Source organism: Streptomyces rectiverticillatus, from assembly GCF_013394065.1.
Lineage (GTDB): Bacteria > Actinomycetota > Actinomycetes > Streptomycetales > Streptomycetaceae > Streptomyces > Streptomyces rectiverticillatus.
Genome location: NZ_CP040752.1, coordinates 6620642 through 6733808, shown reverse-complemented (window position 1 = coordinate 6733808; position 113167 = coordinate 6620642). Strand labels below are relative to the sequence as shown.

The 113167-nt window shown below is 71.5% G+C and carries 97 protein-coding genes, 1 tRNA gene and 4 pseudogenes (2 of these 102 cut by a window edge); 52 read left to right on the top strand and 50 right to left on the bottom strand.

The window, feature by feature from the left end:
* From FGW37_RS29240 to FGW37_RS29225, 4 genes are all read right to left on the bottom strand, one after another.
* Positions 1 to 660, bottom strand: the 5' portion of a protein-coding gene (locus FGW37_RS29240) for a universal stress protein (RefSeq protein WP_179083816.1). 240 nt of this gene lie to the left of the window's left edge; 660 of the gene's 900 nt are visible here — the first part of the coding sequence; its start codon is at positions 658 to 660; the stop codon falls past the left edge of the window.
* 183 nt (positions 661 to 843) lie between these two features.
* Entirely contained in the window at positions 844 to 2880 is a 2037-nt protein-coding gene (locus FGW37_RS29235) for a M6 family metalloprotease domain-containing protein (protein WP_218650612.1), read from the bottom strand.
* 195 nt (positions 2881 to 3075) lie between these two features.
* Positions 3076 to 3531, bottom strand: coding sequence for a hypothetical protein (locus FGW37_RS29230; RefSeq protein ID WP_179083815.1), 456 nt, complete (start codon positions 3529 to 3531; stop codon positions 3076 to 3078).
* A gap of 92 nt (positions 3532 to 3623) precedes the next feature.
* Positions 3624 to 4787 (bottom strand): AAA family ATPase, encoded by a 1164-nt coding sequence (locus tag FGW37_RS29225; protein WP_179083814.1) that lies wholly within the window; start codon positions 4785 to 4787, stop codon positions 3624 to 3626.
* Between the two features lie 153 nt (positions 4788 to 4940).
* On the opposite strand from FGW37_RS29225, the gene FGW37_RS29220 reads away from it, so the two are divergent.
* Positions 4941 to 5924, top strand: coding sequence for an NAD(P)/FAD-dependent oxidoreductase (locus FGW37_RS29220; protein WP_218650611.1), 984 nt, complete (start codon positions 4941 to 4943; stop codon positions 5922 to 5924).
* A 122-nt stretch (positions 5925 to 6046) separates the two neighbouring features.
* Here the strand turns inward: FGW37_RS29220 and FGW37_RS29215 are convergent, their stop codons facing one another.
* The 10 genes from FGW37_RS29215 to FGW37_RS29170 form a co-directional block, all read right to left on the bottom strand.
* A complete protein-coding gene (locus tag FGW37_RS29215; RefSeq protein ID WP_179083813.1) occupies positions 6047 to 6958 on the bottom strand; it encodes a DODA-type extradiol aromatic ring-opening family dioxygenase in 912 nt (303 codons plus the stop codon).
* 12 nt (positions 6959 to 6970) lie between these two features.
* The gene (locus FGW37_RS29210; RefSeq protein ID WP_179083812.1) at positions 6971 to 7945 is read right to left on the bottom strand and encodes a quinone oxidoreductase family protein; all 975 of its coding nucleotides are present in this window, start codon (positions 7943 to 7945) and stop codon (positions 6971 to 6973) included.
* Positions 7945 to 9813, bottom strand: a complete 1869-nt coding sequence (asnB, locus tag FGW37_RS29205) for an asparagine synthase (glutamine-hydrolyzing) (RefSeq protein ID WP_179083811.1) — start codon at positions 9811 to 9813, stop codon at positions 7945 to 7947. The genes FGW37_RS29210 and asnB overlap by 1 nt, the downstream gene beginning before the upstream one ends.
* A gap of 15 nt (positions 9814 to 9828) precedes the next feature.
* Positions 9829 to 11340, bottom strand: coding sequence for a 4-hydroxyphenylacetate 3-hydroxylase family protein (locus tag FGW37_RS29200; RefSeq protein WP_179083810.1), 1512 nt, complete (start codon positions 11338 to 11340; stop codon positions 9829 to 9831).
* Positions 11337 to 12233 (bottom strand): TauD/TfdA dioxygenase family protein, encoded by an 897-nt coding sequence (locus FGW37_RS29195; RefSeq protein ID WP_179083809.1) that lies wholly within the window; start codon positions 12231 to 12233, stop codon positions 11337 to 11339. Before FGW37_RS29195 ends, FGW37_RS29200 begins: the two co-directional genes overlap by 4 nt.
* 61 nt (positions 12234 to 12294) lie before the next feature.
* Positions 12295 to 13326, bottom strand: a complete 1032-nt coding sequence (locus FGW37_RS29190; protein ID WP_218650610.1) for an L-tyrosine/L-tryptophan isonitrile synthase family protein — start codon at positions 13324 to 13326, stop codon at positions 12295 to 12297.
* 94 nt (positions 13327 to 13420) lie between these two features.
* Positions 13421 to 16507 carry an AfsR/SARP family transcriptional regulator gene (locus tag FGW37_RS29185; RefSeq protein ID WP_179083808.1) on the bottom strand — a complete coding sequence of 1029 codons (3087 nt, stop codon included), beginning with the start codon at positions 16505 to 16507 and terminating at the stop codon, positions 13421 to 13423.
* Between the two features lie 137 nt (positions 16508 to 16644).
* A complete protein-coding gene (locus FGW37_RS29180; protein WP_179083807.1) occupies positions 16645 to 17100 on the bottom strand; it encodes a VOC family protein in 456 nt (151 codons plus the stop codon).
* A 243-nt stretch (positions 17101 to 17343) separates the two neighbouring features.
* A complete protein-coding gene (locus tag FGW37_RS29175) occupies positions 17344 to 19620 on the bottom strand; it encodes a S9 family peptidase (RefSeq protein ID WP_179083806.1) in 2277 nt (758 codons plus the stop codon).
* 325 nt (positions 19621 to 19945) lie between these two features.
* A complete protein-coding gene (locus FGW37_RS29170) occupies positions 19946 to 21040 on the bottom strand; it encodes a chitinase (RefSeq protein WP_425506669.1) in 1095 nt (364 codons plus the stop codon).
* A gap of 328 nt (positions 21041 to 21368) precedes the next feature.
* Between FGW37_RS29170 and FGW37_RS29165 the strand changes: the two genes are divergently transcribed.
* Positions 21369 to 22709 carry a cytochrome P450 gene (locus FGW37_RS29165; protein WP_179083805.1) on the top strand — a complete coding sequence of 447 codons (1341 nt, stop codon included), beginning with the start codon at positions 21369 to 21371 and terminating at the stop codon, positions 22707 to 22709.
* 17 nt (positions 22710 to 22726) lie between these two features.
* A complete protein-coding gene (locus tag FGW37_RS29160; RefSeq protein WP_179083804.1) occupies positions 22727 to 23593 on the top strand; it encodes an IclR family transcriptional regulator in 867 nt (288 codons plus the stop codon).
* On the opposite strand, the gene FGW37_RS29155 is transcribed toward FGW37_RS29160, so the two are convergent.
* Positions 23525 to 25045 carry a prenyltransferase/squalene oxidase repeat-containing protein gene (locus tag FGW37_RS29155; protein ID WP_179083803.1) on the bottom strand — a complete coding sequence of 507 codons (1521 nt, stop codon included), beginning with the start codon at positions 25043 to 25045 and terminating at the stop codon, positions 23525 to 23527. The two genes, FGW37_RS29160 and FGW37_RS29155, sit on opposite strands and share 69 nt — an antisense overlap.
* 166 nt (positions 25046 to 25211) lie before the next feature.
* Between FGW37_RS29155 and FGW37_RS29150 the strand changes: the two genes are divergently transcribed.
* Together FGW37_RS29150 and FGW37_RS29145 are read left to right on the top strand one after the other, a co-directional pair.
* Positions 25212 to 26246, top strand: a complete 1035-nt coding sequence (locus FGW37_RS29150; protein ID WP_179083802.1) for a Rieske 2Fe-2S domain-containing protein — start codon at positions 25212 to 25214, stop codon at positions 26244 to 26246.
* Positions 26247 to 26397: 151 nt separating this feature from the next.
* Positions 26398 to 27363 (top strand): terpene synthase family protein, encoded by a 966-nt coding sequence (locus FGW37_RS29145; protein ID WP_179083801.1) that lies wholly within the window; start codon positions 26398 to 26400, stop codon positions 27361 to 27363.
* On the opposite strand, the gene FGW37_RS29140 is transcribed toward FGW37_RS29145, so the two are convergent.
* Entirely contained in the window at positions 27336 to 28436 is a 1101-nt protein-coding gene (locus FGW37_RS29140; RefSeq protein WP_179083800.1) for a calcium:cation antiporter, read from the bottom strand. The two genes, FGW37_RS29145 and FGW37_RS29140, sit on opposite strands and share 28 nt — an antisense overlap.
* 281 nt (positions 28437 to 28717) lie before the next feature.
* Positions 28718 to 28790 (bottom strand) — tRNA-Ala (locus FGW37_RS29135).
* Between the two features lie 166 nt (positions 28791 to 28956).
* Between FGW37_RS29135 and FGW37_RS29130 the strand changes: the two genes are divergently transcribed.
* Positions 28957 to 30438: a purine-cytosine permease family protein gene (locus FGW37_RS29130; RefSeq protein WP_179083799.1), complete on the top strand. Its 1482-nt coding sequence runs from the start codon at positions 28957 to 28959 to the stop codon at positions 30436 to 30438.
* 21 nt (positions 30439 to 30459) lie between these two features.
* On the opposite strand, the gene FGW37_RS29125 is transcribed toward FGW37_RS29130, so the two are convergent.
* Entirely contained in the window at positions 30460 to 32145 is a 1686-nt protein-coding gene (locus tag FGW37_RS29125) for an ABC-F family ATP-binding cassette domain-containing protein (RefSeq protein ID WP_179083798.1), read from the bottom strand.
* Positions 32146 to 32720: 575 nt separating this feature from the next.
* Positions 32721 to 33971, bottom strand: a complete 1251-nt coding sequence (locus FGW37_RS29120; protein WP_246430616.1) for an MFS transporter — start codon at positions 33969 to 33971, stop codon at positions 32721 to 32723.
* 258 nt (positions 33972 to 34229) lie between these two features.
* Between FGW37_RS29120 and FGW37_RS29115 the strand changes: the two genes are divergently transcribed.
* The 4 genes from FGW37_RS29115 to FGW37_RS29100 all read left to right on the top strand — a co-directional run bounded on the left by FGW37_RS29115 (position 34230) and on the right by FGW37_RS29100 (position 38267).
* Positions 34230 to 35135: a LysR family transcriptional regulator gene (locus FGW37_RS29115; protein WP_179083797.1), complete on the top strand. Its 906-nt coding sequence runs from the start codon at positions 34230 to 34232 to the stop codon at positions 35133 to 35135.
* 173 nt (positions 35136 to 35308) lie between these two features.
* Positions 35309 to 35734, top strand: coding sequence for a hypothetical protein (locus FGW37_RS29110; RefSeq protein WP_218650608.1), 426 nt, complete (start codon positions 35309 to 35311; stop codon positions 35732 to 35734).
* A complete protein-coding gene (locus FGW37_RS29105; RefSeq protein WP_179083796.1) occupies positions 35731 to 37740 on the top strand; it encodes a caspase family protein in 2010 nt (669 codons plus the stop codon). The genes FGW37_RS29110 and FGW37_RS29105 overlap by 4 nt, the downstream gene beginning before the upstream one ends.
* A gap of 74 nt (positions 37741 to 37814) precedes the next feature.
* A complete protein-coding gene (locus tag FGW37_RS29100) occupies positions 37815 to 38267 on the top strand; it encodes a PPOX class F420-dependent oxidoreductase (protein ID WP_179083795.1) in 453 nt (150 codons plus the stop codon).
* A gap of 41 nt (positions 38268 to 38308) precedes the next feature.
* Here FGW37_RS29100 and FGW37_RS29095 read toward each other — a convergent pair whose 3' ends face one another.
* Positions 38309 to 38791: a MarR family winged helix-turn-helix transcriptional regulator gene (locus tag FGW37_RS29095; protein ID WP_179083794.1), complete on the bottom strand. Its 483-nt coding sequence runs from the start codon at positions 38789 to 38791 to the stop codon at positions 38309 to 38311.
* Positions 38792 to 38909: 118 nt separating this feature from the next.
* Here FGW37_RS29095 and FGW37_RS29090 point away from each other — a divergent pair, with 118 nt between their 5' ends.
* The 3 genes from FGW37_RS29090 to FGW37_RS29080 all read left to right on the top strand — a co-directional run bounded on the left by FGW37_RS29090 (position 38910) and on the right by FGW37_RS29080 (position 41783).
* The gene (locus FGW37_RS29090) at positions 38910 to 39320 is read left to right on the top strand and encodes an organic hydroperoxide resistance protein (RefSeq protein ID WP_179083793.1); all 411 of its coding nucleotides are present in this window, start codon (positions 38910 to 38912) and stop codon (positions 39318 to 39320) included.
* 659 nt (positions 39321 to 39979) lie between these two features.
* Positions 39980 to 40318, top strand: a complete 339-nt coding sequence (locus FGW37_RS34255; protein ID WP_425506612.1) for a cytochrome P450 — start codon at positions 39980 to 39982, stop codon at positions 40316 to 40318.
* A gap of 100 nt (positions 40319 to 40418) precedes the next feature.
* Positions 40419 to 41783, top strand: a complete 1365-nt coding sequence (locus tag FGW37_RS29080) for a phosphatase PAP2 family protein (protein ID WP_425506668.1) — start codon at positions 40419 to 40421, stop codon at positions 41781 to 41783.
* Here the strand turns inward: FGW37_RS29080 and FGW37_RS29075 are convergent.
* Entirely contained in the window at positions 41720 to 42433 is a 714-nt protein-coding gene (locus FGW37_RS29075; protein ID WP_179083790.1) for a response regulator transcription factor, read from the bottom strand. The genes FGW37_RS29080 and FGW37_RS29075 overlap by 64 nt on opposite strands.
* Before the next feature lie 14 nt (positions 42434 to 42447).
* Positions 42448 to 43713, bottom strand: coding sequence for a sensor histidine kinase (locus tag FGW37_RS29070; protein WP_246430615.1), 1266 nt, complete (start codon positions 43711 to 43713; stop codon positions 42448 to 42450).
* Positions 43714 to 43869: 156 nt separating this feature from the next.
* Here FGW37_RS29070 and FGW37_RS29065 point away from each other — a divergent pair, with 156 nt between their 5' ends.
* Positions 43870 to 44760, top strand: coding sequence for a CPBP family intramembrane glutamic endopeptidase (locus tag FGW37_RS29065; RefSeq protein ID WP_179083788.1), 891 nt, complete (start codon positions 43870 to 43872; stop codon positions 44758 to 44760).
* 96 nt (positions 44761 to 44856) lie between these two features.
* Complete coding sequence (locus tag FGW37_RS29060; protein ID WP_179083787.1) at positions 44857 to 45798, top strand: amidohydrolase family protein; 942 nt, start codon at positions 44857 to 44859, stop codon at positions 45796 to 45798.
* Here FGW37_RS29060 and FGW37_RS29055 read toward each other — a convergent pair.
* The gene (locus FGW37_RS29055; protein WP_179083786.1) at positions 45788 to 46828 is read right to left on the bottom strand and encodes a cation diffusion facilitator family transporter; all 1041 of its coding nucleotides are present in this window, start codon (positions 46826 to 46828) and stop codon (positions 45788 to 45790) included. The genes FGW37_RS29060 and FGW37_RS29055 overlap by 11 nt on opposite strands.
* A 113-nt stretch (positions 46829 to 46941) precedes the next feature.
* Positions 46942 to 47289, bottom strand: coding sequence for a hypothetical protein (locus tag FGW37_RS29050; protein WP_179083785.1), 348 nt, complete (start codon positions 47287 to 47289; stop codon positions 46942 to 46944).
* A gap of 13 nt (positions 47290 to 47302) precedes the next feature.
* Here FGW37_RS29050 and FGW37_RS29045 point away from each other — a divergent pair, with 13 nt between their 5' ends.
* The 3 genes from FGW37_RS29045 (at position 47303) to FGW37_RS29035 (ending at position 52990) form a co-directional block, all read left to right on the top strand.
* Positions 47303 to 48766, top strand: coding sequence for a B12-binding domain-containing radical SAM protein (locus FGW37_RS29045; protein ID WP_179083784.1), 1464 nt, complete (start codon positions 47303 to 47305; stop codon positions 48764 to 48766).
* 175 nt (positions 48767 to 48941) lie between these two features.
* Positions 48942 to 52544, top strand: a complete 3603-nt coding sequence (locus FGW37_RS29040) for a CHAT domain-containing protein (RefSeq protein ID WP_179083783.1) — start codon at positions 48942 to 48944, stop codon at positions 52542 to 52544.
* Entirely contained in the window at positions 52541 to 52990 is a 450-nt protein-coding gene (locus tag FGW37_RS29035) for a hypothetical protein (protein ID WP_179083782.1), read from the top strand. Before FGW37_RS29040 ends, FGW37_RS29035 begins: the two co-directional genes overlap by 4 nt.
* A gap of 48 nt (positions 52991 to 53038) precedes the next feature.
* Here the strand turns inward: FGW37_RS29035 and FGW37_RS29030 are convergent, their stop codons facing one another.
* A complete protein-coding gene (locus FGW37_RS29030) occupies positions 53039 to 54844 on the bottom strand; it encodes an RICIN domain-containing protein (RefSeq protein ID WP_179083781.1) in 1806 nt (601 codons plus the stop codon).
* 390 nt (positions 54845 to 55234) lie between these two features.
* On the opposite strand from FGW37_RS29030, the pseudogene FGW37_RS33535 reads away from it, so the two are divergent.
* From FGW37_RS33535 to FGW37_RS29015, 4 genes and pseudogenes are all read left to right on the top strand, one after another.
* A pseudogene (locus tag FGW37_RS33535) lies at positions 55235 to 55807 on the top strand (SDR family oxidoreductase); the annotation flags it as partial.
* A 272-nt stretch (positions 55808 to 56079) separates the two neighbouring features.
* Positions 56080 to 56172: pseudogene (locus tag FGW37_RS33530) on the top strand (VOC family protein); the annotation flags it as partial.
* Positions 56173 to 56230: 58 nt separating this feature from the next.
* Entirely contained in the window at positions 56231 to 56512 is a 282-nt protein-coding gene (locus tag FGW37_RS29020) for a hypothetical protein (RefSeq protein ID WP_179083779.1), read from the top strand.
* Positions 56513 to 56573: 61 nt separating this feature from the next.
* On the top strand, positions 56574 to 57473 hold the full coding sequence (locus tag FGW37_RS29015; protein WP_179083778.1) for an alpha/beta hydrolase: 900 nt from the start codon (positions 56574 to 56576) through the stop codon (positions 57471 to 57473).
* 46 nt (positions 57474 to 57519) lie between these two features.
* Here the strand turns inward: FGW37_RS29015 and FGW37_RS29010 are convergent, their stop codons facing one another.
* A complete protein-coding gene (locus FGW37_RS29010; RefSeq protein ID WP_179083777.1) occupies positions 57520 to 57918 on the bottom strand; it encodes a type II toxin-antitoxin system death-on-curing family toxin in 399 nt (132 codons plus the stop codon).
* A complete protein-coding gene (locus FGW37_RS29005) occupies positions 57915 to 58112 on the bottom strand; it encodes a CopG family transcriptional regulator (RefSeq protein ID WP_179083776.1) in 198 nt (65 codons plus the stop codon). The genes FGW37_RS29010 and FGW37_RS29005 overlap by 4 nt, the downstream gene beginning before the upstream one ends.
* A 208-nt stretch (positions 58113 to 58320) precedes the next feature.
* Here FGW37_RS29005 and FGW37_RS29000 point away from each other — a divergent pair, with 208 nt between their 5' ends.
* Positions 58321 to 59004 (top strand): DUF899 family protein, encoded by a 684-nt coding sequence (locus FGW37_RS29000; protein ID WP_179083775.1) that lies wholly within the window; start codon positions 58321 to 58323, stop codon positions 59002 to 59004.
* Between the two features lie 108 nt (positions 59005 to 59112).
* Positions 59113 to 59187 carry a hypothetical protein gene (locus tag FGW37_RS34320; RefSeq protein WP_467343482.1) on the top strand — a complete coding sequence of 25 codons (75 nt, stop codon included), beginning with the start codon at positions 59113 to 59115 and terminating at the stop codon, positions 59185 to 59187.
* 115 nt (positions 59188 to 59302) lie between these two features.
* Here the strand turns inward: FGW37_RS34320 and FGW37_RS28995 are convergent, their stop codons facing one another.
* On the bottom strand, positions 59303 to 60496 hold the full coding sequence (locus FGW37_RS28995; protein WP_179084962.1) for a saccharopine dehydrogenase family protein: 1194 nt from the start codon (positions 60494 to 60496) through the stop codon (positions 59303 to 59305).
* 460 nt (positions 60497 to 60956) lie between these two features.
* Between FGW37_RS28995 and FGW37_RS28990 the strand changes: the two genes are divergently transcribed.
* Positions 60957 to 61505, top strand: coding sequence for an RICIN domain-containing protein (locus FGW37_RS28990; protein ID WP_179083774.1), 549 nt, complete (start codon positions 60957 to 60959; stop codon positions 61503 to 61505).
* Positions 61506 to 61628: 123 nt separating this feature from the next.
* On the opposite strand, the gene FGW37_RS28985 is transcribed toward FGW37_RS28990, so the two are convergent.
* The 3 genes and pseudogenes from FGW37_RS28985 to FGW37_RS28975 form a co-directional block, all read right to left on the bottom strand.
* A complete protein-coding gene (locus FGW37_RS28985) occupies positions 61629 to 61820 on the bottom strand; it encodes a hypothetical protein (protein ID WP_179083773.1) in 192 nt (63 codons plus the stop codon).
* Between the two features lie 325 nt (positions 61821 to 62145).
* The gene (locus tag FGW37_RS28980; RefSeq protein WP_179083772.1) at positions 62146 to 63300 is read right to left on the bottom strand and encodes a DNA polymerase III subunit beta family protein; all 1155 of its coding nucleotides are present in this window, start codon (positions 63298 to 63300) and stop codon (positions 62146 to 62148) included.
* 77 nt (positions 63301 to 63377) lie between these two features.
* A pseudogene (locus FGW37_RS28975) lies at positions 63378 to 64140 on the bottom strand (helix-turn-helix transcriptional regulator).
* Positions 64141 to 64247: 107 nt separating this feature from the next.
* On the opposite strand from FGW37_RS28975, the gene FGW37_RS28970 reads away from it, so the two are divergent.
* The 5 genes from FGW37_RS28970 (at position 64248) to FGW37_RS28950 (ending at position 68982) form a co-directional block, all read left to right on the top strand.
* Positions 64248 to 64655 (top strand): DUF3224 domain-containing protein, encoded by a 408-nt coding sequence (locus FGW37_RS28970; RefSeq protein WP_179083771.1) that lies wholly within the window; start codon positions 64248 to 64250, stop codon positions 64653 to 64655.
* A 212-nt stretch (positions 64656 to 64867) separates the two neighbouring features.
* Positions 64868 to 65329, top strand: a complete 462-nt coding sequence (locus FGW37_RS28965; RefSeq protein ID WP_179083770.1) for a hypothetical protein — start codon at positions 64868 to 64870, stop codon at positions 65327 to 65329.
* Positions 65330 to 65680: 351 nt separating this feature from the next.
* A complete protein-coding gene (locus tag FGW37_RS28960) occupies positions 65681 to 66868 on the top strand; it encodes a PLP-dependent cysteine synthase family protein (RefSeq protein WP_425506611.1) in 1188 nt (395 codons plus the stop codon).
* Positions 66865 to 68211 (top strand): MDR family MFS transporter, encoded by a 1347-nt coding sequence (locus FGW37_RS28955; protein ID WP_343067203.1) that lies wholly within the window; start codon positions 66865 to 66867, stop codon positions 68209 to 68211. Before FGW37_RS28960 ends, FGW37_RS28955 begins: the two co-directional genes overlap by 4 nt.
* 276 nt (positions 68212 to 68487) lie before the next feature.
* Positions 68488 to 68982: a MerR family transcriptional regulator gene (locus FGW37_RS28950; protein ID WP_425506610.1), complete on the top strand. Its 495-nt coding sequence runs from the start codon at positions 68488 to 68490 to the stop codon at positions 68980 to 68982.
* Positions 68983 to 69004: 22 nt separating this feature from the next.
* On the opposite strand, the gene FGW37_RS28945 is transcribed toward FGW37_RS28950, so the two are convergent.
* Complete coding sequence (locus tag FGW37_RS28945; protein ID WP_179083768.1) at positions 69005 to 69217, bottom strand: DUF4287 domain-containing protein; 213 nt, start codon at positions 69215 to 69217, stop codon at positions 69005 to 69007.
* A 188-nt stretch (positions 69218 to 69405) separates the two neighbouring features.
* On the opposite strand from FGW37_RS28945, the gene FGW37_RS28940 reads away from it, so the two are divergent.
* A complete protein-coding gene (locus FGW37_RS28940; RefSeq protein ID WP_179083767.1) occupies positions 69406 to 70068 on the top strand; it encodes a TetR/AcrR family transcriptional regulator in 663 nt (220 codons plus the stop codon).
* 76 nt (positions 70069 to 70144) lie between these two features.
* On the opposite strand, the gene FGW37_RS28935 is transcribed toward FGW37_RS28940, so the two are convergent.
* Complete coding sequence (locus tag FGW37_RS28935) at positions 70145 to 70735, bottom strand: TetR/AcrR family transcriptional regulator (protein WP_179083766.1); 591 nt, start codon at positions 70733 to 70735, stop codon at positions 70145 to 70147.
* Between the two features lie 71 nt (positions 70736 to 70806).
* Between FGW37_RS28935 and FGW37_RS28930 the strand changes: the two genes are divergently transcribed.
* The 5 genes and pseudogenes from FGW37_RS28930 (at position 70807) to FGW37_RS28910 (ending at position 75943) form a co-directional block, all read left to right on the top strand.
* The gene (locus FGW37_RS28930; RefSeq protein WP_179083765.1) at positions 70807 to 71682 is read left to right on the top strand and encodes a class I SAM-dependent methyltransferase; all 876 of its coding nucleotides are present in this window, start codon (positions 70807 to 70809) and stop codon (positions 71680 to 71682) included.
* Positions 71683 to 71965: 283 nt separating this feature from the next.
* Positions 71966 to 72493 (top strand): annotated as a pseudogene (locus FGW37_RS34250) (asparagine synthase-related protein); the annotation flags it as partial.
* A 763-nt stretch (positions 72494 to 73256) separates the two neighbouring features.
* Complete coding sequence (locus FGW37_RS28920; protein WP_179083764.1) at positions 73257 to 74654, top strand: APC family permease; 1398 nt, start codon at positions 73257 to 73259, stop codon at positions 74652 to 74654.
* Between the two features lie 338 nt (positions 74655 to 74992).
* The gene (locus FGW37_RS28915) at positions 74993 to 75499 is read left to right on the top strand and encodes an MFS transporter (protein WP_179083763.1); all 507 of its coding nucleotides are present in this window, start codon (positions 74993 to 74995) and stop codon (positions 75497 to 75499) included.
* 99 nt (positions 75500 to 75598) lie between these two features.
* Positions 75599 to 75943 carry a peptidase inhibitor family I36 protein gene (locus tag FGW37_RS28910; RefSeq protein WP_179083762.1) on the top strand — a complete coding sequence of 115 codons (345 nt, stop codon included), beginning with the start codon at positions 75599 to 75601 and terminating at the stop codon, positions 75941 to 75943.
* Between the two features lie 346 nt (positions 75944 to 76289).
* On the opposite strand, the gene FGW37_RS28905 is transcribed toward FGW37_RS28910, so the two are convergent.
* On the bottom strand, positions 76290 to 76787 hold the full coding sequence (locus tag FGW37_RS28905; RefSeq protein ID WP_246430613.1) for an ArsI/CadI family heavy metal resistance metalloenzyme: 498 nt from the start codon (positions 76785 to 76787) through the stop codon (positions 76290 to 76292).
* A gap of 80 nt (positions 76788 to 76867) precedes the next feature.
* Between FGW37_RS28905 and FGW37_RS28900 the strand changes: the two genes are divergently transcribed.
* The 3 genes from FGW37_RS28900 to FGW37_RS28890 all read left to right on the top strand — a co-directional run bounded on the left by FGW37_RS28900 (position 76868) and on the right by FGW37_RS28890 (position 78811).
* Complete coding sequence (locus tag FGW37_RS28900; RefSeq protein ID WP_179083761.1) at positions 76868 to 77269, top strand: ArsR/SmtB family transcription factor; 402 nt, start codon at positions 76868 to 76870, stop codon at positions 77267 to 77269.
* 104 nt (positions 77270 to 77373) lie between these two features.
* Positions 77374 to 78399 carry an ACR3 family arsenite efflux transporter gene (gene arsB / locus FGW37_RS28895; protein WP_246430870.1) on the top strand — a complete coding sequence of 342 codons (1026 nt, stop codon included), beginning with the start codon at positions 77374 to 77376 and terminating at the stop codon, positions 78397 to 78399.
* Positions 78392 to 78811, top strand: a complete 420-nt coding sequence (locus tag FGW37_RS28890; protein WP_179083760.1) for an arsenate reductase ArsC — start codon at positions 78392 to 78394, stop codon at positions 78809 to 78811. Before arsB ends, FGW37_RS28890 begins: the two co-directional genes overlap by 8 nt.
* 14 nt (positions 78812 to 78825) lie before the next feature.
* On the opposite strand, the gene FGW37_RS28885 is transcribed toward FGW37_RS28890, so the two are convergent.
* Positions 78826 to 79776, bottom strand: a complete 951-nt coding sequence (locus tag FGW37_RS28885) for an MBL fold metallo-hydrolase (protein ID WP_179083759.1) — start codon at positions 79774 to 79776, stop codon at positions 78826 to 78828.
* Positions 79777 to 79882: 106 nt separating this feature from the next.
* On the opposite strand from FGW37_RS28885, the gene FGW37_RS28880 reads away from it, so the two are divergent.
* The 4 genes from FGW37_RS28880 to FGW37_RS28865 all read left to right on the top strand — a co-directional run bounded on the left by FGW37_RS28880 (position 79883) and on the right by FGW37_RS28865 (position 85299).
* Positions 79883 to 80800 (top strand): AraC family transcriptional regulator, encoded by a 918-nt coding sequence (locus FGW37_RS28880; RefSeq protein ID WP_179083758.1) that lies wholly within the window; start codon positions 79883 to 79885, stop codon positions 80798 to 80800.
* 24 nt (positions 80801 to 80824) lie between these two features.
* Positions 80825 to 82072 (top strand): threonine synthase, encoded by a 1248-nt coding sequence (locus FGW37_RS28875; protein WP_179083757.1) that lies wholly within the window; start codon positions 80825 to 80827, stop codon positions 82070 to 82072.
* A gap of 532 nt (positions 82073 to 82604) precedes the next feature.
* Positions 82605 to 83801, top strand: a complete 1197-nt coding sequence (locus FGW37_RS28870) for a cytochrome P450 (protein WP_179083756.1) — start codon at positions 82605 to 82607, stop codon at positions 83799 to 83801.
* A gap of 109 nt (positions 83802 to 83910) precedes the next feature.
* Positions 83911 to 85299 (top strand): erythromycin esterase family protein, encoded by a 1389-nt coding sequence (locus FGW37_RS28865; RefSeq protein ID WP_179083755.1) that lies wholly within the window; start codon positions 83911 to 83913, stop codon positions 85297 to 85299.
* 119 nt (positions 85300 to 85418) lie between these two features.
* Here FGW37_RS28865 and FGW37_RS28860 read toward each other — a convergent pair whose 3' ends face one another.
* The 4 genes from FGW37_RS28860 to FGW37_RS28845 all read right to left on the bottom strand — a co-directional run bounded on the left by FGW37_RS28860 (position 85419) and on the right by FGW37_RS28845 (position 89782).
* Positions 85419 to 87029, bottom strand: a complete 1611-nt coding sequence (locus FGW37_RS28860; RefSeq protein WP_179083754.1) for an MFS transporter — start codon at positions 87027 to 87029, stop codon at positions 85419 to 85421.
* A gap of 3 nt (positions 87030 to 87032) precedes the next feature.
* Positions 87033 to 87800, bottom strand: coding sequence for an SDR family NAD(P)-dependent oxidoreductase (locus tag FGW37_RS28855; RefSeq protein WP_179083753.1), 768 nt, complete (start codon positions 87798 to 87800; stop codon positions 87033 to 87035).
* 117 nt (positions 87801 to 87917) lie between these two features.
* Entirely contained in the window at positions 87918 to 88787 is an 870-nt protein-coding gene (locus FGW37_RS28850; RefSeq protein WP_179083752.1) for a helix-turn-helix transcriptional regulator, read from the bottom strand.
* A 65-nt stretch (positions 88788 to 88852) separates the two neighbouring features.
* Positions 88853 to 89782, bottom strand: coding sequence for a zinc-binding dehydrogenase (locus FGW37_RS28845; protein WP_179083751.1), 930 nt, complete (start codon positions 89780 to 89782; stop codon positions 88853 to 88855).
* A 117-nt stretch (positions 89783 to 89899) separates the two neighbouring features.
* Here FGW37_RS28845 and FGW37_RS28840 point away from each other — a divergent pair, with 117 nt between their 5' ends.
* The gene (locus FGW37_RS28840; RefSeq protein ID WP_179083750.1) at positions 89900 to 90616 is read left to right on the top strand and encodes a TetR/AcrR family transcriptional regulator; all 717 of its coding nucleotides are present in this window, start codon (positions 89900 to 89902) and stop codon (positions 90614 to 90616) included.
* Positions 90617 to 90707: 91 nt separating this feature from the next.
* On the opposite strand, the gene FGW37_RS28835 is transcribed toward FGW37_RS28840, so the two are convergent.
* Positions 90708 to 92012, bottom strand: coding sequence for an APC family permease (locus FGW37_RS28835; RefSeq protein ID WP_179083749.1), 1305 nt, complete (start codon positions 92010 to 92012; stop codon positions 90708 to 90710).
* Positions 92013 to 92112: 100 nt separating this feature from the next.
* On the opposite strand from FGW37_RS28835, the gene FGW37_RS28830 reads away from it, so the two are divergent.
* Together FGW37_RS28830 and FGW37_RS28825 are read left to right on the top strand one after the other, a co-directional pair.
* On the top strand, positions 92113 to 93054 hold the full coding sequence (locus tag FGW37_RS28830) for a hypothetical protein (protein ID WP_179083748.1): 942 nt from the start codon (positions 92113 to 92115) through the stop codon (positions 93052 to 93054).
* 170 nt (positions 93055 to 93224) lie between these two features.
* Entirely contained in the window at positions 93225 to 95639 is a 2415-nt protein-coding gene (locus FGW37_RS28825) for an Orn/Lys/Arg family decarboxylase (RefSeq protein ID WP_179083747.1), read from the top strand.
* Here FGW37_RS28825 and FGW37_RS28820 read toward each other — a convergent pair.
* The gene (locus FGW37_RS28820; RefSeq protein ID WP_179083746.1) at positions 95626 to 96222 is read right to left on the bottom strand and encodes an HAD family hydrolase; all 597 of its coding nucleotides are present in this window, start codon (positions 96220 to 96222) and stop codon (positions 95626 to 95628) included. The genes FGW37_RS28825 and FGW37_RS28820 overlap by 14 nt on opposite strands.
* Before the next feature lie 394 nt (positions 96223 to 96616).
* On the opposite strand from FGW37_RS28820, the gene FGW37_RS28815 reads away from it, so the two are divergent.
* From FGW37_RS28815 to FGW37_RS28805, 3 genes are all read left to right on the top strand, one after another.
* On the top strand, positions 96617 to 96874 hold the full coding sequence (locus tag FGW37_RS28815) for a hypothetical protein (RefSeq protein WP_179083745.1): 258 nt from the start codon (positions 96617 to 96619) through the stop codon (positions 96872 to 96874).
* A gap of 165 nt (positions 96875 to 97039) precedes the next feature.
* The gene (locus FGW37_RS28810) at positions 97040 to 98872 is read left to right on the top strand and encodes a hypothetical protein (protein ID WP_246430612.1); all 1833 of its coding nucleotides are present in this window, start codon (positions 97040 to 97042) and stop codon (positions 98870 to 98872) included.
* A 501-nt stretch (positions 98873 to 99373) separates the two neighbouring features.
* Positions 99374 to 100183 carry a gamma-glutamyl-gamma-aminobutyrate hydrolase family protein gene (locus tag FGW37_RS28805; RefSeq protein WP_179083744.1) on the top strand — a complete coding sequence of 270 codons (810 nt, stop codon included), beginning with the start codon at positions 99374 to 99376 and terminating at the stop codon, positions 100181 to 100183.
* On the opposite strand, the gene FGW37_RS28800 is transcribed toward FGW37_RS28805, so the two are convergent.
* The gene (locus FGW37_RS28800) at positions 100180 to 100551 is read right to left on the bottom strand and encodes a TetR/AcrR family transcriptional regulator (RefSeq protein WP_179083743.1); all 372 of its coding nucleotides are present in this window, start codon (positions 100549 to 100551) and stop codon (positions 100180 to 100182) included. The genes FGW37_RS28805 and FGW37_RS28800 overlap by 4 nt on opposite strands.
* Positions 100552 to 100571: 20 nt before the next feature.
* On the opposite strand from FGW37_RS28800, the gene FGW37_RS28795 reads away from it, so the two are divergent.
* Both FGW37_RS28795 and FGW37_RS28790 read left to right on the top strand, forming a co-directional pair.
* Positions 100572 to 102080, top strand: coding sequence for a carboxylesterase/lipase family protein (locus FGW37_RS28795; RefSeq protein WP_179083742.1), 1509 nt, complete (start codon positions 100572 to 100574; stop codon positions 102078 to 102080).
* A gap of 75 nt (positions 102081 to 102155) precedes the next feature.
* Positions 102156 to 103745 carry an alpha/beta hydrolase gene (locus FGW37_RS28790; protein ID WP_179083741.1) on the top strand — a complete coding sequence of 530 codons (1590 nt, stop codon included), beginning with the start codon at positions 102156 to 102158 and terminating at the stop codon, positions 103743 to 103745.
* Here the strand turns inward: FGW37_RS28790 and FGW37_RS28785 are convergent.
* The 6 genes from FGW37_RS28785 to FGW37_RS28765 all read right to left on the bottom strand — a co-directional run bounded on the left by FGW37_RS28785 (position 103729) and on the right by FGW37_RS28765 (position 110046).
* Positions 103729 to 105024, bottom strand: coding sequence for an MFS transporter (locus tag FGW37_RS28785; protein ID WP_179083740.1), 1296 nt, complete (start codon positions 105022 to 105024; stop codon positions 103729 to 103731). The two genes, FGW37_RS28790 and FGW37_RS28785, sit on opposite strands and share 17 nt — an antisense overlap.
* Positions 105025 to 105036: 12 nt before the next feature.
* A complete protein-coding gene (locus FGW37_RS28780) occupies positions 105037 to 106899 on the bottom strand; it encodes an outer membrane protein assembly factor BamB family protein (protein ID WP_179083739.1) in 1863 nt (620 codons plus the stop codon).
* A 186-nt stretch (positions 106900 to 107085) separates the two neighbouring features.
* Positions 107086 to 107862, bottom strand: a complete 777-nt coding sequence (locus FGW37_RS28775) for a flavin reductase family protein (RefSeq protein WP_179083738.1) — start codon at positions 107860 to 107862, stop codon at positions 107086 to 107088.
* A gap of 177 nt (positions 107863 to 108039) precedes the next feature.
* The gene (locus FGW37_RS34245) at positions 108040 to 108558 is read right to left on the bottom strand and encodes a hypothetical protein (RefSeq protein WP_425506607.1); all 519 of its coding nucleotides are present in this window, start codon (positions 108556 to 108558) and stop codon (positions 108040 to 108042) included.
* Between the two features lie 78 nt (positions 108559 to 108636).
* Positions 108637 to 109014, bottom strand: coding sequence for an alpha/beta hydrolase-fold protein (locus tag FGW37_RS34240; protein WP_425506606.1), 378 nt, complete (start codon positions 109012 to 109014; stop codon positions 108637 to 108639).
* A 51-nt stretch (positions 109015 to 109065) separates the two neighbouring features.
* Positions 109066 to 110046 carry a winged helix-turn-helix transcriptional regulator gene (locus FGW37_RS28765; RefSeq protein WP_179083737.1) on the bottom strand — a complete coding sequence of 327 codons (981 nt, stop codon included), beginning with the start codon at positions 110044 to 110046 and terminating at the stop codon, positions 109066 to 109068.
* A 150-nt stretch (positions 110047 to 110196) separates the two neighbouring features.
* Between FGW37_RS28765 and FGW37_RS28760 the strand changes: the two genes are divergently transcribed.
* Positions 110197 to 111141, top strand: coding sequence for an SMP-30/gluconolactonase/LRE family protein (locus FGW37_RS28760; protein WP_179083736.1), 945 nt, complete (start codon positions 110197 to 110199; stop codon positions 111139 to 111141).
* 18 nt (positions 111142 to 111159) lie between these two features.
* Here FGW37_RS28760 and FGW37_RS28755 read toward each other — a convergent pair whose 3' ends face one another.
* Both FGW37_RS28755 and FGW37_RS28750 read right to left on the bottom strand, forming a co-directional pair.
* Complete coding sequence (locus FGW37_RS28755) at positions 111160 to 112263, bottom strand: alpha/beta hydrolase (protein WP_246430611.1); 1104 nt, start codon at positions 112261 to 112263, stop codon at positions 111160 to 111162.
* A gap of 117 nt (positions 112264 to 112380) precedes the next feature.
* Positions 112381 to 113167 carry the 3' portion of a TolB family protein gene (locus FGW37_RS28750; RefSeq protein WP_179083735.1) on the bottom strand. It continues 530 nt past the right edge of the window, so the window shows 787 of its 1317 coding nt (coding positions 531-1317); its start codon lies off the right edge, out of view; it ends in the stop codon at positions 112381 to 112383.

Sequence of the window (113167 nt, the reverse complement as noted above, 5' to 3'; positions counted from 1 at the left end):
CTCCAGCGGTTCGAGGCCGCCGGCCTCGTCGGCCAGCCGCATGGACGCCGGGCTCCAGGCGAACACCGGGGGGATCGAGCAGGCGCGTACGGCGCGCAGGCTCGCTCCCCGCGCGGCCGCGGCCGCGAAGGCGAACTCCAGGACGGCTCCGGCCTCCTCCTCCGCCCCGGGCACGCCCACCACGACCTCGTCCGAAGCAGGAACGGGCCCGGCGGCCGGCTCCCCCCGGCCGCCGGCCTGGTCACCGTGGCTGCGCACGAGCACGACCGGCCCCCTGGCCTGCCGCAGCACGTGCAGGGCGATGGAGCCGAGCAGATAGCCGATCAGCGCTCCGTGCCCGCGCGAGCCGAGCACGAGCATGTCGGCTTCGGTCGCCTCCGCGACCAGGGCGGGGACCGGATCGGCGGGCAGGAGCCGGGCCGTCACCGGCACGCCGGGGCACCGGGCGGTCACCCGGGCCCGGGCCTCGCGCAGCAGCGTCTCGGCCCAGCGCTGCTGCACCTCGGTGTCCGCGGTGACGGGCAGGTCCAGCGGCTGCCACACCCAGGCGTGGACGAGGCGCAGCTCCATGTCCCGGCGCTCCGCCTCGGCGGCGGCCCAGTCCGCGGCGGCCTTGCCGTGCTCGCTTCCGTCCACGCCAACGGTGATCACGCCGGACACAGAGCCTCCATGGGGCGGGCGACGGTTTCTCGTTGTGGCCACTGTCCGGCCTGTCCGCCACTGTGGCAGGGACCGCAGGCCGCGGCCACACGGACGAGTGACTCCGTCCGGCGTGGTGCAGTACGGCGTCCCCGGCCCCCGCTTCACGCAGGCAGGTCCCCTGTCAGGGGAGATTTCGCCTGATCAGGTGGACCTGCCCGGCTTCGTCAGCGAGCACGTGGCCCTGGCCGTCTTGTTCGGGTCGCTCTCCGAGCGCGCGGTGAGGGTGACGGCGCCCTTCCGGTCCGCGCCCGGCCTGGCCGTGACGGCGACGTCGACGGGCACCGAGGAGCCGGAGGCCGCAGCGGTCAGGCGGTTGGGAAGCCAGGCGGACCAGCCGCGCCCGGAGGCGGTGGCGGACAGCCGGTAGACGTCGGAGGACCGCACGGGGTCACTCTGCGGGGCGACTTCGCCCGTGTTGGCGAGGTCGAAGGTGCACACGGCCCGTCCCTTGGCAGGGTCGCTCTTCACCGTGCCGCGGCCGAGTGCGAGCCCGCGCGCCTGCGGCCCCGCGCCGTCCAGGGACTTGACGCCGATGTCGTAGGAGAGCACGCCGGTGGCGTCGCGCTGCACGTTCAGGACGTAGAAGTGCAGCCGGTTGGCCTGGTCGACGTACTCGTAGGAGCTGCCGGAGTCGGCGCCCGCGTGGAAGAGCGCGTCACTGAGCTGCCGGTAGTCCCCCATGGTGATCTTCTGCGGGGTGCCGTCGGGGCGGGTGAAGTCCAGCAGGCCGATGTCCTCGGGGTGCGCGTCGATCACCCAGGCGAACGGGGCCCGGTCCGCGTTCTTGGTCTTGCTGAGCAGGACGCCGCTGTCGGGGGTGAAGGAGTCCATGCCCATGCGGTCGACGACCTCGACGGTGTAGTTGTCGTAGCCGCCGCCGTCGCACAGGGGGTCGGTGGTGCGGTCGCAGGCCGGGGACAGGTCGCGGCCCATGGTGATGTTGACGCCGGTGAGGCCCTTCTCGCCGGGCGGGGCCGAGCGTGCGGTGACGCGGGCGACGACAAGCCCGGAGTCCTTGAGGGCGTCGCGGTCGAGGCGCAGGACGTTCTTCTCGTCGACGATGCCGAGCTTCATCTTGTCCCGCAGGACGTGCTGGGCGCCCATGGAGCCGCCGGCGGCGGCGGGTATCTGCCAGCGGGTGTGCGGGCCTCCGGGGCCGTTGAACGAACCGCGGGAGAGCATGCCCCAGATGCCGGTGTAGGAGCGGCTGAGCGGGGTCCCGTAGGGGTTGTTGTAATTGTCGCCGATGCCCAGGATGTGGCTGAGTTCGTGGGCGAACGTGGCCATGCCGGAGCTCTCGGCCTGGGTGGAGGAGCCGTTCGCCGCGTTGGGCCAGATGCGGGCGGCCGCCTGCCAGGAGGTCCAGGGCACGTAGCGGGTCCTGGCGGAGTTGAGGCCGGAGGCGATGGGCGACGGCGGCCCCCAGGCGGCCGGCACGTCCCGTTCGGAGCGGAACTTCATCTGCCCGAACTCCTGCCAGGCGGAGGACTCGTCCACGCCGGCGGTGAGGTAGAAGACGAAGTCGAACTCGCCGGCCTTGTCGGCGCCCACCTCGTCGACCCAGGCCCGTTTGCCGTCGGCGCGGATGTCCTTGCCGCAGGTGTCGCCCACGGGGCACGCGCCGGGGTTCATGCCGGGCTCGATGCCGTACTGGTACGACTTCCACGGCATGCGGTACACGCCGAAGGAGGTCAGTCCGACGCCGACGCGGCCGCCGGAGTCCTCCATCCAGTACTCGTTGATGGTGTGGCCGTGGTTGAGCGCACCGGGCTTGTTGAGGAAGTCCTCGTAGAACTTCGGGACCTGCGCCCGGGGGATGCCGGACGCGCTGGGCAGCGGATTGCCGAACCGCGCGGCGCCGGCCGGCTTGCTGACGGAGAACTCCTCGTCGGGGTAGTCCAGGAGGACCAGGGCCCCCTTGAACTTGCGCTGCGTGGGCTTGCGGTCCGGGTCGGCCCAGTTCGTGCCGGGGACCGACCGGTACTCGGCCCAGGTCATGTCGTCGGGGTTGCGCCAGTGCTGCGGATCGAGCGGCTGGACGAGGGGTTGCGGCTTCCGGGATGCGGCATCGGGCGTCGCCCGGGCGGGGCCCGCGGCGACGGCGGCCACGACGCCGAGGAGGAGGGCGACGACGCTGAGTCGACGCAGTCGACGGACGCGTCTGCGGCGCAGGAACACGGCTCACCTCTTGAATTGGCAAGTTCATGACAAGCGCTCAGCGCTCATGCCGAGCGCTGTTTCGAGTGTGCCTAGCGGGGCCACGGTAGAGCCGGGGGCGGCAGCGACGCCAGAGTGCCTACGAGTTCCCCGTGGCGTCTCTGCGTTGCCCGTGACGGTCCGGGCCGCGCGGGCGGCCCGGATCCGACGGCGGGCTTACGGCACCACGATCCGGTAGGCGCAGAGCCCGAGCACGCCGAGCACACAGGCGATCACCACCCAGGAGCCCAGGCCCGTATGGCGGCGGCTCCCGCCGCCGGACCGCGCCTTCGCGGACCGGCGGCCCTTCGCCGGGCCCGAGCCCGGAGCCGGGGGTGCGGGGGCGGCGGCGGTGTCGGCGAGGAGACGGCGGCAGGCCGCGGCCAGTTCACCCGTGCCCGCCGACAGCGCCACGACCGCCTCCGAGCGCGCCGGGGCGGTGGTGCCGCCGTCGAGGATGCGGCCCGCGCGCACGAGTATCTCGTCGGCGCCGGCCGCCGGGGCGAGGCTGATCCAGCGCTGGACGTGCTCGCCCCGGATCACCACCTCCCCCGACCGGTCGCGGTAGACGATGTACTCCCGCCACAGCAGCCCGGCCAGCTCTTCCGCGGTCTCTCTCAGTCTCGCCCTCATGTGGTTCCCCCCACGGTTCAGGGCTCACGGCACGGCGCGGCCCACCCAATCGAACAAACGCCGCATTCTAGCTGCGGGGACTGACAGCGGCGTCAGCGCTTGGGCCAGTGCCACAGCGGCTCGTCGAGCAGGCTTTCGCGGCCTGCGACGTCCGTCTGTCCGAGGGCGTCCTTGACCAGGGCGATCGAGTTGACGTCCAGCCTGTGGCGCCGGGCGCCGGCGCGGAGGGCGTCGGCCAGCTCCGGGGCGTGGGTGACGACCACGATCTGGGTGTCCCGGGTCGCGGTGAGGATGAGGTCGGCCAGCGGGGGCAGCAGGTCGGGGTGGAGGCTGGACTCCGGCTCGTTGAGGACGAGCAGCGCGGGCGGGCGCGGGGTGAGCAGCGCTGCGGTCCACAGCAGATAGCGCAGCGTGCCGTCGGAGAGCTCGGCCGCGCCGAGCGGGCGCAGCAGGCCGCGCTGGTGCAGCTTGAGCTCGAACCGGCCGCCCTCACTGACGACCTCCACCCTGCTGCCGGGGAACGCCGCATCCACGGCGGCCTCCAGCGCCTCGTGGTCGCCGATCTCACGGATGGTCTGCAGGGCGGCCGCCACGTCCGATCCGTCGTGGCCGAGCACCGGCGTGCGGGTGCCGATCCGGGCGCTGCGGGCCGGGGCGTGCGCATCGGTGCGCACGTGGTCGTAGAACCGCCAGGAGCGCATGTGCTCGCGCAGCCGCAGCAGGTCGGGGGCGAGCTGCGGGTCGGCGAGCTCGCTGAGCATGCTGTCGTAGGGGCGGACGGCGTTCACCGAGTCGTGCCAGCCGCCGTTCGCCGTGCGGGTGCGCACGGCGGGCCCGGAGCGGTCGGAGAGCAGTGCGGCCGGGCGCAGCACGGGGCCGGCCCAGGTGCACTCCCGCTTGATCTCGGGGTCCAGGTTGAACATGGACGGCGCGCCCGTACTGCCGGAGGTCGGTATCGGGTGCCCGAAGTCCACCGCGTAGCCGAATTCGTCCCCGGCGAACCCGAGCCGGAGGCTCGCAGCCGGGGAGCGCCCGCCGCCCTTCCGCTCCCCCGCCCACAGCGTCGAGGCCAGCCCGCCCTCACGCGCCAGCGCCGCGACCGCACCCCCGCGCGCCGAGTCGGCGAGCAGCCGCAGGGCCCGGTAGAGGCTGGACTTCCCGGTGGCGTTCGCCCCGGTGATCACGTTGAGCCGGTCCAGGGGGACGATCAGCCGGCGCAGGGATCGGTAGTTCTCGACGGCGACAGTGGTGAGCATCGGACCTCTCGGCGCATCGCGGTGGATCTTTCGTTCAGTGTGCCAAGGGGGTCTGACACCGGCCCGGCGCCGCTGCCCGCTTTTGCGGAAATAGCAAGGAGGTTTGCCGCTCTCCTTCGCCCGGGTGCACGGTCGGTGCCAGGAGGTATCACCATGCACGAGGCAAAGACCGACCCGGCGGCGGACACGACGAACGCGACGGACACGACGGACATGACGGAAGACGTCCTGGTGATCGGCGGCGGCGCCGGCGGGCTGAACGCCGCGCTCGTCCTGGCCAGGGCCCGCCGCCGGGTCCTGGTGGCCGACGCGGGCAGGCCGCGGAACGCGCCGGCGCGGGAGATGCACGGGTTCGTCTCCCGGGACGGCACCCCGCCGGCGGACCTGCTGGCGGCAGGCCGGGCGGAGGTCGAGCGATACGGCGGACGGTTCGTCGCGGGCGAGGTCTCCGCGGTGCGGCGGGACGGCCGGGGCTTCGCAGCAGAGGTGGACGGCCGCACCGTGCGGGCCCGCCGCGTGATCGTGGCGACCGGCCTGCGCGACGAGCTGCCCGGCGTGCCCGGTCTGCGGGAGCGATGGGCCCGGGACGTGCTGCACTGCCCGTACTGCCACGGCTGGGAGGTCCGTGACCGGCCGCTCGGCGTGCTCGGTGCGCCCGGCCGGCAGGCGCAGGCGGTGCACCAGGCGCTGCTGGTGCGGCAGTGGTCGGACGACGTCACGTTCGTCGTCTCGGCGACGGCCGGGGCGCTGGACGACGCCAGTCGCCGCAGGCTCGCCGCACGCGGCATCCGCATCGTGGAGGGCGACGTCACCGGCCTGCGGGTCGAGGGCGACGAGCTGCGCGGCCTGCGGCTGGCGGACGGGACCGGCGTGCCGCTGTCCGCGCTGTTCGTGTCGCCCCGGCCCGTCCCCCACGACGCGCTGCTCGCCGGCCTGGGCTGCGAGCGCGATGCCGGCGGCCGGGTCCGGGTGGACCCGGCCGGGCTGACGAGCGTGCCCGGCGTGTGGGCCGTCGGCAATGTCGTCGATTTCGGCGCCCATGTGGTGGTCGCGGCCGCGGCCGGGGCGAAGGCCGCGCTCGCGGTGAACACGGACCTGATCGAGGAGGACATCGAGGAGGACATCGAGAGGGCATAGAGGAGGCATAGAGGGGGGATGGAGAAGGACCGGCTCCGGACGGGACTACAGCCCCCTCAGCTCCCCACGTTCACCGTGAACGGCCTGTCCCCGGGCCTGCCGGCGAGGTGCCGGCCGGTCCTTCACCTTCCCCCGCCGCCGGCCGGCAGGTCGAACCAGAGGTGGACCTGGCCGGTCCCGATCCCGTTCTCGTACGCGCCGAACCGGCGCCCGCGCGCCGCGCACGCCTCGCCGCCCAGGGCGCCCGCCAGCATCAGGTAGTGGCCGAACCGCGCCTCGGGTGCGTACCGCAGGTACTCCGGCATGGTCCGGATCACCTGGTCGTGCCGGCCCGCCTCCAGCCACGCGATCCGCTGTTCGTCCGCCGCCCGCGCCTCGGCGGTGACGATGTTGGCGGGGTCTCCGGCCATGCGGTTGCGCAGTTCGGCCAGCGGCCAGAAGCGGTGGGAGAGACCGCCCGAGGCGAGCAGCAGCACCTTGTGGTCGAGGCCGCCGACGGCCTCCCCCACGGTCCGGCCGATCCTGAGGAAGTCCTCGGTGGTCGCCGTCCGGCAGACGGAGACGGACACCCAGGGCTTACCGCCGGCCGTGCCCGCGCCGGCGCCCTGTCCGAGGTACGTCCAGAGGTTGAGGGTCGCGTAGTGGATCGGCAGATACGGGTCGTCGTTGGCGGCGATCCACACCTTCCTCTCCTCCGCCAGGGCGGCGACCGCGTGGGCCAGTTCCGGGTCGCCGGGCAGGTCGTACGGGAGCCGGCTGATCGCGCCCGGCATCTCGTCGGAGGTGAACAGGCCCGTACGGCGCGGGTGGGCGGTGATGACGGCCTCGGTGGTCGTCCCCCAGTGGGAGTCGAAGACCACGACGGTGTCGTACTCCAACGGGTCTTCCGCCGGGTCGATCACCTCGCGCCGGAGTTGCTCCAGGCCGGTCGCGAGCGTGAAGTCGCTGCCGCCGTTGGCCTCGATGCGGGCGGGCTCGGGGAACATGATGACGGGCGCGTGCGAGAGCAGGCCCGCACCGGTGATGTCGCCCATGGGCGGTCTCCTTTACGGGATGAGGAGGAGCTTTCCGGAGGTGCGGCGGGAGGCCAGGTCGGTGTGCGCGCGGTGCGCCTCGGCGAGGGGGTACGTGCCCGCGACGGTGAACGTCAGCGTGCCGTCGGCGATGCCCCGGAACACCTCGCCCGCGCGCCGTTCGAACTCCTCGGCGGTGGCCCGGAAGTGCTCCAGGTAGGGCCGGGTGAGGGTCAGCGAGCCGCCCCACAGCAGCCGCATCACGTCGACCGGCGGCACGGCGCCGCTGGCACCCCCGAAGAGGACCAGCGTGCCGCGGGTGCACAGCGAGGCGAGGCTCGCGTCGAAGGTGGCGGCGCCGACGCCGTCGTAGACCGCGTGGACGCCCTCCCCTCCGGTGAGCGCGCGGACCTCGGCGGCCGGGTCGGCGGTCTCGGTGTAGCGGACGACCTCGTCGGCGCCGTTGGCGCGGGCGGTGCGTTCCTTCTCCTCCGTGGAGACGGTGCCGATGACGCGGACGCCGCGCCGCTTGAGCATCTGGGTGAGCAGCAGGCCGACACCGCCGGCGGCGGCGTGGACGAGGACCGTCTCGCCCTCCCGGGCCGGGTAGGAGTCGTGGGCGAGGAAGTGGGCGGTCATGCCGTGGACGAGCACGCCGCCGGCCGTCCGCAGGTCGATGGCGTCGGGCACGACGATGGCCTTGTCCTCGGGCACGAGGACGCGTTCGGCGTAGCTGCCGAGCACGGTCGTCCAGGCGACGCGGTCACCGGGCGCGAAGCGGGTGACGCCGGGGCCGACGGAGCGGACGATGCCGGAGCCCTCCTCGCCGGGCACGCAGGGGACGGGCAGCGGGTAGCGGCCCTCGCGCCGGTAGAGGTCGATGAAGTTCACTCCGGCCGCGGCGAGTTCGACGAGGATCTGTCCTTCGCCGGGCTGCCCGGGATCGGGTTTCTCGACGTAGAGCTGGACCTCGGGTCCGCCGGTCTCGCGGATCTCGATCGCGTGCATCAGTGCGTTCCCTTCACATCGGTCAGTTCGACGTCGTACGTGCGCAGCCAGTCGTCCATCCGGACGGTGGACTCCACGAGGATCCGTTCGAACTCGGACAGGCTGCCGGTGGCCGTCTTGGCGGTCATCCGCCGCACCGCGTCGCCGTCGAGGAACGGGCTGAGCGGTGCGTCCCGGTCGCCCGCCGCGGTGGCGAGGCCGGTGATGAGGGACCGGTCGTAGGCGGGGTCCTGGATGGACGGGTAAGCGGCCTTCTTGCGGCGCAGCACCGACTGCGGCAGGAGGTCGGAGGCGGCTTCCCGCAGCAGCGCCTTCTCCTGGCCGCTGAAGGTCTTCATCTCCCAGGGGATGTTGAAGACGTACTCGACGAGGCGGTGGTCGCAGAACGGCACCCGGCCCTCCAGGCCACTGGCCATGCCCATGCGGTCCTTCTTGTCGAGGAGAATGGGCAGCCAGCGGGTCAGGGTCAGGTAGCCCAGTTCGCGGGTGCGCCTGTCCCGGGCGCTCTCCCCGTCGAGGACGGGGACCTCGGCGAGCGCCGTGCGGTAGAGGTCGGCCTCGTACTCCGCCAGGTCGATCCCGTCGACGAACCAGGGGTGGAACAGCGACCGGGGGTCGAGGCCGCGGTGGGCGCCCAGCTTGAGCCAGGGGAAGGTGTCGGCCTTCCGCGCCTCGGGGTCGGAGAACCACAGGTAGCCGCCGAAGACCTCGTCCGCGCCCTCTCCGGAGAGCGCCACCGTGGCGTGCTGCCGGACGGCGGCGAAGAGCAGGTACAGCGAGACGTCGAGGTCGGCGAAGTTGAACGGCAGGTCCCAGGCGCCGAGGACGGTGCGGCGGACGGCCGGGTCGAGCAGGCGGGTGCGGTCGAGGACGATCGCGTGGTGGTCGCTGCCGACGTGCCGGGCGACTTCGAGGGCGTACGGCCCGTCGGGGGTGGGGCGGATGGCGTCGGCCCGGAAGTTCTCGGTGTGGCCGGTGAAGTCGACGGAGAAGGTGGACAGGCGGTCGCCGCCGGCGGCGCGCGCCCGGGCCGCGAGGGCGGTGACGGTGCTGGAGTCGAGCCCTCCGGACAGCAGGGAGACCAGGGGCACGTCCGCGGCCATCTGCCGGGGGACGATGTCGTCGAGCAGGTCGCGGACGGTGGCCACGGTGGTGGGCAGGTCGTCGGTGTGCGGTCGGGACTCCAGGGCCCAGTAGCGCTCCTCGGTGATCCCGTGGCGGCCGGCCCGCAGCAGGTGGCCGGGCTTCAGTTCGCGCATGCCGCGGAAGGGCACGCGTCCGGGGGTGCGCAGGAACAGCAGCGCGTCGCACAGCTCCTCAGCGGAGGCGCAGGCGTCGGCCAGGGGGTTGGCGAGGACGGCCTTGGGCTCGGAGCCGAAGAGCAGGCCGTCGGCCGTGGGGTGGTAGAAGAGCGGCTTGACGCCCAGCCGGTCCCGCACCAGGAGCAGCTCCTCGCGGGCGGTGTCCCAGATGGCGATGGAGTACATGCCGTTGAGGCGGCGGGCGAAGTCCGTGCCCCACTGCAGGTAGGCGCGCAGGGCCACTTCCGTGTCACTGCGGGTGGTGAACCGGTGCCCGAGGAGGACGAGTTCCTCGCGCAGCTCGCGGAAGTTGTAGATCTCGCCGCCGTAGGAGATCACGGCGCGGGGCCGGTCCCCGGGGCCGGGCTCCGGGGTGCGCATGGGCTGCGTCCCGTGCTCGAGGTCGATGACGGCGAGCCGCCGGTGTCCCAGGGCGGCGTGGGTGTCCAGCCATACGCCGCGGGCGTCCGGCCCGCGCGGGGCCAGGGTGTCGGTCATGGCGTCCACGGTCCGCTGTTCGGCCGTGAGGTCGCGGGTGAAGGCGACCCAGCCGGTGATGCCGCACATGTGCGTGCTCCGTTCTCAGTCGGTGTGGGCGGGGTCGCGCCAGGGGCCCCGGCGCCAGCCGTCGATGTCGTAGTCGTCGAGGCAGTCCTGGACGAGCGCCTCGTAGCGAGCGAGGCTGCCGCGCCCGGTCGCCCAGCGGAGCGCGTCGAGACGGACCTGCTCCCCGTTGCCCGAGTAGTTGCGCTCGTACAGCTCGTGCCGGCCGCCGAACTCGGTGCCGATCGCGTCCCACACCAGCTTGAGGAGCTTGATCCGGTCGAGGGCGGAGGTGTCCGCGCCGCGGTAGAAGCGGTCGATGAGCGGCCGCAGTTCGGGGTTGGCCAGGTCGCGGGCGCTGGAGGGAACGGCGAGGGGCGCTCCGCCGAGCGTGGTCTCGAACAGCTCGTGGACGCGGTCCCACACCTGGGCGTTGTACATCCGCATCGCGGAGGCGTGCTCCAGCCGGGGCACGACCGTGCCGCCGCTGCCCGGCTCGGGGTCGTGGGCCATGGCCGAGGTCAGCGCCCACACCATGTCCCGCATGGTGACGACCTCGCCCACGGCCGCCTGGACGCCGCGGAACTCGTCGGTGCCGTTGGCCCGGGTGCCGCGGGCGAGCAGCCCGGCCATGAGCTCCAGCTTCACGCTCAGCCGGACGCCGGACTGGAAGTTGTACAGGTTCGGGAAGCCGGAAGTGGCGTAGAAGCCGGTGGCGCGCCGGACGTCCCGGTGGACGAGGACGTCCTCCCAGGGGATCAGCGCCTCGTCGAGCAGGAGCACGCTGTCGTTCTCGTCGAAGCGGCTGCTGAGCGGGGCGTCGAAGGGGCTCCCGGCGTGCTGCGCGTAGGGGGTGCGGCAGATGAGCTTCACGCCGGGGTTGTCCATGCGGACGAAGAAGACCAGGGCGAAGGCCTCCGCCTTGCCGGGCGCGAGGGCCGCCGAACCGACGGGGGCGACGAAGCCCGCATTGGTGATCGCCGACCCCGTCGCCAGCATCTTCGCCCCGCTGACCACGACGCCCGCGTCCGTCTCGCGCACGGCGTGCACGAACACGTCCTCCATGTCGTGGATCGCCCGCTTGCGGTCCACGGGCGGGTTGATGATGACGTGGTTGAGGTAGAGCGCCTTGCGGGCGAACTCGGTGTACCAGGCGGTGGCGTTGGCGGCGTACGGGCCGTAGTAGTCGGCGTTGACGCCGAGGCCGGCCATGAAGGAGGCCTTGTACTCGGGGGTGCGCCCGAGGAAGCCGTAGCTCATCCTCGCCCAGGTGGCGATGGCCTCCCGGGCCTCCACCAGCTCGGCCGCCGAACGGCTGGGCTTGAAGAACTTGTGCGTACGGATGCCCGTAGCCTCGTCGACGCCGGTGAGGACGCCGGAGGTGGCCGGGTCGTGCAGGGCGTCGTAGAGGCGGGCCACCGACAGGGCGGAGTTGCGGAAGGCGGGGTGGCGGGTGACGTCCTTGACGCGGTCCCCGTTCAGATACACCTGGCGGCCGTCGCGCAGGCTCTCCAGGTACTCGTCACCCGTCATGAGGCTGCCGGTGGTCATCGCACCAGCCCCGGGTTGTCCAGCGCCGGGGTGCCGAGCACCTGGACGCGGCGCAGGTGCCGGGGGGCGCCGCTGGTGAAGGCGTTCCGGCCGTGCAGCAGCGTGTAGTTGTCGGCGAACACCATGTCGCCCGTCCGCCAGCTGTGGGCGTAGAAGTGCGCCGGGTCGTACAGCGCGGCCCGCAGGCTGCGGTGCATCTCGGCGATCCCGTCGTCGGGCAGGCCCGTGAACTGCAGGTCGGGGTGGTTGACGAAGCCGGCGTCGTCGGCGGCGGTGGGCTCGTTGTAGCGGACGACCGGGGCGCCGTGGACGGGGTGCGCGGTCACGACCGGCGAGACGGTGACGCTGTTGTAGAACTCCATCGCGCGGTGGTACGTGCCGGTCACCTGCGACCACTGGGCGACGGTCCGCGGGTCGGTGCGCTCCAGCACGGCGGTGGTGTGGGAGAAGGTCGTCTCGCCGCCGTTGCCCGCTCCGGGGGCGTGCACGCACTGGAAGACCTGGAACTCGGGTATCTGCTCGCGGTACATGCCGTCCCAGTGCATGGGCATGTAGCTGGAGTCGAAGATGTGGTCCTCGGGCTCGTCCTGCTCGACGAGTTCGAGCACGGTGCCGAAGGGCCACACGCTGGGCTCGCCCCAGCGCTCGCAGTAGGCGGAGAGCTCGTCCGGACCGTCGAAGGAGTCGAAGTCGCGCAGCAGTACGAGGTGGTGCTCGCGGACGAGGGAGCGCAGCGGTGCGACGGGCAGGTCGCGGACGTGCAGGCCCGGCTCCAGCGCCCGTATCGCCAGGCCGAAGGGTTCGATCGGCGCGACGGCGTAGCGGAGGTCGGTGAGGACGTCGTCCACGGCTGTGGCCGCGTCGTGCTCAGTGGTCGCGTGCTCAGTGGTCATGGGAGCTCTCCTGTGGGGATGAGAGGAGTGAGGGGGGATACGCCGGATGTGCGCCGGGCGGTTACGCGCAGGCCTGGTTCCAGGGGTCGCGGTGCGCGGGCGGCGGACCGGGGACGGCGGCGGACCGGGGTACGGCGGGCAGGGTGGCCGGCTCCAGCACGTAGTGGCTGGGGCTTCCGGCCACGAAGACCAGCTCGGCGCCGGCCTCCTCCGCCTCCGCGCGCTTCATGAGCGTGAAGCGCCCGCCGGAGGCGACCGCGACGCTGTGCCAGGGCGTCAGCCAGGTGTCGGGGGTGTCGGCGAGCAGGATGCCGATCTTTCCCGCGCTGCACGGCTGCGGGTGGATGGACAGGCGGATCGCCGTGGGGAAGAGCTGATCCAGCAGGTTTCCCCACGCCCGGCTGCGCTGGATGACGCGGTACGCGAGGTCGCGGCACTTGCGCTGCAGGGCGGAGCGGGTTCCCGTGTAGCCGGGGCCGGACAGGTCCTCCAGCATGAAGCGGGTGATGCCCCGGTACATGGCGAGCGGGGCGCCCCCGGCCCGCACCTCCTCGCGCAGTTCGTCCGGCGTCGGCGCGTGGCCGGCGGAGAGCATGCTGCGCATGTCCTCGTGCCCGGCGCCGCGGTAGACGTCGTCGAGGCTGAACTGTTCGAGGTGGGTGGCGCCGATCCGCTTGATCATCGTGTCGAGTGCGCGGGCGTAGGCGGTGACGTCCTCGTCGCTCACGCCGAGCAGGTCGTTGAAGACCCGCCCGTCGGAGCAGATGAGGATGGCGGCTCCCGGCGCGTAGACCTCGCCGATGCGCTCGCACAGCGAGTTCAGGAAGCGCAGGGCGAGTTCCTCGGCCAGGTCCGGCAGGGGGCCGAGCACCTTGGCCGGGTTCGGGGACTTCGTGGGGAAGGCCGGGAGAACGAATTCGATCCGCCGGCCGGCCTCCATGGCGCTGCGCACCGCGTTCAGGTGATGCCTGACGCACCGCAGGCAGACCCGCCCGGTGCATCCGCCCTCCCGCATTCTGCGCTGGTGGGACAGGACCTCCCGGATGACTTCTACAGCGGCCAGTTCGATATCGGGTGCGGCCGGTTCGGACACCGCGCCTCCCTTCGTGGACTGCTCACCACGGTGCTGGGCGGGCGCATGAGAAGCGCATGAGAAGTGCACAACGGCCTTCAGGCCGTGGCGCAGGTCACCGTTCGGCGGGCCCCGCGTCCCGTGTGAGGTCGCCGAGTTCCTGCTGCGCGCGTTCGGCCGAGGACGGCATGCGCAGGCTGCGGAAGCCGGTCAGTGCGGTGGTGAGGTGGCTCACGGCCCGCCCGGTGTCCCCCAGTGCGGCGTGGGTGCTGCCCAGCCACAGGGCGGTGAGCGCCTCGCCGCGGCGTTCGCCGAGTTCGGCGAAGACGGCCGCGGCCTCGTCGAGCGGGGCGAGCGCCCACGCGGCCTGGCCGGGGCCGCCGAGCTCGGTGTGCATCCGTCCCAGGGCCAGCAGGGCGTACGCCTCGCCGGGGCGGTGCCGCACCGCCCGGTACTCGGCCAGGGCCCGGTGCAGGTGGCGGGCGGCCCGCTCGGCGCGGCCGTGGCCGATCTCCGCCCAGGCGAGCAGCTGCAGGACGTCGGCGAGGGCGAGCGGGTGCCCGAGCCGCTCGGCGGTCGCGACCGCCGGTTCGAGGGCGTCGACGGCTTCGGCTGCGCGCTCCTGGCAGACGAGCGCGAAAGCCAGGCTGCGCAGGGCCATGACCTGGCCGTGCTTGTCGCCCAGCCGGTTCATCACGGCCGCGGCCGAGGCGGCGTCGTCGTGGGCGAGTCCGGCCATGCCCCGGTCGGCGATCGCGAAGCTGCGGTGGATCCGCAGGCGGGCGGCGTGGTGCTCCTCGCCCAGGGCGTCCAGCTGGTCGATGGCGGTGGCGTAGCGGGTCATCGCGTCGTCGACCCGGCCCCGTACGGCGCAGGCCCGGGCGAGGGAGCCCTGGGCGACGGCGGCGGCTACGGGGTCGCCGTCCGCCGTGGCGCGGTCGAGTGCGACCCGGGCGACCTGCTCCCACTCGTCCCACCAGTTCCGCAGGTGGCACACGTCCTCCAGGGCGGCGGCGAGCCCGGCGGTCTGCGGACCGTATCCGGCGCCCGCGGCGAACCCGACCGCGGTGACGAGGTTCGTCCGCTCGCTCTCCAGCCATCCGACGAGGTCGCCGGCCTCGCCGGGCCGGTGCCCGCCGGTGCCTCTGCGGATGACCTGGTCCCCTGCCGTGCGCACGCGCGCGAGCCAGCCGTCCAGGACGCGGGCTACCGCGGCCCGGCGCCACGACCGCGGCTCGTCGGCACCCGCGCGCTCGGCCGCGTAGGCGTGCAGGAGGTCGTGCATGCGGTAGCGCGGCTGCCCGTCCGCGCTGACCGACTCGATCTGTACGAGGTTGGCGTCGATGAGCGCGTCGGTGGCGCGGTCGGCCGCCACGACGGCGGAGCTACAGGAGCCCCCCGCGGAGCCTTCTGCGGAGCCCTCTGCGAAGCCGCCGCCTGCAGAGCCGGCCGCCGCGGACCCGTCGGCGTCGAGCAGGGCGGACAGCGCCCAGCCGGGGAACTCGGGTGAGGGGAGCAGCCCGACGGCGCGGAAGGCGCGGGCGGCGTCGGGCGCCAGGCCGTGGTAGCTGGCGGCGACGCAGGTGCGGACGGCGAGGTCCCCGACGGTGAGTTCGGCCAGCACGCCGCGCTCGTCGGCGAGGCGGTCGGCGAGCCTGCGGACCTGCCAGTCGGGGCGGCCGGCGAGCCGCGCCGCCACGACGCGCAGCGCCAGGGGCAGCCCGGCGCAGGCGGCGAGGATCCGCCCGGTGGCCTCCGGCTCCGCCGCGAGCCGCTGCGGGCCGACGATGCGCCGCAGCAGGTCCTGCGACTCCTCGTCGTCGAAGGGGTCGACGTCGATCAGGTGCGCGTCCGTCAGCCCGGCCAGCCGTGCCCGGCTGGTGACCAGGGCCGCGCTGCCCGGGGTGCCGGGGAGCAGCAGGCGGATCCGGGCCTCGTCGCTCGCGTCGTCGAGCAGCACGAGCACCTTGCGGTCGGCCAGCAGCGAGCGGTAGAGCGCCGCCCGCTCCTCCGTGGCCTCGGGGATGGAGGACCCGGCGACGCCCAGGCTGAGGAGCAGGTCCGCAAGGACGGCACCGGGCGGGCGCTGAGGGCCGCGGGTGCCGTCGAGGTGCAGGAACAGCCGGCCGTCGGGGAACTCGTTGCGCAGGTGGTGGGCGAGGCGCGTGGCCAGGGCGGTCTTGCCGACGCCGGGGAGGCCGGTGAGGATCACGACGGGCACGGCGCAGGGCGTGGGGCGCCGTCCGGGGCCGGGTCTGAGCAACCCGGCCACGTGCTCGATCAGCCGGCCCCGCCCTACGAAGTCGGAGTCGTCGGAGGGGACTTGGACGGTCGGCTGCCAGAGGTTCGCGGGGCGCGCGGGCCGTGCGGCTGCGGCGGAGGGCGGGGGCGCGCCCAGTTCCGGGTCCCTGGTGAGGACCGCGTGGTGCAGTCTGCGGAGTTCGTCGCCGGGTTCGATGCCGAGTTCGTCGCGCAGGGCGGAGCGGGCCAGGGCGTAGGACTGCAGTGCGTCGCCCGGGTGGTGACAGCGGTACTGCGCGGTCATCAGCTTGGCCCACAGCGACTCGCGCAGCGGGTAGCGGGCGGTCTCCGCCCGCAGGAGGCCCACCACCTCGCGGGGCTCGCCGAGTGCGAGGCGGGCTTCGGCGTAGTCCTCGAAGGCGGCCAGCCGCGACTCCCCGAGCCGGGCGACCTCGCCGAGCAGGGCGTCGTGGTGCGCCACCCCTTCGAACGGCCTGCCGTGCCACAGGTCCAGCGCCTCCTGCAAGGCGTCGGCCGCCGCCCGGTGCTCGCCCGCACCGAGGGCGGCGCGGCCGCGGGCGACGAGGACCTCGAACCGGTGCAGGTCCACCTCGCCGGGGAACACCCGCAGGCAGTAGCCGCCGTTGCCCTGGCTCAGCCGGTCCTCGGCGGGTCCGGGCGCGGGGCCGCCGGGGCCGCGGCCGTCCTGCGGGCCGGAGGCGGGGCTGAGCACCTTGCGCAGGACGGCGGCGTAGCTGCGGAGGTTGGCCTGGGCCGAGGCCGGCGGGGCCTCGCCCCAGACGGCGTCGCACAGGCGGTCCGCGGAGACGGCGGTGTTGGCGTTGACGAGCAGCATGGCGAGCAGGGTCCGCTGCTTCGGCCCTCCGAGCGGGAGAACGCGGCCGTCGGCGACGGCCGCGAGGGGCCCCAGCACCTTGAACTCGACACGCGCGAGCACCACCGTATGACCGCCCTTCAGCTGTGCAAGATTCGAACACCGGCGAATCCGACAACCATAGGCGCTGCGCGGGGTGAGATCTTCCGCTCACGGTTTCACGCCGCGCAGGGGCGGGCGGGCACCGTGCGGGGCCGCCCTCCTCAGACGACCGGCTGGCCGATGCCCAGCATGTTCCCCTCGCTGTCGCGGAACCAGGCCCCGCGCTCGCCCCGCGCACCCTTGCTCGGGTAGTTCCCGTCGATCTCGACGATCTCGACGATCCCGTCCCCCGTCCGCCCTCCGGCCGGCAGCCCGGGCAGCCCCGGCAGGTCGACGTCTTCGAACACCACGCCGCGCCGCTTCAGTTCCGCCACGGCTTCCTCGATGTCGTCGACCTCCCAGGCCATCTGGGTGAACGCACCGGACGAGGCCCCCGTCGACCGGAACACGGCGAAGTCCACGCCTCCGCACCGGTACAGCAGCCCACCGGGCCGCTCGTCGACGGGCTCCAGCCCGAGCTGCTCGGAGTAGAAGCGCCGCGCCCGTTCCAGGTCCTGGGCCGGAAGCCGGGTCGCCACGTGCGCCCGGGCCAGAACGCCCTCACCGCCCGTGCTCATTTCTTCACGCACCCGGCCGCCGGCCGCACGAGCTCGTTCAAGACCATGGTGGGCTCCCGGGTTCCGGAGGACGAACACCGGAATTCTGGCCCGCCCGGCCGGAGACCTCGGGCACGCCACGCACGGTGGCGGCGGCCGATGACCACGAACGACTGAAGCCTTACGGAATCCGGCCCCCCGCGGCGTGCGGCACCACCCTGCCCGGGCTCGCCGTGGCGGGCCTCGCCGGCGGCAGCCCTTCGCTCAGGCGAACAGCTCGCCGAGCAGCTCGGGGCCGATCGCGATGGGGGCGGGGCGGTAGGCGGGCGGCTGCGTGCCCATCAGCTCGCGCACCAGGAAGTCCCAGCAGCGCTTGCGGACGTAGGCCAGGCAGTCGATGAACGTGTGCTCGGCCCCGGGCACGATGAGCAGCTCGAAGTCCTTGTCGGCGGCGATGAGCCGCTCGGCCAGCCGCAGCGTGTGGCCGGGGTGGACTTGGTCGTCCATTTCGCCGTGGACGAGCAGCAGCTTGCCCGCCAGCCGGTCCGCGAGCTCCACGTTGGAGGCACGGGCCCAGGCCTCGGGATCGTCCGCACCGGCGTAGGTCTCCACGAAGCCCGAGTTGAAGCAGCGGGCGTCGTGCGAGCCGGAGAGGGCGACTCCGGCCCGGTACACCTCGGGGAAGTCCAGCATCGCCCGCGCCGTGGCGAACCCGCCTCCGGAGTGGCCGAACGCGCCCACCCGGTCCAGGTCCATCCACGGCCGGGTCCCGGCCAGCTGCCGCAGCGCCGCGACATGGTCGGCCAGGCAGCCCGCGTCGGCCAAGTGACCGTAGGACGCGTCGTGGAAGGACTTGCTCCGCCCCGGGGTGCCTCGCCCGTCCAACGCCACCACCACGAAGCCCAGCGCCGCGAGGGGTTCCGCGTCGAGGCCCGTCCCGCCGGGGTCGAAGCACGGGGCGACCCGGTTGACCTGCGGGCCGGGGTAGAGGTTGTCCACCACCGGGTAGCGCCGGGCGGGGTCGAACCCCCGCGGCCGGTACAGCACCCCGTAGATGTCCGTCACCCCGTCGGCCGCCTTGACGCGGAACCGTTCCGGCGCCGTCCAGCCGGTGGCGCTGAGCTTGCTGATGTCGGCGCGCTCCAGCTCGACCAGCACCCGCCCGGTCCGGTCACGGACCGTCGTCACCGGCGGGGTGTCGACGGTGGACGCGGAGTCGATGAAGTACTCCTGGTTGTCCGGCATGGTGACGACGTGGTCCAGCTCGTCGTCCGTGACCTTGGCGAAGCCGGAGCCGTCCAGACCGGCCCGGCACACCGTGCGCCGGTAAGGATCCTCGTCGACCAGCCCGGAGGCGGTGAAGTACACCACCCGCTCGGCCTCGTCGACGCGCAGGATCTGGCGCACCGTCCACTGTCCGGAGGTGACCTGCCCGAGCAGCGCGCCGGTGCGCAGGTCGTACCGGTACAGGTGGCCCCAGCCGTCCCGTTGCGAGTACCACAGCACCTCGTCGGCCGACACCCGCACGATCGGCGCCTCGTACATCCACTGGTTGGGCTCCACACGGGTGGCCCCGGTCTCGCTGAGCACGGTGGTGACCTCGCCGGTGGCCGGATCCATCCGGTGCAGAGTGAGCGTGCGCCGGTCACGGGCCTGGCTGAGGTAGTACACCGCCGAGCCGTCCGGAGCCCACCACGCCCACTTGGTCGTGATCGGCGACAACTGCGCCATGAGCAGCGGCTCGGCCTGCGCGCGGACCACGGTGCCCGCCTGTACGTCCAGCACGACCAGCTCGGCGTGGGGCACCTGCTCGTCCCCGGGGTAGGCGTACCGCTGGGTGTGCAGGAGGGGCGCGCCGCCGTCGGCGGGCCGGGCCTCCACCAGGTGGGTCTGCCGGACGCCGCGCTCATCGGTCCGATGCGCCAGCACCTTCGTCGAGTCGGGCGACCAGGCCACCGCGGGCGGCAGGTGCGGCAGGCCGAACTTGCGCAGCAGGGTGCCGTTGCTCGTGCAGTCCGGGCCGGAGCCGTACCCGTAGTCGGGCTCGCCGTCGGTGGTCAGCGCCCACTCGCGGCCGTCGGACAGCGAGCGCGCCCACAGGTCGTGCCCCCGCTGGGACACCGCGACCTTCTTGTCGGGTGACGGCACGTCCAGCGGGTTGCCCGGCGGCGTGAACTCGGCCCGCTCGCAGGCGTAGCCGTCCAGGTGGCAGCGCCAGTACTCGCCGAACGCGTGGAACTCCACGGCGTTCCCGGTCAGTTCGACGGCTATGAAGGGCAGGGCCTCAGGGTCGACCTGCTGCCCGGAGGCGCCGGCCAGCGCGGCGGCGAGCCTGGCGTGGTCGAAGGCCGGCTCGCGGGTACCCGCCGCCGGGTCGACCAGCACGAACCGTCTGCCGACACCATTGCTCACCGTGTACTGGAAACGGGCACCCCCGTCGATCCACTGCGGCTTGACCTTGTCACCGACGACGAGCTCGCCGGGGCGGGCGGGCCGGCGGAGGAGCTGCTCGGCGGCCTGGTAGTCCTGAGTGGTGCTCATTCTTCTTGTCCTTAGTCGGTGTCGGTCGGTGTCTGCGCGTCCGGCCGGGCGGTGGTGACTGCGGGTCAGAGGGCGGTGGTCTGCTCGGCCGCCTTCTTCCGCATGATGCCCTCCCGCGACTCGTTGTTTCGAACTATGGAAACGCTACGTTGCTTTCCAAAACTCCGCAACAAGTCCGCTGCGCAAAAACCCCATCAATGCAGGTCAGAGCCCACAAGATCGTTGCAAGGTTCCTGAACTTAACGCAACGATCACTACCCTGATCGTTGCAATGAAGTGAGAGTGAACGCTATGCCGGAGGCAGGCGGACAGGGCAGGTTACGACTCACCGCCCTTGCAACGCCCGCACGTTGTCCCCGAACGTCCACCCCTTCGACCCGTCCCAGTTGACCGACCACGTCATGAGGCCCTTCAGCCCGTTGCCGTAGGTGTTCCACGCCTGCGCCACGAGCCCCGGCGACATATAGCCGCCCCCGGCGCCCGGTTGCGCCGGCAGGCCCGGGACCTGCTTGTCGTAGGGGACCCTGATGGTGGTGCCCTGGACGACGAGCCCCTTGTTCAGGCAGTCCGTCTGCGCGGTGAAGCCCTTGACCGTCCCCGCGGAGTACGAGTCGCCGGAGCATCCGTACATATTTCCGTTGTAGTACTGCATGTTCAGCCACCACAGCCGGCCGTTGTCGGCGTACTTCTTCACGATCGGCAGGTACGCGCCCCAGATCGAGCCGTACGTGACGCTGCCGCCCGTGACGTAGGCCGTCTCGGGGGCCATCGTGAGGCCGAAGTTCGCGGGCATCCGGGCGAGCACGCCGTCGATGATGCGGATGAGGTTGGCTTGTGAGGCGGACAGTGTGTTGATGTTGCCGCTGCCGGTGAGGCCGGTCTCGATGTCGATGTCGATGCCGTCGAAGTTGTACGTCTTGAGGATCGGCACGACGGTCTCGACGAACCGGTCGGCGACCGTGCTGGAACTGAGGTCGATCCCCGCCGCCGCGCCACCGATCGACATCAGGATCGTGGCCCCGGCCGCCTTGGCCCGGCACATCTCGGCCGGCGTCGCGACCTTCACGGTCGCGTCCATCCCGTCCTCCCACAGGACCGTGCCGTCCGAGCGGATGACGGGGAACGCCGCGTTGATCACGTTGTAGCCGTGCTCACCGATGCGCGCGTCGGTGATCGGCACCCAGCCGAAGGGTGGATGCACGCCGTTGGCCGCACCGTCCCAGTTCTCCCAGTAGCCCTGGAGCACCTTGCCCGGGGGCTTCGACTGCACGGGACAGATCTCCGCTCTCGGCCCGCTTGCCACGGCGGCGGCCCCGTGCGCCGCCTGCACCTGCGCCTGCAGGGGCACGGGCAGCACGGCGAGCGCCATCGCCAGGCAGACCCCGGCCGCCCCCACCGGTAGACGCGCCATCCGACCGATCATGCTCGGCTCCCTTCGGGACGTGGCTGCCCGCCACCGGTCTCTGAAGGTGTCGGACGCTAGAACCGCCCCGTTGAACCGTCAATAGGTCTGGACCAGAACGGGGGCCTGAACACTGCCGGTTGTCACCGCCGCCCCGGTTCCTCCTCCGTTTCGCTGCGGCGCCGCGCACATGAAGTGCGCGGCGCACCTCCGCCTTTTCAGTCCGCCGTATGTGCTCCCGTGCACCGCACAACCGGGGATTGACGAGCCGTAGAGAGTGGACAACATGCTGGTGGCGTCCCTACGCGTCCCTGCGTCCCGGCAGCTCGTCCTGGAAGGGGTGGGCATGGATACGGCTGCGTCGATTCCACTGGCACCGAATGCCGTGCCGCTCCTGGGGCACGTGCTGCCCCTCGTCCGCGATCCGCTGGCCTTCCTGTCGTCCTTGCCCGCCCACGGCGAACTGGTGCGGATCCGCATGGGGCCGCGTTCGGTCGTGATGGTGTGCGACCCGGTCCTGACCCGGCAGGTCCTCCTGGACGACCACGTGTTCGACAAGGGAGGGCCGATGTACGAGCGGGTGCGCGAAGTGGTCAGCGACGGCCTCATCTCCTGTCCGCACAGCCGGCACAGGCGCCAGCGGCGGCTGTGCCAGCCGTCCTTCCACCCCGAGAGGTTTCCCCACTACTCCGCGGTGTTCGTGGCCGCGGCCGAGGCCGTGGCGCGCTCCTGGCACGACGGCCAGGTCGTCGACGTGACGACCGAGATGACGAGGCTGGCCACGCGAGTCGCGGTCGAGACGATGTTCACCGCCGCCCTGCCGGCCGAAGCCGCGCAGCAAACGGTCGGCGACATCAACACCGTGGTGAACGGCGCGTTCCGGCGGATGATCAGGCCTGCGCTCCTCAACCGGCTCCCGGGGCCGGGCAACCGGCGATACCTCCGGGCACGCGACCGGCTGCAGCACACGGCCTTCAGCGTCGCCGGCCGCCGCCGCGCCGACTCGACAGACCACCGGGACCTCCTGTCGTCCCTGCAGCGGAGCACCGATCCCGGCAGCGTCGCCGGGGCCCGGGCGCTGACCGATGCCGAACTGGCCGACCAGGTCCTCACCTTCTTCCTCGCCGGGGCGGAGACGACCTCCAACGCGATGGCCTGGGCCCTGTACCTGCTCGCCGGGCACCCGGAGGTGGAAGAACGCCTGCACGCGGAGTCCGCCGGGGTCCTGGGCGGTGCCTCACCCGCCTTCGCCGATCTGCCCGCCCTGCAGGAGGCGGGGCACGTCGTCCGCGAGGCCCTCCGGCTGTATCCGCCCGCGTGGCTGCTCACGCGCACCGTCGTGGAGGACACCGAGCTCGGCGGGGTCCCCCTCCCGGCCGAGACCCTGATCGCCTTCAGCCCCTATCTCATCCACCGCCGGCCCGACCTGTACGAGGACCCCGACCGCTTCGACCCCGACCGGTGGCGCGGGCCGCAGCCCGAGCGCACCGCATACATCCCTTTCGGAGCGGGCGCCCGTCAGTGCATCGGCGCCCGCTTCGCCGTGGCCGAGGCCACCTTGGCCCTGACTGCCATCACCGCCCGCTGGCGCCTCGTCCCGCTCACCGGCCGACCCGTACGGCCCTCCGCAAAGGTCACCCTGGGTCCCCGGGGACTGCGGATGCGCGCCATCGCCCGCCATGCCTGACCAGTAGGGGATCCGGAATGACGCAGGCAGGCGGGGACCCGCACACCCCCGCGGAGGTCAGGACGATCCCGGAAGCGATTCTCGAACGGGGCGCGGTGGGCCGCGCGCTGCGCGTGCTGGAGATGGTCTGCCAGGACGCCACACCGCGCGGGCTCAGCGAGATCGCCCGGGAGACAGGCGTGCCGAAGGCCACGACGTACCGGATCCTGACGGCGCTCTGCGCGCACGGAATGGTCGGCCGCTGGGACGACAAGTACGTGGCGGGCGAGCGGCTGGCCGAGCTGGCGTCGAAACGCGTCACCCGCCGGAACCAGCTCGGCGTCCTGAGAGCCACGGCGATGCCGTTCCTCCTCGACCTGTACAACTGCCTGGGCGGATTCGTGGGCCTGGGAGTCCACGAAGGCCGGCAGGTCCGCTACGTGGAGCGCATCCACGGCCGCCGCCTGCAGCCCCTGCTCTCCCGCACCGGCGAAACGGTGCCGGTGCCCTCGACCGCCATCGGCAAGCTGCTGCTCGCCTTCGAGCATGATGCGCAGGCAACGGCCTGGCCGCCCCACGAGGAACTGGAGGACGAACTCGCGGTCATCCGCCACACCGGAATCGCCGTCGAGCGTCAGGAGTACGCGTCCGGGATGCTGACGGTGGCCGCGCCCATCCTGGGGCCGGACCGCCGCGTTCTGGCCGGTGTGGTCATCGGTGACACCACGGGCCGCACCGCACTGAAGCGGGCCGTCGGTGAACTGCGGCGCACGGCGTTCGCCCTCACCATCGCCCTGCGCCGGCTGAACACCGACTCCCTGCCCTCGCCGGCGGACTCAGTCGCCACGCGCCCACGGCGTGTTGCGCCGGGGCCGCGTGAGATGGGCGGCGGCGACGACAGCTGACTGCACGACCGCGGTCGGCGTGTAGAGGGACTTGCCGAGCCACAGTTCGGCGAAGGCCCCGGGCCCGGCATCGAGGTAGGGCACGAGATAGCGGTGTGCCAGGTGTGATGTACGAGCCGGGAGGGGGAAGCCGCTTCCGGCGAGTGCGTCCAGCGCCAGGATCGCGTAGGCGGTCTCCTCCGGCTGTCCGCCGCCCGCTCCCCAGGAACCGTTGGGATGCTGAGTGCCGAGGAGCCACTGGTGGGTCCGAGCCAAGTGGCCTTCGCGGCCCAGCGCAAAGCAGACGTGGGCGGTCGCGTAGTAGGGCGACACATGCCACTTGTCCAGCCATGAGCCGTCCGCCGTACGGCTTTCGAGGAGGAAGCGGATGAGCTTACGGCGCTGTGGACCGTACGTGCCGGGCGCGTGGTTGAAGGCCTCCAGGAGCCGGGCGTTCACACTCACCGACGCACCGCGCTCGCCCGGATAGTGGAAGAAGTGATCCTCTGCTTCGTAGCGCAGGAGGAGGCTGAGCCGGGATGCGGCATCCACACCGAGGTGAGGCAGCAGGTTGATGGTCATCGCGGTGGTGTCGGCCTCGGGCACGGGAAACTCCCGGCTGAAGCCGACCCATCCGCGGCGGTCCAGCTCGTCCGCGAGCGCACCGAGGTGCTGCGTAGCACCAGGAGGCAACAAGCCTGCACGTCCGAGGTGGTAGAGGGACCAGCCGGTCTCGAAGGCCTCTATCGGGTGCACCTCGGGCGCCCCGCCGTCGCGCGAGCGGTCGGCGAGGTGATCGAGGTAGGCCAGTGCCCGCGCATCACCCGTGTTCTGCCACAGTGCAGCCGTGGCCGCCGGGGAGCAGCCCACCGATCCTCCGGGTGACTGCAGTGTCAGCGCTGCGCCCGCGAAGGCCTCGTCCGGAGCAACCTCCATGCAGTACCGCAGCGAGGGGGAAACCGTGCCTGCCGAAGCGGCTGCCATCCTGGCGAGCTTGTCCCGACGTAGGGCGTGGATGTCCGGCCATGCCTGCGGAGGGAGGTCCACGCCGTGGGCGCGGAGCCGGCCGGTCAGCTCCGGCACGACGAATTCGAATCCGATCGGCTCGTGCGGCCCGGTCCGCCATTCACGGGCCAGTGACTTCAGGTGGTCGGTTCCCTTCTTCAGCGCTCCGGCCACCCAGCCGTACGGCCCGGGCGGTGTGGTCTCCGCGTAGTCCACGAGTGCGCGGACGGCTGCCAAGGTGGACGTGAGCCGGTCGGCGGGCAGGGCTATCCGGCCTCCCCAGGAACCGTCCGGGTGCTGACGCTCCTGCAGCCATTGGAGCGCGCGGGGGTAGCGCGGGGTTCCGTCGGGGTTACGGACCCGGGAGACGAATGCCGTGTTGTAACTGTCCGAACAGGTCCCGGTGTCCCCGAGCCCGGCCATGAGCCGGTCCACCGCTTCCCGGATACGACGCGTGGTCGGCTTCATGGCCCCCTCTTTTACGCGGCGCCCTGCCGTCCGCTCAAGGGAGTGGTCCGCTGGGCGAACCGAAAGGTTGCCGACTCCGGCGCGGAACGTCATCCTGCAGATCTCACCATGGTGCGGTAGATCGACCAACGGCAGTTGACCCCTGTCGACGAGGACGGTATCGCTCATGAAAATGCCCTCCGCCTTCAGTTCTCGCCTCGTGCGCGGCACGGGTGAAGTCTCCTTGGTGACGGGTAACAGGGCAACTCCCCGGCTTCCTTATCCCGACGGCTGGTACGCCGTGGCATTCCGCGACGAATTGCCTGCCGGCCGGGTTCTGACCCGGCGCCTCACCGGCGAGGACGTGGTGCTGTACCGGACCCGGTCCGGCCTGGTGCGAGCAGTGCGCCCGTTCTGCCCGCACCTGGGAGCCCATCTCGGTCACGGCGGACGGGTGGACGGGGAGAACATCGTCTGCCCGTTCCACCATTTCGCCTTCTCTCCCTCCGGTGACTGCGTCCGTACGGGATGCGGCACACCGCCGCCCAGGGCCCGGCTCATGATGCTGGAGGTGCGCGAGGTCGACGGTGCCATCCTGGTCTGGCACCATTCCCGCGGACTGTCACCGGGCTGGAAAGTGCCCTCGTCATTTCCCTTGGGTTTCCAGCCGGCCGGGCACGTCGTCCACACCCTGGTCGATCACCCTCAAGACGTCATGGAAAACACCATCGACAGCGGGCACTGCCCTCCCGTACATCAAATGAACATCGATATAAGTCGCACTCACTTCTCGGGCCCCACCATGGAAGTGGACTTCTCAACGACGCCCCTGCAGGGGCATCGCACCGGCTTCCTGGTCTCCCTTCAGGCTCATTTTCGTCTACAGCTGCACGGGCTCGGCTGGCTGTTCGTGCGCGTGGACATTCCAAGCATCCAGTCGCATATCCACTTCTGGATCCTGCCGACCCCTATTGATCCTCTGCATGTCGAACTGAGGCTCGCCGCGAGCATCGACCATGCCGGCGGGATCGACTTGCCACCTCCGGCATCCCGGCTGATCGGCAAGCTGCTTGTCCCACTGATCAGCCGGGACCTGGCGAAAGACTTTCCCATCTGGCAGCACAAGACGTATGTCGAGCAACCCAAGCTGACCAAAGGAGACGGCCCATTCATGCAGTACCGCCGCTGGGCCGGGCAATTCTACAGCGAGTCGATTCCGTAGGTCATCCTGCTCCTGCGGGTCATCGCGGATTACGTTTGGAGGCATTGAGATGCGACGGCCGAACAGCTTCTTCTGCCCGCTGCCCCTGGAAATCAGTCCTGATGCCGAGAAGGCCCGCGCTCACACAATGGCATGGTGCCGGGAGACCGGAATGGCACCGACCCCGGAGACTGCAGCCGCCTGGGACGCCTACCGGTTGGACCTTTGGTGCTCATGCGTGTGGTGGCACTGCACCGGCGAGCTGCTGAACCTACTGACCGACTGGGGGACATGGGGCGTCATGCTCGACGACATCCTCGAGGTCGACTCCCCCGACCTCATCCGCGACGCCGTCGCCGAGATGAACCGGATTCTCGATGCCAATGACCCCGACGCGCTGGCCGACGACGCCAATCCGTTCACCGTCGGCCTGTCCGACCTATGGCGACGCACCCAGCACCTGGGCATGTCACCGCGCTGGCAACGGCGCACCGCAAGCCGGTTCAGCCGATTCCTCCACTCCTACCTTCGCGACGCGGCCTACCGCCGGGACGGCTTCTGGCCCAGCGTCGAGCACTATCTTGACAACCGAATGTGGTCAACCGCCTCTTTGGCCTATATCTCTCTCAACGATCTTCAACACCGCTGCGAACTCAGCGACAACATCGTCATGCACCCCGTCCTCCACGCCATGCAGCGGGCCACGGGAGACCACATCGCCCTCGTCAACGACATCACGGGCGTCCACCGCGAGGCCGCCTGGAACGACCACATCAACGTCGTCCCCCTCATCCAACGCCAGTACCGTTGCACGCAGGAGGAGGCCATCGGGCATGCCATCGCCATGGCCGACCAGCGCATGCACTCCTTTCTGGCCCTCGAACGCGCACTGCCCGAGCTCTGTGCCGGCTTGGACGTCACCCCTCAGGAACACGAGTGCATCGGACACCTGACCCGCGGGCTGCGCTCCTGGCTGAGCGGCAACATCGAGTACCACCTCGTCTCGCCGCGTTACGAAGAACGCCCGCGGCCCGGCAGCCGGCACACCGCCGCGTGGATAGCCGACGCCGTCCGCTTCCCCGCTCCTGCGGCCGTCCCCTCGTCCGCGACTCAGGGGCTCACCGCCAGCACCACATAAGCCGCCAGCAGGGAGAGATGCACCCCGCCCTGGAGCGGGGTGGCGCGGCCCGGGATCACCGTCAGGGTGCCGACGGCGACGGTGAGGGCGAGCAGCACCATGTGCGTCGCGCCGAGGCCGAGGAGCAGGGGGCCGTCCAGCCAGATCGAGGCCACCGCGACGGCGGGGATGGTGAGGCCGATGCTGGCCATGGCCGAGCCGAGGCCGAGGTTGAGGCTGGTCTGGACGCGGTCGCGGCGGGCGGCGCGCAGGGCGGCGATGGTCTCGGGGAGCAGTACCAGCAAGGCGATGACGACGCCGACGACGGAGGCGGGGAGGCCGGCGGCGGCCACGGCGGACTCGATGGTCGGGGACACTCCCTTGGCCAGGCCGACGACCGAGACCAGGGCGACGGCGAGCAGGCCGAGGCTGGTCAGGGCGGTCCGGGCCGTGGGCGGGTCGGCGTGGTCGTCGGTGTCGATGACTTCGCCCTGGGCGGTCACCGGGAGGAAGTAGTCGCGGTGCCGTACGGTCTGGGTCGCCACGAACAAGCCGTAGAGGAGGAGCGAGGCGAGGGCGGCGAAGACGAGCTGGGCCGAGGAGAACTGCGGGCCGGGGGTGCTCGTGGTGAAGGTCGGCAGGGCCAGGCTCAGCCCGGCGAGCGTCGCCACGGTGGCGAAGGCGGCGCCGGTGCCTTCCGCGTTGAAGACGGCCACGCGACGCCGGAGGGCGCACACGAGGAGGGAGAGCCCGACGATGCCGTTGCAGGTGATCATGACGGCGGCGAAGACGGTGTCGCGGGCCAGGGAGGCGCTCTTGTCGCCGCCGTCGGCCATGAGCGTGACGATGAGGGCCACTTCGATGACCGTCACGGCGACGGCGAGGACGAGCGATCCGAAGGGTTCGCCGACCCGGTGCGCGATCACCTCGGCGTGGTGCACGGCGGAGAGCACGGCGCCGGCCAGGCAGCAGCTCACCAAGGCCACCGTTCCGGCGGACAGTGACCGCCCCCAGGTCAGGGCCAGGACGACGGCGGCGAGCGCCGGCACGAGGGCGGGCCAGCGCGCAGCAAGCAAGTGGAGCCGAGAGTTCATGCGGAAAGCTTCGCAGATTGGCGGCTATATCCCATTTGACGGGAGATTTCACACCCCGTCGCCCTCAGCCGGCCGTCCTCGCCCTTGCCCAGTCCGCGGCTGGTAGGACTGGGCAAGGGCAGCGTGCCGCTGTCATGAAGGATCTTCGCCGTCCGATGATCCGAGAAACGTCCGTCACCCGGACGGGTGCGCAAACTCCCCCCATCGGGGAGCGCACAACGAGATGGAGGCCACCCGACCCGGGTGGCCTCCATCTCGTTCACGGTGGAGCCGTGAGGCTGTGGAGCTAAGGAGAATTGAACTCCTGACCTCCTGCATGCCATGCAGGCGCTCTACCAACTGAGCTATAGCCCCTTGTTCAGCTGTTCAGCTGTTCATCTGTTCCGCTTTCGCCCGGTTTCCCCGGCGACGTCGACAATATTACACGACGGCGCCCGACCCGTTGACTCCGGTTTCCGCCCCGTGCCAGATTCTGCGCAACATCGCGCGAGCCAGGAGCCGAGCCGGGAGTGTGGCACCCATGACGTCGCCCGAGCAGCCGTCGTCCCGATCCCCCCTCGCCCTGGAACGCCGGACGATCGAGGTGATCCCGGACGCCGAGCGGCACGGCGCCCCGCACAGCCAGTTCACCCTCTGGTTCGGCGCGAGCATGCAGATCACCGCCGTCGTCGACGGCGCCCTGGCGGTCGTCTTCGGCGCCGACGCGCTGTGGGCGATCCCGGCGCTGCTCGTGGGCAACGTCCTCGGCGGGGTGGTGATGGCCCTGCACTCCGCCCAGGGGCCGCGACTCGGAGTGCCCCAGATGATTTCGAGCCGCGCACAGTTCGGCGTCTTCGGCGCGGTGGTGCCGCTCGTGATGGTGATCCTCATGTACCTGGGCTTCGCGGCGACGGGCTCCGTACTCGCCGGGCAGGCCCTCCGCAGGATCCTGCACCTGCATGGCACGACCCCCGGAATCCTCGTCTTCGGCGTGCTGACCGCCGTCGTCGCCCTGGCCGGATACCGCCTCATTCATCTCGCGGGCCGGGTGGCGACCGTCGTCGGCAGCATCGGTCTCGGCTATCTCCTCGTCGCCGTGTTCGCCCGGTACGACGTCGGCGCGCACGTCGGCCGGCAGTCCTTCGACGCCGCGACGTTCCTGCTCGCCGTCTCGCTCGGCGCCGGCTGGCAGCTCACCTTCGGCCCTTACGTGGCCGACTATTCGCGCTACCTGCCCCGTACCACCAGCGCCCGGGCGGCATTCTGGTCGGCCTTCTCGGGCAGCGTCCTCGGGGCGCAGTGGGCCATGAGCCTGGGAGCCCTGATCGCCGCCGTGGCCGGCGAGTCCTTCCTGTCCGACCAGGTCGGGTTCGTCGGCGAGCTGGCGGGGCCGGCGGCCGTCGGCTTCCTGATCTACCTGGTGGTGCTGGTGGGCAAGCTCACCGTCAACTGCCTCAATGCGTACGGCGGTTTCATGTCGATCCTGACGACGGTGACCGCGTTCGACGGCCGGTCCAGGGTCACGCCTGCCGCCCGCGCGCTGTACATCACCGCGTTCACGGCGGCGGCCACCGTCGTCGCGGTCGCGGCGAGCGCGGACTTCCTCGACAACTTCAAGAATTTCGTCCTGCTGCTGCTCATGGTGTTCACGCCCTGGAGCGCCGTCAACCTGACCGACTACTACCTGGTTTCGCACGAGCGCGTCGACATTCCCGCGCTGTACGACCCGGACGGCCGCTACGGGCGGTGGAACGTCCCCGCGCTGAGCAGTTACGTCCTCGGCGTGCTCGCCCAGGTCCCCTTTCTGGCCCAGAAGCTCTACACCGGTCCGCTGACGGACCGGCTCGGCGGTGCGGACGTCTCCTGGATCGTGGGGCTGGTCTTCACCGCGGCCGTTTACCTCCCCTGGGCCCGGCACACCGCCGACCCGCCCGCCGAGACCGTCCACCCGGCGGCGGACGAGCCGGAAGGCAACGGCGACAGCGACAGCGACTGTCGTAATCCGGCCACCGCGGAGAACTGAGCCGGGCCGGCCGGCCGACGCTCACCCGCCCTCCGGAGCTTCGAGCAGGTCGCGCACCTCCCCGGCCGTGGTCTCCTGGAGCTCCTCTCCGAGCAGCAGCCAGCGGGTGATGCCGACCGATCCGAGGAAGCCCAGGTCGTGGCTCGCGATCAGGAGCGCGCCGCGGTACGAACCGAGCGCGCTCGTCAGCTGCCGCAGGGACGCCGCATCGAGGTTGTTGGTCGGCTCGTCCAGGATCAGCAGCTGCGGTGACGGCGTGGCGAGCATGGTCGCTGCGAGGGCGGCCCGGAAGCGCTCTCCGCCCGAGAGGGTGCCCGCGGGCTGGTCGGCGCGCGCCCCCTTGAACAGGAACCGCGCGAGCTGGGCGCGGATGTCATTGCCGGTCAGCCCGGGAGCCGTACGCGCCACGTTGGCCGCGACGCCCAACTCCTCGTCCAGCACGTCCAGGCGCTGCGGAAGGAACCGCAGCGGCACGTACGTCCTCGCCTCGCCGGACAGCGGGGCGAGCTCCCCGGTGAGGGTGCGCAGCAGCGTGGTCTTGCCGGCTCCGTTGCGCCCGACGAGCGCGATGCGCTCGGGCCCGTGCACATGGAGGTTGCCTTCGCGCAACGCACCGAACCTGGGGCGCAGTTCGTGCAGGTGCAGGACGGTGCGGCCCGTGGGCACGGCGGTGCGGGGAAGGCTGACGCGGATCTCGGCGTCGTCGCGGATCGCCTCCGCGGCCTCCGCGCGCCGTTCGCGCGCCGCGTGCAGACGGTCCTCGTGCAGACCACGGAGCTTGTCCGCCGATTCCTGGGCGGATCGTTTGCGTTCGCCGGCGACGATCCTCGGGGCCCGTCGGCGGTCGTCCATCTTCTTGCTGTGCCGCTCGCGGCGGTCCAGCTTGATGCGGGTCTCCTCCAGTTCGCGCTTCTGGCGGCGTACGTCCGCCTCGGCGGCCCGCAGCATCCGCCCGGCCGTTTCCTGCTGGGCGGCCACCGCCTCCTCGTAGGCGGACCAGCCGCCTCCGTACCAGGTGACCGACCCGGATCGCAGCTCGGCGATGCGGTCCACGCGCTCCAGCAGCTCACGGTCGTGGCTGACCACGACCAGCGCTCCGGAGCGCCAGGAGGCCACGGCCTCGTGGAGCCGGCGGCGCGCGAACAGGTCGAGGTTGTTGGTCGGTTCGTCCAGGAGCAGCACGTCGGGGCGCTCCAGCAGCAGTGCGGCCAGGCGCAGCAGGACGGTCTCGCCGCCGGACATCCGGCCCACGGTGCGGTCCAGTTCGACGCCGCCGAGCCCGAGCGAACCCAGGGTCGCGAGGGCCCGCTCCTCGACGTCCCAGTCGTCGCCGATCGCCTCGAAGTGCTCCTCGCTCGCGTCTCCGGTGTCCAGGGCGCGCAGCGCGGCGCGGCGCTCCGCGATGCCCAGGGCCTGGTCGACACGCAGCGCGGTGTCGAGGGTGATGTTCTGCGGAAGGTAGGCGAGGCTGCCGCTGACGGTCACCGAACCGCCGGACGGGCGCAGCCGGCCGGCCAGCAGCCGCAGCAGGGTGGACTTGCCGGTGCCGTTGGCCCCGACGAGCCCGGTGCGGCCCCGGCCGAGGGTCAGGGAGAGCCCGTCGAAGACGGGCGTGCCGTCCGGCCACTGGAAGGACAGGCCGGAGCAGGTCACGGCGGCGCCCGAGCCGGTGGGGGTGGTGGGGTGGGGGTTGATGGTGTTGGCCATGTCGGTTCTCGCAGTCGCAAGCGCAGGGAAAGGGGCTTCGTATGCGAGCACCACGCGGCGACGACCAGGCCGGGAAAAGGGGGAGGTGCAGCCCTCCTCCGGAGTGAGGACGGCTCATGCACCGAGGTCGCATCCACGCGGGGTCACGGGCGGGCCGGAAAGGGCCTGCAGCAGCGTGACCGGCGTACGGCCGGTGCCGTACCGCGCGATGATCGCGAACCTCAGATGCGCAACGTCCACCTCTATCGGAGACAACAGGACGTTGACACTGTACCGCGACGCGCCCGGTGGCGGGGGCGTACGCCACCGCGGCCCAGCGCGGCGGCGACATGGGCTCGACGTCCATGCCCATCAAGTAGCCGAAGCCGATGGGCAGTCGCCACAGACACACCGGGAGGGCCAGCAGAGGAAGCAGGCGGACGGCCCGCTCCGCCCAGAGCGGCACGGGTCGTTCGGTCCCCGTGTCCACCGTCTTTGCATGTGCTGCCGTCTTTGCACGTGCTGCGTTCTTCTCGGGTGTCGCACTCACGCTCGTCGCCATGCGATTACTGTTCCGTCTGCTCACCGCGTAGGGATCAGGCGCGAGGACGGTCCGGTTCCGCCGTGCGGTGGAGCGCGGCGGGTGCGTGGCCGCGTCCGCCGACGGCGGCGAGTACGCCGCAGGTCAGCGCCGCCAGTACGGCTCCCGCAGCGAGGAGTACGGGCATGCTCCACCAGCGGGAGAGCAGGGCGAGGGCGTACGGAACGAGCATGCCGAGGTAGGCCGTCGTCCAGAACAGCGAGGTCACCATGGCCAGCCGCGCCGGCGGTGCGGCCGCGGCCGCCTCGGTCAGGCCGAAGGACAGCGCGAAACCGTAACCGGCTCCCAGGACGGCCGCTGCGACGAGGGCGAGCGCCGGCTGCGCTGCCGCCGCCGCGGGGACGGCGAGGGCGAGCCCGGCGGTGATCGCGCCGAGCCCGGCCGACGCGGTGGCGAAGCGGTGCCGTGCGGCGAGGCGGCGGGCCAGGGGCTGCACGAGCAGACCGCAGCCGGGGACCACGGCCGTCGCGATGCCCGCGTAGACGGTGCGCCAGCCGGTCAGTCCCCCGTCGACCAGGCCGGGCAGGGTGGCGAAGCCGATGGCCGGGGCGGCGAAGACCCAGGGGGCCAGGGGCAGTACGGCGCGGCGGAAGCGGGACCAGTCGACGGCGGCGTCAGCGGCGGCGCCGACAGCGGCATCAACGGCAGTCCCGTCACCGCCCGATGCAGCCCGGTCATCCCGCGCAGCCGGCGGGCGGGTCTCCGGCGCCCGGTACGCGATCGCCCAGGCGAGTGCCGCCAGGACGACATGGGGCAGGTAAGCCGTCGCCATCGGGTGCGGCAGCCACTGGGCGATCAGCGCGGCCACCAGGCCGCCCGACGCGAAGCCCGCCGAGACGAACAGGCCCGGGCGGCGGGCGGCCGCCCCCGGTGCCCCTTCCGGAGCGTAGGGCGGGCAGGAGAGCTCCTTGACCCAGGCGCTTCCGGCGGCCAGCAGGGCACCGGCGCTGATGCCGGTCAGGAAGCGGCCGGGCAGCAGCCACACCGTGGCGGCCGAGCCGGCCATCAGGAGGCAGGTGGAGAGCAGGTTGACGGCAAGGGCGGCGAGCGCCACCGGCCGGCGGCCGCGCCGGTCGGCCAGCGGTCCGCCGATCAGCAGGCCCGGGACCAGGCCGACGACGTACAGCGCGAACAGGCCGGTGACCGTGGACTGGGACAGGCCGAGCTCGGAGCGGTAGGCACCCAGCAGGGCGGAGAACTGGTTGGCGCTCCAGCCGGAGGCCGTCATCATCCAGCCCGTACGCATCCGACCGGACCGCATCCGACCGGAACGTCTCCAACCGGCGGGATCGGTCGGCGGGAGGGCAACGGAACCACCGGGGTCGCCGGTGGTGCCAGGTGTGCCGGACGGGCAGGGTGTGCCGGCCGTGCCAGGGCTGGTGTGCTCGACAGGAATACTCACGTCCGCCAGTCCTACGGGCCTCCGCCCCACCCCCGCCGCCCGCATTCACGATTTGTGAATGCACATGCGAACCGGGCGGCCGAGGTGTCTATCGTGGCCGTCATGGATCTTCGTCTGCTGGCGTCCTTCCTGGCGGTGGTCGAGGAAGGACACTTCGCGCGGGCAGCCGCACGGCTCTTCCTGTCCCCGCCCGCCGTCACCCAGCACGTCCGGCGGCTGGAGAGCGACCTCGGCACGCGCCTGCTCCACCGCAACCCCGTCTCCCCCACGCCCGCCGGCGAGCGGCTGGCCGGCCATGCCCGTACGCTGCTCGCCGCCGCGAACGCCGCGCTCGCCGACGTCGCCGAGGCCGCCCGGGCTCCGACCGCCGCCGAACGACCGCTCCGCGTAGGCATCATGGGCCACGGCTCCGCGGAGCTGACTCCCGCGTCGATCAACGCCTTCCGGCGGGCCCGCCCTCACGTCCCCGTCGAGCTGCGGCAGCTCGATTTCACCGAGCACGTCTCCGCACTCGTCGAGGACCGCGTGGACGTCGCCTTCGTCCGGCCCACCCCGGCGGACGAACGGATCACCGCGGACGCCATGACGACCGAGCAGCGCATCGTGGCAGTACCGGAGTCGTCGCCGCTGGCCGACGCCCGCGACACCGGTGCCCTGCTCGCGGACATCGCCGATCTGCCGTTCTTCACGGTCCCCGGCCACACGCCCCGCACCTTCACCGACTACCTGTACTTCGACTGCGCGGCCCGGCGCCGCAGCCCGCACGTGGCGCTGACGCCGCAGGAAGTCCTCACCGGCGTGGTCACCGGGCGCGCAGCCGGCTCCGGACTGAAGTCGTTCGCCCGCTATTACGCGTGGCCGGGCGCGGTCTTCGTCCCGGTGCTCGACGCTCCTCATGAGAGCAGCTACCTGGCCGTCCGCGCCCGGGACCGCAACCCCGAAGTGCAGATCTTCCGCGCGCTGGCTCTGGCGCTGGCACGGGACATGGGGCCACGGATCAGCGCGTGAGGGCTACGTCGGCGTTCGTCGCATATGCCCTGGCCACGGACCCTGGTTGCGGCGGGGTAGGAGGGATCACAGACTGGAAGTGAGGCACGTGGAGCCACCGCGGTCCGACTCCGCGTCGCCCCTGTGAGCGGTGAGCGCGAGGAAGCGTGACTGGGCGCGAAGGGGCGAATACGGTGGAAAACCGACTGCAAATCCTCCTGTCCGAGGAGGGGACGGAAGCCGAGCACGTCGAGCAGCTGACCGGCTACCTCCGCCGGGAGCTGCTCCAGCTCGACGTGGACGATGTGACGTCCCTCCCGGCCGGCGCAGAGGTGCCGCCGGGCGCGCGGGCGGTGGACGTCGCCCAGGTGGGAGCCCTGCTGGTGACCTTGGGAACGTCCGCCACGGCGCTGCGCGAGGTCGTCGGCGCCGTACGGGAGTGGTGGGGCCGCTGCCGGGATTCCCGGCCGTCGATGCGGCTGACCCTCGGCGACGACGTCCTGGAGATCTCCGAGGCGACACCCGAGCAGGTCACCGAGGCCTTCGACCTCTTCGTCCGGCGCCACTCCCCCGGTGCGGCGCCGTCCGGAGAAGCGTCGCGCGGCGAGGTGCCGCCATGACGGAGTCCCGGTACGCGCTGATCATCGCCAACGACAGCTACCAGGACCAAGGCCTCGGACAGCTGATGTCGCCGGCGCAGGACGCAGAGGCGCTGGCGGGCGTCCTGGGCGATCCGCGGATCGGCGGGTTCGACGTCCGGATCGTGCGGAACGAGCCCTCGCACGCGATCACCATGCGACTCGACGACTTCTTCGCCGACCGGCGGCCGGGCGACACCCTCGTGGTCCACTTCTCCTGCCACGGGCTCAAGAGCGAGTCCGGCGAACTGTACTTCGCGGCCAGCAACACACTGCCCAGGCGCCTGGCCTCCACCGCCGTGCCGGCCGACTTCGTACGCCGCTGCATGTCCTGTACCCGTGCCCGCAGCATCGCCCTCTTCCTGGACTGCTGCTACGGCGGCGCCTTCCCCCAGGGCGCGGTGGCCCGCGCCGCAGGCGACGTCAACGTCCTGGAGTCCTTCGCAGGTGAGAAGCTCGGCGGCGGGCGCGGCTGGGCCGTCATCACCGCCTCCAACTCCATGGAGTACGCCTTCGAGGGTTCCGAGCTCACGCAGACGGCCGGCCCGCGGCCCTCGGTGTTCACCAGCGCGATCGTCTCCGGCCTCGCCACCGGAGAGGCCGACCTGGACGAGGACGGCCGGATCTCCCTCGACGAGCTGTACGAGTACGTCTTCGACCGCGTACGGCAGGAGAACCCGAACCAGACCCCCAGCCGCAGCGTCGACCTGCAGGGAGACCTCTACCTGGCGCGCAGCCACCGGCGGCGGATCGCCCCCTCCCCCGTGCCGGACGACCTGCGCGCCGCGATGCAGAGCCCCGACATCTACACCCGCCGCGGAGCCATCGCCGAGCTGCGGGCCCGCATGGAGAACGCCGACCTGTCCGTCGCCGTGGGAGCCCGCGAGGCCCTGGCGGAGATGGCGCGCAAGGACATCCGGGCCGTGGCCGACGAAGCGGGCCGCGCCCTGAGCGAGGTGAGCGTCAACCCGTACCCGACCCGGCTGGACTTCGGCCCGGTGCCGCAGGGCGCGCCGCCGCCGCATCAGCAGGTACGGCTCCTCGGGCCGCCGCTGGCCCGCAGTTGCGCCGCGCACCCCAAGGCGGACTGGCTACGTGCCGCGGAGACCTCCGACGGGCTCGACATCAGCGTCGACACCTCCGCAGGGCCGGGACATCTCAGCGGTGACATCGTGCTGAAAGGCACCGTCGGGGAAGGGCTGGTCCACGTGGAGGCGGAGGTGCTGCCGGCGGCCGGGGGGCGGGCGCCGGTGTCCCCGGAGAGCCCGACGGCGGCGATACCGGCGGCGGGCAGGCCACCACCCGCCCGCACGCGCCCGCCGGTCCCGCCACCGCCTGCGGCCCACCGGCCGGTGCCGACGCGCACTCCGGTCGCACAGACGCCGGGCAGGCAGGAACCGGGCAAGCAGGAACCGGTTCACAAACCAAGCACGCACAAACCGAGCACGCCCGCGCCCACCCGCAAGCCGCCCCCTACGGCCAGGCCCCCGGCAGCACCCGCTGCACGCCCCGCCCCACGGGCAACACAGCGGCCCACACAGCGGCCCACGCAGCGCCCCACCCCACAAGCGGCCCACGCACCACCACCGCCCTCGCACCGCCCCCAACGCGCGCCCGCCCTGGCGGCCGTCTCCCTGGGTTTGTCCGTCGCCTCGCTGATCACGCTCGTCCTGGCCGCGATTGCGGCGATCCAGGCGGTGGAGGCGCGGGTGTACGACCCGAGGACGACCCTTGAAGACGAGGCCGTCCGTACGGGATTGACGGGGCCGCTCACCGTCTCCCTGGTCACGGCAATACTGGCGCTGGTCGTCGTAGCGATCGCCCGGAACAGCCTCGGCTCGTCGGCAGCGTCGGAGACGAACTACGCGGAAGGCCCGGCCCACGCCACGAGAGTCCTCACGCGGACGGCCAAAATCATCGCCGTCCCGGCCCTGATCCTGACCGTACTGATCCTCCTCGTCTACCTCGTCGCGAGGGGCTACGCGTGAGCCGGTACCACAGCTGAGCTTGCAGGCGAGCCACAGGAAGCATCACCTGCCTCACGCCGGGGCACTACCACCCCATGGTCGCGATACCGAACGACATCCGCACGAGGATCGAAGCGCCGCACATCTGGTACGTCGCCACGGTCAACTCTGACGGCTCGCCGCACGTGAGCCCCATGTGGCTGGGGATCGAAGGAGACCTGCTGCTGTTCAACACGTCCATCGGGCGGATCAAGGAACGCAACCTCCGCCGCGAGCCGCGCGTGTGCCTCTCCCACGCGGACCCGGCGGACCCCTACGACCGCGTACAGATCCGCGGCCGCGCCGTCCGCTTCGTGGAGGGCCCGGAAGCGGGCCGCAACATGGACCGGCTGGCGCGTCGTTACGTGGGCACCGAGCGATTCGAGTGGGGCGTCCCGGGCGAACAGCGCGTCGTCGTCCTGATCGAGCCGTCCCGCATTCAGCGCGTGAAGGGCGTCGAGCCTTTGCCACCCGGGGCACCGGGAGCAGACAGCGCCCCAGCGCGGTGATGGCGTAGGCCCCATCGCCCCCCGTCACCGCCCCCGCCCCGCTACCGGCCCCCGCCCTGCGCCGCATCGAGGTTCCCGGTGAGCCGTTCCAGCAGCGCCCGCAGGGTGAGGGCCTCCTCGAGCGACAGCCCCGTCGCGGTGACGATCCGGCGGGGCACGGGCAGCGCGTGCTCGCGCAGTGCTTCGCCCGCCTCCGTGAGCCGGACCACGACCGAGCGCTCGTCCTCCGCACTGCGCTCGCGCGCCACCAGGCCGGCCGCCTCCAGCCGCTTGAGCAGCGGGGAGAGCGTGCCGGAGTCGAGCCGCAGCCGTTCGCCGATGGCCTTGACGGGCTGGGCGTCGGGCTCCTCCCAGAGGACGAGCATGGCCAGGTACTGCGGATAGGTCAGGCCGAGATCTTTGAGTGCGTCGCGGTAGACGCTTCCGAAGGCCCGCGCCGCGGCGTTCAGCGAGAAGCAGATCTGGTGATCGAGGCGGAGCAGCTCCGCGTCGTCCGGGAGGGGGAAGGGCAGCGGGGTGGTCATGTCCCCAGGGTATCCGCACCGCTATTTAATTGCGCACAACTTAATCGTGTGCAACTATTACCTGTGTGCGGCGGCCGGGCCGGCCACCGCCCGCTCGAACCAATCGAAGGGACCTCCCATGGATGCGCTGTACACCGCCGTCGCCACCGCCAACGGCCGCGAAGGCCGTGCCGTGAGCTCGGACGGGCAGCTCGACCTCCCGCTGGCCATGCCGGCCCCGCTCGGCGGCAACGGCAACGGCACCAACCCCGAGCAGCTCTTCGCCGCCGGCTACGCGGCCTGCTTCGCCAGCGCCCTCGGCCTGGTCGGCCGCGAGGCGAAGGTCGACACCAAGGACGTCTCGGTCGCCGCCGAGGTCTCCATCGGCAAGGACGACTCCGGCTTCGGCCTGTCCGTCGTCCTCCGCGTCGAGCTCCCGGACAGCCTCGCCGGCGAGACGGGCACCCGCCTGGTCGAGCAGGCCCACCAGGTCTGCCCGTACTCCAAGGCCACCCGCGGCAACATCCCCGTCGAGCTCGTCATCGAGTAGTCGAGTAGTCGAGTAGCGGCGGGATCAGCGCTCCGCAGGCGTCACCGCAGGTGTCACCGGAAATCCCGGGCCCGCACCGGAGTGCGCAAGGTTTGTGTCGGGTAGCCGTGTCCGTGGCGCCACCAGGCACCTGCCGAAGGTGAAGGGGGCAAGGGTGGACGACGAGGCGCACGCCTACGACATCCCGGTCCAGGACTTCAAAGGCGATCCGCCGCCCCTGCCGGAAGGCCCCGTCTTTCGGATGCGCCTGCCCGGCGGCGACCTGGTCTGGGCCGTCACCGGATACGACGAGGTGCGTACGGCACTGCACCATCCCCTGCTGGCGCGCGATACCGGTGCGGCCGCCCCCGAGCTGGGCGCGGCCGGTCCGATGAGCCAGGGAGTCCTGCGTGACCGCACGCTCCTTCTCGACGGCCCCCCGCACGCCCAGTTGCGGCGCCTGGCGGCCAAACCGCTCACCGCCCGCCGGGTCGCCGCACTCCGCCCCCGCATCCAGGAGCTGACCGACGAGCTCCTCGACGCCCTCGAGGAGACGGGCCCGCCCGGGGACCTGGTGCCGGACCTGGCCTTCCCGCTCCCGATCGCCGTGATCTGCGAGCTGCTCGGCGTCCCGGCCCGGGACAGCGCCCGGTTCCGCCGCGAGCGCCCTCGCGGCGTCCTTGTGGCGGTTGTTGCACCATCCCGATCAGCTGCGGACGCTGTGCGCCGAGCCGGAACTGATCCCGAACGCCGTCCAGGAGCTGATCCGCTACCAGACACCTGCCCTGCTGTTCCGGGTCCTCGTGGCACGAGAGGACTTCCGGCTCGGCGGTACGCGGATCCGGCGCGGCGACAGCGTCATGCCGCTCACCTGGGCCGCCAACCGCGACCCCGCCCACTTCGAGGACCCCTGCGGCTCCCCTCCGCACCCTGCCCTGGCGCACGGACCGGCTCCCCGGGGGAGGGCTGCTGACGCTGCCCGTCCACTGGTAGCCCGCGATAACCGACCCTTTAGCTAAAGCCTACAAATCGGTTAACGATCGATACCTATAGTATCGCCGGGTGTTTTCGCGAATAAGCTGCAGAATTCCGTTCGCCGCGTGGCGTCAACCACGGGCGATCCTGTGGGCCACGGCGGGTGTGGTGACCCTCGGATTCCTCATCACGCTGGAGATCGCCGCGCGTCACTACACCGGCCAGCCGGGGCCGATGACCAACCAGGCGAGAGAGGTGATATTCGCCCCCAAACCGGGACCGCTTTACGGCGGTCTGGCGTTGATGATGGTGGTCCTCACCTGGCGGGAACGGTTCATCGCGGCCGGAGCCGCGATCGGCATCGACGCCGTCTTCGTGCTGGTTCGGTGGGCGGTCGACGCCGAGACGCTCGACGGCCATTTCTTCGGCAACGGCGCGTTGTGGGTGATGCTGGGCTATGCGGTCATCGCTGTCACGCGCCGCACCGGCCGCGAACGCGTCCTGCTGCTGAAGGCCGTCGGCCTGGGCCTGCTGCTGGTGGCCGGCCGCAAGACCGGCGACACCTGGCTGCTCATCACGGCGAAGACCCGCTCGGAGGTACTCGACCCGTACCTGGCCACCGCCGATCACGCGCTGGGCAACCCGTCGTGGCTGGCAGGCCGGATCCTCCAGGCCACCGGCCCGATCAGCACCCGTCTTCTCGACCTGGTCTACGCACAACTCGCGGTGGCCGCGGTCGTCGTCGCGCTGTACCAGCTGCGTAACGTGGCGGCCGAGCGCCGCTTCCCGAGCCATCACCTGGTGCGCACCTTTCTGGTGATCGGCCTCCTCGGGCCGGCCATCTACATGATCTTCCCCGTGGTCGGACCGATCTTCGCCTACGGCCCGGGCACCTCCGGCACCGGCGGCGTGCAATGGGCGGTGGCCGACCTCTGGCCGGACACCCTGCCGCCGATCAATACCCCGCACCCGGTGCCGTACGACGCGATCACCCCTCGCAACTGCATGCCCAGCCTCCACACGGCGTGGGCTACCGCGATCTTCATTCATTCCCGCAAGGGCCCGAGGATTCTGCGATTCGCAGGCGCGTTCTGGCTCATTGCCACGCTCAGCGCGACGCTGGGATTCGGCTACCACTACGGCGTGGATCTCGTCGCCGGCGTGGTGTTCGCGCTCACGATCGAGGCCGCGCTGCGCTCGCAGGAACGGGGCTGGGACCGGGCGGGACTCCAGCTGGTCGCCTACGGCGCAGCGGTCTTCGCTGCGCTCTTGATGTCCTATCGCTATCTGCCGATGGAGATGGCCGGGCATCCGTGGGTGTCCGGACCACTTCTCATTCTGGCGATGACCTCAGTGATCTACGGCTACGTACGGACCACCAAGCTGTGGGAACCGAAGGCCGCACCGGCGCGGCAACCGGAACTGCGACCGGCACCGCAATCCGATCAGAGGGAAGCCGTGACGCCCGCGGGGGTTCCCGCACCGGGGACGACGAACCCGTACTCGTAGGCGAGGATGACGGCCTGCGTGCGGTTCCGGGCGCCCAGCTTGGCCAGCAGGTTGCTCACGTGGGTCTTGACGGTCTCCAGGCTGACGACGAGGCGGCCGGCGATGTCCGGGTTGGACAGGCCCGTCGCCATGAGGCGGAGGATCTCGGCCTCGCGGCCCGTGAGCGCAGGGACGCCGCGCGCGGGGCGGGGCGGTGGCGCGGGCCGCGCTGCGACGAGTCTGCGGACGGCGTCGGGGAAGAGGACGGAGTCCGTCGTGGCGACCAGGCGTATGGCGTGGGCGATCTGCTCCGAGGACGCCCGCTTGAGGACGAAGCCGCTCGCACCGGCGCGCAGCGCGTCGTAGACGTACTCGTCGTTCTCGAAGGTGGTGATCACCACGACCTTGGGCGGCTCGGGGAGGGCGGCCTGCAGCCGGCGGGTCGCCTCGATCCCGTCGATCCCGGGCATGCGTACGTCCATCAGTACGACGTCGGGCCGGAGTTCGGTGGCGAGGGCCAGGGCCTGGGTGCCGTCGGCGGCCTCGCCGATCACGTCGAGGCCCGGCCGGGCGGACAGCAAGGTGCGCAGGCCGGTGCGGGTGAGTTCCTCGTCGTCGGCGACGAGGACGGTGACGGCGGCGGTGCCGGCAGCGGTCGTGGTCGTAGTCATGGTCGTAGTCATGGTCATGGCGTCGACCGTAGCGGGATGCGGACGGCGAGCAGCCAGCCGGTGCCGGAGGCGTCGGGGCCCACGGAGACCTCGCCGCGGAGCAGGTGTACGCGATCGGTGATGCCGGTGACGCCCTGTCCGCTCCTGCGGCGGCGGGCGTGCGCCCGGTGGGTCCGGTTGGCCACCTCCACCTCCAGCCACGCCGCCGTGGCCGCCACCCGCAGGCCGATGGGCGCGGACCGCCCGCCGTGGCGCAGCGCGTTGGTGAGGCCCTCCTGGACGATCCGGTACGCCTCCCGGGACACGGTCGCCGGTACGGCCGCCAGATCGCCGGTGATGTCGGTGTCGACCTCCGTCCCGGTCCGACGCACCCGGTCCACCAGCGCGTGCAGGTCGGTCAGCGAGAAAGGCGGCGAGGTCGAGGCCCGGCCCTCTCGGAGGATGCCGAGGACGTGGTCAAGGTCGTCCATGGCCGCGCGGGAGACCTCCTCCAGGCCGGTGAGGGCGTGGCGGGCGGCGGCGGGGTCGGTGTCCATAAGCTCTTTGGCCACCGCGGCCTGGATCGTGGAGGCGGTCAGGGTGTGGCCGATGGAGTCGTGCAGTTCCTGGGCGATCCTGTTCCGCTGCGCCAGCACGCGCACCTGCCCTTCGAGCGCGGCGAGCCGTTCGGCGGGAAGCGGACCGAGCAGCGGTGAAGCCAGCCGTCTGAAGAGGGCACTCGTGCCCTCGGCCACGCAGCAGGCGAGGACCGCGAGCAGGGCGGCGGCCGGCAGCGTCCACGCCCCTGCCCCGCCACCGGCCACGTCCACCGGTACGAGCAAGGTGATCCGGTCCCCGCCCCTGAGCCAGACGGCGGGCAGGGCGACGGCCGCCATCAGGAGCAGGCCGCAGGCGGCGGCGGTTGCCCCGCCCAGCAGTGCGTGCAGGGTCAGCCACGCTCCCGTACGCAGGCGGTGCGGCGGCCCGTCGGTGCCTGGTGCCGGAAGAGCCGTACCCAGCAGGCGGTTGGCGAGCCGGACGGACGCGGACCGGGCGAAGCGCGAACGGCCCGCGGCTGCGCACAGCGCCGCCCAGAGCACCAGGAGGAGAACCGCGCGGACGGGTTTCGGCAGGCCGGCCGTCGTCGCTGCGACCACCGGTACCGCCACCACGAACGGCAGCAGGCCGACGGCGACGCCGAGAAACGCATAAAGCCAGTTGGAGAACCGGCTGGAGAGCCGGCCGGAGAGCCGGACTTTGCAGGAATCCGCGGTGGAACGCGGCGGTATGAGCGTGCGCACGCCCCGGAGTATCGCACCGGCGTCTTGCCGGAACCTCCCCCGCAAGAGCCAGATACGGATTCCCCCGCTACCGGGATGTGCCGGCCGCCCCTGCCCGGCGAAGGTTGCCGGGCACTGCAGACGACATCGCAACATCAGGAAAGCGGGGATGCATTCATGGCATCGCAGGCGTTGCTGCCGGAAGCCGACAGGACGAGAAGGAAAGGGGTGGCGGCGTTCCTCGTCATCTGCTTCGGGGCCAGCTGGGCCTACGTCTTCACAGCCCGTTTCGTGTGCGGCCTGTCGCTGGTGAATCCGCTGGTGCAGCTGCCTTTCGGCCTCATGCCGGCCATAGCGGCGACCGTGGTGCGCCGCTGGGTCACCAGGGAAGGCTTCGCCGATTCCGGCCTGCGCCTGCGGCTGCGGAGTGCCTGGCCCTATTACCTCCTGGCCTGGCTCGGCCCCTTGGCGCTGACGGCCGCCACCATGGGGCTGGCGGCGGCACTGGGGTTGTGGACCCCGGACTTCACCCCGCTCCGGGAATTCGCCGGCGGCATGCCCGCGTGGGCATTCATCGTGGTGCTCATGCTCGTCCTGCCGCTCCTGACGCCGGTCTACGGCGGCGAGGAATTCGGCTGGACCAGCTACCTGCGCCCCCGCCTCTCCCCCGGCCGGTCCGCGAAGGCGACCGTCATCACGGGTCTCATCTGGGCGTCCTGGCACTACCCGCTGGCCTTCGTCGGCTACGTCGAATTCTCCGACGTCCTCATCGGTCTGCTGGCCTGGACGATTTCCTTCCAGTTCCAGGAGGCGCTCCTGGCCTGGCTGTACGTACGCAGCGGGAGCGTCTGGGTCGTCAGCCTCGCCCACGCCGGGAACAACATGGTCCTCTCCCTGATCTCGGGCATCCTGCTGTCCGAGGGCGCGGGCCTTGAGGCCACACCGGTCACCCTCCTGATGACCGCCCCGATGGCCGTCGTCTGTGCCGTGCTGGCCCTGCGGGGGAAGCGGCGCCCCCGCGAAGGCGGCATGCCGGGACCGGTCCCGCAGCCGGCCGTCAGAAGCTAGCGCGCCGCCCCTCACTCCCGATCGCCGTTCACGTGAAATGCGCCTACGGTGGTCGGGTGGGGCCGGGGGCTTCTTGGGTTTCATGAGAGGGCCGCCATGGCGATCGACATCCACGCGCACGCATGGACGGATGCCTACCTCGATCTGCTCCAGGGGTACGGCAAGAGCGACACCGCAACGCAGCGCGGCCTCGGTGCGGGCGTCTCGGACGCGGACATGGAGGCGCGCTTCGAGCTCATGGACGCGGCGGGCATCACGCTGCAGGTGTTGTCGGTCACGCCCCAGTCACCGCACTTCACCGACCGTGAACACGCTGTACGTGCCGCCCGTACGGCCAACGACCTCTACGCGGACGTGGTGCGGCGCTGGCCGGACCGGTTCCGGGCCTTCGCCGCGCTGCCGTTTCCGCATACGGACGCCGTGCTGGAGGAACTGGCGCGAGCGCTCGACGAGCTGAACATGGCAGGGGCGTGCACGACGACGTCGGTCCTGGGCCGCTCGGTGGCGGACCCGGCGTTCGAGCCGGTCTTCGCGGAACTGGACCGGCGCGGCAGCGTCCTGTACGTACACCCCGCGGGAACCGGAGCCGAGTCGCCGCTGATCGCCGGCCACCGTCTGACGTGGACGATCGGCGCCCCCGTCGAGGACACCGTCGCGGTGATGCACCTGATCCTGGCCGGCGTCCCCAGCCGCTACCCCCGGCTGAAGATCGTGATCTCGCACCTGGGTGGAGCGCTGCCCATGGTGCTGGCCCGGGCGGACGACCAGTACCTCTGGGAGGCGCCGGACATCGCGGAGAAGCCGAGCCTCGCGGCGCGCCGCATGTGGTACGACACGGTGGGACACGGACACGTGCCGGCGCTGTGGGCGGCCGTGGAGTCGCTGGGAGCCGACCGGCTGGTCCTGGGGACGGACTTCCCGTACCAGGCCGCCGAGCAGTTCCTGGCCGCCACCAGCTACGTCCGCTACTCGGGCCTGCCCGACGCCCAGGCGACCGCGATCCTCGACGAGAACGTCACCGAGCTGATCACGTTGTGAGCGGCCGCCACTCGCCGTGGTGGGCGAGCGGCGCGTGCGGGTCGCTGCCGACGGGGGTGTGGTCGGTGTGCACGGTCACGGCGGTCAGCCGGGGTATGGCGTGGATCAGGGCGTGTTCGGCGGCGACGGCCAGGCGGTGGGCCTGGACGACGGTCAGGTGCGGGTCGACGACGATGTCGGCCTCGGCGCGCAGGGAGTGCCCGACCCAGCGGATGCGCACCTGCCCGAGGCCGCGCACGCCGTCCACGCCGCGCAGGGCGTTCTCGGCGCTGTCGACGAGTTCCGGCTCGACGGAGTCCATCAGGCGTCGGCCGACCTCCCGGGCGGCGTCCTTGATGACGAGGAGGATCGCGGCGGTGATGAGCAGGCCCACGAGGGGGTCGGCGAGGCGCCAGCCCAGGGCGGCGCCGCCGGCGCCGAGGAGGACGGCCAAGGAGGTGAAGCCGTCGGTGCGGGCGTGCAGGCCGTCGGCGACCAGGGCTGCCGAGCCGATCCGCCGGCCGGTGCGGATGCGGTAGCGGGCCACGAACTCGTTGCCGATGAAGCCGGCCAGCGCGGCCACGGTCACGGCCCACAGGTGCGTGACGTCGCGGGGGTGCAGGAGCCGGTCGACGGCCTCGTACGCCGCGAGGGCGCACGAGGCTGCCATGGTCACGAGGACCGCGACGCCTGCGAGGTCCTCGGCGCGACCGTATCCGTAGGTGTAGCGGCGGTTGGCGGCCCGTCGTCCGAGCACGAACGCGATGCCCAGCGGTACGGCGGTCAGTGCGTCGGCGGCGTTGTGGAGAGTGTCGCCGAGCAGTGCCACCGACCCGGAGAGTGCGGTGATCACCGCTTGGACGACCGCCGTGGCCCCCAGGATCCCGAGGGACAGCCACAGCGTGCGCATGCCCTCCCGGGATGCCTCCATCGCTGCGTCGATCTTGTCCACGGCTTCATGGCGGTGCGGGGTGAGGAAGTGGCCGAGCCTGTGCCGCAACCCCTCCCCGTGCCCATGCCGGTGCCCGCGCCCGTGCCGGTTCCCGTCCATGGCACCCACGATGGCACGCTGATCCGATTGCGGCTACAACCGTCATACGTCCCGTGACCAGGTGCGACGGCTATGCAGGTGCGCTCAGCTCTGCGACGAGTGCCATGCCCGCATCACGTGGCCGGGCCATGGGGAAGCTCCGGACTCAGACCGGCTTCCCGGCTCCCCGGCTCCCCGGCTCCCCACAGCGCCGCCCCGGCCGTGGCCGCGCAGACCGCCACGCTGAGGGCTTCCACCAGGACGTAGTGCCCGACCGCGAGCAGCGGGGTGGCCACGAGCGTGGCGAACACGTTGGCGGCCAGGGCGCCGACGCGGGAGCGTCCCAGTAGGCGTGGATAGCTCGCGGCCGAGGCTCTGGCCCCCCAGAGCAACACCCCGGCGACGAAGGCGGGGTAGGACGGTGCGAGCACCCACAGGAGGAAGCAGCCGGCGCGCAGGACGGCGCCGAGAGCGAGCAGCATCCGGCGCGAGGCGATGTCCGCCCAGGCTCAGATCGACGTCGTGGTGCTCGGCGAGGCCGAGGCGACGGTCGGCCCGCTCGTCGCGGAGCTGGCGGGGGCCCGCCGCCTGGACCGGCTGCCGGGGATCGCCTTCCGGTGCGGCGAGGGGTTCTGCGGGTGTACGGAGCCGGGCCGCGCCCCGCACATCCGTCCGCGGACTCCGTTCGCCGCCGATCTCGACGCCCTTCCGCAGCCCGCCGCCGATCAGCTCGACTTCTCCCGCTACGACGGGACGACCACGCTCATCACCAGCCGCGGCTGCCCCTTCAGCTGTACGTTCTGCACCGTGCACGCCACCGTGGGCAAGGAGTTCCGGGCGCGGTCCCCAGAAAACGTCGTCGACGAAATCGAGCATTATGTCAACCGATATGGAGTGCACCGATTCCTTATCGAGGACGACAACTTCACCTTCGACATGGACCGGGTCCGTTCGATATGCCGGATCATCAGGGAGCGGCAGCTGGAGGTGAAACTGCGGCTGCCCAACGGGATCACCGTGCTGAAGCTCTCCGACGAACTCGTGGCGGACATGGTCGCCGCCGGTTTCGAGAGCCTTTTCTTCGGTCTGGAGACGACCGACGCCGCCCGGCTCCGCCGCATGCGCAAGGGGTTCACTTCGCTCCCCAAGGTGGCCGCCGGGGCTTCGCTCTTCCGGCGGCACGGTCTCGACGTCAACGGTTCGCTCATCGTCGGCCTCCCGGGCCAGACCCTCGCCGACATGGCCCAGGACTCCGTGAACTGCGCACTGGCCAGCGTACGGTTCTACACCAACCCCTTCTACCCGATCCCCGGTTCCGCGGACTACCGGACCTGCCTGGCGTCCGGACTCATCGACAGCCTCACCGAGCCCGCCCTCTTCGACCAGTTCAACTTCGCCTTCGGAAACGGTGAGGTGTCGCCCGAGGAGATGTACTGGGCATGGTCGGTCACCCAGGCCATGGCGCTGTGGCCGCGCTACTTCGAGGAAGGCAGCCTGCGCCGGGAGCGAGGCGGCGAAGTGCCGCTCGCCGAGGCGGCCGGCCGCCTGGCCGCCCACAGCCGGGCCCTGCTCGCCACGGGACGGCGGATGGACGTGCCCGCCCTCGTGCGCGACGCCCGCACCACGGCCGGGGGTGCCGCGCTGGTGCGTACGGACCCCGGGAGCTGTTTCTGCGCGACGCAGCGGGTGGTCGGGGACGGGCGCGCCGCCGCCGGCGCGCCCGAACTGTGCCTGTACTCCGGTGACGTGATCGCCGCCGCCCTGGCCGGGTACACCGGTGTGCCGCACGCCGCGGCCCAGCGCACCTCGGCCGCGGCGGGCGACGCCGAGGGCTGCACCTTCGAGGTGCGGCGCACGAACGCCGAACCGCTCGCGTCCATCACCACGGTGTTCCTCGACCGGCTGGACGCGACGCGGCGCGAGCCCGGCCAGGAGGTGGTGGGCGCGTCCGTTCCGTAGACCGGCCGCCGCCGGCAACGCAGCCCCGGCCTCCTGCATGCCCGCGAGGAAGGCCCCCGTGTCGGTCCCCTCACACCCCTGATCCGGCCACTGCGGCAGCATCCGGCCCCCGGCATGGGTAAGTTCGCGTCGGCAGGGTGTGAGAGCAGGGGTTCGAGAGGGGCTCTGATGCGCAGTGGCGGACCGGTTGCTGGTTGATCTCGACGCGTCGGGACGCGCGTCGGTCTCCGCGTGGCTGGACGGGGACCTTCCGGGCCCCGTGGGCGAGCCGACGACGCTGAAGTGGCCGCTGGCCTCCGACGAACTGGAGGACCTGCGCTGGTACCTGGAGGACTACCTGCGGGCGCCCTTCGGCGTGTACGAGGACCGGGGCAGCCGGATAGCCGGCAGGCTGCCCGTCTGGGGCCGGGCCATGTTCACCGCCCTGTTCGGCGCGGGGCCGGCCCGCGACGCCTACGTCCAGGTGCGCACCCGGGCCACTCACCCCGGCTCCACCGAGATCGTGCTGCGCTCGGCCGCGCCGGCCTGGCTGGGGCTGCCGTGGGAGCTGCTGTGCGACCCGCGCCTGCCCACGCCGCTGGCGCTGGACGGGGTGGGGCTGAGCCGCGGCCTGCCCGCGGCGAACCTCGGCAACGCCTTCGACGTCGGCGGCCGGCAGCTGCGCGTCCTGATGGTGATCTCCCGGCCCGACGGCGCCCGTGACGTCGGCTACCGGATGATCGCCCGCCCGCTGCTGCGCCGCCTGGAGGCGGTGCGCGGCCGCGTCGAGGTGGAAGTGCTGCGGCCGCCGACGCTGGAGGCGCTGGCCGAACGGCTGCGGGCGGCCCGCGACGCCGGAGCGCCGTTCCAGATCGTGCACTTCGACGGGCACGGCGCGCTGACGGACGAGGGCGTGCTCGTCTTCGAGAAGCCCGGCGGCGGCGCGGACCACGTCGGGGCCGACCGCATCGCCCGCGTCCTGGCGGACGCCCGCGTGCCGGTCGTGGTGCTGAACGCCTGCCAGTCCGGGGCGGTGGGCAAGCAGCTGGAGGCGGCCGTGGCCACCCGGCTGCTCGCCGGGGGTGCCTCGGCGGTGGTGGCCATGTCCTACAGCGTGTACGCCGTGGCGGCGGCCGAGTTCATGACGGCCTTCTACGAGCGGCTGTTCGCCGGTGACACCATCGGCGAAGCGGTGCGCGCGGGACGGGCGCAGATGGCCCGGCGCCCGGGGCGGCCGAGCCCGAAGGGCGAGCTGCCGCTGGAGGACTGGGCGGTCCCGGTGCACTACCTGCGCCGCGAGGTCCGCTTCCCCGAGCTGCAGTCCGCGCCCGCGTCGGCCCGGCCGGAGCCGTCACTGGAGGCCGCCCTGGACCGGCTGCGCGAGCGCGGCCCCGGCGAGCGGGACGATCCGCTGGCCCCCGAAGGCGAGTTCGTCGGCCGCGACGCGCTGTTCCACACCCTGGAGGCCGCGGCCCGCAACCGGCGCGTGGTCGTCCTGCACGGTCCCGGAGGAACCGGGAAGACCGAGCTGGCCAAGGCGTTCGGCCGCTGGTGGCGCGACACCGGCGGCGTCGGCCGGCCGGAGTGGGTCATCTGGCACTCCTTCGAGCCCGGCGTCGCCTCGTTCGGCCTGGACGGCGTGGTCTCGGCGATCGGCCTGCGCGCGTACGGAGCGGACTTCGCCCGGCAGAACGCGGCCACCCGCCGCGAGCTCGTGCGCGACCTGCTGCGCGAGCACCGGCTGCTGGTGGTCTGGGACAACTTCGAGTCGGTCGCGTCCATGCCCGACCCCGCCGGCGCCACTCCCCCGCTGGACGACGCCGCGCGCGGCGAGCTCAAGGACTTCCTCACCGAGGTCGCCGCCGGCGGCCGCAGCGTCGTCCTGGTCACCAGCCGCACGCCCGAACACTGGCTGGGGGACCTGCGCCGCGTCACCGTCGGCGGCCTCTCCCACGACGAAGCCGTCGAGTACGCCGACCACGTGCTGCAGCCGTTCCCCGCCGCAGCACCGCGCCGCGCCGACCGCGCCTTCGCCGAACTGCTGGAATGGCTCGACGGCCACCCCTTGAGCATGCGGCTGATCCTGCCCCACCTGGACACCACCGACCCCGCCGCGCTCCTGTCCGGCCTGCACGGCGGCACCACCCTGCCCGCGCCGCCCGGCGGCGACCGCACCACGTCCCTGCCGGCCAGTATCAGCTACTCCCTCGCCCACCTCGACCCGGTGGAGCGCCGGCTGCTGGCGGCCGTATGCCTGTTCCAGGGTGTCGCCGACGCCCGGGTGCTGGCCGAGTTCTCCCGCCATGAACAGACCCCGCAGCGCTTCCGCGGCGTCGACAGCCGGGGATGGGACACGGTGCTGAACCGGGCGGCCCAGGTGGGACTGCTCACCGGGCTCGGCCGGGGCATGTACCGCACCCACCCCGCGCTGCCCGCCTACCTCACCGAACGGTGGCGCGCCGACGACCCCGCGACCTACGCGGCGCAGCGAGCCGACGCCGAGGACGCGATGCTGTTCGCGGTCACCGGCTTCGCGGAGTGGCTGCGCCAGGAGCTGCACGCCGACGGCGCCTCACGGGCCTACCGCACCCTCGGACTGCACCTGCGCACGCTGGGCCGCCTGCTGGGGCACTCCCTGGCCGGCCAGTTGTGGATCAACGCCAAGTTCCTCATCCAGCCCCTGTACCTCTACTGGCAGCGCAGCGGGCTGAGCGAGGAGATCCTCGCGTGGAGCGACCGCGCCAGGCTGGCCCTCGAAGGACCGGACGGCACCGCGCCCTTGCTCGGCCACCCCGGCGGGGAGCTGTGGCTGCTGGTCGCGCGACTACAGGCGGGCATGCTGCAGATCCAGTCCCGGTTCGACGCCGCCGAGGCCGTCCACACCGAGATCCTCACGATGCTCAGGGCACATCGTGAGCCTCCCCGGGAACAGCTCGCGACCGCCTACGACGAGCTGGGCAAGCTGGCTCAGGTGCGGGGACGGCTGGACAAGGCCGAGCAGTGGTTCGGCCGGGCCCTCGGCCTCAGGAAGGGCTCGGGCGACCCGTCCGCCGAGGCCGAGGCGTACCGCAAACTCGGTCTCGCGGCGCAGGAGCGGAAACAGTGGGAGGCGGCCGAGCGGTGGTTGCGCCGGGCCCTCGCTGTCACGGAGGAAGCGGGTGACCGCCGCGCCATGGCGGACCTGTTCAGCGACCTCGGCGTGGTCGCGGTGCTGCGGGGCCGGGGGAACGAGGCGGAGCAGTGGTACCACCGGCTCCGCGCGGCCAAGGAGGCGGCGGAACACCCGCGCCGCAGGGCCCGCCTGTGCCACAAGCTCGGCCTGCTGGCGATGGGCGGAGGCCTGCTGGACGAAGCCGGGCAGTGGTACGGCGAAGCCCTCGCCATCGAGGAGCAGCTGGGCGACCGGTCCGGCATGGCCGGCACGTGCAGCGACCTCGGCCGGGTGGCGCGCGCGAAGGGGCGGCTGGACGAGGCCGAGCAGTGGTACTTGCGGTGCCTCACCATCGAGGAGGCGCTGGGCGACAAGCGCTCCATCTCGCTCACCTACCACGAGATGAGCGGGCTGGCCGCGTCCCGCGGCAGGATGGGCGAGGCCCTGGAGTGGGCGGTCCGGTCCGCGACCCTCTTCGACCGCTTCCCGCATCCGTCGGCCGGCTCGCGCCCCGGCGACCTGGCACGCCTGGCCGAACGGCTGGGCATGGCGGCACTGGAACAGTGCTGGGCGCGCGTCACCGGCACCCCCCTGCCCGCTGACGTACGTCAGCGGGTCGAGACACACGGCTCGGAGGAGAGACGATGAGCGAGCAGGCAGCGACGGCGGCGACGGAGAACCCGGCCGGCCGGGGAGCACGAGCAGCGGCACGGCGGATGACCGCCGCGCACGGCGCGCACCTGGAGGCCCAGGTCGAGGCGGCGCTGCACGTACGGGGTGCGGGAACGGGAAGGGAAGCAGGGCCGGGAACAGGACAGGGGACAGGACCGGGAGGGGGCGCGGGCTCGGGGCAGTACCTCGACGTCGATCCGTTCGCGCTCGGCTCACTGATCGTCAGCGTGGCCTCCCTGGCGTGGACGATCTACCAGGACCTGCGCACGAGGGCACCCTCCCCGTCGCGGTCAGTGATCGCCCGCCGCGTACGGATCGAGCTGCCGGCGGACGGCCGGACCGCGCCGGAGGAGCGCGACAGGATCATCGACATCGTGGTGGAGGAAGTCACCAGGGACGCCGAAGACGGTACACAAGGCTGATGCCCGGCAGCCTCGCCGGCCGCCGGGCATCAGCGAGGGCCCAGGGCGTCAGTCCCCCGTCTCGTCGGGCCCGGCGGAGGCGTCGAAGGGTGCGAAGAACCAGCGCTGGGAGTCGCGGTCGCGTTCGCACAGGGTGGTGTTGACGATGTCCCTGCCGGTGGGGGCGGACAACGCGTCGACGTCCAGGCAGGCCTCGGCGTCGTCGCCGGTGCGCCGGGCGTTGCGGAGCCGGAAGGTGTTCTCGCCGGCCGGCTCCACGCGCCAGGTCTGGGCGTCGGAACCGTTGCAGGCCCTCAGGTCGACACCGAGGAGCCCGTTGTTCGGGACGGTCCCGTCCGTCTCGGCGCACAGGCCGCTCGCCGCGTCACGCATGCGCAGTCGCCCGGCCTCGATCCATTCGGGGACCCACTTCTCCTTGTTGGGAGTGGGCCGGGTGCGGTGCGGGTAGGCGCGCACGCGCGTGCCGCTGAGCCCGCGGGGCTCGCCGGCCAGCATGCGGCCGGTCCGGACGTTCTCCAGCCCGAAGGGGCCGGGGTGGGCGATGTACAGGTCGTTCCCGTCGAAGTTGACCTTGTGGTCGGTGCCGGCCGAGGGAGCGAGGAGCCAGTGCTGGCTGTTCTTCGCCTTGCAGGCGGCCAGCTCGAGGTGGTCGGTGTCCCGCGGGGTGGTCGCCGTGCCCGCGTCCAGGCACAGTCCGGTCGCGACGCTGCGGATCTGGTACTGCTCGTTGCCGAACGAGAGGAGTCTCCAGCGTTCGAGGCTGCCGGCTGCGCAGTCGTACATGATGGGTTTGCCGTGATCCGGGCGGTCCATCAGGGGGAAGAGGCACCTCAGTTTGGGGAGCCGGATGCGGACGCTGCCGGTCCCGTCGAATTCGAGGTCCCAGTTCTGGGTGAACCCTCCGTGGCGCTGGTTGGTGACGGCGGGCATGCCGTTGAGCACGCCGCCGGCCAGGGCCTCCAGCGTGCCGCCGCTCTGCATGTTCTCGATGTGGCGGGGGCTGGTGAACAGGGCGTGCGGCTCGCCTCCCGCTCGCATGCCGCCGACGGCGACCGCGTAGTGGTCCGCGGAGGCGCCGTCGAGCCTCCGCACGGGATGGTCCGGGATGTTGGCGGACGACACCACGTAGTCCAGCTCGCGGCCGTTCTCGTGGGTGGGCAGGCCGGAGTTGTAGCGGTGGGCGCCGGGCGGAACGGCGAAGTTGCCCGGTTCGTTGTTGAAGTCGGCCCCGACGGTCCACGACCGGCCCGGGACCTGGTTCACGAAGGCCGCGATGCGGGCGAGCATCTGGTCCGACTCGTTGGTCGGGTTCTGGCGGCCGGTGGGCCGGGCGTGGAAGGTGAAGTACCAGTCGTTGCCGAACCGCACCCCGAGCGCCGCCCGCCCGTCGGCGACCGGGCTGGGCACGGCGGTCACCTCGTCCGCACCCTGCCGCGTGACGATGGCGACGTTGTTGCGGCCGCCCACGTAGCGCCCGCGCATGCGGTCGGTCTGCAGGAAGTAGACCTCGTAAATCCCCCCGTGGTACTCCCAGCGGTGGTGCTGGACGAATCCCGCCCGGCCGGTCTGCGGCAGCCCCGGGAAGGGGTGGATGCGCACCGGCACGCCGGGTGGCGTCGGTCCTGCTTCCTGCAGGGTCACGACCTGGGCGGCCTCGATGTAATTGCCGATCGTGGTGAACCACTTGCTGTCCTGGCCGCTGGTGGCGCCGAGCATGTTGTACGTGATCAGCGGAGTGCTGCGGAGCGGCGCGGCCTGCGCGGGGGCCGTCGGCAGGACCGTGATCGCCGCCGATGCGACGACCGTCACCAGAGCGGTGAGCCAGGCGGCGGGCCGCCGTCGCAGCCTTCTCACAGGGTGAGTCGGCGGCTTCGCGCGTTGCTTCGCTAAGGAGCGGATTAATCGCCTCATGTCTCTGCGCCTCCCCGTACGTCAGGTGGCGCGCGCTGCCGCGCGCGCCAGGTCTACGGCAATCCAACTCACCGCGATACAAGGCGGGTCGGGGATTTCGGAAGCCTGTCTACCGGATCCCGGGGCGGCGTTTCCAGGAGGCCCGTTGCAGCAAGAACGTGTCTTCGGTCACGCCCTGGATGGGCCGGTATCGGACTGCGGGACCGGGGCGCTCCTTCGGCCCCCGGGGTAGGGGGTAGGGGGGTGTAGGGGCTGCAGCCCTTCCCGGGCGGCCCGTAGTCTGCCGTCGGATCCGGAACCTCAGCGTCATCGACGGAAGGCAGGCGGTCGGCCGTGGCGGTAGTCCTCATCACCGGTTGCAGCAGCGGCATCGGCCTGGAGACGGCGCTGGCGTTCGCACGCAGGGGAGACCGCGTCCACGCCTCGATGCGGAACCCGGCCAAGGCGGACGGGCTCCGCGAGCGCGCGCGTGCCGAGGGGCTGGGCGTCGAAGTGCTGACGCTCGACGTCACCGACGACACGTCCGTGACCACCGCCGTGAGAACGATCGAGGAACGGCACGGCGCGATCGACGTCCTCGTGAACAACGCCGGCGTCTACTACACCAGCGCCGTCGAGGCCGCGTCCCTCGAGCAGGCGCGCGCGGTGATGGAGACCAACTACTGGGGCGCGCTGCGCACCATCCGCGCCGTCCTCCCGGCCATGCGGGCCCGCGGCGGCGGTGTGATCGTCAACGTCAGTTCCCTGGCGGCCCGGATCTGGGCGGTGCCGTACGGCGGGTTCTACACCTCCAGCAAGGCAGCACTCGGGGCCGCGAGCGAGGCACTGTCGGCGGAGGTACAGCCGTTCGGTATCCGCGTGGTGTGCGTCGAACCGGGCGCCTTCGCCTCGCAGATCCACGAGAACGCCGCCAAGCGGGAGTCCCCCGGGGACGACCCGTACGCGGCGGACGAGGCTTGGCTCGCGCGCTTCCTCTCCCGCATGGGCGAGGGCGCCGGGGACGGCCGCGAGGCCGCCGAGGCGATCGTCGCCGCCGCGGAGAACCCCGCCACCCCGCTCCACACGGTGATCGGCAAGGAAGCGGAGACGGCACTGGAGTTCACGCGCGGGATCTCCTACGAGGAGTGGCTCCCGCAATTCGTCCGGCAGGCCGAATCCATGGCGGGCCCCCGCCCGTCACCGAGGAACCCACCGACCGCCCGTACGGAACCGACTGCGGCCTCCGCGACCCGTTCCGCAACCGCATCCGCTTCACCCAGCCGAGGGGCTGAGGAAGCCCGATAGAGGGGCACGTAACCTGGCGCCTGCTGACGGTGGCGAGGGGGAAACGTGAACATCGCGCTGTTCGCGCTCGGGGGCACGATTTCGGTGTCCGGGCGCGCCAAGGGCGAGCGGCTGACCGGGGCCGAGATCACCGCCGCCGTGCCCGGGCTCGACGGGCTCGGGGCGGCGGTGGACGTGCCGTATGCGGCGCCCGTCGGGCCCGACCTCCATCAGGTAGACGGCCAGGTCTCCGGGTCCGTGACGACCTCGGCCCACGCGAACGTCTCGAGGATCTCCCGCCTCGGGCCTGAGTTCCAGCGTCTTCCCGGCCACACACCAACGACTTAGGCTAACCTAACTCCGCCTACGGTCGAACGGCTTGCCGGATCCGCTTCTGAGGACGGTCACCATGCAGCGACAGCACAGCCAGGGAACACCCGGCACGGCGCGGACCCGTGACGGCCGCGAGCTGTTCTTCATGGAACAGCCGGGGCCGGCAGGAGGCGGAGCGGCGACCGTGGTGTTCGAGGGAGGCCTGGCCGCGACCCGCTCGTACTGGGCGCTCGTCCAGCAGGCCGTGGCGGGCTCGGCCCGGACGGTGGTCTACGACCGCAGCGGCCTCGGCCGCAGCGCCTCCGACCCGTCGGGCCGGCGCAACCTCTCCCGGCTGGCCGATGACTTGAGCGACCTGCTCGATCACCTCGGGCCGGGGCCCTTCGTCCTGGTGGGACACAGCTGGGGCGGCCTGATCGTGCGCGTGGCCGCGGCGGCCCGGCCCGAGCGGATCGCGGGCCTCGTGCTGGCCGACCCGACGGACGAGGCTTGCGACCTGCTCTTCGAGCCCTCCATCCGCAGGCTGGAGAGGAACCGCTACCGCATAGCCATGCTGCTCGCCCGCCTCGGGATCTTCGGCCTCCTCTTCCGCAAGGTGACCAACGCCCTGCCGCCCGACGCCGCCGCCGACATGCGCGCGGAAGCCTTCACCGTCGCGGCCGTGCGCACGATGGGCGCCGAACAGGCCTCCGTCGAGGCGGACCTGCGCGCCCTGCTCGACGACCCGCCGAAGCTCGGCGACATCCCCGTCACGGTCATCTCCGCGACCCGCCCCACCCCCGGCATGAGCGCGCAAGCCCGCAAGTCCGTGAACGCATCCCATGCATACCGCGCACAGCAGTCGCCACGCGGCCGGCACGTCCCTGCACAGCAGGCCGACCACATGGTCCCCACGGCCGAACCCGCGATCATCGTCACCGAAACGGAACGCCTGCTGGGCGTCGACACCGCTGCCGACTCTTCCCCGGAACACTGACGGGACGGAGCCCGCGTTCGGTATCGGGCCCTGGCCCGATACCGCCTCACCGCATCACGTCGGGCTCCAGCAAAGCTCTGAGGCCCTGCGCTATCTCCTCCACCTCACGCATCCGCCCTGTCGTCACGGCGAGGACCAAGCGTTCCGCAGCGTCAATCTCCGGGCGCAGCTGGACCCCGTGCATCGCAAGAAAAGTGACGCACGCGAGCCAGGCCGTGCGTTTGTTGCCGTCGATCAGCGGGTGGTTGATCGACAGGGCCTGGAGCAGTGCGGCTCCCTTGCTGATCAGGTCCGGGTACACCTCGTGCCCGTACATTTCGGCGGACGGCCGGTGCACGGCGGACTCCAGTTGTCCCGTGTCGCGAAGGACGACAGGCGTGTCGTCGGCGCAGGCGTACCCGGCCACGATCAAGGCGTCCTCGGGGGTCAGGTAGGCCGGAGTCACTTGAGCCGGTCCATGAGCTCGCGCCATTTCGCCGCCTGCTCGTGGGCCGTCTGCCGCACCATCGTCCGGTGGGCCGTGCCGAGGTACTCGTCGACAGCGAGCAGCACCACGTCGTGCACGTCGAGTCCCTCCCGCTCGGCGCAACACCGGAGCGCGGCCATCTGATCGCCCCGAAGGCTCACGTTCATGCTCATGCAGGAACCTTACGGAGCGGAATGCGGCCCCGGTACTGCTTATTGCGTGAGCGGCTCCGGAGCGGACCACAGCCGGTCAGCGGCCTTGCTGCTCAACTGTCGGCAAAGGTTAGAGCCGCCATAAACTAAAAACACTGGTTCGGGGACGCGGCAGCAGAGAGCCCGACGCCCGGCCGGGGATCGGGGGGTGCCACCCTAGGAGGACGCGATGTTGCGGCACACCAGACTGGCCGGGGAATCAGCGGACTACCTCGCCGCCCGCGAAGAGCTGCGCGTGGCCGAGATCGAGCTCATGCGCCACCGGGAGAAGGTCGCGGACCAGCGACGCACGCTCCCGCAGGGACCGCCCGTCGACGACTACGCCTTCATCGAAGGCCCCGCCGACCTGGACGCCGGCGACGCACCGGTCAGCGAGGTCACCCTGAGCGGGCTGTTCACCGCTCCGGACCGCCCGCTGATCGTCTACCACCTCATGTACGGCAAGCTGCAGACCGAGCCCTGCCCGATGTGCACCATGTGGATCGACGGCTTCAACGGCATCGCCCGCCACATCGCCCGCAACGCCGACTTCGTCATCGCCGCGGCCGCCGACCCGCCTGCCCTGCGGCAGCACGCCCGCAACCGCGGCTGGCACCGGCTACGGCTGCTGAGCTGCGGCGACAGCACCTTCAAGTACGACATGGGCAGCGAGGACAAGGACGGTACACAGGACTCCACCGTCTCCGTCTTCACGCGCGACGGTGACGGCACGGTCCGCCATTCCTACTCCGCCCACCCCCGCATGGCCGACGACATCGACGAGCGCGGCATCGACCTCCTGGCCCCTGTGTGGCACCTGCTCGACCTGACCCCGCAGGGCCGCGGCGACTGGTACCCGAGCCTCGATTACTGAGCCCCGGTAAAGGCCCTCACTCCGCCCTCACCCTCACCCTCACCCTCACCCAGCAGATCACGCCAGAACGGTATAAATTGGTCGAAGATCTACGGGAGAGGAGGCCACATGTCCTCGAAGCGGCGCCGTAAGAAGAGGGCCCGCCGCAAGGCGGCCAATCATGGCAAGCGGCCCCAGTGCTGACCTTTTGACCGCGCCCACCCCGTTCCACCCCGTTCCACCCCGTTCCACCCCGTTCCACCCGCAGTCTGACGGCCGCCGGTGGAACGGGGTGGGCCGGTGGAAGGAGCGCGCCTCGTCAGTCGGCGTGACAGACCCGGAACGGCAACCCGGCGTCCCGCAGCCGCCCGATCAGCGCATCGCCCATGGCCGTAGCCGTCGTGACCTGCCCGGCGGTGGTCGGCAGGTCGTCCAGGGCGAGGCACAGTGACGCCTCGGCCAGTATTTTCGCCGTCTCCCCGTAGCCCGGGTCACCGCCCGTGACCTCGGTGAACACACGCTGACCGCCCCCTTCGCCGACGGCCCGCACCCGGAACCGGGCGCGCGCCCGCTGCTCCGCGCTCGGCCCCCTCCCCGGCTCGTAGCGGCTCATCAGCCAGGTCCGCACGGGGGACACCTGCGCAGCCGCCCACACCACTCCCAGGCCGACCGGCCCGGCCAGGGCGACGGGCAGTCTCTTCACCGACGCGTAGTGGCGGTAGCGGAAATCAGGCCCGTACCGCTCCAGCGCGGCCGCCGAGCGGCGTACGACCTGAGGGTCGAGCGTGGGCAGCGGCAGCGCCCACATGCCGGTCTCCCTGCTGAACCGCGGCGCCCCCAGCGGAGCCCGCACCCGGCGCCCGGACGGCTGCGGTTCGTACCGGCTCCGCTCCTCGGCCGCCGCCTTCGCCTGGCGCTGTCGCGAGGCGATCGCCAGGGCCGAGGCCAGCGTGCCGCCCGAGATGATCCCCGACGCGCGCACGAACCCGTCGACCGTGAGCGGCACCCCTTCCGGCAGCTGCTGCACGGTGAAGTACGCGAGGAGGTCGTGCGGCACCGAGTCGAAGCCGCACGCGTGGACGATGCGCGCGCCCGACTTGCGGGCCTGCGCGTGGTGGCGGAGGTACGTCAGGTCCACGAACTCCGGCTCACCGGTGAGGTCCGTGTAATCGGTGCCGGCTTCCGCGCACGCGGCCACCAGTTCCCGGCCGTACCAGATGTACGGGCCGACGGTCGAGGCGACGACGTGCGTGGACTCGGCCAGCGCACGCATCGCGGCCTCGTCGCCCGCATCCGCGGTCACCAGAGCCACATCCGCCGCACGTACGGAGTCGAGCGCCGCCAGCCGGTCCCGCAGTTTCTCCAGTTTCGCGCGGCTGCGCCCGGCGAGCGCCCACCGGCACCCTTCCGGTGCGTGCTCCAGCAGATACTCGGCCGTGAGCTCCCCGACGTACCCCGTGGCTCCGAAGAGCACGACGTCGTACGGGCGTCCCGGGTCGGTCTGCCGGTTCATCGTGGTGCTCTGGGGGCCGTTCACAGAGCGGTTCATGGAGCCTCCGGCTGCTGAGGTCGAAGTCAGGTCGAGATCGAAGTCGAGGTCACCGGGCGTCCGGAACGGAACGGCACACCTTCCCGTGTCCATCCGCCCTCAGGTGATTCTCCGTGCGTCCGGCCGCTACGGGCATATAGCCGCCGTCGCTCCGCGTGTCCCCCGGCCATGTGTCGAAACTCCGCCACGCAGCCGGGACCGCCGCGGACTGCCTTCACCATCCGCGCGTACGCCGGGCGCCCCCGAACGCGCGGCGCCGCCGCTGCGCACTCGTCCGAGCCGTATGCCCATGCACGAACCGGTGGTGGGGAACGGTTCCGGTGGGTGTACAAACGGGCGCTGGCTCATGCTCATTGCGGACAGTGCGGTTCTGAGGCGAACCGTTCGCCTTCTCGAAACCACGCGCAGAAACGGCAGGAAAACCATGCCAGTGCACCCGCTCGTGCACCCGCTCACCCGGCGGTCCGCGATCCTCGTAGCCGCCGCAACGATGGTGGCCCTGGCCCCCGGCGTGGGCCACACCGCCGCCTCCTCCCCGGCGCCCATCAAGAACGAGGGGGCAGGGTGGTACCTCGACAGCGGCACTGAAACCTCCTCCGCCAAGGCCCCCACGTACACGGCCAAATACACGGGAGAACCCGCGTCCGCGCCCGGCAACCTGAAGTGGTCCTACGACCCCGCCACCAAACTCATCAAGAACGAGGCGAACGGCTGGTACCTCGGCAGCGGCGGAGACTCCTCGTCCGCCAAGGCCCCCGCGTACACCACGAAGTACAACGGGGACCCGGCAGCCGCTCCCCCACAACTGAAGTGGTCGTACGACGCAAGCACCAAACTCGTCAAGAACGAAGGGAACGGCTGGTACTTGGGCACCGGAGGCGACGACTACGGCAAGGCCCCCGCGTACACCACGAAATACACGGGAAGCCCTGCGTCGGCACCGGCGCAGTTGAAGTGGGCGATAGCGCCCTAGACAGATTTCAGACGCGGCCGCCGACAGCACCGTGGAGTTCGCCGACTGGCCGTCGACGGGGAAGTCGGCCCGAACGCGGTCCGGCACCGGCCGGGCCCGGAGGCTCGGCCGGTGCAGTGGGAGCTACGAGTTACCGCCGAGGAGGCCGTTGACGGCGTTGTTGAGCTGGCCGGTGAGGCCACTGACCGTGCCCGTGACGGTGGCGGGCAGGCTGCCGACGGTGCCGGTGACGGTATCGACAGCGCCGCTTACGGTATCGGTGACCGGGTCGGCTTGGGCGGGGGCGGCCGGAGCGGTGATGAGCAGGGTCAGCAAGGCGGTGGCGGCGAGGGTACGGAGGCAGCGTGGCAAGGCAGGCCCTTTCAGTCCGTACGCGGCAGCGGCTGTATCCGGCCGCGGCCGTGTGATCTCTTGGGCAGGGCGCCCTGAGGTGCAGTGGATCCGGTGAGAGACTTTCCCGCTTGTCATACGGCCTAATGCCACGTCACCCGTACGTGAGAGACCGTTCGAAGGTGAAGGCGCGCCGGACGGGGCGTGTGTTCAGGCGGCCGCGGCCGGGCCTGTCAGTGCGCTGATGGCCCATCAGCCCCAGGGCCTTGAAGTCGCGGCGTTCAGGAAGGTCGGAAGGAGGAAGCTCAGGTCACTTGTCAGCCGCTGCGTCGTGGACCGGCATGACCAGAGTCGTGAAACTGCCCTGATCTGCGGAACGAACCACGACGGGCATGTCCGGAGACGAAATCTCCAGCAACACGTCAGGGCCGACGCCGGCCTCGATCGCCGCGAGGAGAACCTCCGGGTCGAAGGCGATGCGCAGGGGCGGCCCTGTGCAGATGGCGGGGAGCATGACCTCTTCCGGGTCCGATTCCGGGTCCGGGTCCCCAGGCGAGAGGGTGAACTGCTGTTCATCTGCACGGAGGATGATCGGCGCATCGCCGTATCCGGCGGCGGCTAGCGCCGTGCGCAGGGCAGCCCGGTCCGTGATGACCCGGTGCCGGGCGATCGGGAAGTTGTCCAGGACCATCTGGTAGTCGGGAAAGGGAAGGTCCGTCTCGTCGGCGGTCGGCAGAGTCCGTGAGTGGGCTCCGCTGCGAAGTCGCGCGCCTTCCCGGCCCGCCTCGATGCTGACGTCCGGCATACGCATGGCCCAGGCCGCGACGTCCTTCATCTCCGATGCTGCCACCAGAACGTGCCAGGAATCGCCCTCCATGGACATGGCCCGCAGGGTGCGTACGGCCAAGCGGTAGCGGTCCGTGGCCACCAGGCGCACCTCCTGCCCGTCGATCTCGATCAGGATGTGGCCGAGTACGGGGAACTCTTCTTGTGCGGTGCCGGACGCCACCGCCGGTGCGACCTGCCGTACGGCACTGGCCAGCTCCGCTCCACCGACGCAAGCCTTGGCCTTGGTGGTCCAGGACGTTCCGTCGGGAAGGGTGCGGAGGACCTCCTGAATCGCCACCTGTGCCGAGGCGGCGGTCTCCCGCGTCCTCGTCGCGTGCTCCTGCAGGACGGCACGGGCCTCCTCACGGGTCCCGTCCAGCACCACCGCGGCATCGGTGAGCGGCACCCCGGCCTCCCGCAGCCGCCGCACGAGGACTGCACGTGCCTGCTGCTCCGGGGCGTAGTAGCGGTAGCCGGTCGCGTCGTCGACGTAGGCGGGGCGCAGCACGTCGCAGTCGTCGTAGAACCGCAAGGCACTCGGCGCCAGCCCCACCCGGCGGGCGAAGGCGCCGATACTCATCAACGTGTCGGCGTCGGTGTCAGCGTCTGTGTCGGTGTCGGTGTCGGTGTCTTCCATGACGGCGATTCTCGGCTTTCAAGCAGCTTGAAGGTCAAGGCGCCGAAGCGTCGACGCGTGGAAGCGGCACTACTCGATCAGGGCGACGGCACCGCGGCGTACCGCCCCGCCAGTACGGCCACTGCCTCGCCGACGGCCCGGCGAAGCTCGGGCGGGGCGAGTACCTCCGCCTCCGTACCCAGCCTGAGCAGGTCGCTGACCGCGACGGCCTGCGCCTCGACCGGCATCTCCACCTGCACCCAGCCCTCGTGGTCCGGCGGCCCGGCACTCTCGAGGGCTCGTGCTCCCACCGCCCCGAATTGCACGGGCAACAGCCGCTGTGCCCGCGGCGAGATCCGCAGTCGGGCGGTTCCGTGGTGGAGCGCGGCCTCCAGACGCCGGTAAGACTCCTCCCAGCAGGCGGCCAGATCAAATCCGTCCGGTCGCTCGAAGGTCTCCCCCGACGTGTCGACGGCCAGGAACCGCGATATCCGATAGGTGCGGAAAGCACCGACGGTGCGTGCAGCAGCCTCGCCCTCCGCCGCCATTGCCACCAGGTACCAGATGCCGCCCTTGAGGACGACGCCGAGCGGGCACAAGCGGCGGCCGGGTTCCCGGTCCGAGGGAACCGGCCTCGGCGTCGGTGAGCCCGGTCAGACGGGTGCGGTACCCGTCCATCAAGCGGTAGCCGCCGGCGGGGCCGCGGTCGGCGCAGACCGGGACGCCCGATGCGCCGAGCGCCTCGATGTCCCGGTAGACAGTACGGATCGACACCTCCAGCTCGGCGGCGAGCTCGGGAGCGGTCATGCGCCCGCGGTTCTGGAGCAGGAGGAGCAGGGAGAGGAGACGGTCGGCGCGCATGGGGCCATTGTCCTGCGGTACCTGACAGGAGATGTCAGGTACGGGGCTCACTCTGATCACATGCCGTACGGAGAAGACCGTGCGGCCGCCCACTCAAGAGGACAACCATGCCCACGCAGACCACCGGCCACTTCGCCTTCGCCGACTGGAAGGAGCACGATGTCACCCCGCCCGGGGCGAGCCCGAAACTCGCCCATGCCTCCGTCACCAACGCCTTCTCCGGCGGCATCGAGGCCACCGACACCACCTGCGAGTACACCATTGTCTACGTCACGGAGAAGACGGGCACGTTCACGGGCATGGAGATCCTGTCCGGCACCCTTGACGGACGGCAAGGCACCTTCGTCGTCGAGGAACGCGGCTCGTTCGGCACTGACGGCACGGTCCACTGCAGCTTCGAGGTCGTACCGGGATCAGGCACGGGCGAGCTGACCGGTTTGCGGGGAACCGGCAGCTTCGCGGCCGAGCACGGTGCGCCGTCCGTCCCGTACGCCTTCGCCTACGAACTGAGCTGACCGCGGACGACCATGCCGCGGACAGCGACGGTTGCGGACAATCGCGGCACATTTCCTTGGAGAGGCGAAACGGTTTCCGTTTGCGCACGGATAGCGGACCCGGCCCGCACCATTAAGCAACCTCTATAAGAAAACATCCGCGTTGGCCGATTACATGCCCTCGATACTGCGCCCCTGACATAAGTAGGCCTGGATTCCGCTACGATCACGTCATGGTCTCGGCCCAGCTCGCATTCCATACGCGACGGACCCACCTCTCGGTGTCGGGTCCGTCGCGTCTGCTGTGGCTGGCCTTGCTGCTGTTCGGCGTGCTCTACACCCACGGCATCAGTGGGGAGAGCGCCGTCAGTCACGCGACCGGCAAGCCGGTGGCGTTGTCCGCCTTTGCGCACGCCGTTGACGAGCACCACACCCACGGCGAGCCGACCCCGGTCGCCGCTCCCGGTACGGAACAGGCGCACACTGCCGGCCACCACGAGGACGAGTCCTCTCACGGCGCCGAGAACTGCACGTCCGGCAAGCCCCAGGACGGCCCGGCCCTCCTCGCTCCCAGCTGCTCGGCGCTCTTCGACGCGCTGTCGGCGCTGAGTTCGCAGCCCTGGACGGGCGCACGGCCGTCTCCGGCCGCGCCGGAAGCCGGGCACTCAGCAGCTTCGCGCGTCCTGCGAATTTAGAAGTCAGACACTCCTCAACCGGTCGGATTCCACTCCCACCCGGCTCCGGCGCCTGTATCGCCATTTCTCCTGTTCCCCTGAGGGGAATTACCGACCACCTCCGCGTGTCCGGAGAATTCCGGCCACGTGGCCGTCGTACGGAGTGTCTGTGCCGCGCAATTCGACACCACTCTCCCGGATACCCACCCGGCTCCCGCCCTTGGCCGACTACCCCGTGCCTGCGTACAGAACCGGCCATCCTCACGCCGTTCCGCAAGGGGCGCACGGCTTCCCCGACCGACGCAACACCTCCGCCACCCCTGGTCCGAACCCCCTCACCGGCGCACCGAACGACCGAAAGGCGAACGAACCATGGACCCCCTGACGACCAACGGCACCGGTTCCGCCCGCTCAAGCTCCTCTGCCACCCCCGTCACCCCCGTCACCCCCACGGCGCCCAGCTCCCCCAGAACCCCCAGCACCTTCGGGATATCCGGCCTCGTCGGCGACACCCCTGTCCTGCGGGTGTCCGAACCCCTCGCCCCCGCCGGGCACGGCTTCTGGGCCAAGCTGGAGGGCTTCAACCCGGGCGGCATCAAGGACCGCCCCGCCCTGCACATGGTGGAGCGCGCCCGCGCCCGTGGCGATCTGCGTCCCGGCGGCATGATCATCGAGTCCACCAGCGGCACGCTCGGACTGGGCCTGGCACTGGCCGGCATGGTCTACGGGCACCCGGTCACCCTGGTCACCGACCCCGGCCTGGAGTCGTCCATGACCCGGCTGCTGACCGCCTACGGGGCACAGGTCAACGTCGTCTCCGAACCCCACCCGACCGGTGGCTGGCAGCAGGCCCGCTGCGACCGCGTGGACCGCCTGCGCGAGCAGCACCCCGGTGCGTGGGTGCCGGACCAGTACAACAACCCGGACAACGTCGCCGCCTACACCCCGCTCGCGCTCGAACTGGCCGCCCAGCTCGGCCACATCGACGTCCTGGTGTGCAGCGTCGGCACCGGCGGCCACTCCGCCGGCGTCTCCCGCGTCCTGCGACAGCTCTACCCTGAGCTGAAGCTCGTCGGCGTGGACACCATCGGCTCCACCATCTTCGGGCAGCCGGCCCGCAGCCGGTTGATGCGCGGCCTCGGCTCCAGCATCTACCCCCGCAACGTCGCCTACGAGAACTTCTCCGAAGTGCACTGGGTCTCCCCCGCCGAGGCCGTGTGGACCTGCCGGCAACTGGCCTCCTCCCACTACGCCACCGGCGGCTGGAGCGTCGGCGCAGTCGCCCTGGCCGCCGGCTGGCTCGCACGCACGCTCCCCGCGGACACCCGGATCGCCGCCGTCTTCCCCGACGGCCCGCAGCGCTATCTCGGCACGGTCTACGACGACGACTACTGCGCCGCCCACGGCCTCCTCGACGCACCGCCGGCCGCCGAACCCGAGGTCGTCGGACGACCGGACGAGAAGGAGGTCACCCGCTGGACGAGGTGCGCCACCGTCGCCGACCCGCTCGCCGCGCAGCGGGCGTGCAGCGCCGGCGCGAACGACGAGGGCCGGCCGTGAAGAATCCCCCGGCCCCCCGGAACCGCCTCAACCTCCTGTCGCAAGCCCGCACCTTCGACCGCAGCGTGCAGCTGCTGATGGCGAACCAGTTCACCATCAACCTCGGCTTCTACATGCTCATGCCCTACCTCGCCCAGTACCTGTCCGGGAACCTGGGCATGGCCGCCTGGACCGTCGGGCTGATCCTCGGCGTCCGCAACTTCAGCCAGCAGGGCATGTTCTTCTTCGGCGGCACCCTGGCCGACCGGTTCGGCTACAAGCCCATGATCATCACCGGGCTGATGCTGCGCACCGTCGGCTTCGCCGTGCTCGGGCTCGTCGACTCCCTGCCCGCGCTGCTGGCGGCGTCGGCGGCCACCGGCCTGGCGGGCGCCCTGTTCAACCCGGCCGTACGAGCCTACGTCGCCCACGACGCCCGGGAGCGCCGAGTGGAGGCATTCGCGCTCTTCAACGTCTTCTACCAGGCCGGGATCCTGCTGGGCCCGCTGGTCGGCGTGGCGCTGACGGGAGTGAGCTTCCGCCTCACCTGCCTGGTGGCGGCCGGAGTCTTCACCGTGCTGTCGATCGTACAGATCCGGGCGCTACCGGCCCGGACTCCGTCGCACGGGGCCGAAAGGTCAGTGACGACGGTCCTTTCCCAGTGGCGCACGGTGGTGTCCAACCGGCCGTTCCTGCTGTTCTCCCTCGCGATGATCGGCTCGTACGCGCTGTCCTTCCAGGTCTACCTCGCTCTTCCCCTGGAAGTGCGCCGCACGGCCGGGGACGAGCAGGTGGGGACGGTCGGCGTAGGTCTGCTGTTCGCAGCCTCCGGCCTCGCCACCATCGCAGGCCAGACCCGGCTCACGGCCTGGTGCAAGAAACACTGGGGCTCCGGAAGGTCTTTGGTCGCCGGACTGACAGCCTTGGGAGCCGCCTTCCTGCCGCCGCTGGCGGCCACCGCAGTTCCAACGCCCCCGGACGGACCGGCCCGCTGGGCACTGGCCGTCGGTCCACCACTTCTCTCAGCACTCCTCATCGCCCTGGGCACCATGCTCGCCTACCCGTTCGAGATGGACACGATCGTCGCCCTCGCCGAGAACCGGTACGTGGCCACGCACTACGGCCTCTACAACACCATCTGCGGAATCGGCATCACACTGGGCAACCTCCTCACCGGCGCGGCACTGGACGCCGCCCGCTCCGCCGGAACCCCGGCGCTCCCATGGCTGGCTCTCGCGGCCACGGGAGGCGGCTGCGCACTGGCCGTATTCGGCCTGCACCGCACGGGCCGCCTGATTCCGACCGCACCCGAAGAGCCCGACAGACCCGACAGACCCGACAGACAACCCGCTACCAAGAACTGACCAACGACTCCCTGAATAACAGCGCTCGCGCAGCCCTGAGGCCGGACGAAGACCACAGTCGCAAGTCGACGACCTGCAGACTGTGGTCTTTGGGCTGCCCGCACGGCGTTCCGCTCCGGATGGCGTCGGTACCAAGTGGAGCCGGGGAAAGCGGCAGTGCGGACATGCGTCTCGTCTCCTGTTGCTGGAATGCAGTTCGTGGGGAATCAGCCGACCGGACGGGGATCAACCCCACTGCGAGCCGGTCTTGACCTTGCCCTTGGGGCAGACAGGAGTGTGGAGGGCGTGGAGGACGACGACCCCTTGCTGAGCATCGGCGTGTTCGCGCGCCGCGCCCGGCTCTCGCCCAAGGCCCTGCGCGTGTACGACCGGCAAGGGCTGCTGCCCCCGGACCGGGTCGACGCGGTGACCGGCTACCGGTACTACCGCGGCGGCGTGGTCGCGGTGCCGTTCGTCGTCTATCACGGCCAGGTCAACGACGACAGCGACGGCCCGGTGGAGGTCTGCGTGCCCATCGACCCGGCCCGGGCCGCCGTCACGGAGGTCACCACGGCCGTCCGGACCGAGCCGGCCCATCGCGAGGTGTACACGACCCTCACCAAGGCGCAGGTGGAGTACCCGCAGATCCTCTCGGCGTACGACGCGGTGTACCGGTGGGTCGAGGAGAACGACGGCCGTGAGGCCGGCCCCGGCCGGGAGGTCTACTTCGCCGACTGGATGTCGGCCGGCTCGGCCACAGAGGTCTGCGACATCGCCGTGCCCGTGGCGTAGAGCCGGTGCCACGGGTGCGGGTTCACCTCTCGCTGTTCTCGGCGAGGGTGTGGGCCACGAGGGCGCTGGCGTGCCCGTGGCCCAGGCCGTGTTCGGCCTTGAGCCAGGCGACGAGTTCCATGTGCTTGGTCAGGGGCGAGGAGGAGATGAGGCTCTTCCATTCCGCGACGGGGCGGCCGTACTTCTTCTCGATGGAGGGGAAGTAGCTGGCAGGGCCCTTTACGGTGTCGCTCATGTCGGTGTTTCCGTCCTTCGTGGCGGTGCGGTTGCGCAGGGGTCAGGAGGCCTGGGCGGTGGTCGGCTGGTGGCGGAGGACCCTTGTGTACGATGTCCACATTCGGGAGGCGGGAAGATCCGCACCCCCCGGTTGATCTTGCAGAAGCCTAACGAGCTAAGTGGATGCTGTCCACATTGGAGTGGGTCATGGCAGCGGCACCGGACACCGACGAGCCGAAGCGGCCGACGCGGCCGACGCGGAGCACCTATCGCCACGGCGACCTCCGCAACGCCCTGATCAAGGCCGGCGTCGAACTGGCCCGCGAGGGCGGGCCGGAGGCCGTGGTGCTGCGCGCCGCCACCCGCCACGCGGGCGTCGTACCCAACGCCGCCTACCGCCACTTCGCCGACCGCGGCGCCCTCCTGCACGCCGTCTCCCAGGCGGCCATGGCCCGGGTCGCCCGCACCATGGAGGCCGAGCAGGCCGCCCTGCCGCCGGCCACGGATGCGAAGGAGGCCGCCCGGGCCCGCTTCCGCGCGGTCGGCACGGGCTATCTGCGCTTCGCCCAGGAGGAGCCCGGCCTGTTCCGCGCGGCCTTCCACGTCCCCGGCGACATGTCCCACGCCGCGGACGACGACGCCGCGGGAAGCGGCGGGACCCCCTTCGAGCTCCTCGGTGCCGCCCTCGACGACCTCGTGGAGACCGGCGCCCTGCCCGAAGACCGGCGCCCCGGCGCCGAGTTCCTCGCCTGGTCGGCCGTCCATGGCCTCGCCGTCCTCCTCATCGACGGCCCCCTGCGCGGCCTCCACCCCACCCAGGCCCACGACGCGGGCCGGCACGTCATCGACATGATCGAACGCGGCATCTGACCCACGGCACCTCTACCGCGGGTCAGGCGACCGCCTGTCCGGAGCGGAACGTGCGGTGGAGCATTTTCTTCACCGATCAGCCCTCCACCACTCCAGCGATGACGGAGGTCACCAGCGTGCGGACGGCTTCGGTGTCCGGCGGGGTGGTTTTCCGGTCGGCGAACAGCAGGTGACCCGCTCCGATCAGCGTGGGGGCGAGCGTGCCGACGTCCGCGTCGGGCGCGATGCGGCCCAGGTTGCGCTCGGCGGTCAGGTACGCGACGAGCATGGCCGTGGCTTCGGTCAGGACCGGAATGCCGGACGGGCCGGCACGGCGCAGTCGGGCGCGGAGGTCGTCCCGGAAGGTGACGAGGGCGACGATCGCCACGGCGACCGAGCCGAACAGGTCCGTCAGCGCGCCGGTGAGGTTGTCGGCGACAGTGCCGGTCCCGGCGGCCTTGCGCAAGGCGGTGGCCTGGTCGCCGATCCGGGCGATGCGGTCCAGGACGAGGTCGGCGAGGAAGGCGTCGAAGTCGGCGAAGTGCCGGTGGAGAACGCCCTTGGCGCAGCCTGCCTCGGTGGTGACGGCCCGGCTGGTCAGGGCGCTCGGTCCGTCCCGCAGCAGGATGCGCTCGGCGGCGTCGAACAGTTGCTCTCGCGCGTCGCGCATGGCCACGCCTGTCGGCATACCGCGGTCCCTCTTCCCCTTGTCCGTCACGCTCGTTGACGAGTGGGCGCTCGCCCATTCATAGTGGGCGCGTGCCCACTTTACCTCCGGAGCGCTCGCACCCTTCCGAGCACGAGCCTCATCGGTATCGCCAGGCAGCGGAGTCGTTCGGCTCGGACGCCGAACGCTACGACCGTGCCCGGCCCCGCTATCCCGAAGCCATGGTGGAGCGGATCGCCGCCGCCGGCCCCGGCGTTGACGCTCCCGATGTTCCCGGCGTTCCCAATGTCCTGGACGTCCTCGACGTCGGCTGCGGTACCGGCATCGCCGCCCGGCAGTTCCAGGCGGCCGGCTGCAAAGTGGTCGGGGTCGAGCCCGACGCACGGATGGCCGACCTGGCGCGCCGGCTGGGGCTCGAGGTCGTCGACGTAGCGACGTTCGAGGCCTGGGACCCGGACGGCCGGCGATTCGACGCGGTCGTCGCCGGCCAGGCCTGGCACTGGATAGACCCGGTCGCAGGAGCCGCCAAGGCCGCTCAGGTGCTGCGGCCCGGCGGACGGCTGGCAGCGTTCTGGAACGTGCCCCGGCTTCCACCCGCCGTGGCAGAAGCCTTCGCCTCGGTCTACGAACGGGTGGCGCCCGATGCCCCGTTCAACTTCCAGGCGCTGACGAAGCCCGCCCCGGACGGTTACCAGGCCCTGTCCGCCCAAGCCGCCGACGGGATCCGCAAGGCGGGCGGATTCGGCGAACCGGAGCTGTGGCGATTCGACTGGGAGTGGTCCTACACGCGGGACGCGTGGCTGGACCAGATGCCCACCCATGGAGCCCTCACCCAACTCCCTCCGGACAAGCTGGCGGAGGTGTTGGAGTACGTCGGAGCCTCCATCGACGCGATGGGCGGCGGCTTCACGATGCCTTACGTGACGGTGGCGGTCACTGCGGCACGGGCGGAAGCACGACCCGTATAGCCGCCGGAGGCCGACCCCGCACGCGCCCCCCTGCGCGCCGCGTGCACCATCGAGCCGCCTCCTCGGGAGGGTGCACGTAGATGCCCGGATCACCCGTGGGTAGAGATGCCGAAGCCAGCACCTTCACCGCTTCACCGCTTCGCTACTTCACTGCTTCACTGCGGAAGGGAACCCGACGATGGCGGACCTCCAGACACTCGGCTGGTTCGAAGGAAACGTCCTCGAGGAGGGCGGCGAAGGGCTGCGGTGGTGGAGGTAGGACCACTCTGCGCACGAGTCGCTGATGCCGGAAGACGTATGGTTCGCCGTCCTGCCTGACAGCCAAGCGGCCTGTACGGCAGCACGTACGCTGCGCCCGTCGGCCGATCGAGTCGTGCTGCACGGGTCCGGCCGACCGTGGTTGCTCGGACACTGGCCCGACGGTCATGTGACGGTCGCCGAGGCCGGGGCGGCGCGCGTGGCGGTGATCGGGCGGTGTCCGGTGACCACGCCCGGGCTGTCGGCACGCGTAGCGCGGCCGGCCGTGGCGCATGACCTCGAAGCCGACATCGACGTGGCCGAGCGAATCGTCGACGGGCTGGCAGGCAGCTTCCACCAAGAAGGAGCCGCCGCGCTACGAGGGGCGTTGTCGGCCGCCGTCGACTCCTGCACTGCCGACGGCGGTACGGCCAGCGCGGACCTGTCCGGTGGGCTGGGCTCCACCAGCCTGTGCCTCCTTACGGCCCGCGGCCCGGCCCGGCTGGTCACTCTGCACCGTGAGGCGACCGACCCCGGCAACGACGACGCCGACTGGACGCGGCGCGCCGTGGCCGCCCTGTCCGGTGCAGGTGCAGAGCACCAGCAGGTGGGCAGGGAGCGGGTCCCGCTGTGGTTCGCCGGGGTGAACGGCAGCTCGTATCCGCCGTGGGAGGAGCCGGGCCTCTGGGTGCGCGACAGAGCGCGCCTGGACGACCTCACCCAGGTCCGCGAGCACCCGCTCAGGGCGCCCGCCTACATCCGTGCCCACCGCCTGCGGCTGCGGCAGCCGCTCACACCGCTGCTGCGCGCGCTCGCCGAGCGCACCACGTACGCGCGCTGGCTGACGCACGCGGCCGATCGACTGACCGCCCTGCCCGTGCCCGGGTACATGCCGGCCCCGGTGACTGCGGAGGCAGTACGGCACGTGCAACAGCTGCTGCATGAGATACGCGAGGACACCCCCGGCGCCACCGAACCCTTGGCCCGGCAGCGCGCGCAACACGCGGCGATCCTGTACGCGCGGGCCACGGGGAGCGCGGTGCGCCGCCTCGACCAGGCCACCGGGCGGGCCCCACCAAAGGCGACTACAGCGCCGACTTCTACGCCGCCCTGCGCCGCCACCGCGGAGAACTCCTGGATCTCTTCGACGACTCCCTGCTCGCCGGTATGGGACTCATCGACCCTGCACCCTTGCGCGCAGCGCTGCTCGGCCTGCACCCCACGACCCACATCCTCACGTCGTTGTCCCAGACGGTCGCCTGCGAGACGTGGCTCCGCGCCGGCGTTCGCCCGGGCGTATGGGTTGGTTCCGGCTCTCGCCGTGAAAGGCCCCCGCCATGACCGCCTCCGAGCCGAGTGCACCTGCCGCCGTCACAGCAACCCCCGTCAGCCGCCGCGGTCCGCGCCGCCCGGTCCTCTTCTTCGCTTTTTCCTTCGCCGTGATCGCCGATCCGGTGTCCTCCGTCGCGTACGCGATCGAAGCGGCGCTGCGCGCGCTGCACGGCGACCTCGTCCTGCTCATGCCGACGATGGCCCTGGTGGTGGGCCTGGTCGTGGTCGTCACCGCGAACTACTGGCAGTTGGTGCGCCGCTTCCCCCAGGGCGGCGGGGCCGCGGCCGCGGCCGGGCGGGCCTTCGGGCCGCGCTGGACGTTCGTGCCGATCGGGGCGCTGGTCGTGGACTTCGTACTCACCATCGGGATCTCCATCGCCGCGGCCGCGAGCGCCGTCATCGCGCTCTTCCCCGGGCTGGCGGCGCTCCGTATCCCGCTCGCGCTGCTTCTGCTGCTCGTGGTGGCGGGGCTGACGTGGTTCGGGCACGGCGGCAGGCTGCTGTTCGCCGTCATGACGCTGGCCTTCGTACTGGTCTCCGTCGCCGTGCTCGTGCTCGGTTTCGTCTCGCCGCACGCGATCGGGGCAGCGCCGGCCTCCGCCGATCCCGGTCGGTCGGCGGCCCTGGCTGTCGTCCTGGCGTTTCCCGTGGCGATGGCCCTGGCCACCGGCGTCGAAGCGCCCTCGACGGCGATCGCGCAGCTCGGCCAGCTCGACGACACCCGGCGCCGTCGCTTCGGCCGGGGCACTCTGGCCCTGCTCCTGGTCATCGTCGGCGGCCTGACGCTGGCCCTGACCGTGCTGGCCGTACGTCTGCGCACCGGCATCCCCGGCCATGACTCCACCCAGATCGCCGACATCGCCCGGGCCGCGGCCGGATCCGGCCGGCTGTACGGCGCGTTCCAGTTGACCAGTTCCCTGCTGCTCCTCGCTGCCGCCAGTTCGTCCTTCCAAGCCGGTCCGGGACTGTTCAAGGCGCTCGCGGGTACGGCGGAGCGCCCCGGCGTGCTGCCCGCGGCCTTCGGCCGGACCAACCGCCACCACACCCCGTACTGGGCCGTGGTCGTCCACCTGGCCGCCGCCGGGCTGATCATCGTGGCCGCTGCGGGGAAGGAGCAGGAGCTCGTACTGTTCTACGCGGTCGCCGTCTTCGTGAGCTTCCTCGTCGGCCTCGTGGCCATGACCCGCTTCGCCCGCGCCGAACGCAAGACCGCCCTCGCTTGGCTGAACGGTGCGGCCGCCGCCGCTGTCGCCTTCACCCTCGCGGTGAACCTCCTCCGCGGCTGGCCGGCGCTCTCCCTTACCGCCACGCTCCTCGTCGCCGGGGCGCTCTATCTCCTGTGGGTCCGGGCGGGCCGCCCCACGGGGATCGACAAAGCCGAGGCCTGCGCCGAAGCGGCTTGAACCGGACCGCGGCGCAACCTGAATCAGCTGCTACCGCCTGCCCCGATAGCGGGAGACCTTCTGCCGGTTCCCGCACACCCCCATCGCGCCTCCCAGGTGCCGTCCCGTTGGGCGTCGTGCACCCGGCTCAGCACCATGCCGGTGATCCGCTCGGCCGGGGAACCGACCGGCTCGAAGCCGAGCCGCCCGGCTCCGTCCGCCCTGAGTGCATAACGCAGCCCGGACGCCGTCTGCGTAACGTGCTCGACCGCGCGCACCCTCGCCCCCTCATCGCGCACTCCGTCTTCGGCGGGCAGGCCAATGTGAGTACGTCCGTTCCCCGCTCGACATGCAGGGAGTTGCAGAAGTCCTGCACGACCTCCAGTGCGCCCGGGGCCGACGCGGGCTGCGACCACACTCCCGAGCAACCGGAGGCCGCCAAGCGCGGCGGACTGTGGCGCGACGCCGACTTCCTGAAGTTCTGGGGCACCGAAAGCCTGTCGATGTTCGGCACACAGATCTCCATGCCGGCGATGAGCGGAGTCGGCGCCTTCGCGGGCAGCGTGCTCGCCGGACGACTCGCGCGCCGATGGGGACTGGGCCGCACCATCGTGGCCACGACGGCACTCGCCTGCGCCGCACCACTGCTCATCCCGATCGCCGGCGGCAACGGGGACGGCAACGGAACCGGCGGACGTGCCGCCGCCACGGCCGTCATCGCGGTCGCGCTCCTGCTCAACGGCGCGGGCGTGGCCATCAGCAACATCCATGTGGTGAGCCTCCGGCAGACCGGCGTACCCCCCCCCCGAGATCGCTCCTTCGTGATCGCGTCGGACGCCCCCGACCCGTCGAACAAGCGCCCCTAACGGGTGAATCGCGTAAATGTCGGCGACATGACATAGGAGTCCCTGCTGTTCTGGTCTGGGACTCCCCTGTCAATCCGGACCACCCACAAGGGGGCTCGCATGACACTGCGCAAGCCGATCGCGGCACTGTTCGCAGTCATGGCGCTGGTTGCCGCGACGCTAGTGGGAATGACCACCCCGGCGGCCGCCGCCGACTGTCCGTCCCAGAACTTCTGCATGTTCAGCGGGACCGACTTCACCGGCGCCCAGTTCAACCTCTACCGGTGCGAGACGTACGAGCTGTCGAACTGGGAAGGCCACGGTTCCTGGATCAACAACCAGACCCCGGGGACCCGCGCCCAGTTCCTGGACCAGAACCACAACGTCATCTACACCACACCCGGTGCCTACTCCGCCAGCTCAAGCCACGACTGGACGCCGGTCTGGTACGTCCGTCCCTGCTGAGAGCCCGGCGCCCGTGCGTGATGAGCCGGCCCCCGTCAGCGGCCGGTGCGGTGAGCAGGTCCCTTCGACCGGGGCTGGGGTTCGGGCAGCGCCCCGCCCTCTTCCTCCCAGTCGGCCAGACGCCTGCTCATCGCGTCCTCACGTGAAACGGAATCCGCGTGTCCGAGCCCGGGTGCCCGCTCATCGCGGGCATCTTTCCTGGACTCGTCCTCACGCCGGCCACCGGTCATACCTTGCCTCCTGCCCATCCGACACACGGGTACGTGCCCGCACGTGTCCATCAGAGCAGCGCTTTCCCGGCCCCACGACTCCGGTTACCGCAGATGGGTGCCGCGGTCGGCGCGGGTCAGCTGCCGCAGCCACAGCTGACAGGCGCCTCCACCTCCGGCTCGGCCCCCGTCTTGTTGCTGTCGCTCGTCGCCGAGCCCGCGCAGCACGCGTCGCCCTCATCCAGGGCAGGGGCCTTGCCGAGGGTGTCGGCGTCGGCCTTGACGACGTAGACCTCCCAGGGTTCGCGGCCGGGGCCGTGGACCCAGACCTTGTCCTGGAGGGCGTAGCAGCAGGAGGTGTCGTTCTCCTCGAAGGTAGCCAGGCCGGCCTCCTTGAGGCGCTCGGCGGCAGCCGTGACCACTTCGGTTCCCTCGACCTCGACGCCCAGGTGGTCCAGGCGGGTGGCCTGCCCGGGCTCGCCCTCGATGAGGACGAGCTTCAGCGGAGGCTCGGCGACGGCGAAGTTCGCGTAGCCGGGCCGGCGCTTGGTCGGTTCGACGCCGAAGAGCTTGGAGTAGAAGGTCACTGACGCTTCGAGGTCGGCAACGTTGAGAGCCAGCTGAACGCGGGACATGGCGATCTCCTCGATCCACTTGCATCGATTATCTTCGATACAAGCTTGCGCCTTGGATCGACAGACGTCAACATAGAGGTATGTCGAATCAAGAATTCGTGGTGCTCGGGCAGGACGGCGACGGCCCCGACGGCTGCTGCCCCGGCCTGCTGACCGCCCCGCTGGCCGAGGACCAGGCCACCGAGCTGGCGAAGGTCTTCAAGGCCCTGGGCGACCCCGTCCGGCTCCGGCTCCTGTCGTTGATCGCCTCCCGGGCGGGCGGCGAGGTGTGCGTCTGCGACCTCACCCCCGCCTTCGACCTGTCTCAGCCGACGATCTCCCACCACCTCAAGCTCCTGCGCGAGGCCGGCTTGATCGCCTCCGAGCGGCGCGGGACGTGGGTGTTCTACCGGCTGCTGCCGGAGATGACCGACCGTCTCGCCGGGATCCTCACCCGCCCCGCCGGGCAGCCCCTGCCCGAGCCGGCCGAGGCTCCCGCGTGACCCGCGCGACCCGGGTGACCCGCGCGACCCGCGCGAGCACCGCCCCCGTGGCGGCCCGGCTGTCCTTCCTCGACCGCTACCTCGCGGTGTGGATCCTGGCCGCGATGGGTGCCGGTCTCGGCCTGGGCCGCCTCGTCCCCGGGCTGGGGGACGCACTGGCGAAGGTCACCGTCACCGGTGTCTCGCTGCCGATCGCGCTCGGCCTGCTCGTGATGATGTACCCGGTGCTGGCCAAGGTCCGCTACGACCGCCTCGACACCGTCACCCGCGACCGCCGCCTCCTCATCCCGTCGCTGGTGATCAACTGGATCGTCGGCCCGGCGGTGATGTTCGCCCTGGCCTGGCTGTTCCTGCCGGACCTGCCCGAGTACCGCACGGGCCTGATCATCGTGGGTCTCGCCCGGTGCATCGCAATGGTGATCATCTGGAACGACCTGGCCTGCGGCGACCGCGAGGCCGCCGCCGTCCTGGTCGCGCTCAACAGCGTCTTCCAGGTGATCGCGTTCTCCGCGCTCGGCTGGTTCTACCTCTCCTTCCTGCCCGGCCGGCTCGGGCTGGAGGCCACGGGGCTGGACGTGTCCGTGTGGGAAATCGCCCGCTCCGTGCTGATCTTCCTGGGCATCCCGCTCGCCGCCGGCTACCTCACCCGCCGCCTGGGCGAGAAGGCCAAGGGCCGCACCTGGTACGAGGCGAAGCTGATCCCCCGCATCGGCCCGTACGCCCTCTACGGACTGCTGTTCACGATCGTCCTGCTCTTCGCCCTCCAGGGCGAGGCGATCACCTCGCAGCCCTGGGACGTCGCCCGGATCGCGCTCCCGCTGCTGGTCTACTTCGCCGTCATGTGGGCCGGATCCATGGTCATGGGCCGCGCCGTCGGACTGGACTACCCGAGGACGACGACACTGGCGTTCACCGCCGCCGGCAACAACTTCGAGCTGGCCATCGCTGTCGCCATCGCCACCTTCGGCGCCACCTCCGGCCAGGCTCTCGCCGGAGTCGTCGGCCCCCTCATCGAGGTCCCCGTCCTCATCGGCCTCGTCTACGTCGCCCTGGCCGCCCGCCGCCGCTACTTCCCCCAGCCTGCTACCGGCCGGTCGGCCGCCGCCCCGGAAGGTTCCGCCCGTGTCTGAGTCCCGTAAGCCCTCGGTGCTGTTCGTCTGCGTCCACAACGCCGGACGCTCCCAGATGGGCGCCGCCTTCCTCACCCACCTCGGCGCGGGCCGCGTCGAAGTCCGCTCCGCCGGGTCGGCCCCCGCCGAGACCGTCAACCCCGCCGTCGTCGAGGCCATGCGGGAGGTCGGCATCGACATCTCGGCCGAGACTCCGAAGGTGCTGACTCCGGAAGCGGTGCAGTCCTCGGACGTGGTGATCACCATGGGCTGCGGCGACGCGTGCCCGTACTTCCCCGGCAAGCGCTACCTGGACTGGAAGCTCGACGACCCGGCCGGCCAGGGCGTCGATGCGGTCCGCCCGATCCGCGACGACATCGAGCAGCGCGTCCGGGTCCTGCTCGCCGAACTCGGCGTCCAGGCCCGCGCATAAGCACACGGGTCGGTCTACGCCTTGTCGTAGACCGCCCACGCTTCCAGAGCGAACCCGTCACCCTCCTTGCGGACTTCCATGGCACCCGCCCCGCCGAGGTGCGCAGGGAGGACCAGTTCGCGCTCGGCTGCGGCCCGTTCCAGGATGCGGCGGCGGCTGGCAGCCGCCTGGCCCTGATCGAGGCAGAAGCAGCTGTTACAGGAGGGGTGGAGGATCTGTACGGGGCTGTGCAGCACGTCGCCGACGAAGACGGCGCGGTCCGTCCCGGAGGTGAGCCGCAAGACGGACGAGCCCGGTGTGTGGCCGGGCGCGGGCTCCAGCGTGAGGTGGTCGTCGATGCGGTGGGCGCCTTCCCACAGCACGGCCCGGCCGGACCTGTGGACGGGCGCGATGCTGTCCTCGTAGAGCAGCCGGTCCTCCTCCCTCAGCCCGTTCCCGTATCCGTTGTCCGGGCCGTAGTGGAAGTCGTCGGCGGCCGGGATGAGGTATTCGGCGTTGGGGAAGGTCGGTATCCACTCCCCCTCAGCGCCTGCGCCCGCGCTCATGGTGTTCCAGCCGACGTGATCGACGTGGAGGTGGGTGTTGACGACGACGTCGACGTCCTCCGGGTGGATACCGGCCTGGGCCAGCCGGCCGAGGAAGTCGCCCTGCCAGTGGTGGAAATGCGGTGAGCCGGGCCTCTCGCGCCCGTTGCCCACGCCGGTGTCGACGAGGACGGTGCGCCCGCCGCTGCGCAGCACCCAGCTCTGCAGCGCCGACACCGCCCTGTCGGTGTGCGGCTCCCAGTGGTCCGGTGCCAGCCAGTCCTCGTTGTCCTTCCACATCTCGGTGGTGGACTCCGGGACGATGCCGCGGGCCGGCAGGAGCGGGCCCTGCCACTCGACGACCCGGATGACCTCGACATCCCCGAGCACCATGCTCTGCACGTTCTCGCCCCGCACGTTCTGCGCGTCCTTGCTCTTCATGTACCCGACCCTAGAGAAAGGGATCTGAGCCTCTCAATGATTGTTCTGCTCACCTGAATACGTAGGCGTCTCACACCTGATGCCCGCCGGCGATACCCTGACGGCCATGGACGTGGTCAGTGACGCGATCTCCGCCGTACGTCTCGGACGCCCCTCCTCCGACCGAGTGCGGGTGAGCGGGAGCTGGTGTGTGCGCATGCCGCCGTACGACGGGGCCGGGTTCCACGTGGTCCTGGAGGGCACCTGCCGGCTGCTGGCCAACGGAGGCTCCCCGGTCTCCCTCGGCGCGGGCGACGCGGTGCTGCTGCCGCACGGTACGGGCCATGTGCTCGCCGATTCCGCACGCGATGCGGCGGCCCTGGAGAGGACAGTGCCGTTCGAGGAGTGGCGCGACGGGCTCGGTGCGCGAGCCGGCACCGGTCGCGGCGCCGTGGAGATGCTGTGCGGCAAGTACCGGCTCGACCGCAGCCGCGTGCACCCTCTGATGGCGGAACTGCCGAAGGTCGTCCACCTGCCGAACCGCGCAGGCAGCCACCCCGAACTCCGCGCCGCCATCGGCCTGCTGGGCGGTGAGCTGGACGTACAGCGGCCCGGTTCGTACACGGCTCTGCCGAGCCTGCTCGACCTCCTCCTCGTCTACATGATCCGCTCCTGGATGGCCGAGAGCACGACGGGAGCCTGGCCCGGCGCGCTGAGCGACGACGTGACGGCCGCCGCCCTGCGCGCGCTCCATGCGGACCCGGCCGCGCCGTGGACCAACGAGCGCCTGGCCGCCGCGGCGGGGGCCTCACGGCCCACCCTGGCCCGCCGGTTCACCGCCCTGGTCGGGCGCCCGCCGATGGCGTACCTGACGTGGTGGCGCCTGACCTCCGCCGCCACCCTGCTCCGCGACACCCCGGATACGCTCACCGCCATCGCCCGCCGCGTCGGCTACGGCAGTCCGTACGCGCTCTCGCACGCCTTCAACCGGGAGTTCGGGACGACGCCGGGACGGTATCGGGCACAACTACAGGGTGGTCGTTGAGCACTCGGTCCTAGACTCCCGGCCATGACCACGTCGATGACTGCAGGAGACTCGCTAGCCACCAGCCAACGATCCCTGGGCGACCCTGAGGTCCACCACCCGCTGTGGCCGCCGCTGGTCGCGGGGTGCCCCACGACGAGCACCGACACGATCGCCCACCCGCTCGAGGTGGACTACGCGTACGACAAGGTGAGTCCGGAGCTGTTCACCGGTGCCGGGTCCGGCCTCGGCTCCCGCCCCGGTGCCGGTCACGACCGGTGGGCCCCGCTGCTGCCCCCGCTGCCGGCCCCCGGACTCGGAGAAGGCGGCACGCCGCTGATCGACATCGGGGACGGTGTCTTCGTCAAGGACGAATCCCGCAACCCCACGTGGAGCCACAAGGACCGGCTCAACCGCGTCACCGCCGGCGCCGCCGTCGGCGTCGGGGCGAGCGGCATCGTCGTCGCCTCCTCCGGAAATCACGGCGCGTCCGCCGCGGCGTACGCGGCGCGTGCCGGGCTGCGCTGCGTCGTACTCGCATCCGCGGGCATGCCGCCCGCGGTCGCTTCCTTCCTGAACGCCTACGGGGCGCTGGTCCTGCCTGTTCCCGCTGCCGACCGCTGGCCGCTGATGCGGCTCATCGCCGACCGCACGGGCCTGCATCCGGTCAGCAACCTCGCGGTGACCCACACCGGTCACCCCTTCGGCGCCGAGGGCTACAAGACCGTCGCGTACGAGATCTTCGCCGATCTCGGTGTCCCCTCGGCGGTGTTCGTACCCACCGGCTACGGAGAACTGCTCTTCGGCGTCTGGAAGGGGTTCGCGGAGCTGCACCGGCTCGGCCTGGCGGCGAGCGTCCCGCGCATCCACGCCTGCGAGCCCGCCCTCGGCGGCCCGCTCCACGCCGCCCTGCGCCGAGGGGTCCCGGCCGCCCGGGTCGACGTCGGCGAGTCGGACGCGTACGGCATCGACTGCGCGGTCGGCAGCATCCGGGGCGTGCTGGCCGTGCGCGGGAGCGGCGGCAGCGCGCTGCTGGTCAGCGACGAGCAGATGCGGGCCGCCCAGGCGGAGCTGGCCGGCCACGGCCTGTGGGCGGAGCTCTCGGCCGCCGCGGGGCTGGCCGGCCTGCGCAGTGCGGGGCAGGGGGTGGAGCGGGAGGGGCCGGTCGTCTGCATCTCCACGTCCAGCGGCTTCAAGGACCGCGGCGTGGGTGCTCCGGAACTCGCCGCCCCCGTCGATCCCTCCTGGGACGAGGTGTCCCGGCGGCTGCGCGCTGCGGGAATCCGTAACTGACAAGGTGCCGCCGGCGGACGTACTGGATTCCGCAGGAGGACAAGTGTGCCGCCGCGCTCCGCCGATGCTTCCGTACGCCACCGCTGATTCCGCTGCGAGCAGGTTCCGGGGGAAGGCTGGCAGCGTACGGGAACACGGCGGGGCGGAGGCGGACATGGGGCTGTTCCGGAAGAGGTCCGGGTCGGATCCGGGTCGTCAGCGCGGTAAGAGGAAGGGCCGGGGAAAGGGCTCAGCAGGCGCGGCGACGCACTCTTCGCATGACGGTGGCCAGGGCACGGACCGTTCCGACGGGTCGGCCGGGTCGGACGGGGCCGGTGGCTCCGACAGCGGGGGCGGCGGAGCCGGCTGAACCCGGCTGAATCCGACTGAAACCAGCGGGGAACGCACGAGTAGTGCACGTTTATGTATGCGTCGGCGGGGTGCCGAGTGCCTGAATTACACACCCGGCAAAAGTGATACGTACGCGTCACTCCTGTCGGATGTGTATGGCGAGGGAATCCGCGGGCAGCCATGACGGAGAGGAGGCTGTGATATGGAGTGTCCACGGCTGTACGACGTCACCGATCTACCGGCACTGGAATTCGACCCCTTTCTCTGGAAATCACTGAAGGACGCCCCGGTTTCCCGGATCCGGCTGCCGCACGGCGAAGGGGACTGCTGGCTCGTCACCCGGCACGCCGACGTACGGTTCGTCACCTCGGACCGGCGGTTCAGCCGGGACATCGTCGGGCGCTCCATCCCGAAGATGACCAAGCACTTCATCCCGCTCGACAGGGCCGTCAGCTTCGTGGACCCGCCCGATCACGCACGCGTGCGCGCAGTGGTGGCCCCCGCCTTCACCCAGCGCCGCATGGACCTGCTGCGCCCTCGCGCCCAGGCAGTCCTCGACCGCCTGGTCGACGGATTGCTCGAAGCCGGGCCGCCCGCCGACCTCATTCGCCACGTCACCTCGCCGTTTCCCTTGGAGGTGATCAGCGAGCTGCTCGGCATCCCGGCCGCGGACCGTACCCGCGTACGGGACTGGGCCCGGACCCTGCTGTCGAGGGCGTCGGACCAGGCGGCGGCAGAGCGCGCGAAGCAGGTGCAGCAGGCGGCCAGGGCGTACTTCCGCGAACTGGCCGCCCGGCGCCGGGCCGAGCCCCGGAACGATCTGATGAGCGCGATGGTGGCCGCCGTAGAGGAAGGCCGCATCGACGAGGAGGAGCTCCTCGCGCTGGCCACCCTCATGGGGCTCAACGGCTGGCACGCGGTCCGCAACAACGCCTCCAACATGGTGTACGTGCTGCTCACCGAGAAGGGGCTGATGGACAGGCTGCGCTCCGAACCCGGGCTGGTGCCGCAGGCGGTGGAGGAGTTGCTGCGCTGGATCCCGCACAAGCACGGGGTCGGGCAGCCGCGGATCGCCACCGAAGACGTCGAAGTGGGCGGCGTCCTGATTCGTCAGGGGGAGTTCGTCTACGTCTCCTACGTCGCGGCCAACTGGGACGAGCAGGTCTACCCCGATCCCGGTCGCATCGACGTGGACCGTCAAGGCCCGCCGCACGTCGCCTTCGGGCACGGACCGCACTTCTGCGTGGGCCCCATGCTGGCCCGCATGGAGTCGGAGCTGTTGCTGGCCACTCTGGCCCGCCGGCTGCCCACCATGCGGCTGGCCACGCCGCGGACACAAGTGCGGTGGCAGACCGAGGTGCTGATCCGGGGGCCGGTCGACCTGCCGGTCACTTGGTGAGCGGGCACCCCGAGCACCTCCATGCCGGTGGTCCCCTGCAGCCCCCGCAGGCCCCGCAGGCCCCGCAGGCCCCGGAAGACTCCTGCAGGCCCCTGGATAGCATCCCTGCATGACACACGCATCATTGCGCCGTTCCATAGCGCCGGCAGCGGCCCTGACCCTCGCCTGCACCGCGCTCCTGGGTCCGGCCGCCGCCGGCGCGGCCGCGGCCGCTTCCCCCGCCGGGCAGGCCGCCGTTCGCCCCACCACCTCGGACCGTGACGTGGTCGCCGGCCTGGAGCGGTACGCCCACCCGCTGCGCACCGCCGAGCCCGGCGGGCCGGCGGGCGACCTGGCCGCGTTCGCCTCGATGACCCGCGGTGCGTCCATCGTCGGTTTCGGCGAGGCCTCGCACGGCTCGAAGGAACTGTTCACGGTGAAGGACCGGCTGTTCAGGCAGCTGGTCCGGCGCGAGGGCTTCTCCGCCTACGCCATGGAGATCAGCTGGTCGGCGGCCACGCGGCTGAACACGTACCTCCTCACCGGCAAGGGCGACGTCCGGCAGATCATGCGTGAGGAGTTCCAGGACGGGTACTCCCTGCTCAACACGGAGGAGCTCGCCCAGCTGTTCGACTGGATGCGGGAGTACAACCGCACCGGCTCGCACAAGCTCCGGGTCGTGGGCATGGACTTCTCCGACGCCGACCCGGAGCAGTACGAGCGCATCCTCACCTGGGCGGAGGGCAACGCACCGGCCCTCGCCCCCGAACTCCGCCGCCACTACGCCGCACTGCGCGCCCTGCCCACCGGGGTGGCCGCGCGCATGGCCGCGTACAACGCCCTGCCGCTCACCGAACGGAAGGCGATCGCCAAGGACGCGGAGGCCGCCTACCAGCTGCTGTCCGAGGCCGGAAAGCAGGACCCCTGGGTCCTGCAGGAGGCCCGGATCATCTCGCACATGGCCACGGAGTACACCGTGGACTGGAGCGACCCGGCCCAGGCGAAGGCAGCCAGCCGCCACCGCGACCGGACCATGGCGGAGACCGCCGTGTGGTGGCAGCGGCAGACCGGCGAACGGATCGTGGTCTCGGCCCACAACGGGCACGTCTCCTACGAGTCCGCGGTGCCCGAGGCCTACCCGGTCACGATGGGCGCGGACCTGCGCGAGCTCGCGGGCCGCGACTACCTCGCCGTCGGCACCTCCTTCCACGGCGGCGACTACCGCGCCAAGACGGCGACGGGCGAGTCGGGAACGTACAGCGTCGGCCCGGCCGCACCCGGCAGCAACGAGTACACCCTCGACCAGGTGCGCCACCGCGACTTCTACGTCGACCTGCGCGCGGCCGGCCGCAACCCGGCCGTCAAGAGCTGGCTGAACACCGCGCGCCCCACGTTCGTCGTCCCCGGCCGGTACCCCAACGACCCGACGCCGCCGCTCGCTCTCGGGCGCGCCTTCGACGTCGTGGTGCACCTGCACCACGTACGGGCGTCCGTGGCCGTGCCGCCGCAAGCGAAGTAGCCATCGGCTGACACTGCTTCGCGTTCTTCCTGCCGTCTTCCTTCCGTCACCCGGGCGGGTGACGGAAGGACGAGGTCACCCGCCCGCACCAGGCATGTCGGGGGGGCTGTGCGAGCCTCTCACAACCGGGTCGGTCCGGGATCCGGCCGCTCGGCGAGCATGACGTAGATCGCCACGGACAGGAGCGCGCAGATCGCAGCGCTCGCCAGCAGCACGGTCTGCCAGGCGTCGGTGAGCCCCTGCGCGAGGAATGCGGAGAACCGTGGCTGCAGTTCGCTCGGCAGCGTTGCCGTAGGGCCCGTCGCGTCACCCGAGTTCAGGCTGTCGGCCAGGGAGCCGGAGTCCCCGTGGTAGTCGGGGAAGTCTTGCAGCCCGCCCCTCAGCCGGTGCTCCACCAGATTGACCAGCGCCGATCCGGCCGCCGCGATGGCAACGGCCTCACTGCCCAGCCGGAGTGTGTTGAGGAATCCCGCCGCCGCCCCGGTGGACTCGGGTGCCACGACGGTCAGCACCGCGCCGTCGACCAGGCCGAAGTTGAGACCCAGGCCGACTCCGAGCACGATCAGCGGTGCGGCCAGCTCCGCCGGGCCGACCCCCGGCCGGAGGACGGTGGCGAGCCAGGCCACGCCTCCCGTCAGGCACGCCAGGCTGAGGGCGAATACGGAGCGGGTGGACAGACCCCACTTGATCAGCTTTCCGGCCAGGACCGGGGTGAGCAGGATCGGCAGCGTCATCAGCAGCATCGTGGTGCCTGCCGCCCGGCTGGTCGATCCGTTCGCGACCAGCAGGTAGTTGGGCAGGAGCGGCAGCAGGATCACGTACGCGAACGTCACCACCACGGGGATCAGGCACAGCGCCGTGAACCGGGCGTTGCGCAGCAGCCGCAGGTCGAACATCGGATGCTGCCGGCGCCGCTCCACCAGGCCGAAAACCACCATCAGCAGCACCGCGCCCGCGAGCAGGCCCAGGACGCCGGGACTGCTCCAGCCCCACTGCGGCCCCTCGACCGTGCCGAGCATGAGGAGGAAGAGGCTGCCGACGAAGGTCACGGTTCCCGGCCAGTCCACACCGGCCGCGGACTCGCCGCGGGATTCCCGTAGATACGGCACGGTGAGCAGGACCAGCAGCATCAGCAGCGCGTGCAGGCCGTAGAAGGAGCGCCATCCCAGGGTGTCCGCCAGTACCCCTGCGGCCATGGCTCCCAGGGCGAGTCCGCCTCCCGTGGCGACGCCGACGGCGGTGAACACCCGGGTGCGCGCCCGCCCCGCGAAGGTCGTGGCGAGGATGGAGCTGCCGCTGGTCAGGAGTGCGGCGGCGCCGATGCCCGCTGCGCCGCGCGCGAGGTCGAGCAGGTACACGTCGGTCGCCAGCGCACTCGCCGACGAAGCGGCCGTGAACAGCGCGGCGCCCGCCGCGAACATGCGCCGGCGGCCTATCAGGTCGGCCAGCGAGCCGCCGGCCAGCAGGAAGCTGGCGAAGGTCAGGTTGTAGCCGTGCACCACCCACTGCAGGGCATCCAGTGACGCATACGTGTCGTGCCCGATGTGCGGGAGCAGGACTCCCGACCCGGTGACCGCGGTCGGCAGGATCAGCAACGTCAGCAGTACGGCCGCCAGCGCGATGCCGGGGCCCGCGCCGCTGCCGCTGCCAGTGCCGGTGCCGGTGGCGGTGGCGCGCCTCGTCTCCCGCGTGCGCCCGGCCTTGGGTGACGAGAGCGTCTCGTGCACCACGCGTCACCCCTGGATCGTGGCGGGCACGGAACCGACGAGGCCGCCGTCGATGACGAGGTCCTGGCCGGTGATGTACGCAGCGTCGTCCGAAGCGAGGAATGCCACGGCCGCTGCGACGTCACCGGGGTGCCCGAGGGAGCCCAAGGGCACCTCCGCGGCGTTGCGCGCCTCGGCGTCGGGCGCGGGGTTCGCCTCCCGGTACATCTCGGTGTCGATGTAACCGGGGCTGACGGAGTTGACCCTGATGCCGCGGGGGGCGAGATCGGCGCCCAGCGTACGGGCCAGGTTGTGGACGGCGGCCTTGCTGGCGGAGTAGACGGACGCCACGGACAGCCCGCGGTGCAGGGTCCAGGAGGCGTTGATGACGACGGCGCCGCCGTCCCGCATCAGCGGCAGCGCCTTGTGGACGGTGAAGAAGACGCCCTTGAAATTGATGTCGACGACGTGGTCGAAGTCGGCCTCGGTGATCTCGGCACTCGGCTTGAACACCCCGACGCCCGCGTTGGCGAAGACCGCGTCCAGGTGGCCGCGCCAGGTCTCCGTCCGCCGCATGAGGTGATCGAGGTCGGCCTGCGAGGCCACGTCCGCGCGGACGGCGAGAATGCGCTCCGGGCCGGCGCCGAGCCGGGCTGCGGCGGTGTCGAGGCGTGCCTGGTCGCGCCCGGTGACGACGACGTACGCGCCCTCGTCGAGGAGCCGTTGTGCGGTGGCGAAGCCCATGCCGCTGGTGCCGCCGGTGATCAGGACCGTCTTGTTGGTGAATCGCTTCATGCCGACGATCTTCGAGCGGGCCGGTCCCGGTCGGAAGGGCCGGCTGAGCCTGGGTCTGACACCACCACCCTGAGTCCGCGTCAGGCCGCGTCAGGCCGCGCCCGGCGATGTCGAGGCTCAGCCTGCCTGCGGTTCCGGCACGGACAGCAGGGCCTCCAGCCGTGAGCCGGTGTCCGTGTCCGGAGCAGGGGTGTACAGCAGCAGGCGATGGCCGGGGAGGTCGGACAGGGGCAGCGTGGTGTACTCGAAGGCCAGTTGCCCCGCCTCCGGGACGTCGAGCACCTTGATGCCGTGGGCGGCGCTGCCGACGGGGTGCTCCGCCCAGATGCCGGCGAACGCGGGGCTCGCGGCGCACATGTCGGCGGCGAGCCGGCCGAACTCGGGATCGTCCGGGTAGCGGGCGGCGTCCGCCCGGAACCGGCCGACGATCGCCCGCGCCCCGTCCTCCCAGCGGTGCAGCGCCGTACGGTGGCGGGCGTTGGTGAAGAAGCTCACCAGACAGTTGTGGTCGCCCTCGTCGTAGCCGAACACCACGCGGGCGGCGCGGTTGACGACGACCAGGTTCCAGTGCCGGTCGATGACGTAGGCGGGCCTCGGCAGCCAGCCGTCGATCACGCGCCGGAGCCCGGAGGGGACCTCCCGGTCGGACGCGGACGTGGACGCGGGTGCCTGCGGCGGGTTGAGGCCGGCGAGCAGGTACAGGTGTTCCCGCTCGGCGGCGTCGAAGCGCAGCACACGCGCGATGGCGTCCAGCACGTCGGCCGACACGTTGATCTCGCGGCCCTGCTCCAGCCACGTGTACCAGGACACCCCGACCCCGGCGAGCACCGCCACTTCCTCGCGGCGCAGGCCGGGGGTGCGACGCCCGCCGCCGGACGGCATTCCCACGTCCGCGGGGGTCAGCCGGGACCGGCGCGAGCGCAGGAATTCACGTATCTCGGCGCTGCGCCGCTGCCGCGCCTCTGCAGGGAGCCGGGAAATGTCCATCCGGCGATCTTAGGTGCCGTCAGCGCCCGGGCCCCGCCCGGACCGAGCAGGGCAGGGCAGGGCAGTCAGGCGAGGTCTATGACCGCCTTGCCGTGCAGGCGGCGTCCGAGGAGCAGGCCGACGGCGTCGGCGGCCGCGTTCCACGGGCCGCGCCAGGCGATCTGCGGGTCGAGTTCTCCGGAGGCGACGAGGCCGGCCAGGAGGGTCAGGTCGGGGCCGAGTCCCGTGCAGCGCAGCAGGAAGAAGCTGGTCAGCGAGCGGTCGTGCCCGGTGGGGGCGCCGGCGAAGGCGCCGGGCGGGAAGGTGTCGGGGCCTTGTGCGGCGCGGCCCACCGAGACGAGGGTGCCGTGTTCGGCGAGGCGGGCGTAGCCCTCGACCAGGTGCCGTCCGCCGACCATGTCGATGACTCCGTGCACGGGTTCGGCGAGGGCTTCGGGGCCGGTCACGACCTCGTGTGCGCCGAGGGCGCGCAGGCTGTCGCCGTGCGTGCGGGGGTCGCCGGTGGAGGCGATGACGTGCGCTCCGCCGCGGCGGGCGAGCTGGACCGCGTACCGGCCGACTCCCCCGGTGGCGCCGGTGATCAGAACGCGCTTGCCGAGGACCGGCCCGAGTCGCCGCAGGGCTCGCAGGGCGCTGGCGCCGGCGACGGGGACGGTGCTGACGGCGCCGAGGTCGGCGCCGGCGGGGACGGTGCCCATGAGATCGGTGCCGACCGCGCGCAGTTCCGCCCAGGCCCCGTCGGGGGCGAGCGTGGCCACGGGGGTGCCTACGGCGGGGCCGGAGCCGTCGGCCGCGGCCCGTTCCACGACACCGGCGGCGTCCCAGCCGAGTACGGCCCCGGCGGGTGCCTCCGCCAGGGCGTGCCGGACCTCGCCGAAGTTGAGCGAGGTCGCGGCGGTGCGCACGAGCGCCTGGTGCGGGGCGGGTTCGGGGTCCGGTACCTCGCCCAGGCGCAGGCGGCCGGGGGCGGCGGGATCGACGAGGAGTGCGCGCATGGAGGGTCAGCCCTTTCGAGATCGACTATGCCGATGAGATGGTGCCACTCAGTGGCATTAACGCACAGGCGGCATTAACCTACAGGTGGCATTGGCGCCCCCGCTACACTGACCGTGATGGCAACCACCGACGCACCTGACGCTCCCGGCACCCCCGCGGCCGCGCCCGCGGCTGGGGCCGCGGCTGGGGCCGCAGAGCGCCTCCCGCTGCGCGAGCGCAAGAAACTGCGCACCCGTCAGGCGCTGATCGACACCGCCCTGGAGCTGTTCACGGAGCGGGGCTTCGACAGGGCGACGCTGGACGAGCTGTGCGACGCGGTCGAGGTCTCCAAGCGCACGTTCTTCCGTAACTTCGCCAGCAAGGAAGACGTGGCGATGGCGCCGACCCAGGACCTGTGGGCCGCGTTCCTCAGCGACCTGGAGACGCGCGATCCGGGCGACGAAACGGTTCTGGAGGCCCTGCAGGCGTCGGTGTTCGCGGCGCTGGACGGGATGACCGACGAGGGATGGACGCGACGCGTCCGCCTCAGCCGCCGCCTGGCCGCCGAGACGCCCTCCATGGACGCCCACGGCCTGCACTTCTGCGACCGTACGGCCCGTAGCGCGGCCGGGCTCCTCCGGCACAGGCTCCGCATCGAAGACCCCCGCGACGACCTGCGCCTGCGCCTGGCCCTCGACTTCCTCATCGCCGCCTGTCATTACGCGGTTGACACATGGGTGTCCCTCCCCGGCGATCCGGGCCGAAGCGCCCTCGCCGCCGAGCTCGGCTCCGCCTTCGCCGCCATTCCGGAAGCCCTGGCGCTCAGAGCGGGGCCGGCGGCTTCCGCGCGCTGACCGCACCGCGGCCGAGCCGGACGGCTGACGCACCGTCCACGCCGGTTGAGGCCCCTGGGCGGCACTGGCCTCGTGAGGGCGCGGGCGCCCGTCAGGCGCGGGACACGGACCTGCGGAGCCCGTAGGCGGCCGCTCCCGTTGCGAGGACCGCGGCTCCGGCCACCACCGACGTCACCGGCAGGGCGAAAGCCAGGGCTGCGCAGCCGGTCAGGCCGATGACCGGGACCGGCCGCGGCGGACGTCCCTCCTCCGGGGTGAGTGTCCACGCGGCGGCGTTGGCGATGGCGTAGTACGCCAGGACGGCGAAGGAGGAGAAGCCGATCGCGCCCCGTACGTCCACCGTCGCGGCGAGCACCGCGACGACCGCCCCGACGGCGAGTTCGGCGCGGTGCGGGACGGCGAAGCGGGGGTGGACGGCGGCCAGGGCGTGGGGCAGGTGGCGGTCGCGGGCCATGGCGAGGGTGGTCCGGGAGACGCCCAGGATCAGGGCGAGCAGGGAGCCGAGGGCGGCGACGGCCGCACCGGCGCGGACGACGGGTACCAGGGCGGGGGCGCCGGACAGGCGCGCGGCCTCCGCGAGCGGTGCGGTGGCCTCGGCGAGCCGGTCGGGGCCGAGGACGGACAGCGCCGCGGCGGCGACGGCCGCGTACACCACGAGGGTGATGCCCAGGGCGAGCGGGATCGCACGGGGGATGGTGCGGGCGGGGTCGCGGACCTCCTCGCCGAGGGTCGCGATGCGTGCGTACCCGGCGAACGCGAAGAACAGCAGCCCGGCCGCCTGCAGCACCCCGCCCGCGCCGGCGTCCGCGGCGATGTGCAGACGGCCGGCTTCTGCCGTTCCGCCGGTCAGGCAGGCGGTGACCACCGCCGCCAGGACCGCCAGGACTGCGGCGACGATCGCCCGGGTCAGCCGGGCGGACTTCTGCACCCCGGTGTAGTCGACCGCCGTCAGCACCACCACGGCCGCTACGGCGACCGCGTGGGCCTGTCCGGGCCACGCGTAGGTCCCCACGGTCAGGGCCATGGCCGCGCAGGAGGCGGTCTTGCCCACGACGAAGCCCCAGCCCGCCAAGTAGCCCCAGAAGTCGCCGAGGCGCTCGCGGCCGTAGACGTAGGTTCCGCCCGAGGCCGGGTAGCGGGCGGCCAGCCGTGCCGAGGAGGTGGCGTTGCAGTACGCCACCAGCGCGGCCAGGGCCAGGGCGGGCAGCAGAGCGGATCCGGCGGCGCCGGCGGCCGGTCCGAGGGCGGCGAAGATCCCAGCCCCGAGCATCGACCCCAGGCCGATGACCACGGCGTCGAAGACACCGAGACGCCGCTTGAGCCCGAGCCCGCTCGTGTTCGCCGGGTTCGGATCCGGATTCGGATCCGAACCCGGATCCGCCGCCGCCGCGTTCATCGTTCGCCCCTTCACACCGGACAGACACCGGACCGACACCGGCCGCCTTCTGAGTATGCGTACTCAGGTGCTCCGAGGAGTGTTTGCGCACGATCGTCCTATGGATCAAGCAGGCAGACGGTGGACACGGTGGGCACCAGTCGCATTCCTCCTCGGCACGGCATGGCTCGCCGGAGCGCTCGTGGTGCCCTGGGCGTGGAAGGTCGGCGTCGTATGGGCGTGGGCGGGCGGCCTGCCCGGCGCGGTGGGCGTGCTCGTGGCCGGGAGCGCGGTGATGGTGGCGTTGCTGTTCGCGGCCGGGCTGCCGGTCCGGGACACGGGGCCCGTGCGCCGCACGACCTCCGGGCAAGTGGGGTGGGCGGTCGCGGCGTTCCTGGGAGGCAGCGCCGGGGTTGCGCTCGGATACCTCGCCCGGCGATCCGGTGACATCGGCCTGGGCGGTGACTCGACGCTCTTCCTGTGGTGCGGCCTGCCGTACGCCCTGTTCGCGGCCCTGTCCGTGCCCGGCCGGGCCGTACGCGCCGCTGCAGGAACGGTGATCGCCGGCACCGCGGTCTTCCTGCTGTGGTCCGGGTACCAGGCGGACCGGAGCGAGGAACTGGCCTCCCTGCTCGAAGGTTCGCCGCTCTCGCGGGAGCACCTTCTGCTGCCCGAGGCCCCTGACGGCTACGAGATCGACCCCGGCAACGGCAGCATCTCGGCCCGGGGGCTCCGCCTCGGCTACCGCCACACCGGCTCCGGCAAGGACCGGCAGCGGCAACCGTTCCAGTACGAGGTGACGCCCGGCAGCGCCTCCCCTTGCGCCGACGACACCCTGCCCGGCCCCGCCACCTGCAAGGACCTCGGCGGAGGCTTCACTTCCGTAACCCGGAAGCTGGGCGACGGGAGCACCGCAGGCGGGCTGGCGCTGCAGCGCGACGGGGTCACCCTCACCGTCACCGTGTACGAACCGGTGGCCACCTCGGAACTGCGCCGCATGCTGGAGCGGGCGCACCCGGCCGACGACGGCGAGATCCTGCGCGCCCTGCGCTTCGAGCCGTAACCGTCCAAGGCGAAGGCTCGCTGCCAGGGTCGCCGGGGGCGCCCATTCTTTCCCTCATCGGGGTGGTTTCGCCCCGGTCGCTGCGCCGCTGCCCGTGTTCTTGCGATTACCTCTCGAACACCGCGGCAGACACCGCATCAAACATCGCAGCAGAGCAGCAGGGGGGCGCCATGGCAGACGGGACGGTTCTGTTCGCAGTACGGGGGAACTCCGGGGACGGGGGCACCGGTGCCGATCAACTGCGCCGGATCCACAAGGAGTTGGCGGCAGCCGGCTACGAGGTGCGCTGGGCCTCCACGAGCGACGACGCACGGGCGGTGCTGCGCACCGAGGCCGGGCTGGCCGCCGCCGTCATCGAGTGGGGGCTTCCCGGAACCGACGGGGAGGACGGCAGGGAGAGCAGCAAGGAGGACGACAAGGAGAGCGGCACGGAAGGCGGCGAGCCGGGCGGCGCCGGTGTGCTGCGCCAAGTGGGCCGCCGCTTCCAGAACCTTCCGGTCTTCCTGATCACGGCCGGAGAGGACCTCGACCACCTGCCGCTGTGGGTGGCGGAGACCGTCGTCGGCTACATCTGGCCGCTGGAGGACACCGCGCCCTTCATCGCCGGACGGATCACACGGGCCGCCCGCGGCTACCAGGAAGACCTGCTGCCGCCGTTCTTCAAGGCGCTGCGCCGATTCGACGACACGCACGAGTACTCCTGGCACACCCCGGCCCACTCCGGCGGCGTCGCCTTCCTGAAGTCCCCGGTCGGCCGGGCCTTCTACGACCACTTCGGGGAACGGCTGCTGCGCAGCGACCTGTCGATCTCGGTCGGGGAGCTGGGATCGCTCTTCGAGCACACCGGCCCGGTCGGCGCGGCGGAGCGCAACGCCGCCCGCATCTTCGGCGCCGACCGCACCTACTTCGTCCTGCACGGCGACTCGACGTGCGACCGCATGGTCGGTCACTTCAGCGTCACGCGCGACGAGATCGCACTGGTCGACCGTAACTGCCACAAGTCGGTCCTGCACGGCCTGGTCCTGTCGGGCGCGCGACCGGTCTACCTGGTGCCCACGCGCAACGGGTACGGGCTGGCGGGCCCGCTGCCGCCCGCCGAGGTCCGGGCGCAGTCGGTCGCCTCCCGGATCGCCCGCAACCCGCTGACCCGGGGGGCGGTCTCCCCCGACGCCCAGTACGCGGTGCTCACCAACTCCACCTACGACGGCTTGTGTTACGACGCGCTGCAGGTCGCCCGCGCGCTCGCGCCCAGCACGCCCCGGCTCCACTTCGACGAAGCCTGGTTCGCCTACGCCCGGTTCCACCCCCTCTACGCCGGGCGCTACGGCATGGCGGTGGGCCCCGACACCTTCCCCGGGGCCGAACGGCCCACCGTCTTCTCCACCCAGTCCACCCATAAACTTCTGTCCGCGCTGTCGCAGTCCGCGATGGTTCACGTCAAACCCGCGCCGCGGGCGCCGGTGGAGCACGAGCGGTTCAATGAGGCGTTTATGATGCACGGCACCACCTCGCCGCTGTACCCGATGATCGCCTCCCTGGACGTGGCCGCCGCGATGATGGACGGGCCGCAGGGCCGCTGGCTGATCGACGAGGCGGTGGCCGAGGCCGTCCGCTTCCGCCAGACGGTCGTCCGCATCGGCCGCCGCATCGCGGCCGCCGGTGACCGGCCCGGCTGGTTCTTCGGCGTCTGGCAGCCCGAGACGGTGACCGACCCCGCCACCGGCGAGCAGGTGCCCTTCGCCGACGCCCCCGCCGAACTGCTGCGCACCGAACCGTCCTGCTGGCAGCTGGAGCCCGGCGCCGACTGGCACGGCTTCCCCGGCCTGACCGAGGGCTACTGCCTCCTCGACCCCGTCAAGGTGACCCTCACCTGCCCGGGCATCGACGCCTCGGGGCGGATGGCCGAGTGGGGCATCCCGGCCCGCGTCCTCACCGCCTACCTGGCCACCAGGAGCATCGTGGTGGAGAAGACCGACAGCTACACCACGCTCATCCTGTTCTCCATGGGAATCACCAAGGGCAAGTGGGGCACGCTCATGGACGCCCTGATGGACTTCAAGACGCTCTACGACGAGGACGCGCCGCTGGAGCGCGTACTGCCGGAGCTGGTCGAGGCGCACCCGCAGCGCTACACGGGAGGGACCCTGCGCGGGCTGTGCCGGGAGATGCACGACCACTTGCGCGAGACGGACCTGGTCGAACTGCTCGACACCGCCTTCCAGGAGCTGCCCGAGCCCGTCACCCCGCCCCAGCACTGCTACCAGCGCCTCATCCGCGGCGGCACCGAGCGGGTGCGGCTCGCCGAGGCGGCGGGCCGGGTGGCCGCCGCCATGGTGACCGTCACCCCGCCCGGCATCCCCGTCCTCATGCCCGGCGAGAACACCGGCACGCAGGACGGCCCGCTGCTGCGCTACCTCAAGGCCCTGGAATCCTTCGACCGGTGCTTCCCCGGCTTCCACAGCGAGGCCCACGGCGTCACGCTCGACCCGGACAGCGGCGACTACCTCATCGAATGCGTACGCCGCATCCCGGCCCAGCAGGCCGGGCGGACGGCGGCTTCGTCCGTGCAGGTCAACGACGCGTGAACGGCCTCACGTCGATCACCGGCATGCCCGCCGCGTGCGCCGCGGCGATTCCCTCGTCGCTGTCCTCGTAGACCAGGCAGCGCGAGGGGTGCGCCCCGAGCGCCTCGGCCGCGGCCAGGAAGATGTCCGGGGCGGGCTTGCCGCGTTCGACGTCGTCGCGCGTGACGAGGGCCTGGAAGGCGTCGTGGAACGGCTGGTGCTTCAGCGTGGTCTCGATGATGTGACGGGCCCCGCCCGAGGCCACCGCCATCGGGAGGCGGTGCTTCATCGCCTCCACCACGGCCAGGACGGCCGCGTGCGGGCGTACGGTGTGCGCCTCCTCGAGGAACAGCGCGTCCCGCGCCGCGACGACCTCCTCGAGGGGGCGGCCCAGGCTCAGTCCGCGCTCGTCGAGCAGGGTACGGATCATCTCGGCCGAGGACAGGCCGGTACGGGCGTCGAACCATTCCTGTGCCAGGTCGACGCCCTCCTGCTGCAGGGCGGCGGCCATGGCGCGGTAGTTGGTGTACTGGCTGTCCACCAGCGTGCCGTCCCAGTCGAAGAGCAGGCAGGCGGCGTTGCGGGGTGCGAGGTCGGGGTGCATGGGGGACATCACCTCTCTGCTTTTTCCAGCGGATGGCCGGGAAGGACGGGAACGGTGGGCGCAGCGCCGCGACGCGCGTCAGGGCCACGGCGGCGTGCTTGGACGCCACGCACGCCCCGATGCCGAGGAACACGGTCCGCAGTCCGTGGACCGAGGTGTTGTCCACGATGCTTCCGTGCCCCGTCGCCGGGCACGCCGGCGCGCCCCGGATCGTCAGGTACTCGACCTCGGCGCCGCGAAGTAGTCGCGGACGCGGGTGCCGTACAGGGAATGGACGGATCATTTCATTATGAAACTACTGCCGCCGATCAAGGTGAAGCAAGGGGCCCGGGAAGGCTTGTGTTCACTATGTGAAGGATGGCGTCCCGGGGTGCGCGTGCCTTACGGTCGCCGGGTGAACGCCGCGACCGCCGCAGGGCTGCTCCACCTCATCGCCGCCGAGCCCACGCTGCTCGCGAGCGCGCCCGCCGACCCGGACGAGTCGGACCTCCACCTCCGCGTACGCGAAGGACGGCACCTGTGTCTCGGCTGCGGGCAGCCCGCCCGGTGCGCCGTGGTCGTCAACTCCGAGGAGCACGGGCCGCGTTGGCTGGATCTGTGCTCCGTCTGCTGGCAGGCCGTACGCCGGGCCAACGAGGTCGTGAACGGGTGACCGGCACCCCGGCGGCCGGTCAGCCCGCGGCGGCGCGCCGCACAAAGCCGTCACCGGCGCCGTCACCGGTGCCGTCACCGGTCCCGCGAAAATGCCTGGCGGGAGGCCCTGCGGGCCTGGCAGGATCCTCTGCATGACCTACGGAATCGAGTCCCACCCCGCCTGGTGAGCCCCCAGGAAGAGCGCACTGCGCTCACCCCTCGGACCTCCCTGTACGCCTACGCTCTGCGCCTGCGGGACGCAGAGCCCGACGGCCGCCCTCCCCGGCGCGGCTACCGTCTGCCGGATCCGGCCCCGGCCCGGCAGCCCGGCGACCTCGACCGGGCCGAAGTCCGGGACGCCGCAACAGACGCCGTCGCCCCGCTGCTGAGCGACCCCGACACACTCCGGGCCGCCGGCGAAGTGCACCGCCGCCTCCGCGCACTCGGCACACAGGTCTCCCACCTCCGGGACGCCGTCGCCGAACTGCCCCTGGAGAACGCAGCGGCAGCCCGCGCCCTCGGCCGCCACCTGGTCCGTACAGGCACGAGCGCACCGGCCGTGAGCGTCGGAATCGACCTTCTGGCACGCCTCGGCGAGCCGGAGGACATCCCCTGCCTCACGGTCCTCGGCCTGTTCCGGAGCTTCACCCGCCCGGTCGTCGCGGCCCTCACCGCCATCGACTGCCCGACCGGCGCCCTCGTGTGGCTGAGCCGCCATACCGAAGGCCGGGAGCTGCGCCGCTTGGTCGACGCCCTGCTCGCCCGCGACGACCGGGCGGCCCGCGAAGGGCTGCTGGCCGTCCCCCTCGACCCCCGCGCCGTGGGGTCCGAAACCGCCCGCAGAATCGCGGAGGCCGTCATGCTCGACGACATCATCGGAAACGATCCCGTCGACGCACCCACCCTGGCCCAGGCAGGACGCCTGCTGGTCAGGATGGCGCGGGCGGACGACTACCAGTACGAGATCCTCGCCTACGACCGGGCCGTCGCCGCGTACGAGGCCTTCGTGGCCCGCGCTTCCCAACTGCCTCCCGGCCTCGACCACTACGCGATCCTGCTCTCCGTCGCCCTCGATCTGCACAGCGGGCCCGGTGTTCTCCTCGACTGGCGCTCCGGGCAGCGCGAAGCGCTCCTGGAGACTCTGGAGTCCGTCCTGACCGCACCCGCCTGGGCCGCCGTACCGGCCGGTGAACCCACCGACCTCACCGATCCCGCCGAACGCCGCCGGGTCCACTGGATACGCCGCGCCGCACAGCAGCCCTTCACCCGCCCGGCGGCTGCGGGCCGGCTCCGTATCGAGGTCGTCGTACGCGACCCGGCCGTCCCCGAATCCGTCGAGACGCGGCTCCTGATCGACGGCCGCCCCCTGGTGCCCGAGGTCTTCGGCCGGGGCCCCGCCCACTCCCCGGAGTACCTGCTCGACACCGGCCGCCTTCGGGCCACGGCAGAGCCCCGGGAAGTGCAGCTCGCCGAGGCGTACTGCACCGAGGGCTGCTGCGGCGCGCTCCACGTCACCATCTGCCGCGACGGGGACCAGGTGGTGTGGCGCGACTGGCGCCGCCCGGGCACCCTGCCGAACCGGCAGCCCGCGCCCGAGCTCCCCGAGTACCGCTTCGACGCGGCCGCCTACGACGCCGAGGTCACGCGTGCGGAGACCGACCGCTCCTGGGCCTGGCCGGCCCGGAACACCGCGCGGCTCATCGATGCGGGACTACGTGACCGGCCCGGCATCCTCGCCCGGTGGGACGCACGCCTGGACTGGTCCGGCACCGACTTCCGCGAGCCGGACACGATCGCGGTGTCGTTCACGTTCCGGCCGGGGATCGCTGCCGGGCGCCGGGGCGAGGACGGCCATTACCTGCAGTTCATCTGGGAACTCCAGGACGACGGCACACCACCGGAGAAGCAGGCCGCCGCAGCGCTGCGCCGTCTCTCCACGGAGGACCCGAAGGGCTACGCGGAGGTCAGGGGCGGCAGCCGCGAGTCCGCCGAGGCGCTCGGCTACCCGTGGCCCTGACAGCCGCTCGGCCTTCCTCATACGCGCCGGGTCGGCAGGCCGGATCGGGCCTGTAGACGTGCGGCGCGGCTCCGAGCGAGCATGCAGTCCCGGGAACCGCGTCCGGTGGCCCCGGCGGGAGAGGAGACGCACGTGCACCGCACCCAGCGCACGGAAGAGGCGCAGCCGGTCGAACCCTCCGCCACCGTAGGAAGGCCACCGGACTCGGCCGTGGCCGCTCGTCTCACCGCGCTCCAGCAGACACGAGGGAACCGTGCGACGGCGGCCGCTGTCGGTGCGCAGGGCGGCGGCGCTGCGCCGTCCCGTCAAGCGAGGAAAGTCGTCGTCGGAGTGCCGTACCGGACCGACGGGCGCGGATCGGCGCACACCGGATACGACTTGAGGGCCGTCTCCGCGATGTCGGACCTGGCGGCAGACGTACAGGTGGAAGGCCGGACGCTGCCGCCGGGCGCGGCGGCATCGGGTGCCGATACCCCTGCCCGTCCGACTGAGGCGTCCCAAGTGCGCGCCCACTTGGAGGGGGTGGACGCCCTTCTGATCCCCGGGGCGCCGTCGGCCAATGACACCCAGATCGCCAGTGAGCGGGGCGCGCCCGAAGACGCCCGGCACAACTCCGTCAACGCGCCCAGGACCAAGAAGCACGTGCGAGAGGAACACCGAAGCCGAGCCGCCTACGAACTGGCCCTGATCGAGCAGGCGAAGAACCTCGGCATGCCAGTCATCGCCGTGTGCGCGGGCTCCTGGCGGCTGCTGGAGGCTTACGGCGGGGCGGTGGAGACGCTGCCCGCAGCCGAGCGTGCCCTGCATACCGACAAGAACAACGTGTGGGGTCTGCGGCATCCGGTCGACATCGTCTCCGGCACCCGGCTTGCGGACGCCTTCGCCTCCGCTCAGCAGAACGGCACGGAAGCACTGTCCGGCGCTCCGGTGACCAGTACCCACTGGGCGGCGGCGTCCGAGGTCGTTCCGGGAAGCTTCCGGCAGAGCACGCAGGCTGCCGAGAACACAGAGGTGCGACGGCTTCCCGACGACATCCTGGCCGTCGCCGCCCGGACCTCGGCGCACGGCTCGTCATCGGTCGAAGCCTTCGAGACGCGCTCGGGCGCACCCGTCATGGGCGTCCAGTGGCACCCCGAAACCCATCTGCCCGGCATGCCGGGCAGGTACACCGACACAGAAGGCACCAGCCCGGACCCGGCCGTGGCCTCGTCGGAAGCCCTGTTCCGGCACTTCATCCAGGCGGCCTTGTCCTACCGCTACCGGCGCGACATGCACGAGGAGTTCAGCACCTCACGCCCACAGCCGGATTAGCGAATTCGTCCAGGAACTGCGGCGATCGCCCGGCGGATCAGCTGCTCGACGAGGGCGCGGCCTTGGAGCAGGCCGCCGCGCGCCCGTGCGTGGACGTCCTCGTCGTGCAGCGCTTCCAGGACGTAGGCGGCGCTCATCCGGCTGGTCGCGCGGGCGTCGGCGTGCAGGGGGAGCGTCTCCGCGAGCATCAGGCGGAGCACGTCGCGGGGGTGGGGCCTGTCGCCGAGCTCTTGCAGGCCCAGCCCTACGCGCTGCGAGGTCTGCTCGGATGCGAAGTCCATGGCGAAGGAGAGCATCGCCCCGCGCGAGGCGAAGTAGTGCTGCAGCGCCCCGTGGGAGATGCCGGCTTCCTGGGCGACTTCACGCATGGTCAGAGGAAGGAAGCGACATGCCTCAACAGCCCAGCGTGCGCACCACCGGCGGCCTGGTGGCAGGCCGTTGGCGGCCGGGCCACGCCGTGTTCCGCGGCATCCCCTACGCCCAACCGCCGGTGGGAGCGCTCCGGTTCGCCGCGCCCGCCCCTCCCCTGCCCTGGGAAGGGACCAGGCAGGCGGCGGAGTTCGGCCCCGCGGCACCGCAGTCCGGCCCGGTGCGCGCGAATCCGCAGGAAGGAACGGACTGGCTGACCCTCAACGTCAGCACTCCGGATCCGGGCGCTGCGGGGCTGCCGGTTCTGGTGTGGATCCACGGAGGTGCCTACATCGCGGGGGCATCGAGTGACCCGATGTACGACCCGGCGGCGCTGACCGGGGCTGGGCTAGTCGTGGTGAGCATCAACTACCGGATCGGCGCCGAGGGTTTCGCCCTCCTGGAGGGCGCACCGCCCAACCGCGGATTCCTCGACCAGATCGCGGCCTTGCAGTGGGTGCAGCGGAACATCGCCTCCTTCGGCGGGGACCCCGGCCGTGTCACCGTCGCCGGGCAGTCCGCCGGGGCGGGGTCGGTCGCCGCCCTGCTGACGATGAAGCCGGCCCGCGGCCTGTTCCGGCGGGCCGTCGCCCACTCGGTGCCGGGCAACTACTGCACCCGCGCCCTGGCCGGACAGGTCGCCGCCGCGCTCGCGGACCGGCTCGGCACAGCGCCCACCGCCGCCGCACTCGCCGGCGCCGACCCCCAGCGCCTCGCCGGTGAACTCACCTCCCTCAGCGCCGACCTGCGCGGCCACGGCGCGCACTGGGGACGGCTCGCGCAGACAGGTGTCGCCATATGCCCCGTCGTGGACGGTGAAGTCCTTCCCGAAACGCCCTGGCCCGCCCTCACCGGCGGCCGCGCGAGCGGAACCGAGCTCCTCGTCGGCCATACCCGCGACGAATTCCGGCTGTTCAGCGTCCTCAGCGGGCGCCTGGGCACCTTCACCGACGAGGACGCCCGTACGGCCCTGGACCTGTTCGCCCCGGCACCGGACGGCGCGGACGCCTACCGGGCCGCCCACCCCCGGGCCGGCTCGCAGGAGCTGCTGGAATCGGTGTACTCCGACGCCCTGTTCCGGATGCCTTCGCTGCGGCTGGCCGAGGCGAACGCGGCGGCCGGCGGCAGGTCCTTCCTGTTCGAGCTGCAGCTGTCCTCCCCTGCCTTCGGAGGAACCCTGGGCGCCTGCCACAGCCTCGACGTCCCTCTGGCGTTCGGCACACCGGACAGCCCCGCCGGCCGGGGACTCCTCGGTGACCGGCCCGCTCCCGAAGCCGTCGCGGTATCGCGCGAACTCCAGCAGGCGTGGGTCCGCTTCGCCACCACCGGCGACGCCGGATGGCCCGCCTACCGCCCCGGTCAGCGGCTGACGCGCGTCCTGGACGCCGAATCGAAGACCGTGCCCTATCCGGAAGAAGCCTCCCGCCGGATCTGGGAGGGCCGCGACCCGGCCCCCTTCGACCTCATACAGCCCGCCGGAAGCCGGTGATGGAGCAGGCCCCCGCAGGGATACGGGGGTCAGCCGGAGTGATCCCGGGCGGGCGCGTCACTAGCGTTTTGGTGTATGACCATCCTCAGCTCCGTCGCCGCGCGCCGCGCCTCGGCCGCGGGCCTCGCCCTGACCGCCTGTCTCACCACGGCCCCGGCAGCCTTCGCCTCCGGGCGCACGGCCCCCGTGGCGCAGCCCGCCGCGGCACCACCCGGGGCCGGTCTCGACCGCTACTACCAGCAGCAGCTCGACTGGCGCAGCTGCATCACGGGCCCCGACGACACCACGGGCCGTGACCTGGAAAAGGCCGGCGCACAGTGCGCGGACGTGACCGTCCCGCTCGACTACGCCGATCCCCGCGGCCGTACGATCACCGTCGCGATATCCCGGCTCAAGGCCACCGACACCCGCCGCCGCGTGGGCCCCCTGCTGATCAACTTCGGCGGCCCCGGCGGCCCCGCCCTCGGCGACCCGCCGGACATGCGCAAGGCCATGAAGGACGTCGGCGCACGCTACGACATCATCGGCATGGACCCGCGCTCCGTCGGCCGCAGCACCCCGCTCGACTGCCACTGGCCCGTGGGCCACTCCATCCACTCGGCCGGCCTCGGCCGGGAAAGCTTCGACCGGCAGGTCGCCCTGCACAAGGACCTGGCCGCGAAGTGCCGCGCCGCGAACCCCTCCCTCCTCCCGCACATCAGCACGCGCAACACGGCCCGCGACATGGACGTCATCAGGGGCGCGCTCGGCGAACGCAAGATCTCCTACCTGGGCTACTCGTACGGCACCTACCTGGGCACCGTCTACACCCAGATGTTCCCCGGCCGCTACGACCGGATGGTCCTCGACGGGGCGATCGACCCGCGCCGCTACAACCCACGGCTGCTGCGGGGCGTCGAGAAGGAGAACGAGCAGGCGCTCGCCGACTGGGCGGCCTGGGCGGCGAAGAAGCACGACACCTACGGCCTCGGCCGCACCCGCGCCCAGGTGCTCTCCACCGTCGACCGCATCGTCGAGGCGTCCACGCGCGGGCTGACCCTCGGCACGGCCCCCGACTCCTTCCGGCTCGACGACACCCGGGTGCCGACCCTGATCTTCGCCGGGCTCTCCTCGGACCACGACAGTGCGCGAGCGGAGCTCGGCGACCAGGTGTCCACCCTGGCCAAGGCGGCGGACGACCAACCGGCCCCGCTCTCCCCCGAGTTCAAGAAGACGCTGCAAGAGATGCTGACCGGCAGGAATGCGCAGTACGGCAGCGCGCAGACGGCCATCCTCTGCGGGGACGGGGCCGCCCCGCGCGACCCCGGGACCTACTGGCGCGACATCGAGCGCAGCCGCGCCGCCCACCCGCTGTTCGGCCCGCTCACGAACAACATCGGCCCGTGCGCCTTCTGGGACCGCCCGCGCGAGGAGCCCACCCGGGTGCAGCACGACGCCCCGGCGCTGATCGTGGCCGCCACCGGCGACACGCGTACCGACTACGAGGGCGGGCGCGCGCTGCACGGCATGCTGCCCGGCTCCAAGCTCATCACCCTCAAGGGCGCCAACCAGCACGGGGTCTACCTCGAGTACGGCAACGCCTGCGTGGACCGCCAGGTCAACGCCTACCTGGCCACGGGCGAACTCCCGGCGAGCGACCGGACGTGCGTCAAGACCGACGGCTGACAGAACCACCGCGTGTCCCGCGATTGTCCTCCTCAGGCCGACCGGGGTCCCCGGAGGCCGGGTGCTCGTAGCGCAGCGCCGAACGGTGGCCGAGCAGCCAGGCCAGCGGTACGACCGCGACCACGGCGAGCACCACGAAGATCGCCCGAGGCCCGAGGAATCCGCCGAGGAACGCGATCACCGAAGGGGCAGCGGCGGTCGGAAGCCCGGTCGCCAGCCGCCACATCCCGGTGGCCCGCCCGATCAGCTCGGGCGGCACGGAGCTGAACATCTCCATCTCCGTGGCCACCGCGATGACGTTTTCACAGATGAAGAAGAGGGTGAGGGCCGCGGTCGCCGCCACGAGGCCCACCCCGGAGGCGATGAGCAGCAGGCCCCCGCCGGCGCTGGCCAGGCCCAGCACGGTGACGGTGCGGATCTTCCACCGGGGGATCTCGGCCGTGATCAGCGCCCCCGTGAGCCCGCCGACGTTGGCCACCGCGAGGGCGACGCCGATGGAGCTCGGCGACGCGTCCAGCGCGTCGCGGGCGAGGAAGACGAAGAGCGCCGTGGTGCCGGTCGAGAAGGTGAAGCTCGCGGGCACCATCAGGAGCAGCAGCGTGCCCATCTTCTCGCCGCGGGAGAAGATGCGCAGCCCGGCACGCAGCGATTCGACGAAGGAGACCGGGGCCGACTGGTACCGCTTCTGGCCGGCCACCGGGTTCACGCCGAGGAACCACACAACGAGCGGGGCCAGGAACGTCGCGCTGTTGAGCCAGAGCAGCCCGGTGTAGCCCAGCGGGCCGACGAGCAGGGAGGCCAGTGCCGGCCCGAGGATCAGACTCGTCTGGAAGAGCACGGTCAGCGATCCCCGGGAGCGCCCGGTGCTGTCCGGGAACATGGCGGGGATCCCCGCGAGCCAGCCGGCCCGGTAGGAGACGGCCCCGATCTGCACGAGCGCCTCCGCCACGTACAGGCTCCACACGGGCGCGGGCCCGCCCAGCAGCACGAAGTTGAGGGCCAGCGAAGCACAGAGCTGCAGCAGCAGCCCGGGCACCACCAGGACGCGTGAGCCGTAACGGTCGACCACGTGGCCGAGGAACGGACCCGCGACGGTGATCACCAGCGGGGACACCGCGACCAGCAGGGCCATCGTCGCGAGGGAACCCGTATAGCTCAGCACCAGCAGGGGCAGGGCGAAGCCGTACATGCCCTCGCCGAGGTTGTTGGCCAGATTCCCCGCCGCGAACACCCGGAACCGGGAATCCCGCCATGGACTCGGCTCGGTCTGCAGGCTCACCCGACTACCGTCTCACTTCCCGTATCCGGCGGGCAGATAGACCGTGCGCAGCAGCAGGGGCCCCTCCTCGGTGACGTCCCGTATCTGGAGGAAGCCGCCGCGTCCTCCCACCAGCAGCAGGTCGCGCGGCGAGCCCTCCCGGCCGGTGCGCTTGGCCAGGGCCTTGGGGAAGTCCTGGAAGGGTTCGACGACGCCCAGCACTTCGGGCGAGCGCGTCTCGTACACCGCCATCTGCAGACCGTAGGACGTGGCGTACAGCCGGTCGCCGATGACCGTCGCGCTCTCGACGGTGTTCTCCAGCATGTCGAACCAGTGGCCCGTCACCTTGCCGGTGGCCACCTCGACGGCCTTGACGCCGAATTCGCCCCCGGTCACCAGGACCGTGTCCTCGTGGCGCTGCATCCGCTTGCAGTAGCCGCCGAGTTCCAGCCGCCAGCGTTGCTCGCCGGACGGCTCGAAGCAGAAGACGACTCCGTTGCGGGTGGCGAAGAGCAGTTCTCCGGCCGGTCCGTAGGCGCAGGTCCACGCCACCAGCCCGGCCACGTCCAGCCTGCGCAACCGCTCTCCGGTGCGCGCGTCGTGTTCGAAGGCGCCTTCGTTGGCCGCCACCAGCACCCGCTCGCCGTCGGCGTCGGGGCTCAGGTCGTGCAGGTGCGGTGCGAAGGGGACCCGCCAGAGGGGCGCTCCGTCCCGGTCGTGGCGGAAGAGGCTTCCCGACCGGGTGACGCCGAGGAACGTGCCGTCCGCGAGCGGGCGGACCCGGCGGACGAAGCCCAGGCCGAGGTCCCATCGCCGGTTGACGCGTACGTTCGGGTGGGAGGCTTCGACGTCCGTCAGTTCGACGGCGAGCACCCCGGTGTCCGTCGCGACGAGGTAGCCGTCCTCGGTGAGCGGGTCCGGCTGGATGTCCCACACGCACCGGCTGTCGAAGTCGAGGCGTGCCAGCCGCTCGCCCTCCGGGGAGACCCGCTCCATCTGCCCGTCCTGGGTGAGCACCACCAGGTGGCCGCGGGAGGTGATCGTCATGTCGGTGATCTGGTGGCGGAACGGTGCGATGGTCCGCACGATGCGCGGTTCGCTCTCCCGGTTGTCGAAGACGGTGATCTCGCCTTCGAAACCCGCGCAGAAGGCGAACGAGAAGGTGTCGTCGAACTCCAGGGCCTCGACGTCGTCGGCCGCGAACTTGAAGTTGTGCAGCATCCGCCCGTCCGGGCTGATGACCACCACCCCGTTGGCGACGTAGAGGGCTTCGTCCTCGCCGGCGTCCTGCGTCACCCAGTACCGGTCGTGACGGCGGTCGTAGCGGACCCGGTGCAGGTTGAGCTTGTCGTCCAGCCGCACGTGGACGGGGAAGTCGAAGCTCGCGAGGTCACCGATGTAGAGGTTGCCGTGTTTGTCGGCGACGCACTGCTCACCGGGCCGCTCGGTGCAGAACCACTCGAGGAAGTGGTCGGTGATGGAGGGCCGCACCTCGATGAGGTCGAAGGTCCGCGCGTCGATGACCGCGATCTCCATGTAGCCGTTGTTGACGTACAGCTTGTCCTGCCAGACGCAGATCCCGCGGTTGATGAGGGTGGAGGGTTCCTCGCCCTCCAGGTACTCGCCGTCTCCTCGCAGGTGGTGCGCGTCGAGGGAGTTGACCGGGTGCAGTGACGGCAGGCTCCACTGGGTCACCGTGCCGCGGGCGTCCTTGGTGTAGACGAAGTCGCCCGAGGTGGTCACCGCATAGACCGGCGCGACGGACTCGGGGTTGCGGCCGGAGCGGATCAGCTCGAAATCCTCGTCCAGCAGGTGGAGGCCGCCGCGGATGTCGGTGACGAGAAGCCCGTGGCCCTCGACCCGGACCACCCTGGCGGCGCGCTGAGTAAGCTTCATGAGTGTGCTCTTCTCCCGGCGTCGTCGGCGGAGGGGCCCGGAAGCCCCGGACGAGGGGGCTTCCGGGCCTGTCATCGCTATGCGGTGCCTGGCTCGCGGTTACTTGACCGCGAGCGTGTAGCGGCGGACGGCCTTACGCATACTGTTCACCTCCCTCCAGCGCGATGGTCGGGCAGGGTCCACCGGTCACGTCGTCGGCAGCGCGACGCGTACGGGCCGGCAGTCAGGGCGGGCGACGATCAGTGCGTCGCCCGGCAGGGGGGTTCGTGGCAGCTCGATGACGACGTCCAGGTCCTCGCCATCGCGCACGGTGCCGACCGGGATTTCCGGGCCGCCGGTGCCCGGGGACAGGGTGACGGTCCACGCCACCGGCTGCTCCGGGTCGTCGACGCCTTGCGCGGAGGCGCACAGGCGCACGGTGCCGTCGGGGAACGCGGTGGCGGAGCCGGTCACCTCCCGGCTGAGGATCCGCTCGCCGAGCTCGTACATGCTCCCGTGTTTGACCAGGGGGGTGGCGTTGCGCGCCGGATCGACCGCCATCCACACGGCCTCTCCGACGATCAGCGCGTAGTCGGGAAGGTCCACCACCGACCGGACCCGGCACTCGGCGCTGAGCGTGCCGCCCTCGACGGTCGGTGTGCCGGTCACGACCGGCTCGCGCAGCCGCAGGCCGGACGCCGAGCTCTTGTCTATCTCGGCGCCGGTGAACGTGCCGGCGAAGTTCGCCAGGGAGGCCATGGACGCGTCGCAGAGCGTGAGGCCGAACTCACGCCGCTCCAGGATGAGTCCCGTCGTGTGGTTCTTGATCTGGCAGCCGACGGCGAAGTGCGGTGGCCGCCGGGCCACGAGGTAGGTCCACTCCGCGGACATGAGGTTCACGCCGCTCCGCCCGGCCGCGGTGATGATGCCGACCGTGGACGTCCCGTACCGCATCAGCTGCTCGACCAGATCCTGGCTGATCATCCCTGAGCCCCCTCGGTGATTCCGATGCCTACCGGCCGCGTGGAGCACGTGCGCCCCCATAGCTGGTCACTCCCACCTCGAACACCACCGCCCACACTAACTAATGCCCTTCCCCTGAACCTCGCGCAAATGCGCCAGAGTTCACGGGTCAAACACGAGTCAAATATGTGGCGGTTTTCAGGAGGCCTGCTCTGATTGGTCCATTGTGTGCTGTGACTCCTGATGCAGGAGAGAACCTGACGCCCGTCCAAAACAGGCCGCGGAGGCGAAGGCCGCCTCCAGGCGCGGCACGAGGTCGACGAGGTCCTGTGCCCAGCAGCCGCTGGTGTGGCCGCCCTTGCAGTTGCTGCCCCAGCCGGCGCCGTTGCCGTAGTCCACGTAGTGATACGGGTACTTGAGGGCGTCCAGGCCGTCCTTGGCATGCTGAGCCGCCGACCGGACCCAGAACTCCATCTCGCCCGCGTCACCGTTGCCGTCGCCGGTGTAGATCGAGATGTTCATGCCGGCCAGCGTGCCCATGTGCGAGGACGGGTCGGCCGCGTTCCAGCGCCAGTCGGCGTCGAACACCGGATACGGCGTGCCGAAGATCGCGTCACTGGAGACCGTGGGCCCGAGGTCGAGGCTGCAGGTGGGGTTGGAGCTGCCGCAGAGCGGAGCGCCGATGTTGGTCAGCGTGGCCACGACCGCGGCGCGCATGACGGCGTTGGTCCGCGAGAGGTCGCTAGCCCCGGAGAGCGTGGCGACCTGGCTGAACAGCGCCGGATGCCGCTGGGCCTAGTGCAGGGCACCGAAGCCTCCCATCGAGAGACCGCCGACCGCCCTCCCCTGTCGGGCAGCGACGGTACGAAGGTTGGCGTCGATGAACGGGATCACCTGGTTGATGTGGAAGTTCTCCCAGTTCTGCGCACCGGCGGCGGTCTTCTGGTCGAGCCAGTTGGCGTACCAGCCCCTGCGGCCGCCGTCCGGGAGGCCGAAGCCGTCGGTCATCTCCGGCGGGGCGGGCTCGTCGGCTTGCGCGGACGGCACGCCCGGCGCCAGGAGGGCCGCGGCCAGAGCGGCGAGGGCCACGGTGACACGCCGCAGGCGTACGGGCAGGCGTACGGCGGGCAGGGGCCTGCGCGCCGGCGGTCTTCGGAAGGGGCTCGATGCCATGGAGCAGTTCCGATCACTCGTCCGGGATGACGCGTCCGGGATGAATGGGTTCTATTCGCTGCCGTCCAGGACCACGCCGAAGGCCGCGGCCATGCGCAGGCCCGCCTCCGGGTCGCCCTCGGCCGTCGCCGAGCCGCCGGCGAAGGCGTCCTCCAGGGTCAGGGTGCCCGCCCCGAGCTGGAGCAGGGTGGCGAGGTCGGTGATGAGCGTCGCGGCGGGGTCGGAGGCGGGGCCTTGGTTCATCTCCACGGTTCCCTCGTCGACCCGTGCATGGAAGAGGAAGTCGCCGATCCGGAACTCGTAGGTCTCGTGGACGCCGCGGGCCGCGTCCGGCCGGAAGGTGGCCCCGACGGCCCCTATGACGCCGTACCGCCCGTTGGTGGCTTCGAGGTGGGCGCCGAGGATCGCGACCGCGCGGGCGACGGCGTCGAGCCCGCCCTCCAGTTGGGCGATCCCCCGCTCCACGGCGTCCTCGACGGCCAGCAGCCGGGCGCCGACGGCCATGAAGGTCGCCAGGTCCGTGCTGACCACGCACGCGGCGTCCCCGGCCGAGCCGTGCCGGACGTCGAGCGTGCCGTCGTCCACGCGGAGGTGGAACACCTCGCCGTCGACGCGGAACTCGTACGTCTCGTGCAGGCCGCGGGCGAGTTCGGGCCGGAATCCGGCGCGCACGCAGCCGAGCAGCCAGCCGAGCCGGAAGCGTTCGCCGGGCCGCGGCGCGCCGAGGAACCGCAGCCCCCAGCGGGTGAGCTCGTCGACCACCGGGCGCATCGCCTCGCCGAGCGCGGTCAGTTCGTACACCGTCGACGCGGCCGGGGGCGGCACCCGGGACCGGCTCACGACGCCCGCCTCGCGCAGCTCGCGCAGCCGCTCGGCCAGCACGTTCGGGCCGATGCCGGGCAGGCCGGCGACGAGGTCGGTGTAGCGCCTCGGCCCGAGCAGGAGCTCGCGCACGATCAGCAGGGTCCAGCGGCCCCCTATCACGTCGAGGGCCCGGGCGGCAGGGCAGAACTGGTCGTAGCTACGTCCCATACGCGCCTACCTTTGCCTTCCCTGGTGCTCCCTGTTGTTCTCTATTGATAGCCACTACTTCGTTTTTTATAGTAGCCGTCAACTGAGCTGTGGCAAGCGTCAGTTGAGCTGAAAAATCTGACTCAGGATGGGGCGGCAGAGGCGATGACGATGCGCATGCGCAAGGTGTTCTTCGCGGCAGGCCTGGTCTCCGCGCTCCTGGCGGGGGGCTCGCAGGTGCCGGCGGCGGCCGCGGGGGCACCGGCCGCCCCGGCCGGGGCGGCCCTCGGGTCGTGCGAGCAGCAGGCGGGCGTGGAGGTGTTCCGCAAGGGCGGCATACCGGTCCTCGACTGGCGGGAGAACCTGGAGTTCGACGGCCGCGGCACCCTCTGGGTGGCCCACATCGTCAAGAACCGGGTCGAGGGATACGCCCCCGACGGAACGCTGAAGACGAGCTTCCCGGTGAGCGGCCCGGGCGGTCTCCGGCGCGGCCCCGACGGCATGATGTACGTCAACTACGGCGTGAGCCCGCTGGCGACGGACGGCGGCATCATGCGCTTCGACCCGGCCGCCGCCACCCCGAAGCCCGAGAAGGTCGTGGGCGGGATCCGGGGCATCAACGGCCTGGCCGTCGACGCCGCCGGCAACTTCTACCTCAGCCGCGAGCTGGCCACCGGAATCGTCAAGGTCCGCCCGGACGGCACGAAGGACGAGGAGTGGACCCGGGCCGCGGACGTCTTCGGCGCCAACGGCCTGGAGATCGTCGGCGACCAGCTGTACGCGAGTGCCATCACCGACACCTCCTCCCCGGTCTACCGCATCCCGCTGAACGACCCGGCGCGCCGTACGACGGTCACGCGCCTCAGCAGGAACCTCCTGGACATCAAGCTCCTCGACGACCTCACGTACGTCGACGGGAGCCTGGTCGTCGCGTCCTTCCGCGACGGTCAGCTCATCCGGGTGGACCCGGACACCGGCCGCTCCTGCGTCCTGGCGAGCGGGCTGCACATGCCCAGCAGCGTCCGGGTGGCCCGCGGCTTCGGCGAACACAGCGCCCGGCACGCCCTGTTCGTGGTGGAAGCCTCGGGCCGCATCCTGAAGGTGACCCTCCCCTGAATCAGGGCACCAAGGGAATCAGGACGTGGGGCCCTGCATGTGCTCGCTGATCCACTGGATGAGGCCCCCGGTCTCCATGTTGGGCACGTAGCTGGCGGCGTTGTGCTCCCCGCCCTGGATCACGTGGTACTTCGTCTTGACCGGTCCCTTGTTGCCGTACTTGTCGACGAAACGGTCGATCGGCGGCTTGACCGGCTCGCTGGAGCCGACCTGGAGGGCCAGGTAGACGTCCGGGCCCTTGCTCGCGATGAGCCGCTGGGCCAGGACGTCGGAGCTGTTGTCCGCCTTCTCCTTCGCGTGGCCGGCCCACAGGCGCGAGTCGGGGACGATGTCGGGGCCGGAGGCTATGACGGCCTTGAACTTGTCCGGCTTCTGGAGCACGGACTTCAGGCCCGCGGAGGCACCGGTGGACGAGCCCATGAAGGCCCAGCCGTCGCGGGACTTGATGGTCCGGAAGTTCTCCTTGATCAGCTGCGGGACGTCCTCGGTGAGCCAGGTGCCCATCTTCGGCTCGCCCGGGATGTCACTGCCGTCCCAGTACTGACCCAGCTTCGGGTCCTTCGGGTCCTTGTCGTGGTTCTCCGGGTTCAGCACGGGCATCGCGATGATGAAGGGCAGGCTCTTGCCCTCCTTCGCCCACTTGGATATGGAGGCCTGGAGCTTGAGGTCCGAGCCCATCCAGTAGTTGTTGGGGAAGCCCGAACCGCCGGGCAGGGCTATCAGCACCGGGAAGCCGCTCTTGGCGTACTTCGGGTCGCTGTACTCCTTGGGGGCCCAGACCCAGACCTTGCCCTTGAAGCCGGACTTCTTGCCCTCGTACGTCGTCACGGCGACCTTGGACCCGTCCTCGGGGACCGTGCCGGAGACCTTGAAGCCGGCGTCCGGCCCCAGGGGCATCAAGGCCTTCGAGCCCGGCGCCCGGTCGCCGCCCTTCCCGTCCGCCTCCTTGCCGAAGGAGATCGGGTCGCCCTTGTCCGTGAACGGCGGGATCTCGAAGTAGGACATGACCGGCCAGGCGACCAGGCCGAGGGCGACGACGGAAGCCGCGGCGACGACCCGGCGTTTGGTGCGGGACGGACGCCCTCGCCGGGTCCGGTCGGTGGTCGGCGGGCTGTACGTCATCGAAGGGACCTCACTCCGGTGCCGGGGGCTCACGCGGGCCCTCGTCGTTTCTGTGGCGCCCGGAGAGATGAGGTGGGTGACGCGGAAGGTTCCGATTCTCACAGAATGATGACATTTTTAACTGATCATGACCATGCGCACGAAGACGTCACTGACCCCGTTGGTGTCACCGGGCACGAGATTCGTGGCGTACGACGCGAAGGCCACCACGTGCCCGCCGAGGGCGAGCGCGGGCGACTCGGCGGGCCGGTCGGGGAAGCCGCCGTCCACCGCGACGCTGATCCGGCGCGTCGCGCCGGGGCCCTCGCGCCGCAGGTCGCGCAGGTACAGCGCGGAGCGGCAGCCGGTCTCCGCGGTCGCACACGCCCCGGTGGCATAGGCGACATAGCGCCCGTCTGGGCTGATCTGCGGTTCGCCCGCCGTACGGTCGAGCCGGCCGCCGTCGGGTGCGGTGCTCGCGGTGACCGTCCGCCCCGTGCGCAGGTCGTGCACGAAGACCTCCCACTGCGTGACGGGAGTGGGCCGCTCGCCACCGTCCCGGTAGCTCAGGTAGGCGAGATAGCGGCCGTCCGCGCTCAGCGAGGGCTGCCTGATCCACTTGCTGACCGGCCGCTCGTCGCCGGGCAACCGGTCCACCTTGCGCAGCTCGCCGGTCACGCGGTCCCGTACGTACGCATCGCTGCGCGTGGAGATCCTCGGCGCGTCCGCACCGAACGCCACGTACCGGCCGTCCGCGCTGAGGGAGACCGAGCCGACCGCCGGCGCGTCCAGGCGCTCCTCCAAGGGCTGGCTGATCACCTCCGTCGTGCCGCGCTCGCGGTCGCGCAGGTAGAGCGCGGAGCCGCCCAAGTGCGGGTTGTGGTGGGGAACGGGCGCGATGAAGGCGGCGTAGCGGCCGTCGGCG

Excerpts from the sequence above, each read along its gene's own strand:
- FGW37_RS28970 (WP_179083771.1), top strand. The coding sequence starts at position 64,248 with ATGCCCACGCAGACCACCGGCCACTTCGCCTTCGCCGACTGGAAGGAG.
- FGW37_RS28850 (WP_179083752.1), bottom strand. The coding sequence starts at position 88,787 with ATGGACATTTCCCGGCTCCCTGCAGAGGCGCGGCAGCGGCGCAGCGCC.
- FGW37_RS29055 (WP_179083786.1), bottom strand. The coding sequence starts at position 46,828 with ATGGACGGGAACCGGCACGGGCGCGGGCACCGGCATGGGCACGGGGAG.
- FGW37_RS28935 (WP_179083766.1), bottom strand. The coding sequence starts at position 70,735 with ATGCCGACAGGCGTGGCCATGCGCGACGCGCGAGAGCAACTGTTCGAC.
- FGW37_RS29155 (WP_179083803.1), bottom strand. The coding sequence starts at position 25,045 with ATGAAGCCGACCACGCGTCGTATCCGGGAAGCGGTGGACCGGCTCATG.
- FGW37_RS28870 (WP_179083756.1), top strand. The coding sequence starts at position 82,605 with ATGGAGTGTCCACGGCTGTACGACGTCACCGATCTACCGGCACTGGAA.
- FGW37_RS29005 (WP_179083776.1), bottom strand. The coding sequence starts at position 58,112 with ATGAGCATGAACGTGAGCCTTCGGGGCGATCAGATGGCCGCGCTCCGG.
- FGW37_RS29145 (WP_179083801.1), top strand. The coding sequence starts at position 26,398 with ATGGCACCGACCCCGGAGACTGCAGCCGCCTGGGACGCCTACCGGTTG.
- FGW37_RS28945 (WP_179083768.1), bottom strand. The coding sequence starts at position 69,217 with ATGAGCGACACCGTAAAGGGCCCTGCCAGCTACTTCCCCTCCATCGAG.
- FGW37_RS28965 (WP_179083770.1), top strand. The coding sequence starts at position 64,868 with ATGGTCTCGGCCCAGCTCGCATTCCATACGCGACGGACCCACCTCTCG.
- FGW37_RS28790 (WP_179083741.1), top strand. The coding sequence starts at position 102,156 with ATGACCATCCTCAGCTCCGTCGCCGCGCGCCGCGCCTCGGCCGCGGGC.
- FGW37_RS29160 (WP_179083804.1), top strand. The coding sequence starts at position 22,727 with ATGACGCAGGCAGGCGGGGACCCGCACACCCCCGCGGAGGTCAGGACG.
- FGW37_RS28820 (WP_179083746.1), bottom strand. The coding sequence starts at position 96,222 with ATGCACCCCGACCTCGCACCCCGCAACGCCGCCTGCCTGCTCTTCGAC.
- FGW37_RS29230 (WP_179083815.1), bottom strand. The coding sequence starts at position 3,531 with ATGAGGGCGAGACTGAGAGAGACCGCGGAAGAGCTGGCCGGGCTGCTG.
- FGW37_RS28960 (WP_425506611.1), top strand. The coding sequence starts at position 65,681 with ATGGACCCCCTGACGACCAACGGCACCGGTTCCGCCCGCTCAAGCTCC.
- FGW37_RS28865 (WP_179083755.1), top strand. The coding sequence starts at position 83,911 with ATGACACACGCATCATTGCGCCGTTCCATAGCGCCGGCAGCGGCCCTG.
- FGW37_RS29130 (WP_179083799.1), top strand. The coding sequence starts at position 28,957 with ATGACGTCGCCCGAGCAGCCGTCGTCCCGATCCCCCCTCGCCCTGGAA.
- FGW37_RS29225 (WP_179083814.1), bottom strand. The coding sequence starts at position 4,787 with ATGCTCACCACTGTCGCCGTCGAGAACTACCGATCCCTGCGCCGGCTG.
- FGW37_RS28840 (WP_179083750.1), top strand. The coding sequence starts at position 89,900 with ATGGCAACCACCGACGCACCTGACGCTCCCGGCACCCCCGCGGCCGCG.
- FGW37_RS28855 (WP_179083753.1), bottom strand. The coding sequence starts at position 87,800 with ATGAAGCGATTCACCAACAAGACGGTCCTGATCACCGGCGGCACCAGC.
- FGW37_RS28875 (WP_179083757.1), top strand. The coding sequence starts at position 80,825 with ATGACCACGTCGATGACTGCAGGAGACTCGCTAGCCACCAGCCAACGA.
- FGW37_RS28830 (WP_179083748.1), top strand. The coding sequence starts at position 92,113 with ATGGATCAAGCAGGCAGACGGTGGACACGGTGGGCACCAGTCGCATTC.
- FGW37_RS28980 (WP_179083772.1), bottom strand. The coding sequence starts at position 63,300 with ATGGAAGACACCGACACCGACACCGACACAGACGCTGACACCGACGCC.
- FGW37_RS29090 (WP_179083793.1), top strand. The coding sequence starts at position 38,910 with ATGGATGCGCTGTACACCGCCGTCGCCACCGCCAACGGCCGCGAAGGC.
- FGW37_RS28755 (WP_246430611.1), bottom strand. The coding sequence starts at position 112,263 with ATGACGTACAGCCCGCCGACCACCGACCGGACCCGGCGAGGGCGTCCG.
- FGW37_RS29120 (WP_246430616.1), bottom strand. The coding sequence starts at position 33,971 with ATGCGTACGGGCTGGATGATGACGGCCTCCGGCTGGAGCGCCAACCAG.
- arsB (WP_246430870.1), top strand. The coding sequence starts at position 77,374 with ATGGGTGCCGGTCTCGGCCTGGGCCGCCTCGTCCCCGGGCTGGGGGAC.
- FGW37_RS29195 (WP_179083809.1), bottom strand. The coding sequence starts at position 12,233 with ATGACCACTGAGCACGCGACCACTGAGCACGACGCGGCCACAGCCGTG.
- FGW37_RS29035 (WP_179083782.1), top strand. The coding sequence starts at position 52,541 with ATGAGCGAGCAGGCAGCGACGGCGGCGACGGAGAACCCGGCCGGCCGG.
- FGW37_RS28765 (WP_179083737.1), bottom strand. The coding sequence starts at position 110,046 with ATGGGACGTAGCTACGACCAGTTCTGCCCTGCCGCCCGGGCCCTCGAC.
- FGW37_RS29100 (WP_179083795.1), top strand. The coding sequence starts at position 37,815 with ATGGTCGCGATACCGAACGACATCCGCACGAGGATCGAAGCGCCGCAC.
- FGW37_RS29200 (WP_179083810.1), bottom strand. The coding sequence starts at position 11,340 with ATGACCACCGGCAGCCTCATGACGGGTGACGAGTACCTGGAGAGCCTG.
- FGW37_RS29000 (WP_179083775.1), top strand. The coding sequence starts at position 58,321 with ATGTTGCGGCACACCAGACTGGCCGGGGAATCAGCGGACTACCTCGCC.
- FGW37_RS28885 (WP_179083759.1), bottom strand. The coding sequence starts at position 79,776 with ATGAAGAGCAAGGACGCGCAGAACGTGCGGGGCGAGAACGTGCAGAGC.
- FGW37_RS29175 (WP_179083806.1), bottom strand. The coding sequence starts at position 19,620 with ATGAGCACCACTCAGGACTACCAGGCCGCCGAGCAGCTCCTCCGCCGG.
- FGW37_RS28995 (WP_179084962.1), bottom strand. The coding sequence starts at position 60,496 with ATGAACCGGCAGACCGACCCGGGACGCCCGTACGACGTCGTGCTCTTC.
- FGW37_RS29180 (WP_179083807.1), bottom strand. The coding sequence starts at position 17,100 with ATGAGCACGGGCGGTGAGGGCGTTCTGGCCCGGGCGCACGTGGCGACC.
- FGW37_RS34240 (WP_425506606.1), bottom strand. The coding sequence starts at position 109,014 with ATGGCATCGAGCCCCTTCCGAAGACCGCCGGCGCGCAGGCCCCTGCCC.
- FGW37_RS29215 (WP_179083813.1), bottom strand. The coding sequence starts at position 6,958 with ATGGGCGACATCACCGGTGCGGGCCTGCTCTCGCACGCGCCCGTCATC.
- FGW37_RS28940 (WP_179083767.1), top strand. The coding sequence starts at position 69,406 with ATGGCAGCGGCACCGGACACCGACGAGCCGAAGCGGCCGACGCGGCCG.
- FGW37_RS28795 (WP_179083742.1), top strand. The coding sequence starts at position 100,572 with ATGCCTCAACAGCCCAGCGTGCGCACCACCGGCGGCCTGGTGGCAGGC.
- FGW37_RS28825 (WP_179083747.1), top strand. The coding sequence starts at position 93,225 with ATGGCAGACGGGACGGTTCTGTTCGCAGTACGGGGGAACTCCGGGGAC.
- FGW37_RS29115 (WP_179083797.1), top strand. The coding sequence starts at position 34,230 with ATGGATCTTCGTCTGCTGGCGTCCTTCCTGGCGGTGGTCGAGGAAGGA.
- FGW37_RS29125 (WP_179083798.1), bottom strand. The coding sequence starts at position 32,145 with ATGGCCAACACCATCAACCCCCACCCCACCACCCCCACCGGCTCGGGC.
- FGW37_RS28845 (WP_179083751.1), bottom strand. The coding sequence starts at position 89,782 with ATGCGCGCACTCCTCGTCGATCCCGCCGCCCCCGGCCGCCTGCGCCTG.
- FGW37_RS29150 (WP_179083802.1), top strand. The coding sequence starts at position 25,212 with ATGAAAATGCCCTCCGCCTTCAGTTCTCGCCTCGTGCGCGGCACGGGT.
- FGW37_RS29060 (WP_179083787.1), top strand. The coding sequence starts at position 44,857 with ATGGCGATCGACATCCACGCGCACGCATGGACGGATGCCTACCTCGAT.
- FGW37_RS29165 (WP_179083805.1), top strand. The coding sequence starts at position 21,369 with ATGGATACGGCTGCGTCGATTCCACTGGCACCGAATGCCGTGCCGCTC.
- FGW37_RS34245 (WP_425506607.1), bottom strand. The coding sequence starts at position 108,558 with ATGCGCGCCGCGGTCGTGGCCACGCTGACCAACATCGGCGCTCCGCTC.
- asnB (WP_179083811.1), bottom strand. The coding sequence starts at position 9,813 with ATGTGCGGCATCACCGGCTGGGTCGCCTTCACCCGCGACCTCACGGCC.
- FGW37_RS29075 (WP_179083790.1), bottom strand. The coding sequence starts at position 42,433 with ATGACTACGACCACGACCGCTGCCGGCACCGCCGCCGTCACCGTCCTC.
- FGW37_RS28990 (WP_179083774.1), top strand. The coding sequence starts at position 60,957 with ATGCCAGTGCACCCGCTCGTGCACCCGCTCACCCGGCGGTCCGCGATC.
- FGW37_RS28880 (WP_179083758.1), top strand. The coding sequence starts at position 79,883 with ATGGACGTGGTCAGTGACGCGATCTCCGCCGTACGTCTCGGACGCCCC.
- FGW37_RS29210 (WP_179083812.1), bottom strand. The coding sequence starts at position 7,945 with ATGCACGCGATCGAGATCCGCGAGACCGGCGGACCCGAGGTCCAGCTC.
- FGW37_RS28900 (WP_179083761.1), top strand. The coding sequence starts at position 76,868 with ATGTCGAATCAAGAATTCGTGGTGCTCGGGCAGGACGGCGACGGCCCC.
- FGW37_RS29220 (WP_218650611.1), top strand. The coding sequence starts at position 4,941 with ATGCACGAGGCAAAGACCGACCCGGCGGCGGACACGACGAACGCGACG.
- FGW37_RS28775 (WP_179083738.1), bottom strand. The coding sequence starts at position 107,862 with ATGATCAGCCAGGATCTGGTCGAGCAGCTGATGCGGTACGGGACGTCC.
- FGW37_RS29140 (WP_179083800.1), bottom strand. The coding sequence starts at position 28,436 with ATGAACTCTCGGCTCCACTTGCTTGCTGCGCGCTGGCCCGCCCTCGTG.
- FGW37_RS29050 (WP_179083785.1), bottom strand. The coding sequence starts at position 47,289 with ATGCTGCTCGCTCTCGGCGCCGTCCTGCGCGCCGGCTGCTTCCTCCTG.
- FGW37_RS29095 (WP_179083794.1), bottom strand. The coding sequence starts at position 38,791 with ATGACCACCCCGCTGCCCTTCCCCCTCCCGGACGACGCGGAGCTGCTC.
- FGW37_RS29015 (WP_179083778.1), top strand. The coding sequence starts at position 56,574 with ATGCAGCGACAGCACAGCCAGGGAACACCCGGCACGGCGCGGACCCGT.
- FGW37_RS29105 (WP_179083796.1), top strand. The coding sequence starts at position 35,731 with ATGACGGAGTCCCGGTACGCGCTGATCATCGCCAACGACAGCTACCAG.
- FGW37_RS28800 (WP_179083743.1), bottom strand. The coding sequence starts at position 100,551 with ATGCGTGAAGTCGCCCAGGAAGCCGGCATCTCCCACGGGGCGCTGCAG.
- FGW37_RS28920 (WP_179083764.1), top strand. The coding sequence starts at position 73,257 with ATGACCGCCTCCGAGCCGAGTGCACCTGCCGCCGTCACAGCAACCCCC.
- FGW37_RS28905 (WP_246430613.1), bottom strand. The coding sequence starts at position 76,787 with ATGTCCCGCGTTCAGCTGGCTCTCAACGTTGCCGACCTCGAAGCGTCA.
- FGW37_RS28910 (WP_179083762.1), top strand. The coding sequence starts at position 75,599 with ATGACACTGCGCAAGCCGATCGCGGCACTGTTCGCAGTCATGGCGCTG.
- FGW37_RS29045 (WP_179083784.1), top strand. The coding sequence starts at position 47,303 with ATGTCCGCCCAGGCTCAGATCGACGTCGTGGTGCTCGGCGAGGCCGAG.
- FGW37_RS29065 (WP_179083788.1), top strand. The coding sequence starts at position 43,870 with ATGGCATCGCAGGCGTTGCTGCCGGAAGCCGACAGGACGAGAAGGAAA.
- FGW37_RS28780 (WP_179083739.1), bottom strand. The coding sequence starts at position 106,899 with ATGAAGCTTACTCAGCGCGCCGCCAGGGTGGTCCGGGTCGAGGGCCAC.
- FGW37_RS28760 (WP_179083736.1), top strand. The coding sequence starts at position 110,197 with ATGCGCATGCGCAAGGTGTTCTTCGCGGCAGGCCTGGTCTCCGCGCTC.
- FGW37_RS28835 (WP_179083749.1), bottom strand. The coding sequence starts at position 92,012 with ATGAACGCGGCGGCGGCGGATCCGGGTTCGGATCCGAATCCGGATCCG.